Consider the following 115343-nt stretch of genomic DNA (forward strand, 5'->3'; position numbering starts at 1 on the left):
GGTTACATTCCGAACCCGGAAGCTAAGCCTTACAGCGCCGATGGTACTGCAGGGGGGACCCTGTGGGAGAGTAGGACGCCGCCGAACAAATATTGAAAGGGTTGGATCCTGAACTTCGGTTCGGGGTCCAACCCTTTTTTGTTGGGCGTCACTTGAAGTTCACATTGCACAATCACCATCCGAGTATGGGTACTGCTGCAATGCTCAGGGCCGCAGGCGTCCGACTCGGTGACGAGGTCGTCGTGCCGGCGTTCGGGAACGTCGAAGTCGCCGAGGCCGTCACCCTCGCGGGTGGGCTGCCGGTCTTCGCCGACATAGATCCGGTGACGTACTGCCTCGACGCGTCCGCTGTCGAAGCGGCCGTAACTCCGCGTACGGCGGCGATAGTTGTCGTACATCGATTCGGGCGGTCGGCCGACATGGGGCGGTTGCTCGGGGTCGGGCAGCGGCATGGGCTGCTGGTGTTGCAGCAGGGGGAGTCCGAGGCGCCGTACGACGAGGTGGCTCAGCGGCGGGAGCGGGCCTCCTACCTTGACGCGAAGTTGCGGGGGGTGCGGACGCCCGATGGTGGGGACGGGCACACCTACCAGCAGTACGTCGTGCGGGTGCCCGGGAACGGGCGGCCGGATCGTGACGCCTTCGCTCGGGCCGTTCGCGGTAGGGGAGTTGAGTGCCGGGTGCCGGTGAAGACGCCCGTGCACCGGTTGCCGGAGTTCCGGCGGTGTGTGGCGCTGCCGGAGACCGAGCGGGCCGCGGACGAGACGCTCGCGCTGCCGGTGGACGCCTCGTTGACCAAGCGGGAGATGCAGCGGATCGTGTCCGCGTGCAACGCGCTCGGCGGACTGGTGCAGCCTGCTTTCTGACCGAGTCGGGGTCGGGCGGCGGTGGTTGGGCGCACGGGCCTGTTCGGGGTATGATTCTTTTCGTCGCCGCGAGGGAAACCTCGGGAAAGCGACAGGCCCTCTTAGCTCAGTCGGTAGAGCGTCTCCATGGTAAGGAGAAGGTCAACGGTTCGATTCCGTTAGAGGGCTCAAGTAATCGAAAGGCCCCGCCCAATTGGGCGGGGCCTTTCGCGTGTTCGGGGTCAGTCCTTCTGGAGGCCGGGGACCCGCATGGCGAGGATGGCCATGTCGTCGGACGGGGCGTCCGACGCGAAGCGTTCGACCGCGCGCATGATGCGGGCCGCGACCGCGCCGGCGGTGAGGCCCGTACAGGTGGTGAGGACGTCCGTGAGCCCGTCGTCGCCCAGCATGCGGGTGCCCTCACGGCGTTCGGTGACGCCGTCCGTGACGCACAGGAGGACGTCGCCCGGGTCGAGGGTGACCGTCTGCTCGTAGAGCTCCAGGTCGTCCATGACACCGAGGAGGGGCTGCGGTTCGGCGGCCGGTTCGACCGTGCCGTCCTGGCGCAGGCGGAGCGGGAGGGGGTGGCCGGCGCAGACCACCTTCAGCTCGGCGCTGCCGTCCTCCTGGGGCCACAGCTCGCCGTAGAGGAGGGTCAGGAAGCGGCTGCGGGCGCCCTCGTCGAGGATCGCGGAGTTGAGGCGCTCCAGGACCGCGGGGCCGCCGAAACCCTCCCTGGCGAGCAGGCGGAGGGCGTGCCGGGCCAAGCCGGTGACCGCTGCCGCCTCGGGGCCGGTGCCGCAGACGTCGCCGATGGCGAAGCCGTAGACGCCGTCGCGGATGGGGAACAAGTCGTAGAAGTCGCCGCCCACTTCGTTGCCCTCGCCGGCCGCGCGGTAGATGACCTCGACCTCGACGCCCTCGATGTGCGGGAGGTCGGGGGGCAGGAGGCTGCGCTGGAGGGACTGGCTGATGGCCGTGCGCTCCGAGTACAGGCGGGCGTTGTCGAGGGCGAGGGCGGCCCGGCGGCTCAAGTCCTCGGCCAGTTCCAGGATTTCCTGGCGGAAGTGTTCGTCGGTGGGCTTGCCCAGAGTCAGCATGCCGATGACGCGGTTGCGGGCGACCAGAGGCAGGACGACCGTCTCGCCGCCGACCGCGGAGGCCGTGGCCAGAGTCGGGCCGATGCCGGAGCTGACGCGGCGGGTCGGTTCGCCGAGGCCGAGGCTGCGCATGGAGGTGCGCAGGGCTGCCTGGTGGGCGGCTTCGGCGGGGGCGGCCCAGACGCGGGCGCCGGGGGTGGGGACCGGGTCCGGGGGTGCGATCTTCGAGAGCAACGACTTGATGCCGTCGATGAGTTCCTCGTCCTCGTGGAGGACGTAACTGAGGTACGGGTCGGAGGCCTGGTCGGCGATGGTGTAGACCGCGCACCAGGTGGCGAGGGTCGGGACCGTCATCTGGGCCATGAGGGCGAGGGTCTGGTCGCGGTCCAGGGTGCCGGCGAGGAGGTCGGAGGCCTCGACCAGGAAGCTGAGGGAGCCGCGGCGCAGGCGTTCCAGTTCGCCCAGGCGGGCTGATTCGACCGCCAACGCGATGCGGTCCGCGGCGAATTGGAGGCGGAGGGCTTCTTCGTTCGAGTACTTGTTGGGGCCTTCGGCGGCCACTCCCAGGGAGCCGGTGAGGCGGCCTTCCACCTTGAGGGGGACGGTGACCACGGAGCGCATTCCGGTGCCGCTGAGGAGGGGTACGGCGCCGGGGACGGCTTGGAGGTCCTCGTGGACGGCCGGCATGCGGGCGGAGCCGTAGCGCCCGGGGCCCGCCTCGACGGGCACGCGCGCGAAGCGCTGGCGGGCGGAGGGCAGGCCGGTGGAGGCGCGGACCTCCAACTCCGTTTCGTCGTCCGTTGCGAGGAGGAGGAAGGCGGAGTCCCCGTCGAGCATGTCGCGGGCGCGCTCGACCGTGCGCTGGAGGAGGCCGTCGAGGTCGTCCGGTGCGGGGGAGCCGATGAACACCTCGAAGGGGTCGGTGTTCTGGCCGTCCGGGGTGGACGCGGCGTCCGGGGCGGGGCCGCGCAGCGGGGTCTGGAGAACCGCGCGTTCGTGATCCCTTACCAGGAGGCACACGGTTGACGGCTCGCCGTCGGTGTCGCGGACGCGGAGGTGGGAGGCGTACACCGGGATCACCCGGCCGTCGGCGCCGCGGATGCCGTAACTGCCCTCCCAGCGGGAGAGGCGCAGGGCTTCGGCGATGCCGGTGCTGGTGCCCGGGGTGTGCGGCCAGGCCGCGAGGTCGGTCAGGGGCTTGCCGGTGACCTGCTCGGGGGCGTAGCCGAAGAGTTCCTCGGCGTCCTCGTTCCAGGACGCGATGCAGCCCGTACGGTCGATCTGGACGACCGCGACGCGGACCCTGCCGTCGGCGAGCGGGAGGAGGGCCGCGGGCAGGGAGGGGCCCGCCGCGCGGGTGCCCACCGGGCGGGCGGGGAGGTCGAGTTGGAACCAGACCAGCTTCTGTGTGGGCGTGTAGTCGACGCCCCAGCGGCTGGCCAGGGCCGCGCACAGCTGGAGGCCGCGGCCTCCCTCGCGGTCGGGGCTGCTCATGGTGATCGCGGCCCCCTGGAGGGGGATCTCGCGCTCCGGATAGTGGTCGGCGACCTCGATCCGCACGCCGTCGTCGCTCCGTAGGCACAGCACATCCGCGGCCGTGCCCGCGTGGACGACGGCGTTGGTCACCAGTTCGCTGGTGAGGACCACGGCGTCGTCGACGATGTCGGCGAAGCCCCAGCCCTGAAGGGTGTCGCGGACGAAGGACCGCGCGGTGGCGACCGATCGTCCGACGGGCTCGAAGCTGGCTGCCGCGCGCGCGGTGATCACAGAACTCCTCGGCCTGTTGTCGGCGGGCAGCGGCCCATGGCCGATCGGCGCCTGCCGGGGCAACGGCTGGTTCCCGGTCGGCGGGGGATCCTGGGGTGTGCCTCCAGGATGCAGTCCGGTGGTCATGGTGCGGTGCCCCTCCGATGCCTGCCCGCTCGTGCTCGTGCCACCGCCCAGGCCGGACGGAACCGGCGCGGCTGGACAGCCGCATGCAAGGTTACTTACCTTCACCGTCCATGCGGATGCCGGTCCGCGGTGTTTCCGTCCGGAGGGTGTGCGGACGATGTGCGAAGCTGCCGAACTGTTATGGCCTGGTTCAGGCAGGGTGAAACACTGGGCAGGATTCCGGTGAAGGTCCGGGCAGGCCGGGTGTCTTCTGCGTACGGCGGGCAGCGGGCCTTGTTGAAGGCCGGTGAACCGGGCAGAGATACGCGGCAGTGACTGATACGCCGAGCAGCAGCAAGCACCCAGCACAGCACTAGCAGTAACGGTCGAGCCCTGCGGGAGGGACACAGTGGAGTCTGGCGCAGCGACGCGGGCCACCAAGACGCGCGCGAAAGGCGGACAGTCCCTGAAGAACCAGCGCAAACCGCGCAATGGGACCACGGAAGTGGACGCGGCCTCCTTGGACCGGCTGCTGACCGCTCTGGTCGCCATGCGGGACGGGAACTTCCGCAGGCGGCTCACGGTGTCCGGCGACGGCGTGATGTCGGAGATCGCTGCCGTGTTCAACGAGGTGGCCGACCGCAATCTGCACCTCACGGGGGAGCTGTCCCGGGTGCGGCGGATGGTGGGCCGTGAGGGAAAGCTCACCGAGCGGCTGGAGACGGGCGCCTGCGAGGGTTCCTGGGCCTCGGCCATCGATGCGTCCAACGCCCTCGTGGACGACCTTGTACGGCCCGTCTCAGAGGTCGGACGGGTGCTCTCCGCGGTGGCGGAGGGTGACCTGTCGCCGCGCATGGAGCTGCGGACGCAGGCGTCGGACGACGGGAACGGCCATCCGCTGCGCGGGGAGTTCCTGAAGGTCGGGCGGACCGTCAACAATCTGGTCGACCAGCTGTCGACGTTCACCGACGAGGTCACGCGCGTGGCCAGCGAGGTCGGCACCGAGGGCAAGCTCGGCGGGCAGGCGCGCGTGCGGGGCATGTCGGGCTCCTGGAAGGACCTCACGGAGTCCGTCAACACGATGGCGTACCGGCTGACGGCCCAGGTGCGGGACATCGCGCTGGTGACCACGGCGGTCGCCAAGGGCGATCTGTCACGCAAGGTCACCGTTCATGTCGCCGGCGAGATGCTGGAGCTGAAGAACACCGTCAACACGATGGTGGACCAGCTGTCCTCGTTCTCCTCCGAGGTGACCCGGGTGGCCCGCGAGGTGGGCACCGAGGGCGAGTTGGGCGGCCAGGCGCAGGTGCCGGGTGTGGCCGGGGTGTGGAAGGACCTCACCGACTCGGTGAACATCATGGCCGGCAACCTGACGGCCCAGGTGCGCGGGATCGCCCAGGTGACGACGGCGGTCGCCAACGGTGACCTGTCGCAGAAGGTGACCGTGTCGGCGCGGGGCGAGGTCGCCCAGCTCGCCGAGACGATCAACCAGATGACCGAGACGCTGCGCACGTTCGCCGACGAGGTCACCCGCGTGGCCAACGAGGTGGGTGCCGAGGGGCAGCTCGGCGGGCAGGCGAACGTGCCGGGTGCGGCGGGGACGTGGAAGGACCTCACCGATTCGGTGAACACGGTCTTCCGGAACCTCACGATCCAGGTGCGCGACATCGCCGCCGTGACGACCGCCGTGGCCAGCGGTGACCTGTCCCAGAAGGTCACGGTGAACGTGGCCGGCGAGATGCTGGAGCTGAAGAACACCGTCAACGGGATGGTTGATCAACTGTCGTCGTTCGGTGCCGAGGTCACGCGCGTGGCGCGCGAGATCGGTGTCGAGGGTGAACTGGGCGGCCAGGCGCAGGTGCCGGGAGCGGCCGGTACCTGGAAGGACTTGACCGACTCGGTCAACACCGCATTCCGCAACCTCACCGGCCAGGTGCGCAACATCGCCCAGGTGACGACGGCCGTGGCCAACGGGGACCTCTCCCAGAAGGTCACCGTCGACGTGTCCGGCGAGATGCTTCAGTTGAAGAACACCGTCAACACGATGGTGGACCAGCTGTCGTCGTTCGCCGACCAGGTGACGCGGATGGCCCGTGACGTGGGCACCGAGGGCCGGCTCGGCGGCCAGGCGCGGGTGGACGGCGTCTCCGGCACCTGGAAGGAACTCACCGACTCCGTCAACTCGATGGCCGGGAATCTGACCTCCCAGGTACGCAACATCGCCCAGGTGACGACGGCGGTGGCCCAGGGGGACCTGTCCCAGAAGATCGACGTCGACGCGCGCGGCGAGATCCTGGAGCTGAAGAACACCATCAACACGATGGTCGATCAACTCTCCGCGTTCGCCGACCAGGTGACCCGGGTGGCCCGCGACGTGGGCACCGAGGGCCGGCTCGGCGGGCAGGCGCAGGTTCCGGGTGTCGCCGGTGTGTGGCGTGACCTGACCGACTCCGTGAACGGCATGGCGGGCAACCTCACCGCCCAGGTGCGCAACATCGCGCAGGTCGCCACCGCGGTGGCCCGGGGTGACCTGTCCCAGAAGATCACCGTGGACGCGCGCGGGGAGATCCTGGAGCTGAAGAACACCCTGAACACGATGGTCGACCAGCTGTCCTCGTTCGCCGAGGAGGTCACGCGTGTGGCCCGCGAGGTGGGCACCGAGGGGCAGTTGGGCGGTCAGGCCGAGGTGCAGGGTGTCTCCGGCACCTGGAAGGACCTCACCCAGTCGGTGAACTTCATGGCGAACAACCTGACCATCCAGGTGCGTCAGATCGCCGAGGTCACCACCGCCGTCGCCAAGGGCGACCTGTCCAAGAAGATCACTGTTGACGCGAAGGGCGAGATCCTTGAGCTCGTCACGACGGTCAACACCATGGTTGATCAACTCTCGTCGTTCGCCGAGCAGGTGACCCGGGTGGCCCGCGAGGTGGGCACCGAGGGCATCCTGGGCGGCCAGGCGCACGTGCCGGGCATCACCGGCATCTGGAAGGACCTCAGCGGCAACGTCAACCTGATGGCCAACAACCTGACCATGCAGGTGCGCAACATCTCCCAGGTCGCGGCGGCCGTCGCCAACGGCGACCTGACCCGGACGGTGACGATCGAGGCGCGCGGTGAGGTCCAGCAGCTCGCCGACACCTTCAACACCATGGTGAAGACGCTGAGTTCGTTCGCCGACCAGGTCACCAAGGTGGCCCGCGAGGTGGGCACGGACGGCATCCTCGGCGGCCAGGCGCACGTACCGGGTGTGGCGGGTACGTGGAAGGACCTGACCGACTCCGTGAACGGCATGGCGTCCAACCTGACCGGCCAGGTGCGCAACATCGCGATGGTCACCACGGCCATCGCCAAGGGCGACTTGACCAAGAAGATCGACATTGACGCCCGCGGCGAGATCCTGGAACTCAAGACGACGATCAACACCATGGTTGATCAGCTGTCCAGTTTCGCCGAGGAGGTCACCCGCGTGGCCCGCGAGGTGGGCACCGAGGGCCAGCTCGGCGGTCAGGCACGCGTGCGTGACGTCGACGGCACCTGGCGCGACCTCACGGAGTCGGTGAACGAGATGGCCGGGAACCTCACCCGCCAGGTGCGTGCCATCGCGCGCGTGGCGACCGCGGTGACCCGAGGCGACCTGAACCTGAAGATCGACGTGGACGCGTCCGGGGAGATCCAGGAACTCCAGGACTACATCAACAAGATGATCGCCAACCTGCGCGACACCACGATTGCCAACAAGGAGCAGGACTGGCTCAAGGGCAACCTCGCCCGTATCTCCGCCCTGATGCAGGGCCGCCGCGACCTGGACGACGTCGCCTCCCTGATCATGAGCGAGCTGACACCGGTGGTCTCCGCGCAACACGGCGCGTTCTTCCTCGCGCTGCCCCTGGCGGACGCGGAGGGCGAGGAGGCGTACGAACTGCGCATGCTCGGGTCCTACGGCTACTCCATGGGCTCCATGCCGACGTCGTTCAGGCCCGGTGAGGCGCTGATCGGGACGGCCGCCCAGGAGCGGCGCACGATCCTCGTGGAGAACGCGCCCAGCGGCTACCTGAAGATCTCCTCGGGGCTCGGAGAGGCGCCGCCCGCGCAGGTGATCGTGCTTCCGGTGCTGTTCGAGGGGAAGGTGCTCGGCGTCATCGAGCTGGCCTCCTTCACGCCCTTCACGCACATCCAGAAGGACTTCCTTAACCAGATCGCCGAGATGATCGCGACCAGCGTCAACACCATCTCCGTCAACACCAAGACGGAGCTGCTGCTGAAGCAGTCCCAGGAGCTGACCGAGCAACTCCAGGAGCGGTCGGCCGAGTTGGAGAACCGGCAGAAGGCACTCCAGTCGTCCAACGCCGAACTGGAGGAGAAGGCCGAGCTGCTGGCCCAGCAGAACCGGGACATCGAGGTCAAGAACACCGAGATCGAAGAGGCACGGCAGGTCCTGGAGGAGCGCGCCGAGCAACTCGCCGTGTCGATGCGCTACAAGAGCGAGTTCCTCGCCAACATGTCGCACGAGCTGCGCACCCCGCTCAACTCGCTGCTGATCCTGGCCAAGCTGCTCGCCGACAACGCGGAGGGGAACCTCTCCCCGAAGCAGGTCGAGTTCGCCGAGACGATCCACGGCGCGGGCTCCGACCTGCTCCAGCTGATCAACGACATCCTGGACCTGTCGAAGGTCGAGGCGGGCAAGATGGACGTCTCCCCGACACGCATCGCGCTCGTCCAACTCGTCGACTACGTAGAGGCCACTTTCCGTCCGCTGACCGCGGAGAAGGGCCTCGACCTGTCGGTGCGGGTGTCGCCGGAACTGCCCGCGACCCTCCACACCGACGAGCAGCGGCTGCTCCAGGTGCTGCGCAACCTGCTGTCCAACGCGGTGAAGTTCACCGACTCCGGAGCGGTCGAACTGGTCATCCGGCCGGCCGGCGCGGATGTGCCGGTGGCGATCCGGGAACAGCTCCTGGAGGCCGGTTCGCTGCGGGACGCGGACGCCGACCTGATCGCCTTCTCGGTCACCGACACCGGGATCGGGATCGCGGGCAGCAAGATGCGGGTCATCTTCGAGGCGTTCAAGCAGGCGGACGGCACGACCAGCCGCAAGTACGGCGGTACGGGACTCGGGCTGTCGATCTCCCGGGAGATCGCCCAGCTGCTCGGCGGTGAGATCTTCGCGCAGAGCGAGCCGGGGCGCGGTTCGACGTTCACGCTGTATTTGCCGCTGCACCCCAGCGAACTGCCCCCGCAGGGCTATCAGCAGCTGCCCGCGCTGGAGGCCGGCGACCTCGTGGCGTCGTCCGCCGCGGAGTTCACCGAGCTGTCGGAGCGCGGCGAGGTGGGCATCGAGACGCCGGCCGAGGTGAAGTCGTACCACGAGACGCAGAACGGTGCCGCCGCGCTCTTCAGGAGGCGCCGTAGGGCCGTGTCCGCCATCGAGGGGTCTGTGCCGCAGCTGGGGCGGACCGTGCGGGACCAATGGGCGGCCGAGGAGACCGCGCCGGCCTCGCGCCGGGGCATCCGGTTTGGCGGGGAGAAGGTGCTGATCGTCGACGACGACATCCGCAACGTCTTCGCGCTGACGAGCGTCCTGGAGCAGCACGGGCTGTCCGTGCTGTACGCGGAGAACGGCCGCGAGGGCATCGAAGTCCTGGAGCAGCACGACGATGTGACGGTCGTCCTGATGGACATCATGATGCCCGAGATGGACGGATACGCGACGACGACGGCGATCCGCAGGATGCCCCAGTTCGCCGGGCTGCCGATCATCGCGCTGACCGCGAAGGCGATGAAGGGCGACCGGGAGAAGGCGATCGAGTCCGGCGCCTCCGACTACGTCACCAAGCCGGTCGATCCCGATCACCTGCTGTCGGTGATGGAGCAGTGGATGCGTCCTGAGTGAGGGAAACGACCGGACCTGACGGGAAAGCGGTGGGAACGGTGCGGGGAACGTTCGGTGTGCACGGGGAGTTGCTGACTCACTGTGTCCGAAGCCGTGTAGAAGCACGGGATTCGGGGAACCTTCTGGTCTCCCGCTACGTTTCTGCTTCGTGCACAGTGACATCGCGGTGACAGGGTGTGGCGACAGGCGGGGTGCGGCTACCATGACCGGCACAAGGACGGGCGGCGCAAGAGAGCCGTCCTCTGGGGCGGCGCCCGGTGCACATCCGGGGCGAGGAGGGCGGGCCATGGTGCAGAAGGCCAAGATCCTCCTGGTCGATGACCGGCCGGAGAATCTGCTGGCGCTGGAGGCCATCCTCTCTGCGCTCGATCAGACACTGGTTCGGGCATCGTCCGGGGAGGAAGCGCTCAAAGCACTGCTCACGGACGACTTCGCGGTCATTCTGCTGGACGTCCAGATGCCAGGCATGGACGGTTTCGAAACCGCCGCGCACATCAAGCGACGGGAGCGGACCCGGGACATCCCGATCATCTTCCTCACCGCGATCAACCACGGCCCGCACCACACCTTCCGGGGGTACGCGGCGGGCGCGGTCGACTACATCAGCAAGCCGTTCGACCCATGGGTGCTGCGCGCGAAGGTCTCGGTCTTCGTCGAGCTGTACATGAAGAACTGCCAACTGCGCGAGCAGGCGGCGCTGTTGCGGCTCCAGCTGGAGGGCGGCGGCAAGCCCGCGGTCGGCGCGGCCAAGGAACCGGCCGGACTGCTCGCCGAGCTGTCCGCGCGGCTCGCGGCCGTCGAGGAGCAGGCGGAGGCGCTCTCCAAGCAGCTCGACGACGAGTCGGCGGACGCGGCGGCCGTGGCCACCGCGGCCCATCTCGAACGCAAACTCACCGGGCTGCGCCGGGCACTCGACGCCCTGGAGCCGGGCACCGGCAGCGGAGCGCCTTCGGTCCCGTCGCAGAACTGACGTCCGCCGCGGGCGCAGTTGTGCGTGAGCGAGCGTCAGTTCCCGGTCTCGTACGGGCGACACGAACGGGTGAAGCAGTGGGCACACGTGTCCCGTGCGCTCTCCACAGGTAACCTCACACCTATGGCCTCACGTCCCTCCGCAGCCAAGAAGCAGCCCGCCAAGAGGGCTGCTCCGGCGAAGGCTCCGGCGAAGAAGGCCGCCGCGAAAAGGGCGCCGGCGAAGAAGGCGGTCGCCAAGAAGACCGCCCGCCCGGTGCCCAAGCCCGCGCCCAGCCCCACCGGTGGCATCGTCAAGCTCGTGCGCGCCGTCTGGCTCGGCACCGCGCACGCCGTCGGCGCCGTGTTCCGCGGCATAGGGCAGGGCGCGAAGAACCTCGACCCCGCCCATCGCAAGGACGGCGTGGCACTGCTCCTGTTCGGCCTCGCCCTGATCGTCGCCGCCGGCACCTGGGCCGATCTGCGCGGCCCGGTCGGCGACCTCGTCGAGATCCTGGTGACGGGCGCCTTCGGCCGTCTCGACCTGCTCGTGCCGATACTGCTCGCGGTGATCGCCGTGCGCTTCATCCGGCACCCGGAGAAGCCCGAGGCCAACGGCCGCATCGTGATCGGCCTGTCCGCGCTCGTCATCGGCGTCCTCGGGCAGGTCCACATCGCCTGCGGCGCGCCCGCCCGCAGCGACGGCATGCAGGCGATAAGGGACGCCGGCGGCCTCATCGGCTGGGGTGTGGCGACCCCGCTGACCTACACCATGGGCGAGGTCCTCGCCGTACCCCTGCTCGTGCTGCTCACGATCTTCGGGCTGCTGGTCGTCACGGCCACGCCCGTCAACGCCATCCCGCAGCGGCTGCGGCTGCTCGGGGTGAAGCTGGGCATCGTCCACGACCCCGAGGCCGAGGACGAGTTCGGCGAGGACGACGAGCGCTACGACGAGCAGTGGCGCGAGGCCCTGCCCGCGAGCTCCCGCAGGCGCGCGAGCGACCCCGAGGCGTACGACCCCGACAGCGCGGAGCAGGAGGCCCTCACCAGGCGCCGGAGCCGCCCCAGGCGCTCCGCGGTGCCCCAGCCCGACATGCACCGCCCCATGGACGCCGTGGACGTCGCGGCGGCCGCCGCGGCCGCGCTCGACGGGGCCGTCCTGCACGGCATGCCGCCCTCGCCGATCGTCGCCGACCTCACCCAGGGCGTACGGGTGGGCGGCGACCGCGAGGACACCACCCCGACACCCGTGCCGGCGCCCGCGGCGCGCCCCAAGCAGGAGAAGCTCAAGGCCGAGGTCATGGACCTCACGAAGGCGCCCCCGGAGGAGGTCCGCGACCTCCCGCCGCGCGCCGAGCAGCTCCAGCTCTCCGGCGACATCACGTACTCGCTGCCCTCGCTCGACCTCCTCACGCGCGGGGGCCCCGGCAAGGCGCGCAGCGCCGCGAACGATGCCGTGGTCGCCTCCCTGACGAACGTCTTCTCCGAGTTCAAGGTCGACGCCGCCGTCACCGGCTTCACGCGCGGGCCCACGGTCACCCGCTACGAGGTCGAACTCGGCCCCGCCGTGAAGGTCGAGCGGATCACCGCCCTCACCAAGAACATCGCCTACGCCGTCGCCAGCCCCGATGTGCGGATCATCAGCCCGATCCCCGGCAAGTCGGCGGTCGGCATCGAGATCCCGAACACGGACCGGGAGATGGTCAACGTAGGAGACGTCCTGCGCCTCGCGGACGCGGCCGAGGACGACCACCCGATGCTCGTGGCGCTCGGCAAGGACGTCGAGGGCGGCTACGTCATGGCCAACATGGCGAAGATGCCGCACATCCTGGTGGCCGGTGCCACCGGCTCCGGCAAGTCGTCCTGCATCAACTGCCTGATCACGTCGATCATGTGCCGCGCGACCCCCGAGGACGTGCGCATGGTCCTCGTCGACCCCAAGCGCGTCGAACTGACCGCCTACGAAGGCATCCCGCACCTGATCACCCCCATCATCACCAACCCGAAGCGGGCCGCCGAGGCGCTCCAGTGGGTGGTGCGGGAGATGGACCTCAGGTATGACGACCTCGCCGCCTTCGGGTACCGGCACATCGACGACTTCAACCAGGCCATCCGCGACGGGAAACTGAAGACCCCGGAGGGCAGCGAGCGGGAGCTCAAGACCTATCCGTACCTCCTGGTGATCGTCGACGAGCTCGCCGACCTGATGATGGTCGCGCCGCGGGACGTCGAGGACTCGATCGTGCGCATCACGCAGCTCGCGCGCGCGGCCGGCATCCACCTGGTGCTCGCGACACAGCGCCCCTCCGTGGACGTCGTCACCGGTCTGATCAAGGCGAACGTGCCCTCCAGGCTCGCGTTCGCCACCTCCTCGCTCGCCGACTCCCGGGTCATCCTCGACCAGCCCGGCGCCGAGAAACTCATCGGCAAGGGCGACGGCCTGTACCTGCCGATGGGGCAGAACAAGCCCACCCGTATGCAGGGCGCCTTCGTCACCGAGGACGAGATCCACGCCGTCGTGCAGCACTGCAAGGACCAGATGACCCCGGTCTTCCGGGAGGACGTCACGGTCGGCACCAAGCAGAAGAAGGAGATCGACGAGGACATCGGCGACGACCTCGACCTGCTGTGCCAGGCGGCCGAGCTGGTCGTGTCCACGCAGTTCGGGTCGACCTCGATGCTCCAGCGCAAGCTGCGCGTCGGCTTCGCCAAGGCCGGGCGGCTCATGGACCTCATGGAGTCGAGGGGCATCGTCGGTCCCAGCGAGGGGTCCAAGGCACGTGACGTGCTCCTGAAGGGCGACGAGCTGGACAGCGTACTCGCGGTCATCCGCGGGGAGTCCGAGGGCTAGGAGCGGGTAGGCGTTCCCCGAAGGGGGTGCGAGCGGCCGTGACTCACCCGTTAGAGATCGTCGGGCAACCGTTTCCCTTTGCCGTACGTCAAGTTGAGCGAGAGGACAGACAGGGCTCCCACCATGGGGTCCGTGTCTGGCCCGCCATCGGTCTGTCCGGCCATACCGATGGCGTACAAAGTCCCACCGCCCGGTTGCCCCACCCTTTCACACCCCCCCTAGACTGAACCTCCAGCACAGGCGGCTACACGCTCGAAAGGCGCCCCCGTGTCCATCGGCAACTCCCCTCAAGACGAGCGTCCGTTCGAAGACGGACACTCCGAAGACGGTCATGAGGAAGCAGCCCGCCCTTCCGTCGGCCGTACCCTTCAGCAGGCACGTATCGCCGCCGGGCTGACCGTCGACGACGTCAGCAGTGCCACCCGCGTCCGCATCGCCATCGTGCACGCCATCGAAGCCGACGACTTCACGCCCTGCGGCGGTGACGTCTACGCCCGCGGGCACATCCGGACGCTCGCCAAGGCCGTCCACATCGATCCCGCCCCGCTCCTCGCGCGCTACGACGGCGATCACGGCGGACGTCCGGCCCCGACACCGGCCGCACCCCTCTTCGAGGCGGAACGTATCCGTCCGGAGCGGCGGGGGCCGAACTGGACCGCCGCCATGGTCGCCGCGATCGTCGCCGTGGTCGGCTTCGTCGGATTCACCGCGTTCAAAGGCGGCGACAGCGACACCGACGCCAACGCGCAGGTCACCCAGGGGGCCTCGCCCAGTACCAGCAAACCCGCCAAGCCGACGCCCTCGAACCCCGACCCGGCCACCCCCAAGTCCGACCCCTCCGACAGCGCCATCGCCGCCGCTCCGCAGGACAAGGTGACGGTCCAGGTGACCGCCGTCGACGGCCGCAGCTGGATCTCCGCCAAGGACCACAACGGGCGGATGCTCTTCGACGGACTCCTCAAGAAGGGTGAGTCGAAGACCTTCCAGGACAGTTCGAAGGTCAACCTGATCCTCGGCGACGCCGGCGCGATCCAGCTCTACGTGAACGGCAAGAAGATCGAGGACGACTTCCAGCCCGGAGCCGTGGAGCGCCTCACGTACACCAAGGGCGACCCCGAGGTCGGATAAGCGGACCGGCAAGCGACCCTACGGGGTGACTGTTCAAGGGGTTGGCCAAGATCGGCCAACCCCTTCGACGTGGGGTGTCAGTGGGACGAAGTAGTCTTGAGCCCATGCCTGAACGCCGTACCGTCGCACTCGTCACTCTTGGCTGCGCCCGTAACGAGGTGGACTCGGAGGAGCTCGCAGGCCGCTTGGAGGCGGACGGCTGGCAACTCGTGGAGGACGCCGAGGACGCGGACGTCGCCGTCGTCAACACCTGTGGCTTTGTCGAGGCCGCCAAGAAGGACTCCGTAGACGCCCTCCTGGAAGCCAACGACCTCAAGGGGCACGGCAGAACGCAGGCCGTCGTGGCGGTGGGCTGCATGGCGGAGCGGTACGGCAAGGAACTCGCCGACGCGCTCCCCGAAGCCGACGGAGTGCTCGGCTTCGACGACTACGCCGACATCTCCGACCGCCTCCAGACCATCCTGAACGGCGGCATCCACGCCTCTCACACCCCGCGCGACCGCCGCAAGCTGCTGCCGATCAGCCCCGCCGAGCGGCAGGAGTCCGCCGCCGACGTCGCGCTGCCCGGTCACGGCCCGGCCGACCTCCCGGACGGCCTCGCGCCCGCCTCGGGCCCCCGCGCGCCCCTGCGCCGCCGCCTGGACGGCTCCCCGGTCGCCTCGGTGAAGCTCGCCTCCGGCTGCGACCGGCGCTGCTCCTTCTGCGCCATCCCGTCCTTCCGCGGCTCCTTCATCTCCCGCCGCCCGAGCGACGTCCTGAACGAGACGCGCTGGCTGGCCGAACAGGGCGTCAAGGAGATCATGCTGGTCTCCGAGAACAACACGTCCTACGGCAAGGACCTGGGCGACATCCGCCTCCTGGAGTCGCTGCTGCCCGAACTCGCGGACATCGACGGCCTGGAGCGCGTCCGCGTGAGCTACCTCCAGCCGGCTGAGATGCGCCCCGGGCTCATCGACGTGCTCACCTCGACCCCGAAGATCGCGCCCTACTTCGACCTGTCCTTCCAGCACTCCGCGCCCGACGTGCTGCGCTCCATGCGCCGCTTCGGCGACACCGACCGCTTCCTCGAACTGCTCGACACCATCCGCTCCAAGGCCCCCCAGGCCGGCGTGCGCTCGAACTTCATCGTCGGCTTCCCCGGCGAGAGCGAGTCCGACCTCGCCGAACTGGAGCGCTTCCTCAACGGCGCCCGCCTGGACGCCATCGGTGTCTTCGGCTACTCCGACGAGGAGGGCACGGAGGCGGCGACGTACGACAAGAAGCTCGACCAGGACGTCGTGGACGCGCGGCTCGCGCACATCTCCCGGCTGGCCGAGGAACTGGTCTCGCAGCGCGCCGAAGAGCGCGTCGGCGAGACCGTTCACGTACTGGTGGAGTCGGTGGACTCCGAGGACGGCGTCTACGGCCGCGGCGAGCACCAGGCGCCGGAAACGGACGGCCAGGTGCTGCTCACGAGCGGCGAGGGCCTGAGCGTCGGCCGTATGGTCGAGGCGAAGGTGGTCGGTACGGAAGGTGTCGACCTGGTGGCCGAGCCGCTCCAGGGCTCGCTCGCGTGTAGTGAGGAGGCGGGCAGATGACCGGAGTCCCGGCATCGGCGGCGGGCGGCACCTCCAGCGCGAACGGCGCGCCCGCGAGCGCGGGTTCCGGTGCGGCCTCCGGTGGCGCCCCTTCCGGCGCGATGTCGGGCAGTGTCTCCGGCGGTGTCCCCTCCGGGGGAGTCTCGGCCGGGAGCACGCCTTCCGGTAGTGGTGCGGTTTCGGGTGCGGCGGCTTCCGGTGGTCCGGTTCCCGGTGGGGCTTCGGCCGGGGGTGCCTCTTCTGGCGGCGCCTCGACCGGTGGTGTCCCGGCCGGTGTCCCCGACTCGGGTGGGCCCGGCGGCCCGAAGCCGGCGCGCGGTGCGAAGGTCGTCGCCGCCGCCGTCAACCAGGCGAGCGTCTGGAACATCGCCAACTTCCTGACCATGCTCCGGCTGCTCCTCGTGCCCGGCTTCGTCGCCCTGATGCTGGCCGACGGCGGGTACGACCCGGCGATGCGCTCGCTCGCCTGGGCGGCCTTCGCCATCGCGATGATCACCGACCTCTTCGACGGCCATCTCGCGCGCACCTACGACCTCGTCACCGACTTCGGGAAGATCGCCGACCCCATCGCCGACAAGGCGATCATGGGCGCGGCGCTGATCTGCCTGTCCTCGCTCGGCGATCTCCCGTGGTGGGTGACCGTCGTCATCCTCGGCCGGGAACTCGGGATCACGCTGCTGCGTTTTCTCGTCATCCGGTACGGCGTCATTCCCGCGTCGCGCGGCGGCAAGCTGAAGACGCTCACCCAGGGCGTGGCGGTCGGAATGTATGTGCTGGCGCTCACGGGGTGGCTGGCCACCCTGAGGTTCTGGGTGATGGCCGCGGCGGTGATTCTGACCGTGCTGACCGGGCTCGACTATGTGAGACAGGCCATTGTGCTGCGCAGGCAGGGAATCGCCGAGCGACTGGCGGCGGCGGAGGAGACGGAAGCGTGAGTTCCACGGCCACTGAAGTGGTGCGACTACTGACGGTGAGCGGTGCGACGCTCGCTGTCGCCGAGTCGCTCACCGGTGGTCTGGTTGCGGCGGAGATCACATCGGTGCCCGGAGCCTCCAAGGCCTTCCGCGGTTCGGTCACCGCCTACGCCACCGAACTGAAGCACCAGCTGCTCGGTGTCGACGCCGTCCTGCTGGCCGAGCGCGGAGCCGTAGACGCGCAGGTCGCGGCCCAGATGGCGGCCGGAGTGCGGAAGGCGCTGGGCGCCGACTGGGGCGTCGCCACAACCGGTGTGGCGGGCCCGGAGCCACAGGACGGGCAGCCCGTGGGCACCGTTTTCGTGGCCGTGGACGGACCCTTTGGTCCGGATTCGAATGCCGCCGGTGGCGGGAAAGTGGTCGCGCTGCGGTTGAACGGCGGCCGGGCGGAAATTCGTATGGAGAGTGTACGGAGCGTACTCGCGCTGCTTCTGGAGCGGCTCGTGAGCGAACAGACCGGGAATGAGCGGGCACAGGATACGGAACAGAACGGGGGGTTTTGATGTTTGCAGCCCTGAGTGAACACGACATCGCTCCCCGCACGGCCGCGGCGCAAGGCGGTACGGTGGGGCGAGAAGGATGCGGCTACGCGGTCCGAGGAGGGAGCCACCGATGATTCTGCTCCGTCGCCTGCTGGGTGACGTGCTGCGTCGGCAGCGCCAGCGCCAGGGCCGTACTCTGCGCGAAGTCTCCTCGTCCGCCCGAGTCTCACTCGGCTATCTCTCTGAGGTGGAGCGGGGGCAGAAGGAGGCTTCCTCCGAACTGCTCTCCGCCATCTGCGACGCGCTGGACGTACGGATGTCCGAGCTCATGCGGGAAGTGAGCGACGAACTCGCTCTCGCCGAGCTGGCCCAGTCTGCTGCGGCCACCGATTCCGTACCCACGTCGGTACGCCCGATGCTGGGTTCCGTGTCGGTGACCGGTGTGCCACCGGAACGGGTGACCATCAAGGCCCCAGCCGAAGCGGTGGACGTGGTCGCCGCGTGATGCCGACGCCGGTCTGAGCCGTCCGAACCGATGGCGTACCGACCGGCACCGAAGATGTGCTGAAGGCCCCCGGCCGGGGCTTCTCCAGTGAGAACCGGAGAGGCGCGGTCGGGGTCTTTCGCATTCCGGGCGCCTTCCGTGGTCGGGCGCGTCGCCGGTCCGTGGCGGTCCGTTTGCCGGTGTGGCCCAGTGCGGTCATGGTGGAGGCGAGTGGTGCGTCCGTGTGCCGTCGACGCGCCCTCCTCGCGGGTCACCGCGGCGGTCTGGCGTCCGGCTGGAGGTGGTGGCGGCCATGGCGGGGCGGATAGCGCGCTGGGGGGCTGCGCTGGGACTCGGGGCGCTGTGGTGGTGGGCCGTGCTGCGGCTCGCCCTGACACCGCACGCGGGCGCCCTGGAGGGGGCGGTCGCGGCCGGGGGATGGGGGCTCAGCCTGCTCCCCGTGCACTGCATGCCCAAGGCGCGGGCGGCCGGTGCCGTGGCGGCCGGGCGGTGGAGGGCGGCCTGGCGGACGTCGGCCGCCGACGAGGCGCCCGTCACCACGGCATCGCCACCCCTCCGTTCGGACGGAGGATCTGACCCGTCGTGAACGACGACGCGTCGGACGCCAGATACAGCACGGCCTGGGCGATGTCCTCCGGCTCGCCCACCCGGCCCAGCGGCGACAACCGGGACATCATCGCTTCGATACGGGCCTGCTCCTCGCCCTCGTGGCGATCGGTCATGGGCGTGCGGATCCAGCCCGGCGCGACGGCGTTGACCCGGATGCCCTGTCGCCCGACCTCCGTCGCGAGCGTCTTCGTCAGCTGGACGACGGCCGCCTTCGCGGCGCTGTAGCACAGCAGCCCCGATCCTCCGGTGTCGATCGCGCCCGAGGTCATCGTGACGATGCTGCCCCTGGTGCCCCGGTCGAGCATCAGCCGGGCCGCCTCCTGGCAGGCGTACAGGACGCCCTTGAAGTTGACGTTCAGCACCCGGTCGAGATCCTCGTCCCGGGTCTCCAGCACCGTGCTGCGGTGCATGATGCCGGCGACCGCCGCCATCACATGCAGTTCCTCGCAGGACTCGACGGCCTGCCGGACCTGAGCGCGGTCGGTGACGTCGAGGTGGTGGGTGCGGGCGGTGCCGCCCTTGTCCTTGATGAGGGTCGCCGTCTCGTGCAGGCCCTGGGCGTCACGGTCGGCGCAGTGCACGACGGCACCCGCCTCGGCGAGCAGCACGGCCGACGCGCGGCCGATACCGCTGGCGGCGCCGGTGACGAAAGCGGTGCGTCCGGTGAGGTCGTACACCTTGACGGGCATGCAGCGACGGTACGAGGGTTTCTGACGGGTCGTCAATTAGTCGTACGGTGCTGGGTTCCGCGAGGTGGTGAGGTGCCCGGGGCCGGTCCTACCTGGCAGGTCGGGCACCAGTAGGTGGGGCGTTCGCGGGAGCCGTCGCCCTGGTCGGCCGTGCGGATCGGGGTGCCGCAGCGCAGACAGGGGCGGGGTGCGCGGCCGTACACGAACAGGTCGGGGGTGTGGAGGCCGCCTGTGGTGCGATGCGTGGAACGGTTCGTGATGGTGCCGGTGGTGTTGCGGGCCGGGCGGTCGCGGTTGGCTTCCAGGAGGCGCTTGGCGATGGCGGGGAGCTTCGCGGCGCGCTCGGCGGGGAGGGCGCCGATGGGGAGCCAGGGGGTGGCGCCGAGGAGGAAGCAGAGTTCGCTCTTGTAGATGTTGCCGATACCGGCCAGGTTGCGCTGGTCGAGCAGGGCCTCGCCGAGGGGGCGGGAAGGGTCGGCGAGGAGGTTGGCCAAGGCCTGCTCGGGGTTCCAGTCGGGGCCCAGGAGGTCGGGGCCGAGATGGCCCACCGCGCGGTGTTCGTCGGTGGTGCGGAGGAGTTCCAGGACGGGGAGGCGGTAGCCGACGGCCGTACGGTCGGCGGTGCCCAGGATCACCCGGATCTGGTGGGCCGGGCCGCCACCGCTCCAGCGCTGACCGTTGGCGTACACGCGCCAGGTGCCGTCCATGCGCAGGTGCGAGTGGAGGGTGAGGCCGCCCTCGACACGGGTCAGCAGGTGCTTGCCCCTAGGGGTGACGTCCAGGACGGTACGGCCGGTGAGGTCCGCCGTCGCGTACTGGGGGACCCTGAAGTCGCTGCGGGTCAGCACCTTGCCCGCGAGGGCCGTGTGCAGGCGCTTCGCGGTCTGCCAGACGGTGTCCCCTTCAGGCATGGGACAAGGGTGGCATGCGGCGATGAGGGACGCTTCGGCTCATGCGCGCAGGCGCAGGCCGCGCGGTGTCGCGATGAAGCCCGCTCCTTCCAGGAGAGTGCCGATGGGGGAGGTCAGGGCCGAAGCGCCGTTGACGCGCTCCACTGTCACCGTGCCGAGCGAACCGGCGCGGGCCGCCGCCGCGAGGGCTTCGGCGGCCCCCTGGAGGCGTGGGTCCTCGGTGGCCGCGGTGTCCGGCGCGGAGGGCCAGGCGAGCAGGGTCTTGCCGCCGCGCTCCATGTACAGCGTCAGCTCACCGTCCACGAGCACGACGAGCGAGCCGGCCTTGCGCCCCGGCTTGTGCCCGGCGCCGGTCGGCGGCTCGGGCCACGGCAGGGCGGCGCCGTACGCGTTCGCCGGGTCGGCGGCGGCCAGGACCACGGCTCGGGCGGCCAGGGAGATGCGTCGGGCGGGTAGGGGTGCGTAGGGGGAGGCGTTGTTGCTCCGGGGCGCCGGGGCGGGGAAGTCGCGGGGCGAGACGTAGTCGCCCGGGGACGGGGGGTGGGAGGAGGCGGAGCCGTGTGGTCGTGCGCTGGGCCCGGTCGGTGCGCCCGTGTCGTCGAGGTCGTCGAAGTCGGTGAACGGGCCGAAGGCGTCGGCGAAGTCGTGGACTCCGGAGGGGGTGGGTGTGTGCTGACCGTGAGGGTCGGGGGAGTCGTAGGGGGGCGGTGTCGCAGTGGTGCGGGCGGCCGGACCGGAGCGTGGCGCGGGTGAGGTGCCGAGGGCGGCCCCGAAGCCGTAGGGGTCGTTGTCCATGGTGTCCGGGGTGGGCAGGTCGTCGCCCCGGTCGCGGGCGTTGGCGACCGCGCGGAGGCGGTCCACCGCGCCGTCCATCGCGAACTGGGCGGCGCCGAGCCCCTCCACGACATAGCCGCGCCGCGCCTGACCGCTGTCCTCGAAGGCGGACAGGACGCGGTACGTCGCCGAGAAGCCGCCTTCGACCCCCTCCGCGGCGACCGCTCCCCGGGTCACCACGCCATGTCGGTCGAGCAGGGTGCGGGCCAGCGCGTGGGCACGCACGGTGGGGTCCGGTTCATGGGCGGGGAGCAGGGACCAGCGGCCGGCGACGGTCGGAGGGCCGGTGCGGGAGGCCGGGCGGGCCGCGGCGGTGAGGGAGCCGTAGCGCCCGCGCGGGACGGTGCGCTTCGCGCGGTGGGCCGTGGCACCCGCCGTGCGGCCGGAGCCCAGCAGGGAGCGCATGGGGGCGAGTGTGTCGTTCGTGAGCCGTCCCGACCAGGCCAGGTCCCAGATGGCGTCGGCCAGTTGGGGATCGGTGGCGTCGGGGTGGGTGGTCGCGCGGATCTGGTCGGCGATCTGGCGGAAGAAGAGGCCGTAGCCGCCGGAGAGGGTGTCCAGGACGGACTGGTGCAGTGCCGTGAGTTCGAGCGGGTGCGGGGGCGGGAGGAGCAAGGGGGCCGCGTCCGCCAGGTAGAGGGAGATCCAGCCGTCCTTGCCGGGGAGCGAGCCCGCGCCCGCCCACACCAGCTCACCGGCGGAGGTGAGTTCGTCGAGCATGGCGGGTGCGTAGCCCGCCACACGCGACGGCAGCACCAGCTTCTCCAGGGCGGACGCGGGCACCGAGGCACCCTGCAACTGCTCTACGGCGCGCACCAGTCCGTCGATGCCACGCAGTCCGTGGCCCTTCCCGATGTGCTGCCACTGGGGGAGGAACTGCGCGAGCGCGGCCGGCGGCACCGGCTCCAACTCGTGCCGCAGCGCGGCCAGGGAACGGCGGCGCAGACGCCGCAGCACCGTCGCGTCGCACCACTCCTGCCCGATGCCGGCCGGGTGGAACTCCCCTTGCACGACCCGGCCGTTGGCCGCGAGCCGCTGCAACGCGCCCTCGGTGACCGCCACGCCCAGCCCGAAGCGGGCGGCGGCCGTCGCCGACGTGAACGGGCCGTGGGTGCGGGCGTGCCGTGCCAGGAGGTCGCCGAGCGGGTCCTTGACCGGTTCGGTGAAGGCCTCCGGGACACCGACTGGTAGCGCCGTGCCCAGCGCGTCGCGCAGACGGCCCGCGTCCTCGATCGCCGCCCAGTGGTCGGCGCCGCCGATACGGACCCGGATCGCGCGCCGCGCGGAGGCGAGGTCGTGGGCCCACCGCGGTGCCGCGCCCCGCTCGGCCAACTCGGCGTCGGTGAGCGGCCCGAGCATCCGCAGCAGATCGGCGACGCCCTCGGCGTCCTTGACGCGGCGGTCCTCGGTGAGCCACTGGAGCTCCCGCTCCAGCTCGGTGAGCACTTCGGCGTCGAGGAGCTCGCGCAGCTCCGCCTGGCCGAGCAGCTCGGCCAGCAGCCGGGAGTCCAGGGACAGGGCGGCGGCCCGGCGCTCGGCGAGCGGCGAGTCTCCCTCGTACAGGAACTGGGCGACGTACCCGAAGAGGAGAGAGCGGGCGAAGGGGGACGGCTCCGGGGTGGTGACCTCGACGAGACGGACCTTGCGGGACTCCAGGTCGCCCATCAGCTCGGTGAGCCCTGGGACGTCGAAGACGTCCTGGAGGCACTCGCGGACCGCCTCCAGGACGATCGGGAACGAGCCGAACTCACTTGCCACCTGGAGCAGTTGGGCCGCCCGCTGGCGCTGCTGCCACAACGGGGTGCGCTTGCCGGGGTTGCGGCGCGGCAGCAGCAGCGCGCGGGCGGCGCACTCGCGGAAGCGGGCCGCGAACAGGGCCGAGCCGCCGACCTGGTCGGTGACGATCTGATCGACCTCGCCCTTGTCGAAGGCGACGTCCGCCGCGCCCACGGGGGCCTGGTCGGCGTCGTACTCCGTGCCCGCCTTCATGGGTTCCTGGTCGAGCAGGTCCAGGCCCATCAGGTCGGCGTCGGGCAGGCGCAGCACGATGCCGTCGTCCGCGTGCATCACCTGGGCGTCCATGCCGTAGCGCTCGGAGAGTCGGGCGCCGAGGGCGAGGGCCCAGGGGGCGTGGACCTGGGCGCCGAAGGGCGAGTGGATGACCACGCGCCAGTCGCCGAGCTCGTCGCGGAAGCGCTCCACGACGATCGTGCGGTCGTCCGGGATGTGACCGCAGGCCTCACGCTGCTCCGCCAGGTACGACAGCACATTCTCCGCGGCCCAAGCGTCGAGGCCCGCGGCGAGGAGGCGCAGGCGGGCGTCCTCCTTGGGCTGGGAGCCGACCTCGCGGAGGAACGCGCCCACCGCGCGGCCCAGTTCGAGCGGGCGGCCCAGCTGGTCGCCCTTCCAGAAGGGGAGCCGGCCGGGTACGCCGGGCGCGGGGGAGACCAGGACGCGGTCGCGGGTGATGTCCTCGATCCGCCAGGAGCTGGTGCCGAGGGTGAAGACATCGCCCACGCGGGACTCGTAGACCATCTCCTCGTCCAGCTCGCCGACCCGGCCGCCGCCCTTCTTGGGGTCGGCGCCGGCGAGGAAGACCCCGAAGAGACCGCGGTCGGGGATCGTGCCCCCGGAGGTGACGGCGAGGCGCTGCGCCCCGGGGCGGCCGGTGATCGTGCCGGCGATGCGGTCCCACACCACGCGCGGACGCAACTCGGCGAAGGCGTCCGACGGATAGCGGCCCGCGAGCATGTCCAGCACGGCGGTGAACGCCGACTCCGGGAGCGAGGCGAAGGGCGCGGCGCGACGGACCGTGGCGAGCAGGTCGTCGACCTGCCAGGTGTCCAGCGCCGTCATCGCGACGAGCTGCTGGGCGAGAACGTCCAGGGGGTTCGCGGGCACCTTGAGGGACTCGATCGAGCCCGTGCGCATCCGCTCGGTGACCACGGCGGCCTGGACGAGGTCGCCCCGGTACTTCGGAAACACCACGCCCGTGGAGACCGCGCCGACCTGGTGTCCCGCGCGGCCCACACGCTGGAGGCCGGAGGCCACGGAGGGCGGGGACTCCACCTGGACGACGAGATCGACGGCGCCCATGTCGATGCCCAGCTCCAGACTGGACGTGGCCACCACGGCGGGGAGCCGGCCCGCCTTGAGGTCCTCCTCGACCTGGGCGCGCTGCTCCTTGGAGACCGAGCCGTGATGGGCGCGGGCGATGACCGGGGGCGCGCCCTGGGCGGCCCCGGAGCCGCCCATCAGCTCGGCCGGCGCGTGGTGCTCGTCCAGGGGCTCGCCGGTCGCCCGCTCGTAGGCGATCTCGTTGAGCCGGTTGCACAGCCGCTCCGCCAGGCGGCGCGAGTTGGCGAACACGATCGTCGAACGATGGGACTGGACGAGGTCGGCGATGCGCTCCTCGACATGCGGCCAGATCGACGGCCTCTCCGCGCCCTCGCCGCCGTCGGCGACCGGGGAGCCGCCCAACTCGCCCAGATCCTCGACCGGGACGACCACGGAGAGGTCGAACTCCTTGCCCGACTTCGGCTGGACGATCTCCACCTTGCGGCGCGGGGAGAGATAGCGGGCGACCTCGTCGACCGGACGCACCGTCGCCGACAGGCCGATACGGCGGGCCGGCCTCGGCAGCAGCTCGTCCAGCCGCTCCAGGGTCAGTGCGAGATGCGCGCCCCGCTTGGTGCCCGCGACCGCGTGCACCTCGTCCAGGATCACCGTCTCGATGCCGGTCAGCGCGTCGCGCGTGGCCGACGTCAGCATCAGGAACAGGGACTCCGGAGTGGTGATCAGGATGTCCGGCGGGCGTGTGGACAGGGCACGGCGCTCGGCGGGCGGGGTGTCGCCGGAGCGGATGCCGACCTTGATCTCGGGCTCCGGCAGGCCCAGGCGGACGGATTCCTGGCGGATGCCGGTGAGCGGAGAGCGGAGATTGCGCTCCACGTCGACCGCGAGGGCTTTGAGCGGAGACACGTACAGGACGCGGCAGCGCTTCTTCGGGTCGGCGGGCGGGGGCGTCGCGGCGAGCTGGTCCAGCGCGGCGAGGAACGCGGCCAGGGTCTTGCCGGAGCCGGTCGGGGCGACCACCAGCACGTCCGAGCCCTCGCCGATGGCCCGCCACGCGCCCGCCTGGGCCGCGGTGGGCGCGGAGAACGCCCCCGTGAACCAGCCGCGGGTCGCGGGGGAGAAGCCGTCGAGGGCTCGGTGTGCGGAGCTGACCATGCGTCCATCCTGCACCCGACCACTGACAATGCGTCTGACCTGCGGGAATTTGACCGTGATGGCTCGCAGGACCGTTTCGGTCCCGGTCGGCCGCCGTGGCGGAGAATGGGCGTATGGCGGGTTCGGGCGAGCGGGCGAGGCACTGGCGGTACACGGAGCTGCCCGGGGTCGACCTGCTCCGGGCCCGGTACATCCGCAAGACCTTCGTACGGCACACGCACGAGAACTTCGTCATCGCCGCCATCGCGGACGGCGCCGAGGTGTTCCACCACGGCGGGACCGATGTCTACGCCGGCGCGGGAGCGCTCGCGCTGGTGAACCCGGACACCCCGCACACGGGCCGGGCCGGTGTTCCCGAGGGCTGGCGGTACGGAGCCGTCTACCCGCCGCCCGAAGTGGTGGCCGCGATAGCCGCCGAGACCACCTCGATCCGCGGCACTCCCGGCTTCGTCAGCCCCGTGCTCGACGACCCCTACACCGTCGGGCTCGTCCACCAGATCCTGCGCGCGGCCGACGAGGGCAACGCGCTCGCCGCCGACACCCTGCTGCGGGTCGCCGTCACGAGGTTGCTCCGCCTGAACGGCGGTGTGCTGCCCCAGCGCGCCGTGCCCACGGCGGGCGGCCGGGTCGCCGCACGCGCGCGTGCCGTGCTGGAGGAACGGATGGTGGATCCACCCACCCTGGAGCAGCTCGCCGGGGACCTGGAGACCAGCCCGTTCGCGCTGCTGCGCGCGTTCCGGGGCGCCTACGGGATGCCGCCGCACACCTGGCTGACCGACGCCCGGGTACGCCGGGCACGCCGCCTCCTGGACGCGGGCACGGCGCCCGCGGAGGCCGCCGTCGCCGTCGGGTTCACGGACCAGCCGCACCTCAACCGGCACTTCGCGCGGATCGTCGGCGTACCCCCGGGCGCGTACCAGAAGGAGCGCAAGAACGTACAAGACGCGGAGCCGCGACTGCTCCTACCGTCCGACATGTGTCAGAACAGATCGCTTCAGCAGACGTCCGAGCCGGAACGGGAGGAGCACCGCACTCCGACGCCGGGGGGAAACCGGACTCCGCCGTCGTACGGGACGCCCTCGGAGTCGGAGTCGCCGTAGGGCTGTCCGGGTTCGCCTTCGGGGTGACCTCGGCCGGTGGCGGGCTCACCCTGCCGCAGACCTGCGCCCTCAGCCTCCTGGTGTTCACCGGTGCCTCGCAGTTCGCGCTCGTGGGGGCGCTCGCGGCCGGTGGCAATCCGCTCACCGCGGCGGCGGGCGCCTTCTTCCTCGGTGTGCGCAACACCTTCTACGGGCTGCGGCTGTCGCAGTTGCTGGCCCTCCCGCGCGCGGTGCGGCCGTTCGCCGCCCAGTGGGTCATCGACGAGACGACCGCCGTCACCCTCGCGCAGCCCACACGACGTGCCGCGCGGATCGGGTTCACCGTCACCGGGCTCACCCTGTACGTGCTGTGGAACCTCACCACGCTGCTCGGCGCGCTCGGCGCCAAGGCCATCGGGGACACCGACGCCTGGGGCCTCGACGCGGCCGGTCCCGCCGTCTTCCTGGCGCTGCTCGCACCCATGCTCAGAACCACCATCGAGCGGGCCGTCGCCGCACTCGCGGTCCTCCTGGGACTGGGACTGCTGCCCGTGCTGCCGGCCGGGGTACCGGTCCTGGCAGCGGCTCTCGCGGCGCCGATCGCCCTCTACGTAGCGGGCCGTCGACAGGGTGGCACACGCCGACAGGCCGGCACACGCGACAACGCACAGGAGGAAGACCGTTGACCGTCTGGATCGCGATAGCGGCGACCGCCCTCGGCTGCTACGTCGTCAAGCTGGCCGGACTCCTGGTACCCGCCGGCGCCCTGGAACGCCCGCTGGTGAGGCGGCTCGCCGCCCTGCTGCCCGTCGCGCTCCTCGCCGCGCTCACGGCCCAGCAGACCTTCGCGGACGGGCACACGCTCGTGCTCGACGCCCGGGCCGCGGGGCTCGCCGCTGCCGCCGTGGCGCTGGTGCTGCGGGCTCCCTTCCTGCTCGTCGTCGCGGCGGCCGTGCTGGTGACCGCGGGGGTGCGGGCCCTGGGCGGCTGAGGTGCCCCCGGTTCAGCCCACGGAGCGGCCGTACGCCCTCAGGGTGCGCAGGGCCTCGATCGTCACCATGGGGCGTGCCTCCAGGGCGATGCCCGGAGCCCACTGGCGCCAGCGGATCGGCCAGCCGCCGTCCTCCTGCTGGCCGGCCGACAGATGGTCCAGGGAGCGGGCCATCTCGTCGTCCGTGAACCACGCGCGCGCGAGGGAACCCGGCGTCTTCGCGTAGTCGTGCGGGAAGTGGTGCTCGCCCGGCGCGTAACCGGGGGCTACCGGGTAGTCCTCCAGGTGCTCCGGGTCGAGGGCGGCGAGCCGGTGTTCGCGCACCAGGCGGCCGAGCCGGTCGGCGGTGGCCTCCGCGCGCGGGCGGTCGGGCGCCGAGTCCAGGAAGGCGACGGCCGCCTCGATCTCGTAGGGGTGCGACTTCTCCAGGGAGTCGACGGCCTGCCAGCAGAAGTCGGTCGCCCGGAACAGCCAGGCGTGCCACACCTCGTTGCGGTGCAGCAGGCCCACCACCGGCCCGGTGGCGAGGAGTTCACTGGGCGGGTCGTCCACCACCGGCACGAACGGCGCCGTCGGATAGCCGCGCTGGCCGGGATCGATCGCCGGCAGGGCGCCGTCGGCCCCGGACACCGAGGTCAGATAGCGGCACACCCGTTCCACCCGCTGCCCGCCGCAGCGCCCGATGGCGTCCAGGACGCGCAGCGCGTGCCCGGTGTGCAGCGGCTGGCTCACCGGGCCGCGCAGATCGGGCTCCAGCGCGTGCCCGTACCCGCCGTCCTCGTTGCGGTAGGCGTCGAGCGCGGTCTCCACCGGATCGGGCTCACCGTTGAGGAAGTGGTACGCGAAGAGGCGCTGCTCCAGCACGCGCGCGGTGAGCCACACGAAGTGCTCGGCGCGGAACAGCGGGGAGTGCGCCGGGGGCGTCGGGGGGAGTGGGGAAGCTCCTGTTTCGGCCATGGGTCAGACCGTAGGACGGAAAGCGGTCTCGGCAGGCGGTCCCGGGCCGGGCCCACTCTCAGGGGCGGGATACTGGTGTCATGCGGTTGACGGTCTTCTGGCAGCGGATGACGGAGCACTTCGGCGCGGGATACGCCGAGAGCTTCGCCCGCGATCACGTGATGACGGAACTCGGCGGGCGGACGGTGCACCAGGCGCTGGACGCGGGCTGGGAGGCCAAGGACGTGTGGCGCGTGGTCTGCGCGGTCATGAACGTTCCGCAGGAAAGTCGCTGATCGGTCACGAAGATCGCCCACGACGACCGGTTGTCAGTGGCGTAGGCGAGACTTGCCCCGTGGCATCCACTGACGAGACGGGGCACGACGCCCCGCAGGCACCCCCGTCCGGTACGACGCCGCCGACCCGGCCCCCGGCCGACGGCGCCGCGCCGGGCACCGGCATGCCGCGCTGGCTGCCGCGCGCCATGGTCCTGGCGCTCGCCCTCGTCGCCGTGTTCCAACTGGGCAGTTGGGCCTTCCACCAGCTCATCGGGCTGCTGATCAATATTCTCATCGCGTTCTTCCTGGCCCTCGCCATCGAACCCGCGGTGAGCCGGATGTCCGCCTACGGAATGCGCCGGGGCCTGGCCACCTTCCTGGTCTTCCTCGGCCTGCTGATCGTCTGCGCCGGGTTCGTCACCCTGCTCGGCTCGATGCTCGCCGGGCAGATCATCAAGATGATCGAGGACTTCCCGGACTACCTCGACTCCGTCATCAACTGGATCAACGGGCACTTCCACACCGACCTGAGACGGGTCGACATCCAGGAGGGGCTGCTCCACTCCGACTGGCTGCGCAAGTACGTGCAGAACAGCGCCAGCGGTGTGCTGGACGTGTCCACCCAGGTCCTCGGCGGCCTCTTCCAGCTGCTGACGATCGGCCTGTTCTCGTTCTACTTCGCCGCGGACGGGCCGCGACTGCGCCGCGCGCTGTGCTCCGTGCTGCCGCCCGCCCGGCAGGTCGAGGTGCTGCGCGCGTGGGAGATCGCCGTCGACAAGACCGGCGGCTACATATACTCCCGCGGTCTGATGGCGCTGGTCTCCGGAGTGGCGCACTACATCCTGCTCCAGGCGCTGGGCATCCCGTACGCGCCCGTGCTCGCCGTCTGGGTCGGTCTGGTCTCCCAGTTCATCCCGACCATCGGCACCTATCTCGCGGGCGCCCTGCCCATGCTGATCGCCTTCACCGTGGACCCCTGGTACGCCCTGTGGGTGCTGATCTTCGTCGTGGTCTACCAGCAGTTCGAGAACTACATGCTCCAGCCCAAGCTGACCGCGAAGACCGTCGACATCCACCCCGCGGTCGCCTTCGGCTCGGTCATCGCGGGCACCGCGCTCCTGGGCGCCGTGGGCGCGCTGATCTCCATCCCCGCCGTGGCCACGTTGCAGGCGTTCCTCGGGGCGTACGTGAAGCGGTACGCCGTCACGGACGACCCCCGGGTGCAGGGGCACCGGACGCCCCGAGGATCCGGCGGATCCGGTCTGCTGACCCGCGCGCGGGGAGTGTGGGAACAACGGTTGGGGACCAGGGGGCACACGGCATCGGCCGACTCTGTCGGAACGACGGACTCCGGGACGACGGACTCCGAGCCGACCGGCTCCGGACCGAGGGACTCCAAGCCGGAGGGCTCAGAGGAAGCCTCCTCCTGAGAGGTGACCCGGCGAGAAACACCGGGGCGTCGGGTCAGTACGTGAGCACCGCCCATACGCCCGCCCCGACCACCGCGACCGCGTAGCAGCCGACCGCGACGGCCACGGTCCGCAGGCGGGCCGTCTCGCTCCAGGACGTGCGGGACAGCAGCCAGGCCAGTGCCGGCAGGACCAGGACCGCGTGCAGGCTCACCCCGTGCAGCGGCTTGAGCGGCGCCGTCGAGTGGTAGGCCGCCTCCTGGTGACCCGTCCGGACGAGGACGACCCCGCGCGCGATCATCGCGGCGCCCGAGGCCAGCGCGACGAGCAGGATCGCGAACCCGGAACGCACCGCGAGCGCCATCCCCGTAGGACCCGTCGGCCGGTGCCGGAAGGACGCCACCGCGAACGCGGTGAGCAGCACCACGAGGACACCGCCGCCCACCGCGAGCGTCATGGACACCGCCGTGTCGAAGGGCGTCTCCATGTCGAGGTGCGACGGCACCCGGCGCCACGCCTGGACGGTGATGCCGCCCACCTCCACCACACAGTCGGCGGCGAACACGGCGAGCAGGACGGTGCGCGGCCGTTCCCCGACGCGCAGATACGACGTCACCCAGGTGACCGCGATCAGCGTCGCCCCGAAGGAGAGCCCGAACGTGACGGGCTTGCGCCATGAGACCGGCCCGTACCAGGGGCCGCCGGCGACCGCGAACACCACCAGGTGCACCAACCCGGTGAGGATCAACAGGGCACCGGTCGTAAGGCAGAGGCGCTCGACGGGGCGTGCGTGCTTCATCAGGACCCGAGTCATGGCCCGAGCCTCGCGGGAACCCGCCGCGCAGTCGTCGTACGACCGAAGACACCAGCTGTACGCCGAAGGAAGTAGGGCTCCCCGGCACCGGCACCGGGGTCGGTGTGACCGGGTGGGACAGATGACGTGAGTGCCGCGTGGTGCGCTTGACACGAAAATCGAACATCCATTCTTATGGAGGCTCCGGCGAGGCCATGACGGGCATTTCGGCAGGCTTTTGATGCCGAAGTGCCCGAGTTATCCACAGGCCGGACGGGCGTCGGGGCGCATTGTCAGTGGCAGGCGTTAGCGTCTTTGACGTGAAGCGATCGACTCAAGCAAACCGGGTGGAACCCATGGCAGGAACCGACCGCGAGAAGGCGTTGGACGCCGCACTCGCACAGATTGAACGGCAATTCGGCAAGGGCGCGGTGATGCGCCTGGGCGAGCGGCCGAACGAGCCCATCGAGGTCATCCCCACCGGGTCGACCGCACTCGACGTCGCCCTCGGTGTCGGCGGTCTGCCGCGCGGCCGAGTGGTGGAGGTCTACGGCCCGGAGTCCTCCGGCAAGACGACCCTGACCCTGCACGCGGTGGCCAATGCCCAGCGGGCCGGCGGCCAGGTCGCGTTCGTGGACGCGGAGCACGCCCTCGACCCCGAGTACGCGAAGAAGCTCGGCGTCGACATCGACAACCTGATCCTGTCCCAGCCGGACAACGGCGAGCAGGCCCTGGAGATCGTGGACATGCTGGTCCGCTCCGGCGCCCTCGACCTCATCGTCATCGACTCCGTCGCGGCGCTCGTCCCGCGCGCGGAGATCGAGGGCGAGATGGGTGACAGCCACGTCGGTCTTCAGGCCCGTCTGATGAGCCAGGCCCTGCGGAAGATCACCAGCGCGCTCAACCAGTCCAAGACCACCGCCATCTTCATCAACCAGCTCCGCGAGAAGATCGGCGTGATGTTCGGCTCCCCGGAGACCACGACCGGTGGCCGCGCGCTGAAGTTCTACGCTTCGGTGCGACTCGACATCCGCCGTATCGAGACCCTGAAGGACGGCACGGACGCGGTCGGCAACCGCACCCGCGTCAAGGTCGTCAAGAACAAGGTCGCCCCGCCCTTCAAGCAGGCCGAGTTCGACATCCTCTACGGACAGGGCATCAGCCGTGAGGGCGGCCTGATCGACATGGGCGTGGAGAACGGCTTCGTCCGCAAGGCCGGCGCCTGGTACACGTACGAGGGCGACCAGCTCGGCCAGGGCAAGGAGAACGCGCGCAACTTCCTGAAGGACAACCCGGACCTGGCCAACGAGATCGAGAAGAAGATCCTGGAGAAGCTGGGCGTGGGCGTCCGTCCGGAGAAGCCCGGCGCCGAGCCGGTCGCGGACGCGGCGGTCACCACCGCCACGGACGACGCCGCCAAGGCGGTGCCCGCTCCGGCGACTGCGGCCAAGACCACCAAGGCCAAGGCCGCGGCAGCCAAGAGCTGACCCGTGACACGACGAACGGACTGGGCCGAGTACGCGTATCCCGGCGCCCCGCAGGGGCGCGGGGGAGACGGTGACGGCCCGGCCTACGGCGCGGACGGCGCATTCGAGGAGCCGTACGGCATGGACGGGCCGTACGGCGACGAGCCGGGCGGTGAGTGGTCGGCCGGTGGCTTCGACGGCGAGAGCGGTCCGCCGTTCGGGGGCCCGGTGCTCGGCGTCGGTCCGGCGGGCACCGGTCGGCTGTTCAGAAGCTCGGCGCCCGGCGGCACTTCGCCCGGCGGCGAGTCCACCGACGACGAGGCACCCGGCCGCGGTGCGCGCCGCGACCGCGGAGCGCGCGGCGGGCGTGGCGCGGACGGCCCGTGGGAAGGCGGCCCGCGCGGGGGCGACTCACGGGAGGGTGGCTCGCGCGGGGGCGCGGCGCGAGGTGACGGCTCGCGCGGTAGGCGCGGGCGCCGTGGTCGTGGCTTCGGAGAGTCGTCCGGCGGGGACGGGGGTGACTTCTCCTCGTCGAGGGCCGAGAAGGAGGAGCCGCCGGCGGACCCGGCTGAGCGGGCGCGGGGCATCTGCCTGCGCCTGCTCACCGGGAACCCGCGCACCCGTAAGCAACTCGCGGACGCCCTGCGCAAGCGGGAGATCCCGGACGAGGTGGCGGACGAGGTGCTGTCGCGGTTCGAAGAGGTCGGACTGATCAACGACGGTGCGTTCGCGGACGCCTGGGTCGAGTCCCGGCACCACGGCCGGGGGCTGGCCCGGCGTGCGCTTGCCCAGGAGCTGCGCACCAAGGGCGTCGACTCCACGCTCATCGACGAAGCCGTCTCCCAGCTCGACTCCGAGCAGGAAGAGGCGACGGCCCGCGAGCTGGTCGACCGCAAGCTGCGGTCCACCCAGGGCCTCGACCGCGACAAGAGGCTACGACGCCTCGCGGGCATGCTGGCCCGCAAGGGCTACTCCCAGGGCATGGCCCTCCGAGTGGTCCGGCAGGCGCTGGAAGAAGAGGGCGAGGACACGGAGTTCCTCGGGGACGAGGGGTACTGATCCGGATTCGGTCCGGCTCTGGTTCCTCGGTGGTGCATACGCCCTGGACGCGGTGGACGCGCGGGGGCGCCGACCGCGTTCGGGCGAGCACCCGCTCCACGCCGAGGACCGGCCGCACCTGACGCCCGGCACCACGCTCGCCTCCTCGGTATGCGCCGGGCGGGCGGGTTCCGCACGCTTAGCGTGCGTTCCGTGGAGGGTGCGCACGTCTGGTGCGGGAGTAGCTTCTGCTGCCGTCACTTCCGGCCCTCCCGCCTGCTGAGCCGCAGTCAGGTCCGACCGCGCGTCTTCAGGCCGTTCCTTCGGCCGACCCTTCGCATGTCATGAAAGGCGGCCCCTTGCTCCCGCCCGCGCACCACCGAAGACCGCTGACGGCTTCCCTGGTCGGTCTCGGCCTCCTGCTGAGTGGCTGCGGCCTCGAATCGAGCGCCGCGCCAGCCGACGACGGGCCGATCACACTCGGATTCGTCAACGGCGGCAGTACCGAGTTCCACACCTGTCTGCGGGAGTCGATCGCGAACACGGCCAAGAGCAACTTCGCGAGGCTCGTCACGGCCGACTCGCATCAGGACGCGGCACAGGAACTCGCCAACGTCCGGACCATGATCGCGCGCCATGTCGACGCGATCATCGTGCAGACCGTCGACACCACCGCGCTCAAGAGCGATATCGCCCAGGCCAAGAAGGCGCACATCCCGATCTTCCTGACCTCGGTCAGTGCCGATCCGTCCGACATCCTCGGCGCCGTGGTCGTCGACCTGAAGGCGGTCGGCAGGCTCGACGCCGACTGGATCGAGGACGACGCCGCAGGCCGGAAGGTGCAGGTGGCCGTCATCGCGGGTGCGCCCGGCGCCGCCTCCGACCTGCTGGTCGGCGGATTCACCAAGGGACTGTCGGCGAACGTGCGGGTGGTCGCGGACCGGCCCGCCATGTTCGACGCCGCGAAGGCGAAGACCGTCGCGGCGAGCATGATCAAGGCGCATCCCGGTCTGGACTACGCCTTCGTCGCCAACGAGGAGATGGCGTTCGCGGCCCGGAAGGCGTTCGACGCGTCCGGCGGCAAGGGCGTCAAGATCGTGACGGTCAACGGCACCGACGAGGCACTCGCCGCCCTCAAGGACGGTCGTTTCGCCGCCACCGTCTCCAACTCGGCCAAGGACACCGGCGAACTGGCCGTCACCGACGTCATCGGCCTGCTCCGCGGGGAGAAGGTGGACAAGATCGCCACGACCCCTGCCCGCCTGGTCACGAAGGCCAACGCGGACACCGCCCCGCTCTACTGCCCCTCCGACGGACTGTGAGCGGAGACCGGGGCCCACTGGCACGTCGTAGGGGCAGCGTGTGTCGTCGTAGGGCAGCGTGTGTCTACGACGTGACAGGCAGTCCCGCCGCTTTCCAGGCCTGGAAGCCGCCGATCAGGTCGGTCGCGCGGTGCAGGCCCAGGCGGTGCAGGGACGCGGCGGCCAGGCTGGAGGCGTAGCCCTCGTTGCAGATCACCACGACGCGCAGGTCGTGGCCGGTGGCCTCGGGGGCGCGGTGGCTGCCCTGGGGGTCGAGGCGCCACTCCAGTTCGTTGCGCTCGACCACCAGGGCGCCGGGGATGAGGCCGTCCCGGTCGCGCAGGGCCGCGTAGCGGATGTCGACCAGGAGGGCCGTACCGCCGCGGGCGGCGTCGTAGGCCTCCTCGGCCTCGATCCGGCGGTAGTCCGCGCGGACCCGCTCCAGCAACTCGTCTATGCCGGGCGGCTGTTCGGGCACCGCGCTCACTGCCAGTCCTCCGGGCGCTCGACCTGCTCCAGACGCAGTACCGGGCCGCTGCGGCTGTAGCGGCGGATCTGCGGCAGCGGCGGGTAGTAGGCGTGGACGGAGATCGCGTGCTCTTCGGCGGACTCGTTGAGCACCTCGTGGACGTGGTGGTGGCCGAAGGCGCGGCCCTTGCCGGTCGGCAGCCGGCGCTCGCGGTCCACGCCCTCCTCCAGTTCGAGGGTCTTCCAGCCGTGGCTCGGGAGCCGGGCGGCGAGCGAGTGCTCCTTGAGTTCACCGGCGGCGGTGAGGAAGGCGCCCACCGAGTCGGCGTGGTCGTGCCAGCCCGTGCCGCTGCCGGGCGGCCAGCCGATCAGCCAGGCCTCGCTGCCGCCGGGCCCTTCGAGCCGCACCCAGGTGCGGCCCTCGGGGTCGAGGGGGAGCGAGGCGATGAGGTCGGCGTCGGCGGCCGTACGCCGTACGAAGTCGAGCAGGTCCGCCTGCGTCGGGGCCTGGGCGGGCGCGGCGGGGGACACGGGGGCAGAGGGGGATACAGACACGTGCACCGTCCTGATGAGTGTTCGCGAGAGCGCGCACGGGCCCACAGAAAGGGCGCGCGCGAAGGAGAGAGATGCGAATTCAGCAGGAGACGTGACAGACGCAGCCCACGTAGCGGACGAGGTCCAGATGGACCTTCCGCCAGAGGTGGACAGAAGTGTCGGTCATGATCCGGAGTACAGCACGGAGGTACGGACGGGTCAACTCAGCGTCACTATGTGGACAGTTCGGGTACGGAGGCCTCAGCGCGAGCCGGCCGTGGCCTCCGTCTTCGCCGGGCCGCCCAGGGTCGCTTCGGCCGCCGCGTACAGATCGGCCGGGCGCACCCCATTCAGCGCGGTCACCAGGTGCCCGTCGGGCCGTACCAGCAGGACCGTGTGGGCGGCGGCGCCCGGGTAGCTCTCGGCGACCAGCAGTTCGGCCGGGTGCGGCAGCGCCGTCACGGCGGCGGCCAGACGTGGCATGACGCCTGCGGTCACCCAGTGCTTGCGCTCCCACACGCCCGTGCCCGGTGCGACCAGGACAACCAGCAGGGCGCCGTGCCCGAGGCGGTCCCGCAGCCGTACGAAGGAGCCGTCCTCCGCGGTCACCCGGACATCGGTGACCGGCGCGCCGGGCGGGGTGTCGACGGGGACCTCGCCCTCGATGTGCCGGGGCGCGAGCGGCGAGTCGGCGTACGCCCCCGGCGCACCGAGCGCGCCGCGCCCCAAGTGACCGTCCGTGAGCAACGAGTCGTGGCCGCGGGCCGAGCCGGGCACGACCGCGCGCAGCCCGGCACCGCCGCGCACCAACGGCAGCGCCTGGTCGGCGGCGCGCAACCGGGCCGCGACGACCGCCCGCCGCTCCGCCTGATAGCTGTCGAGCAGCGCCTCGTGCGGCCCGTGGTGCCAGGCCGACGCCAGTTTCCAGGCGAGGTTGTCGGCGTCCCGCAGCCCCTCGTCCAGCCCCTGCGTACCGAGCGCCCCCAGCAGATGCGCCGCGTCCCCGGCGAGGAACACCCGCCCCACCCGCCACCGGCGCGCCAGCCGGTGGTGCACGGTGTGCACCCCGGTGTCGAGCAGTTCGTACGGCGGTGTCGGGCCCTCGGTCCAGCCCGCGAGGGTCTCCCGGATACGGGTGAGCAGCAGCTCGGGCGTGACCAGGTCCTTGCCCGGGGGCAGCAGCCAGTCCAGGCGCCACACGCCGTCCGGGAGGGGGCGTCCGGTGACCTCCCCGGCCGAGGGTCCGGACGTCCGCCACGGCGGCACCCGATGCAACAACGCCTCGTCGGGCCACGGAAGTTCCGTGCGCAGCGCGGCCACGGCGTGTCGCTCCACCGCCGTACGGCCGGGGAAGCGGATGTCCAGGAGCTTGCGCACGGTGGAGCGCGGGCCGTCGCAGCCGACCAGATAACTGCCGCGCCACCACGTGCCCTTGGGACCGCGCGTGTGGGCGGTGACGCCCGAGGGCTCCTGTTCGACGCCGTCGAGGCGGTTGTCCACGGCGAGCTTCACCAGGCGCTCGCCCCTCAGTGCCTGGCGCAGGGCGCCGGTCAGCACGTGCTGGGCGATGTGCAGGGGAGAGGGCTCGGTGTCGTCGAACGTGATCTCGCGCATCACCTGCTTGCGCCGCATCGACCGCCATCCGGCCCAGTGCGCACCGGCCTTGGCGAGCGGCGCACCGGTCAGCCGCTCCAGCAGCGCCGTGGTGTCCTCGCGCAGGACGACGGTCCGCGCGGGGCGCGGTTCGTCCTTGCCCGGCCCCTCGTCGAGGACGACGGAGGGCACCTCCTGCCGCGCCAGCGCCAGGGCGAGCGTGAGCCCCACGGGCCCCGCTCCGACGATGATCACCGGGTCCACGGTGTGGCGCCCCCTGCCCGTGACGGTGTCCTCAGGGACGCATGTGAACAGGAAGTTGGAGCAGGGTGCACGATCACAGAACGTATGCAACCCATTGCCGGTGCTTGCGTCAAGTGACGTAGGGGCCGCGTCCCCGCTGATCGCCGACCTCAAGAGGCGATCGGCCCGGCCGTGTTCACGGCCCGGCCGCGGATCGCGTCGAACGCGTACGGCAGCGGATCACGGCCGGGGCGGAGATGCCGGCCGATTCCGGGTCGTGGCGGCAGCTCCGATTCCGCGGCCCTACGTCCCCTGGAGGGCCGTAACACCGCGTTGAGCGGCGTGTTGGCCTGGCACGCTGTTCGCGTGGACGACCTCATCGGCACCCAGGCACCACAGCGCCGTCTGTACGGGGCGGTTGACGCCGTCGCGGAGCTGGAGCGTGAGGCGGCGTGGGTGCGGGGCACGCGCGAGGAGTTGGGGATCGTCGCGGAGTGGTGTGCCGATGCCGACCTGGCCGTCCCGCTCCGGCCGTATCCGGGCGCAGGTGGTCTGCTGCCGTGGGCGGCTTCCGACGAAGGCGACATCTTCCTCTGGCAGACGGGCCCGACCGCTCCCCGGGAATGGACGGTGACCGTCGCCTCCCGCAGCGGCGGGTGGTGGCACTACACGGGCGGAGCGGTCCAGTTCGTGGCCGATCTGGCCGGCGGCGCGGTGGAGCCGTGGGGGTTGCCGAACGTGCGTCCCGAACTGAGCTGGGTCGAGGGCTGAACCGGCGGCAGCCGATCAGGGCTGCGGCTGTGCCGACGGAGGCGCGGAAGTGTTGGGCCTTGCGTTCGCGGCGTCGGCAGTCCGCTCCCGTCCGTGATCGGGTGGGTTCTCGTTCCGTTCTTGCCGTGGACGGTCGGATGCGGTCCGGTCGGTGGTCCCTCGCTTTCGCGTCCCGTCGTGCACCCCTCCCCGAAGGGGTGCACGACAGGCGGTCGTCAGAGGGTGCCGCCGGCCCCCGTCCCGCCGGCGCCCGCTATGGCCGCGTCGTTCGGGGTGAGTACCGTCCCCGTGGACTTCTTGCCGCGGCGGAGGCGGGACTCCAGCCAGCCGGCGAAGGTGGTGAGGGTGAAGTTGAGCGCTACGTAGATCAGGGCCACGATCGTGAAACTGGCGATGGTGTTCGCGCCGTAGTACGAGCTCATGGAGGAGACGGAAGCCAGCAGTTCGGAGAAGGTGAGGATCGCGCCGCCCAGGGCCGTGTCCTTCACGATCACGACCAGTTGGCTGACGATCGCCGGGAGCATCACGGTGACGGCCTGCGGGAGCAGGATCGACGTCATCGTCTGGGTCTTCCGCAGGCCGATGGCGTGCGCCGCCTCCGTCTGGCCCTTGGGGAGGGCGAGGATGCCCGCCCGGACGATCTCCGCGAGGACCGAGGCGTTGTACAGCACCAGACCGGTGATCACCGCGTACAGCGGACGGTCGTCGGAGTTGACGCCGGTGTACTTCGCGAACAGGGCGAGCCCGAAGATCATCAGGATCAGCACCGGGATCGCGCGGAAGAACTCCACGACCATGCTCGCCGGGACACGGATCCAGGCGTGGTCGGACAGGCGCGCGATGCCGAAGACGGCGCCGAGCGGCAGCGCGATGAGCATGGAGAGACCGGCCGCGATCAGTGTGTTCTTCAGGCCGGGCAGGATGTACGTGGTCCACGCCTCGGTGCCGGAGAAGAAGGGCTTCCACTTCTCCCAGTCCAGCTGGCCCTTCTCGTCGAGGCTCTTGTAGACCCACCAGACCAGCGCCGCGAGGGCGACCAGGAACACACCGGTGTAGAGGATGTTGCGCCGCTTCGCCCGCGGGCCCTGGGCGTCGTACAGGGTGGAACTCATCGCTTCACCGCCACCTTCTTGCCCACCCAGCCGAGTATCAGGCCGGTCGGCAGCGTCAGACACACGAAGCCGAACGCGAAGACCGCGGAGATCAGCAGGAGTTGTGCCTCGTTCTCGATCATCTTCTTCATCAGCAGGGCCGCCTCGGCCACGCCGATGGCCGCGGCCACCGTGGTGTTCTTGGTGAGCGCGATCAGTACGTTGGTGAGCGGACCGACCACCGAGCGGAACGCCTGGGGCAGCACCACCAGGCTCAGCACCTGGGTGAAACTCAGCCCGATGGCGCGGGCCGCCTCCGCCTGGCCGACCGGCACCGTGTTGATGCCGGACCGGATCGCCTCGCAGACGAACGCCGAGGTGTAGGCGATCAGACCGAGCACGGCGAGCCGGAAGTTGATGGAGTCGAAGTTGTCGGCGCCCAGGCTGATGCCGAGGGTCTGGTTGAGGCCCAGCGAGGTGAACAGGATGATCACCGTCAGCGGGACGTTCCGCACCACGTTGACGTACGCGGTGCCGAAGCCGCGCATCAGCGGCACCGGGCCGACGCGCATGGCGGCCAGCAGAGTGCCCCACACCAGCGCACCGGCGGCCGAGAGCAGGGTGAGCTGCACCGTCACCCAGAAGGCTCCCAGCAGGTCGTAACCTTCAAGAAAGTCGAACACGATGTCCCGCGCTTCCGCATGTGGTCGGCCGGGATGCGCCGCCGTGGCACGGCGGCGCACCCGTCAGCTGCTTCTTCAGCTCTTGATGTCGCCGATCTTCGGCGCGGGCTCGTTCTTGTAGCCGGCCGGTCCGAAGTTCTTGTCCACGGCCTTCTGCCAGGAACCGTCCGAGACCATCGACTCCAGGGCGGTGTTGATCTTCGCCTTGAGGTCGCTGCCCTTCTTGACGCCGATGCCGTAGTTCTCGTTGGTCATCTTGAAGCCGCCGAGTTTGAACTTGCCCTTGAACTGCGACTGGGAGGCGTAACCGGCGAGGATCGAGTCGTCGGTGGTCAGCGCGTCGATGGCCTTGTTCTGGAGACCGGTGAGGCACGCCGAGTACGTCGGGTACTGCTGGAGGTCCGCCTTGGGGGCCAGCTTGTCCTTGACGTTCTGCGCCGAGGTCGAACCGGTGACCGAACACAGCTTCTTGGTGTTGAGGTCCGACGGCGCCTTGATGGCCGTGTCGTCGGAGCGGATCAGCACATCCTGGTGGGCCAGCAGGTACGGGCCGGCGAAGTCGACCTTCTCCTGGCGCTCGGGGGTGATCGAGTACGAGGCGGCGATGAAGTCCACGTCGCCGCGCTGGAGCATGGTCTCCCGGTCGGCGCTCTTGGACTCCTTCCACTCGATCTGGTTCGCGTCGTAGCCGAGCTTCTTGGCGACATAGGTGGCGACGTCGACGTCGAAGCCCGAGTAGCCCTGCGGGGTCTTCTGGCCGATGCCGGGCTGGTCGAACTTGATGCCGATGGTGATCTTCTTGCTCCCGGACGAACCGCTGTCGTCCTTGTCGCCGCTGCCGCACGCCGTGGCGGACAGGGCGAGGGCGAGCACGGCGGCCGAGGCGGCGGTGACCTTGCGAAGCTGCATGATGAACATCCTTGGAGTGATGAAAGGTTGCTGGATCGCCGTGCTGATCAGTGGTGCAGGATCTTCGACAGGAAGTCCTTGGCCCGGTCGCTGCGCGGGTTGCTGAAGAACTGCTCGGGCACGGCTTCCTCGACGATGCGGCCGTCGGCCATGAACACCACGCGGTTGGCCGCCGAGCGGGCGAAGCCCATCTCATGGGTGACGACGATCATCGTCATCCCGTCCCGGGCCAGCTGCTGCATGACCTCAAGGACCTCGTTGATCATCTCGGGGTCGAGGGCCGAGGTGGGCTCGTCGAAGAGCATCACCTTGGGGTCCATGGCCAGCGCCCGCGCGATGGCGACCCGCTGTTGCTGACCGCCGGACAGCTGTGCCGGGTACTTGTCCGCCTGCGTGGCCACGCCGACCCTGTCGAGCAGGGCCCGGGCCTTGTCCTCGGCCTGCTTCTTGTCGGCCTTGCGGACCTTGACCTGGCCCAGCATCACGTTCTCCAGCACGGTCTTGTGCGCGAAGAGGTTGAAGGACTGGAAGACCATTCCGACGTCGGCACGCAGCCGGGCCAGTTCCTTGCCCTCCTGAGGCAGTGGTTTGCCGTCGATCGTGATGGCGCCCGAATCGATCGTCTCCAGACGGTTGATCGTGCGGCACAGAGTGGACTTGCCGGACCCGGAGGGGCCGATCACCACGACGACCTCACCGCGGGCGATCGTGAGATCGATGTCCTGGAGTACGTGCAACGCGCCGAAATGCTTGTTGACGCTCTTCAGGACGACCAGTTCGCCCGTCGGGACCGCGTCATCCTTGGCGGCCGATACCTTGGTCATCGCTTGCTGGCTCCGTCCTCCTCGGTTGCGGAGGACAGTAGTGAGGCCTTACGACCAGCGTCATTACATCTGAGGGAGATCTGAGCATCACGATCCGATAGCAATCGGACACGTGTCGTAGCCCTTGTCGGATGACGTGTACCGGCTGCGTAACGGAAGCCGCGCGCAACCGGAACCCCCTTGACGGCGTCTTCGTCCATCAGCGTGACTGCCTGGGTGCACGCGCGCGTGAGACGTGCTTTCGTACAGGCCGAGACCATACGAACGATGAACCGGAGGGGGCCGGGATGAGACTGCTCCTCGTCGAGGACGACAACCATGTCGCCGCCGCTCTGTCCGCGGTCCTGGCGCGGCACGGCTTCGACGTCACCCATGCTCGCAGCGGCGAGGAGGCCCTCCAGGCGCTCGTCCCCGAAGGGGATGTCTTCGGAGTCGTCCTCCTCGACCTCGGCCTGCCCGACCAGGACGGCTACGAGGTCTGCGGCAAGATCCGCAAGCGCACCAGCACCCCGGTGATCATGGTGACCGCGCGGTCCGACGTACGCTCCCGCATCCACGGCCTCAACCTCGGAGCCGACGACTACGTGGTGAAGCCGTACGACACCGGGGAACTGCTGGCCCGCATCCACGCCGTGAGCCGGCGCAGCGTCCACGAGGAGGCGGGCGGGGCCGGCGACACCGGGCTGCGGCTCGGCCCGGTGCGCATAGAACTCCCCACCCGCCAGGTCAGCGTGGACGGTTCGGTCGTCCAACTGACCCGCAAGGAGTTCGACCTGCTGGCCCTGCTGGCCCAGCGCCCCGGAGTGGTCTTCCGGCGCGAGCAGATCATCAGCGAGGTGTGGCGCACCAGTTGGGAGGGCACGGGACGCACCCTGGAGGTGCATGTCGCGTCCCTGCGCGCCAAACTGCGGATGCCCGCGCTGATCGAGACCGTACGAGGCGTCGGCTACCGGCTCGTCGCCCCGGACGCGTAGCGGGCCCGGGTGCGCACACGTCTCCTCCCGCTGCTCATCGTCCTCATGGCGGCCGTGCTGCTCGCCCTGGGCGTCCCGCTCGCCATCAGCGTCGCCGCGGCCCAGCAGCAGAAGGTGATCGTCGACCGCATCGACGACACCGCGCGGTTCGCGGCGCTCGCCCAGTACGTCACCGACGCGCCCACGGGCAGCCGCCCCGCCGACATGGTCCCGGACGAACGCCAGCAGACCCTGGACCGCGAACTCGCCAGCTACTACGAGGTGTACGGCATCCGCGCGGGCGTCTTCTACCGCACCGACACCTCCATGGCGAACGCGCCGGACGACTTCCTGCTCCCCAAGACCGGCGAGGTCCGCGACGCCTTCGACGAGGCCCTGCTCAGCCGCCGCAGCCACGACCCGGAACAGGTCTGGCCCTGGCAGCGCCACCGCCTGGTCGTCGCCTCACCGGTCATCCGGGACGGCGACGTCATCGCGGTCGTGGTCACCGACTCGCCCACCGGGCCGATGCGTTCACGCACCCTGCGCGGCTGGCTGACGATCGGCGCGGGGGAGATCGGCGCCATGCTGCTGGCCGTCGGCGCGGCCCTGCGGCTGACCGGCTGGGTCCTGCGGCCCGTACGGGTGCTCGACGCCACCACCCACGACATCGCCACCGGACGCCTCAAGTCCCGGGTCGCCGCGGCCGGCGGTCCGCCGGAACTCCAGCGCCTGGCCCGGTCGTTCAACGAGATGGCGGACAACGTCGAGGACGTGCTGGAGCAGCAGCGCGCCTTCGTCGCCGATGCCTCGCACCAGTTGCGCAACCCGCTCTCGGCGCTGCTGCTGCGCATCGAACTGCTCGCGCTCGAACTGCCGGAGGACAATGACGAGATCGCCTCGGTCCGCACCGAGGGCAAACGCCTGACCCAGGTCCTGGACGACCTGCTCGACCTGGCCCTGGCCGAACACGCCGAAGCGGACCTCAGGATCACCGACATCGGCGCGCTGACCGCCGAGCGCGTCGCCGCCTGGTCCCCGACCGCCGAGGCCAAGGGCGTGCGCCTGGTGGGCAGTTGTCCGCCCATCACCGCCTGGGCCGACCCGGTCACGCTGTCCAGCGCCCTGGACGCGGTGATCGACAATGCGGTGAAGTTCACGCCCGAGGACCAGTGCGTCGAGGTGACGGTCGCGTCGAACGGCGAGACCTCCACGGTCGTCGTCACGGACCACGGCCCGGGCCTCACCGAGGAGGAACTCGCCCGCGTCGGCGACCGCTTCTGGCGCAGCGGCCGGCACCAGAACATCAAGGGCTCCGGCCTAGGCCTGTCGATCTCCCAGGTCCTGCTGGCCGCGGGCGGCGGCTCCCTGACCTACGGCCACCACGAGCCGCACGGCCTCACGGTGACCGTGTCGGTGCCCAGGAGCGCGCCGACGACCTGAGCGGGCTCAACGGGTCCTGTGTGCCGACGAGGGCCCTGTGCGCCAACAGGCCCTGTTCTCCTACGGCTTGACGGAGCGGTAGTAGCGCCGGGCGCCCTCGTGCAGGACCAGGGGGTCGGTGTAGATCGCCGTGCGCAGGTCCACGAGCTGCGCGGAGTGCACATGCGCGCCGATGCCGTCCCGGCTCTTGATCACGGTCCTGGTGATCCACTCCGTGAGCCTGGGATTCAGGTCCTTGCGGGTCATCAACAGGTTGGACACCGCGATGGTGGGCACCGTGGAACCCCGCTGGATGTCGGGGTAGGCCGACTCCGGCATGTTGGTGGCGCGGTAGTAGCGGGTGGCCTCGCCCTCCTCGTGCATCTTCGCCACGAGCGTGGCCTCTATCGGCACGAACCGGAACGCGTAGTGGGCGGCCAGGTCCTTCAGGCCGTCGGTCGGCAGCCCGCCGGACCAGAAGAAGGCGTCGAGCTTGCCCGCCCTGAGCAGATCCGGTCCGGTGTCGATACCGGCCGCCACCGGCTTGACGCCCTTCTTCGGGTCGATGCCGGCCGCCGTGAGCACCCGGTTCGCGATCAGCCGCACACCCGAGCGGTCCGGCCCTATGGCGACCCGCTTGTTCCGCAGGTCGGCGACCGAGTTGATGGACGAGTCGCGCGGGACGATGAGCTGGACGTAGTCGTCGTACAGCCGCGCGATCCCGCGCAGCCCGGCGGCACCGGGTCTGCCGTCCGCCTCGTAGGTCTCCACCGCGTCGGCCGCGGCGATGGTGAAGTCGGCGTGGCCGGTCGCCACGCGCGCGACGTTCTCCTGCGACCCGGCGCTGTTCACCAGCTTCACATGGAGGCCCGGCATGTCCTTGTCGAGCTCGGAGCGCAGCAGCTTGCCGTACTCCTGGTAGACCCCGAGCGGAGTGCCGGTGCTGAAGGTGATCGTCCCGGTCGGCGGCTCGTCGCCGAGGGGCAGCAGCCACCACAGCAGCAGCCCGAACACGACGAAGCCGGCCGCCGCGCCCGTCAGGGCCCGGCGCCTGCTGATGCGGGAGAACACCTTGAGCATGCGCGCGATCCTGCCAGCCGGTGAGCGGTACTGACCAGGGCCGGGCTCGCGGGCCGGTGGTGTCAGTGGCGGCCGTTAGGGTCGTGGCATGAGTTCTTCGCCCGCCGACCTGGTCCGCGAATTCCACCTCGCCTTCGGGCTCGACGCCCGCAGCACACCGACCGAGGTCGCCCCCGGCCTCGCCGCGCACCGCGGCGAACTGCTCGCCGAGGAGGCCGCGGAGGTCGCCGAGGTCTCGGTGACCGGCCCCCTCGACCGACTGGCCCACGAACTGGCCGACGTCGTCTACGTCGCCTACGGCACGGCCCTCGTCCACGGCGTGGACCTCGACGCGGTGATCGCGGAGGTGCACCGCTCCAACATGACCAAGATCGGCCCGGACGGCGAGATCGCCCGCCGGGCCGACGGCAAGGTCCTCAAGGGCGAGCACTACGAGAGACCGGATGTGCGCGGGGTGCTGCGCGAACAGGGGTGGAGTGCCGGAGCCCCGGATTCCGGCCGGAGCCCGGACTGACGCGAGCCCCGGCGGTTCTCGGCCGCAGGAAGAGTCACTCCCGGCACCGCCTACCCTTGTGGCATGAGCAGCGGTGACCGGAGCGGGGCAGTGGACGTCAAAACGTACGAAGTGCGCACCTACGGGTGCCAGATGAACGTCCACGATTCCGAGCGGCTCTCCGGTCTCCTGGAGGGCGCCGGTTACGTGCGCGCCCCCGAGGGCTCGGACGGCGACGCCGACGTCGTCGTCTTCAACACCTGCGCCGTGCGCGAGAACGCCGACAACCGGCTCTACGGCAACCTCGGGCGGCTCGCGCCGATGAAGACCAAGCGCCCCGGGATGCAGATCGCGGTCGGCGGCTGCCTCGCGCAGAAGGACCGCGACACCATCGTGAAGAAGGCGCCCTGGGTGGACGTCGTCTTCGGCACGCACAACATCGGCAAGCTGCCCGTGCTGCTGGAGCGCGCCCGGGTGCAGGAAGAGGCCCAGGTCGAGATCGCGGAGTCCCTGGAGGCCTTCCCCTCGACGCTGCCGACCCGGCGGGAGAGTGCCTACGCGGCCTGGGTGTCGATCTCCGTCGGCTGCAACAACACCTGCACCTTCTGCATCGTCCCGGCCCTGCGCGGGAAGGAGAAGGACCGCCGCACCGGTGACATCCTCGCCGAGATCGAGGCCCTGGTCGCCGAGGGCGTCTCCGAGATCACGCTGCTCGGCCAGAACGTCAACGCCTACGGCTCCGACATCGGCGACCGCGAGGCCTTCAGCAAGCTGCTGCGGGCCTGCGGGACCATCGACGGCCTGGAGCGCGTGCGCTTCACGTCGCCGCACCCGCGCGACTTCACCGACGACGTCATCGCCGCGATGGCCGAGACCCCGAACGTGATGCCGCAGCTGCACATGCCGATGCAGTCCGGTTCCGACCCGATCCTCAAGGCCATGCGCCGGTCCTACCGCCAGGAGCGCTACCTGGGGATCATCGAGAAGGTCCGCGCGGCCATCCCGCACGCCGCCATCACCACCGACATCATCGTGGGCTTCCCCGGGGAGACCGAGGAGGACTTCGAGCAGACGATGCACGCGGTCCGCGAGGCCCGCTTCGCGCAGGCGTTCACGTTCCAGTACTCCAAGCGGCCCGGCACCCCGGCCGCGACCATGGACAACCAGATCCCCAAGGAGGTCGTCCAGGAGCGCTACATGCGTCTGGTCGCCCTCCAGGAGGAGATCTCCTGGGACGAGAACAAGAAGCAGGTCGGCCGCACCCTGGAACTGATGGTCGCCGAGGGCGAGGGCCGCAAGGACGGCGCCACCCACCGCCTCTCCGGGCGCGCCCCCGACAACCGCCTCGTCCACTTCACCAAGCCGGACCAGGAGGTCCGCCCCGGTGACGTGGTGACCGTAGAGATCACCTACGCCGCCCCGCACCACCTGCTCGCCGAGGGCCCCACCCTGAACGTGCGTCCCACGCGCGCGGGCGACGCCTGGGAGAAGCGCAACGCGGCCGAGACCGCGAAGCCGGCCGGTGTGATGCTGGGCCTGCCGAAGATCGGCGCCCCCGCGCCGCTGCCGGTCGCCACCGGAAGCGGCTGCGGCTGCGACTGATGCCGCGACTGAGGCCGCGGGCCGCCGTGACCCGCTGAGCCGCGCCGACGCGTCCGTCGGCGTGGCCAAGTGGACGGTCGGTGCTCCTTGTTAGTGTTCCGGCCATGCTCGTAGCCGCCGCCGTCTGCCCCTGCCCACCGCTGCTCGTCCCCGACGTCGCCGCCGGTGCCGCGTCCGAGCTGGACGCCGCGCGTGCCGCGTGCAGCGACGCGCTCGGCGTGCTCGCCGCCGCCCGGCCCGACCGTCTCGTGGTCGTCGGGCCCGCCGAACAGAGCGGGCGCGGGCCGCATCCCGAGGGCACCCGGGGTTCGTTCCGAGGCTTCGGAGTGGACCTCGACGTACAGCTCGGGAGGGACGGGGCCGCCGCGTCGGAGCGCGTGCTGCCCCCGTCGCTCGCCGTCGCCGCGTGGCTTCTGGAACGGGTCGGCTGGTCCGACGCCCCGATCGAGGGGCTGGGCGTGGGGGAACCGCTTGAGGCCGAGCGGTGCGTCCGAACCGGCAGGGACATCGTGGCGCGGGCCGAGCGGGTCGCCCTGCTGGTGATGGGCGACGGCAGCGCCTGCCGGACGCTGAAGGCGCCGGGCTACCTCGACGAGCGCGCGGCACCCTTCGACGCCGAGGTCGCCCGGGCGCTCGGAGCGGCCGACGTGGCGGCCCTCAAGGCGCTGGACGCCGAGCTGGCGTACGAGCTCAAGGCCTCCGGACGCGCCCCCTGGCAGGTCCTCGCGGGCGCGGCGGAGGGCACGGACCTCGGCGGCGCGCTGCTGTACGAGGACGCGCCCTACGGTGTCGGCTACGTGGTCGCGACCTGGTCGTAGGCACGGTGTGGCCGCGCTTGCTGCCGTGCGCGGCGATGGGCGTGGCGCGGCTGCGCGGGTCGGCGTGAACGCGGTGAGGACGTGAACGCGGTGTGGGGGTGAAACGGCGGACGGCCGGGGAGCCGAGTGCTCCGCGGCCGTCCGCCGATCGATGTGCGGGTGCCGGTCAGGTGGCCGGCGGCGGCGAGTCCGGCGGCGTGGTCGTGCCGCCGCGCTCCGTCCCCGTGCTTCCCGCGCTCCCCGTGTCGTCCTTGTGCGCGAGGCGGTCCACGGCGTCCTTGGCCTTGCCCGTGCCGGTCTGGATCTTGTCGCTGTACTTGCCCTTGGTCTTCTCGTCGACCATCTTCGCGGCCTTGTCCAGGCCGCTCTCGATCTTGCCTCCGTGCTGCTGCGCGAGGCCCGAGACCTTGTCCTTCGCCGGGGCGAGCTTGGCCTTGAGACTGTCCATCAGACCCATGGTTCACCTTTCACGCGGGGCGGGTTACGTGCGGGCGCCTTCGCCGGCCTCGTTGTCGGCGGCCACTTCGGCGGACTGCTGCTTGGGGATCTCGACGCCGTCCGCGGCGCCGGCGGCCTCCTTCGCCGCCGTGGCTTCCTGAACGCCTGCCCCCGCCTCGGTCTCCGACACCTGCTCCGCCGCCCCGGCCGCCTCGGACGCGAGGTCCCCGGCCGTCTCCGTGTCGGCGGTCGATGCGTCCTCCGTAGCCTTCGGCTTCCGAAGAATCCAATCAAAAACGCCCATATCCACTCCATACGTTACTCGTGCGGGCGACATCCCGCGCAGCCCGGTGCGTCCGTCCGCGTCACCCGGGGCGCCGCCTCCGGAAACCGGCGGCGGGACATCTCGCAACGGGCAACGACCCCGCGCGGGTGCCGTCACGTAACTCGTTCGAGGCGTGGTCCGGCGTTTGGGAGACTGGGAAGGTGAGCAGCGCACCCCTCGCCCCCCGAGTCATCGCCGTCGTCGGACCGACCGCGGCCGGAAAGTCCGATCTGGGCGTCTTCCTGGCCCAGCGCCTGGGCGGCGAGGTCGTCAACGCCGACTCCATGCAGCTCTACCGGGGGATGGACATCGGCACCGCCAAGCTGACGCCCGAGGAGCGCGGCGGAGTCCCGCACCACCTCCTGGACATCTGGGACGTGACCGTCACGGCGTCCGTCGCCGAGTACCAGCGCCTGGCCCGCGAGCACATCGACGCCCTGCTCGCCGCGGGCCGCTGGCCGGTCCTGGTCGGCGGCTCCGGCCTGTACGTGCGCGGGGCCGTCGACAACCTGGAGTTCCCCGGCACCGACCCCGAGGTCCGCGCCCGCCTGGAGGAGGAGCTCGCGCTGCGCGGCTCCGGCGCCCTGCACGCCCGTCTGGCCGCCGCCGACCCCGAGGCCGCGCACGCGATCCTGCCCAGCAACGGTCGCCGTATCGTCCGCGCCCTGGAGGTCATCGAGATCACCGGCAGACCCTTCACCGCCAACCTCCCGGGCCACGACTCGGTCTACGACACCGTCCAGATCGGCGTCGACGTGGCCCGCCCCGAACTCGACGAGCGCATCGCGCGCCGGGTCGACCGGATGTGGAGCGCGGGGCTCGTCGACGAGGTGCGGGAGCTGGAGTCGGCGGGCCTGCGCGAGGGGGTCACCGCGTCCCGCGCGCTCGGCTATCAGCAGGTGCTCGCGGCGCTCGCGGGGGCGTGCACGGAGGAGGAGGCGCGCGCGGAGACCGTGCGGGCCACCAAGCGCTTCGCGCGCCGCCAGGATTCGTGGTTCAGACGCGATCCCCGGGTGCACTGGTTGAGTGGGGCCGCGGCCGATCTCACAGAACTTCCGCACCTGGCACTGGCGTTGGTCGAACGACCGGTCACAGCCTGATCACGTCATGGCATCGGGACGCTCCGGCCGCCGTTGCGGCCTCCGGGGGCGTGCCATCATCGAGCTTCGATCGACCAAGTGGAGTCCGAGTTGGGAGGGCGCGTGGCGATGGAGGCCGGCCCTCGCGACACCGCAGAAGGCCCTGAGCAGGTCACCGCGGACCGCGGTGAACCGGAAGAGGTCGACGGCCGGCTGAGCCCGGACGGCCCGGACGAGATCCAGGGCGGCGTGACCGCCGACGGTCCCGATCCGGACGAGATGTACGCGGGCCCCGAGGTCGAGGTCGAGCTCCGTCCGCAGCGTCGTCTGCGCATCTGGCAGCTCGCCCCCATCGTGGCCCTGGCCGCGGTCGGCTCCCTGATGTTCGCCTTCCCGCTCGCCTTCGACTTCGGCGACAGCGGGGCCGTGATCGCCATGCTGGGCCTGCTCATCTGCTCCTGCGCGGCCGGCTGGGGCATGACCGCCGCCCGTCGCGTCGGCCACACCGTGCCCGGCTTCCCGCAGCGCGGTTCCGGTCGCCGTCCGGACTGGCGGGTCGTCATCGCCTACGCCCTGGTGGTGGGCGTGGTCGTGGTGCTCGCCGTGTGGCGCGTGGCCAGGCTCCGCTAGCGGCTCAGGGCGGCTGTCCGGCCGGTCGCGACGGGGCGTCGGCATGTCGTACCCACCCCGTACGATCGAGGAATGAGCACGCGGATCGCTTTCCTCAAGGGGCACGGCACCGAGAACGACTTCGTCATCGTCCCGGACCCCGAGAACGTCATCGACCTCCCTCCGGCCGCCGTGGCCGCCCTGTGCGACCGCCGCGCGGGCATCGGCGGGGACGGACTCCTGCATGTCGTGCGGTCCGCCGCGCACCCCGAGGCGCGGGACATGGCGGCGGAGGCCGAGTGGTTCATGGACTACCGCAACGGCGACGGCTCGGTCTCCGAGATGTGCGGCAACGGAGTGCGCGTCTTCGCCCGCTACCTCCAGCGCGCCGGACACGTGACGGCGGGTGACCTGGCGGTCGCCACGCGCGGGGGAGTCAAGACCGTCCACCTCGCCAAGGACGGCGATGTCACCGTCGGCATGGGCAAGGCGCTGCTCCCCGAAGGGGACGTCACGGTGAGCGTCGGCGAGCGCAGCTGGCCCGCGCGGAACGTGAACATGGGCAACCCGCACGCGGTCGCCTTCGTGGACGACCTCGCGCACGCCGGTGACCTGTACTCCCCGCCGCCCTTCAGCCCGGCCGCCGCCTACCCGCAGGGTGTGAACGTCGAGTTCGTGGTCGACCGGGGCCCCGGGCATGTGGCCATGCGCGTGCACGAGCGCGGGGCGGGCGAGACCCGCTCGTGCGGCACGGGCGCGTGCGCGGTCGCCGTGGCCGCCGCCCGGCGCGACGGCGCCGACCCGGCCGTCACCGGAACACGGGCGACCTACACCGTCGACGTACCCGGGGGAACGCTCGTGATCACCGAGTGGCCGGACGGCCGGATCGAGATGACCGGTCCCGCGGTGATCGTCGCCGAGGGCGAGATCGACGCCGAGTGGCTGGAAAACGCCATCCGCTGAACGGGTGATTCGCAGTCCCGGCCGTCCCGCACGCCCTGATCCGAAGCCCCTGGCGTCCGGCTCGGCCGGAAAGCACGGCCGACCCGCGCGGGCGTGGCGCAAAACCGTAAACCTCCCGACCTTCGCTCGAATGGGTGATCCGTTTCACGCTCGGCGAGAGGCGGTCAGTCGCACGTGGTGGGCTCGGTAGCATCAAGCACCGGCCCGGACGGGGGATCGTCACCATCCCCTGAGCCGAGTCCGCCATGGGGCACCCGTCCGCCGGTCAAGCAGCCGGAGGTGCCCATGAGTGCGGAGGCCACGAATCCTGCGAGCGCAGGCCCTGTGACCAACACAGCGCCCCGCAGGAAGGCCCGCCCCCGGATCGACCTGCGCCGGCTCGGCCGGGCCGCGCTGCTCGGTCCCACCGCCCGCGACCGGCTGCCCGACGCCATCGGCCATGTCGCCGAGGCGCATCGCGCCCACCACCCCGACGCCGACCTCGAACCGCTGCGCCGCGCCTGGGTGCTGGCCGAGTCCTCGCACCGCGGCCAGATGCGCAAGAGCGGCGAGCCGTACATCACGCACCCGCTCGCCGTGACCCTGATCCTCGCCGAACTCGGCGCCGAGACCACGACGTTGACGGCCTCCCTGCTCCACGACACCGTCGAGGACACGGAAGTGACGCTCGATCAGGTCGGCGAGGAGTTCGGCGCCGAGGTGCGCTATCTCGTGGACGGCGTGACGAAGTTGGAGAAGGTCGACTACGGCGCCGCCGCCGAGCCCGAGACCTTCCGCAAGATGCTCGTCGCCACCGGCAGCGACGTCCGCGTGATGTCGATCAAACTCGCCGACCGGCTGCACAACATGCGCACCCTGGGTGTGATGCGCCCCGAGAAGCAGGCCCGGATCGCCAAGGTCACCCGGGACGTCCTCATCCCGCTCGCCGAACGGCTCGGCGTCCAGGCGCTCAAGACCGAACTGGAGGACCTCGTCTTCGCGATCCTCCACCCCGAGGAGTACGACCACACACGCGAGTTGATCGTCGACAACGCCTCCCGCGCGGACGACCCGCTCGCCGAGGTCACCGACGAGGTGCGCACCGTCCTGCGGGACGCCGACATTCCGGCCGAAGTCCTCATCCGGCCACGGCACTTCGTCTCCGTGCACCGCGTCGCCCGCAAACGCGGCAGGCTGCGCGGCGCCGACTTCGGCCGCCTCCTGGTGCTCGTCAACGAGGACGCCGACTGCTACGGCGTCCTCGGCGAGCTGCACACCTGCCTGAAGCCCGTCGTATCGGAGTTCAAGGACTTCATCGCCGTACCGAAGTTCAACCTCTACCAGTCGCTGCACACCGCCGTCGCCCACACGGACGGCCAGGTCGTCGAAGTCCTCATCCGCACCCACCAGATGCACAAGGTCGCCGAGGCCGGTGTCATCGCGCTCGGCAATCCCTACGCTCCTCCTTCGGAGGAGCAACAGGCCACGAGCGAAGGGGAACGCGCCGACCCCACCCGCCCCGGCTGGCTCTCCCGGCTCCTCGACTGGCAGCAGGGCGCGCCCGACCCGGACACCTTCTGGTCGACGCTCCGTGAGGACCTCGCACAGGACCGCGAGATCACCGTGTTCCGGCCCGACGGCGGCACCCTGGGCCTGCCCGAGGGCGCGACCTGTGTCGACGCCGCGTACGCGCAGTACGGCGAGGACGCCCACGCCTGCATCGGCGCCCGCGTCAACGGCCGGCTGGCGACCCTCAGCACGGTTCTGCGGGACGGCGACACCGTCCAGCCCCTCATGGGCCAGGACCCGGCCTCCGAGCCCTCCAGGGAGTGGCTGGAGCACGCGCACACCCCCGCCGCCCGGATCGCCATCCAACGCTGGCTCACGGCCCACCCGGGCAGCGGGGACGCGCAGGGCACCGAACCGGACGCGCCGGCCCAGGACACGCAGACGACCGTGCGCTCGGTACCCCTCGCCTCCGAGGACGCCCCCGCGGCCAACCCCGCCACCCCGATCGTCGACCGGCCCGGCGCGACCGTACGGCTCGCCGGCTGCTGTACGCCCGTACCGCCCGACGAGGTCACCGGGTTCTCGGTGCGCGGCGGGGTCGTGACCGTCCACCGCGTCGAGTGCAGCGCGGTGGCGCACATGAAGAGCGTGGGGCGCCCGGAGGTCGGTGTGCGCTGGGGCGACACCACCGAGTGCCGGGTCACGCTGGTGGCCGAATCGTTCGGCCGCCCCCATCTGCTGGCCGACCTCACGGAGGCCATGGCCCTGGAGGGCGCCGAGATCGTCTCGGCGACCGTCGAACCTCCGAGCCAGCAGCGCGTCCGCCACACGTACACCCTTCAACTCCCGGACGCCGCGCACCTCCCGGCCCTCATGCGCGCGATGCGCGATGTGCCGGGCGTCTACGACGTGAGCCGGGCGCAGCACCACACGACGGCCCTCTGAGACCGGCTCCGGACCGCGTGCGCGTACGCGCGCTCCGGCGTGCCCGGCGCTCCGCGGGCCCCCGGAAGACCTCGTTCGAGTGGGACGGGCGCGAGTCGCCGACGCGAGGTACGCGCGCGCTGGTAGCGGTGGTGCATGCTGCTCACCCCCCGCACCGCCACCCCTGGGGCCGGTACCAGGGCTCCCCGACGGCTGAAGGCGGCCCTGCTCGCCTCCGCCGTGTCCGTCTGCCTCGTCGCCGCGAGCGCTCCGCCCACGCCCCTGGGCGTCGGCGACCGTCTCTTCCCCGACCTGGGCAACCCGGGCTACGACGTGGCGTCGTACGACCTCTCCTTCACCTATCCCGGCACCAACACCAAGCCGCTCCGGGCCGTCACCACCATCGACGCGTGGACCACGCAGACGCTGGACCGGATCAACCTCGACTTCGCCCACGGGACCGTGGACTCGGTCGAGGTCGACGGCAGGCCGGCCGCCTTCGCCAGTGCCGGGGAGGACCTGGTGGTGACGCCCGAGGAGCCGCTGTCCCGGGGCAGTTGGACGCGGATCACCGTGCGGCACACCAGTGACCCCGTCGCCGCCAAGGGCCAGGACGGCGGCTGGGTGCGCACCAAGGACGGGCTCGCGATGGCCAACCAGGCCGATGCCGCGCACCTGGTGTTCCCGTGCAACGACCACCCCTCCGACAAGGCGATGTTCACCATCCGGGTCACCGCGCCCAACGCCTACACGGCCGTCGCCAACGGCCTGCCGACCGGCGTCGACAAGGTGGGCGCGAACACCACGTGGACCTACCGCACGCAGCACCCCATGGCCACCGAACTCGCCCAGGTGTCCATCGGCCGCTCCGCCGTACTGCACCGCACCGGACCGCACGACCTCCCGATGCGCGACGTCGTGCCCGCCAAGGACGCCAAGCGGCTCGAACCGTGGCTCAAGAAGACCCCCGACCAGATCGCCTGGATGGAGAGCAAGGTCGGCCGGTACCCCTTCGAGACGTACGGCCTGCTCATGGCCGACGCGGCCACCGGGTTCGAACTCGAAACCCAGACGATCTCTCTCTTCGAGAGAGATCTCTTCACCGAGCCCGCCTACCCGAAGTGGTACGTCGAGTCGATCATGGTGCACGAGCTGTCCCACCAGTGGTTCGGCGACAGCGTCAGCCCCCGGACCTGGTCCGACCTGTGGCTCAACGAAGGGCACGCCACCTGGTACGAGGAGCTGTACGCCGAGGAGAAGGCGAACAAGCCCATGGAGACGCGGATGAAGGCCGCCTACGGCGCCTCCGACGGCTGGCGCGCCGCCGGCGGACCCCCCGCGCTCCCCAAGCCGCCCGCGCCCGGCCAGAAGATCGGCATCTTCCGCCCCAACGTCTACGACGGCGCCGCCCTCGTCCTCTACGCCCTGCGCCAGGAGATCGGCCGCCCCGCCTTCGAGCGCCTGGAACGCACCTGGGTGAGCGTCCACCGGGACGGCACGGCCACCACCGCCGACTTCGAGGACCTCGCCTCCGCGATCTCCGGCCGCGACCTCGGCGACTTCTTCAAGGCCTGGCTCTACGGCGCGAAGACCCCGCCGATGCCCGGTCACCCGGACTGGGTGTCGCAGGCACCCGCGAAATAAGGCCGTGACGGCGCGATCCGTGCCGTGCGACCATCGTCGGGTCGGCGGCGCGGATCGCCCGGAATCCCCGGTCACCGGGAATCTCCGGGGGCACCCGCACGTTATGACGTCTGTAGCACTCCCATCGACCTCCGATCGACGTAAGGACCCAATGACCTCCTCTTCTTCCCCTTCCCAGGACACTGAGCGCTTCGCGCACACCTACCCCGAAGGTCTTCGGGCCGATGCCCTGATGGAAGAGGACGTCGCCTGGAGCCACGAGATCGACGGAGACCGGGACGGCGACCAGTTCGACCGCTCCGAGCGCGCGGCCCTGCGCCGCGTGGCGGGCCTCTCCACCGAGCTTGAGGACGTCACCGAGGTCGAGTACCGACAGCTCCGCCTGGAGCGCGTCGTACTCGTCGGCGTCTGGACCACGGGAACGGCCCAGGACGCGGACAACTCGCTCGCCGAGCTGGCCGCCCTCGCGGAGACCGCGGGCGCCCTCGTCCTCGACGGTGTCGTCCAGCGCCGCGACAAGCCGGACGCGGCCACCTACATCGGCTCGGGCAAGGCCAACGAACTGCGGGACATCGTCCTGGAGACCGGCGCCGACACCGTCATCTGCGACGGTGAGCTGAGCCCGGGCCAGCTGATCCACCTCGAAGACGTCGTCAAGGTCAAGGTCATCGACCGTACGGCCCTGATCCTCGACATCTTCGCCCAGCACGCCAAGTCCCGGGAGGGCAAGGCGCAGGTCGCGCTCGCGCAGATGCAGTACATGCTGCCGAGACTTCGAGGCTGGGGTCAGTCCCTGTCCCGTCAGATGGGCGGCGGCTCGGGCGGCGGCCTCGCCACCCGCGGTCCCGGTGAGACCAAGATCGAGACGGACCGGCGCCGTATCCGCGAGAAGATGGCGAAGATGCGCCGGGAGATCGCGGAGATGAAGACCGGCCGCGACATCAAGCGCCAGGAGCGCCGACGCCACAAGGTGCCCTCGGTCGCGATCGCCGGTTACACCAACGCCGGAAAGTCGTCCCTGCTCAACCGCCTCACGGGCGCGGGCGTCCTGGTCGAGAACGCGCTGTTCGCGACCCTCGACCCGACCGTGCGCCGGGCCGAGACACCGGGCGGACGGCTGTACACGCTGGTCGACACCGTCGGCTTCGTCCGGCACCTGCCGCACCACCTGGTCGAGGCCTTCCGCTCCACCATGGAGGAGGTCGGCGACGCCGATCTGATCCTGCACGTGGTCGACGGTTCGCACCCGGCCCCGGAGGAGCAGCTGGCCGCCGTGCGCGAGGTGATCCGGGACGTCGGCGCCACCAAGGTGCCCGAGATCGTCGTGATCAACAAGGCGGACGCGGCGGACCCGCTGACACTCCAGCGGCTGATGCGGAACGAGAAGCGGTCCATCGCCGTCTCGGCCCGCACCGGCCAGGGCATCGAGGAACTGCTCGCCCTCATCGACAGCGAACTGCCGCGCCCCTCGGTCGAGATCGAGGCGCTCGTGCCGTACACCCACGGCAAGCTGGTCGCCCGCGCCCACTCCGAGGGCGAGGTGATCTCCGAGGAGCACACCCCGGAGGGCACCCACCTCAAGGCGCGCGTGCACGAGGAACTGGCGGCGGACCTCGCGCCGTACGTCCCCGCGCCGCTGGCCTGACGGCCGTAGCACAGCACGCACGGAGGCCCGCCCCGGATCACCCGGGGCGGGCCTCCGTCGTGTCTACTGCCCGGCGAACTTCTTGCTGACCGAGTCGTACACGCCCTTGGCCACATCGCCCAGTCGCGGACCCGCCAGCCAGCCCGAAGTCACCGGGCCGATCGAGGTGTTGGACACCAGCGCGGGCTTGCCGTCCGAGCCCGTCTCCACCCAGCCGCCGCCGGACGAACCACCGGTCATGGTGCAACCGATGCGGTACATCGTCGGGTCCGAGGCATTGATCGACAGCCGTCCCGGCCTGTCCGTGCACTGGTACAGCGTCGAACCGTCGTAGGGCTTCGCCTCGGGATAGCCGGTCGCCGTGATGGTGGCGACCTTCGGCACGGCGGGCGCGTCGAAGTTCACCGGCAGCGCCGAACCGACCGTCTCCTCAAGGGACTTGCCCCCGTTGCCCTTCTCGGGCGTCACATGGATCACGGCGTAGTCGTACGACGAACCCTGCCCGCCCGTCTCACCGCCCTGGTCGATCCACTGCTGCGAGGTCTGCGCCCAGTCGGCCCACCAGACCCCGTACGGCGCGACCTGGTCGCGGGTGGCCGTCTCCAACTGGGCCGCCGACATACCGGAGTTGTTGTACGACGGCACGAACGCGAGGTTGCGGTACCAGCCGCCCTTCTTGCCCGCGTGCACGCAATGGCCCGCCGTCCATACCAGGTTGGACTTGCCCGGGTGCGCCGGGTCCTCCACCACCGTCGCCGAGCAGACCATCGTGCCCTCGGGGGAGTCGAAGAACACCTTGCCCGCCGTCGCCGCGTTGGCGTGGTACGTGGGCGACACGGCCTTCGCGTCCACCACTGCGGGCGTCGGGTCGGTCACGCCCTGGTCACCCGAGATGTCGTTGGTGTCGACGCCCTTGTCCGGGTCGTTGGCGTCCCGCATCCGGCCCGAACTCCACAGCCCCTTGATGATCGGGTTGATGTAGTCGTCGGCCTCGCGCAGCCAGTCGTCCTTGTCCCAGTTCTTCCAGGCACCGTTCTTCCACTTGTCGATGTCGATCCCGTGCTCTTTGAGCTTGTTCTTGATGTCGTCCGGGATCTTGATCTTGCCGTCGCCGGTGTCACCGCTGGTCGCCGACGCGGTGGCCGCACCGTCCGCCTTGGTGTCACCGGAGCCGCACGCCGTCGCGGTCAGCGCGAGCGCCGAGGCGAGAGCAACTGCCGCCAGCACGGGGGTGGTTCCGCGACGCGCACTCCTCCCACGCCGGACGGTGAAGGACGGCCGTATCGATCGCATGGTCTTGACTCCCCCTGGAGTGAACGGGTTGGTGCGCCACGGCTGTGATCCCAGCCGGACTCGTGGTGAGTCCACGCCGGACCCACGACCTACAGGAACGGCATCACACACTATGCGCTCGCTGTGGGGGACTTCCGACGGAACGGCAACAGGTTCGCTACGGCAAGGATCTTGAAGCAACCCGTAACCCGTTGGGCGGTAAGGGGGTTGGCCTCTACAGGGGCGGAGGGGGCTGCTGTCGGCGCGTGGCCCGCTGTGCCGGGGCGACGCGCGAACTCACATCCCGAGGAACAGTCTTGAACCCCACATCCACCACTGAGAACCACTCCCACCCGCACGTCCCGGCCGTGGCGTCGGCCGAAACCGTTCCCCAACAGCAGCCGCGCAGCCCGGAAGTGAACCGTCCCCAGGGCACGGCCGCCGACCTCCTGGAGCACCCGGATCCGGGAACCGCCGCCCAGGCAGCGGCCGTTGAGAACCTGCTGCGCTGCTGGACACGCGAAACGAACCTCCGCGCCCCCGACGACGGCACCCTGCGCATCCCGCTCCCCGCCAGCGGCACGGCCCTCCACGTCCAGGTCCGCTACTGGTCCCCGACCGGCTGGCACCGCTTCGGCCTTCCGTACCTGGCCGACGCTCCCCACGGCGCACCACCGGCCGACGCGGTGACGGTCGCGGCACTGCTCGCCCGGGAGACGGCCGTACACCATGTCGACCCCGAACCGGGATCGATGCCCGCGTCCGCGACGACAGCCGACACCGGCACCGACCTGGTGGCCCGCGTGGCCGACTCCGTCCGACGCACCGTCACCTTCGTCACCGACCGCCGCGCGCACCCGGCCGACGGCCCCGATCTCTTCCTCTCCGCCGAACAGGCGCTCCTCCTCGGGCACCCGCTCCACCCGACCCCCAAGAGCCGCGAAGGCCTCTCCGAGGCCGAAGCCCGGCTGTACTCACCGGAGTCGCGCGGCTCCTTCGCACTGCACTGGCTGTCCGTCGCCCCCTCCGTACTCGCCACCGACTCGGCCTGGACCGAACGCGGCCGGCCCGTCTTCGCCGCCCACCTCACGGCCCGACTCGCCGGACCCGGGCTGCCGTTGCCGGAGGGCCACGCGGCACTGCCCCTGCACCCATGGCAGTGGCGCGAACTCCGGCACCGCACCGATGTCGCGGCCCTGCTGGACGCCGGGCTGCTCCAGGACCTCGGCCCCTACGGCACCCCGTGGCACCCGACGTCCTCCGTACGAACCGTCCACCGGTCCGGCGCCCCCGCCATGCTCAAGCTGTCCCTCGGCCTTCGCATCACCAACTCCCGCCGTGAGAACCTCCGCAAGGAACTCCATCGCGGTGTGGAAGTGCACCGCCTGCTGCGCACCGGCCTCTCCCGGCAGTGGCAGGCCGTCCATCCGGGCTTCGACATCGTCCGCGACCCGGCCTGGCTGGCGGTCGACGCGCGGGCGGACGGAGGCGCCCGCGCACCTTTGGCCCTGGCCGGCATCGATGTCGTGATCCGGCACAACCCGTTCCGCCCGTCCGACGACGTCTCCTGTGTCGCCGGGCTCGTCTCACCCCGTCCGTACACCCCGCGGAGCACCACCGCCGACGGCCCACAGGCACCTTCGCGCACCGCCCACTTCCCGTCCGGCGCGCCCCAGTCACGGTCCCGGCTCGCCGAGGTCGTCACCGGGCTCGCCGAGCGCACCGGCCGGCCCCTCGGAGCGGTCGCCGCCGAGTGGTTCCTGCGCTACTTGGAGCAGGTCGTCCGTCCCGTGCTGTGGCTGGACGGCGAGGCGGGCATCGCCCTGGAGGCACACCAGCAGAACACGCTGCTCCTGCTGGACGGCGCGGGCTGGCCCGTTGGGGGCCGCTACCGCGACAACCAGGGCTACTACTTCCGGGCGTCCCGGCGCGCGGAACTCGACGCCCGGCTGCCCGGCATCGGCGAACACAGCGACACCTTCGTCTCCGACGAGGTCACCGACGAACGCTTCGCGTACTACCTCGCGATCAACAACGTGCTCGGTCTCATCGGAGCGTTCGGCTCGCAGGGACTCGCCGACGAGCGGCTGCTCCTGGCCGCCTTCCGCCGCTTCCTCCACGAGGTCGCCTCCGGACCCGCCCGGCTGCGCAGCTCCCTGCCGGCCCGGCTGCTCGACTCACCCGTCCTGCGCTGCAAGGCCAACCTCCTGACCCGCCTGCACGGCCTCGACGAACTCGTCGGCCCCGTCGACACCCAGTCCGTCTACGTCACCATCGCCAACCCCCTTCAACCCTGATCGCCATCACCTCCTCCTCCGTTCCGGCTCCGCACCGCGATCCCTTCCGATGCTTCTCCGACCGCAGCCAACTCCCTTCGGCCCTGAGGAACATGACCCACCCCGCCTCCTGAGAGGAACGTCCGCGTGCGTCCCACCGATGCGAGCGCCGACACCGCGACGGCCCCCGTTTCCATCCCGGGCGCGGCCGAGCGCGACGCACTCCTCGATCGCGTCGGCGACTGGGGACGGACCCGTACGCCCGCAGGTGCCTTCCACCTCGTCCCGGTCCGGTGCGAGCGCGACCTCCCCCTCATCAGCCGGTGGATGAACGAGCCCGCCGTCGCGGAATTCTGGGAACTGGCGGGTCCCCGGACGCGTACCGAGAACCATCTGCGCGCCCAGCTCACCGCCGACGGACACGGCGTCCCGTGTCTCGGTGTGCTGGACGGCACCCCGATGAGCTACTGGGAGATCTACCGGGCGGATCTCGATCCCCTGGCGCGGCACTATCCCGCCCGACCGCACGACACCGGCATCCACCTGCTCATCGGTGACGCCACCGACCGAGGGCGAGGGCTGGGCAGCATGCTCGTCCGGGCCGTCGCCGACCTCGTCCTCGACAGGCGCCCCGCCTGCGCCCGCGTCGTCGCCGAACCGGACCTTCGCAACACCCCCTCCGTAGCCGCTTTCCTGAGCGCCGGTTTCCGGTTCTCCGCCGAGCTCGACCTGCCCGCCAAGCGGGCCGCGCTCATGGTCCGGGACCGTGCCGCACGCGATCTGCTGTAGCGCCCGCACGGCAGGCACGATCACTTTTGGAACGCCGCTCGGCCCGTTCCGGTTCCACCACGGGCCAACCGGTCTCGGACCGATCCGACCAGGTCGCCATACGGTCCGACGCGGTCTACATGCGATCCGGAGCGCTCTCCATGCGATCCGGTCCGGACGAAAACCGGCCCCGCCCGCAAGCCCACCGGTCTGGATCCGCCGCCTCCTCAGCCGTGATCGCCCGGTTGTCAGTCCCGCCCCGTAGGGTTGGTCGCGCTATGACGAAGCCCTCACTCCCCGAACTCCTGCATGCTGCCGTCACTGCCGTCGGCGGTTCGGAGCGCCCCGGCCAGGTGACCATGGCCGAAGCCGTCGCGGAGGCGATCGACGACGGCTCCCATCTGCTGGTCCAGGCCGGCACCGGTACCGGAAAGTCGCTCGGCTACCTGGTGCCCGCGCTCGCGCACGGGGAGCGAGTGGTCGTGGCGACCGCCACCCTCGCGCTCCAACGCCAGCTGGTGGAGCGCGACCTGCCCCGCACGGTCGACGCACTGCACCCCCTGCTGCGCCGCCGCCCCCAGTTCGCGATGCTCAAGGGCAGGTCGAACTACCTGTGCCTGCACCGCCTCCACGAGGGTGTGCCGCAGGACGAGGAGGAGGGCCTCTTCGACCAGTTCGAGGCGGCGGCACCCAGCAGCAAGCTGGGCCAGGACCTGCTGCGGCTGCGCGACTGGACGGACGGGACCGAGACCGGCGACCGCGACGACCTCACCCCCGGAGTCTCCGACCGCGCCTGGGCGCAGGTGTCGGTCTCCTCCCGGGAGTGCCTGGGCGCCCAGAAGTGTGCCTACGGAGCGGAGTGTTTCGCCGAGGCGGCCCGCGAGCGCGCCAAGCTCGCCGACGTCGTCGTCACCAACCACGCCCTGCTCGCCATCGACGCGATCGAGGGCGCCCCCGTCCTCCCGCAGCACGAGGTGCTGATCGTCGACGAGGCCCATGAACTGGTCTCCCGGGTCACCGGAGTGGCCACCGGCGAGCTCACCCCGGGCCAGGTCAACCGCGCGGTGCGTCGCGCCGCGAAGCTGGTCAACGAGAAGGCCGCCGATCAGCTCCAGACCGCCGCCGAGGGCTTCGAGCGGCTCATGGAACTCGCCCTGCCGGGCCGCCTGGAGGAAATCCCGGAGGACCTCGGATACGCGCTCATGGCACTGCGCGACGCCTGCCGCACGGTGATCTCCGGCATCGGCGCCACCCGCGACAAGTCCGTGCAGGACGAGGACGCGGTCCGCAAACAGGCGCTGGCCTCCGTGGAGTCCGTGCACGACGTGGCGGAGCGGATCAGCAACGGCTCCGAGTGGGACGTCGTCTGGTACGAACGCCACGACCGCTTCGGCGCCTCCCTGCGGGTCGCGCCCATGTCGGTGTCGGGCCTGCTGCGCGAGAAGCTCTTCGCGGACCGCTCGGTCACCCTGACCTCCGCGACGCTGAAGCTCGGCGGCGACTTCAACGGCGTAGGAGCGTCCTTGGGCCTCGCCCCCGAGGGGACGGCGGGCGACGACCTGCCGCAGTGGAAGGGCGTCGACGTGGGCTCGCCCTTCGACTACCCGAAGCAGGGCATCCTGTACGTCGCCAAGCATCTGTCGCGCCCCGCGCGGGACGGTGATCGCGCCGACATGCTGGACGAGTTGACCGAGTTGATCCAGGCCGCGGGCGGTCGCACCCTGGGCCTCTTCTCCTCGATGCGGGGTGCCCAACTCGCCGCCGAGGAACTGCGTTCGCGCATCCCCGAGTACCCGATCCTGCTCCAGGGCGAGGAGACGCTCGGCGAGCTGATCAAGAACTTCGCGGCCGATCCGAAGACCTGTCTCTTCGGCACGCTGTCGCTCTGGCAGGGCGTCGATGTCCCCGGCCCCAGTTGCCAGTTGGTCGTCATGGACAAGATCCCGTTCCCGCGTCCGGACGACCCGTTGATGAGCGCCCGCCAGAAGGCGGTCGAGGACGCGGGAGGCAACGGCTTCATGGCGGTGGCCGCGACCCACGCGGCCCTGCTCATGGCCCAGGGCGCCGGCCGTCTGGTCCGGGCGTCGGGAGACCGGGGCGTGGTCGCCGTACTCGACCAGCGGCTGGCCACAGCCCGCTACGGCAGCTATCTGAAGGCGTCACTGCCCGACTTCTGGTACACGACCGACCGCAACCAGGCCCGGAGATCGCTGGCCGCGATCGACGCGAAGGCCAAGCAGGAGGAGACCGAAACGGAGTGATCCGGGGCGGTGTCGGTCCGCAGCGCCGGGCCGGCACCGGATCGGCCGCCGCTCGCTCGACGATCGGCCGCCACAGGGATTCGCGCTGTCGTGACCGGCATCCGCGCGGTGGCCACCGTCATCCGCGTGGCCGTCAGCGTCATCCGCGCGGTCGTCACCGTGGCCGGGCAGCACAGGACCCCGGAACCGGCGCAGGGGTCCCGGGGTCCGGTCAAGGGGGCCGGGCCGCTGTGGCCCGCCCACCGCGGCCGTCATACGCGCCGCAGCACCGCCACCACCTTGCCGAGGATCGTCGCGTCGTCGCCGGGGATCGGCTCGTAAGCGGAGTTGTGCGGGAGGAGCCAGACATGGCCGTCCTCGCGCTTGAAGCGCTTGACGGTGGCCTCGCCCTCCAGCATGGCGGCCACGATGTCGCCGTTCTCCGCGACCGGCTGGCGGCGCACGGTGACCCAGTCGCCGTCGCAGATCGCGGCCTCGATCATCGAGTCGCCGACCACCTTGAGGACGAACAGCTCACCGTCGCCGACCAGTTGGCGGGGGAGGGGGAAGACGTCCTCGACGGACTCCTCGGCGAGGATCGGGCCACCGGCGGCGATCCGGCCCACCAGGGGGACGTACGAGGCGGCGGGCTTGCCGGCGGTGTCCGTGGGCTGCACCGACGAGGACTGGTCGGAGCCGCGGACCTCGTACGCGCGCGGGCGGTGCGGGTCGCGGCGCAGGAAGCCCTTGCGCTCCAGTGCCATCAACTGGTGCGCGACCGAGGAGGTGCTGGACAGGCCGACGGCCTGCCCGATCTCGCGCATCGACGGCGGGTAGCCCCGTCGCTGCACCGAGTCCCTGATGACCTCGATCACCCGACGCTGCCGGTCCGTGAGCCCCGAGCTGTCCGCCCGGATGCCGGGAGGTCGGCCCGGCAGGGAGCGCTTGTGTCCCTCGGGATTCGCGGCTTCGTTCATGGCATGCACCGGTTCGAGTCGGCCCTGGGAGCGATCCTGGGCAGTGATGGTGGCGCTGTCTGCGGTGGTGGTCACGTCGGCCCCTCTCGATGTTCTCCCTGCTGGACAACGGTAGTTGCTTTCGAAAGGTTGCGCCAAACACACGTTCGAGTGAAAAAACGCGGATAGCCCGCCGCGATCATGTGTCTGGGTGTATGGCCGATCCGTCACCTGGCGGACAAAGGGGCCCATTGTCGGGTCCTTCGGCATCCAGGCGGCGACCTCGTGGGTTGTCGCCCCAGTCTGCCACCCGGTGTCCCGGCGACCGGGGGCCGGTCGCGTTCTGCGCGGGAGCCCCACGTCTTCTCCGTGCCGCGCTCACGGTATCCCCGTAAGTGCCCTGGCGATACGGGTGTGCGCCGCGTGTTCGGGGTGACGGTATGGCCGTATGGCACATGCCAATACGGGTGCGACACGCGCGTGCGGCGTGTTTGTGTGAGCCAATCACCACATCTAGTGGTTGGATTGCGGCAGCAGCCCAGAAGTTGTGGTCCCCCGGGTCTTCATCGTCTCGGCCATCGCCTATGCTGGGGGCTGCTTCGAGAGGCCCAAGGGGTCTCACGAGGCTATTGAGTCTGCTGTGAGGGAGGGTTGGAGATCATGCACTGCCCCTTCTGCAGGCACCCCGACAGCCGTGTCGTCGACAGTCGTACGACGGACGACGGCACGTCGATCCGCCGACGCCGCCAGTGCCCTGACTGCTCCCGTCGTTTCACGACCGTGGAGACGTGCTCGCTCATGGTGGTCAAGCGGTCCGGAGTCACCGAGCCTTTCAGCCGTACCAAGGTCATCAACGGTGTGCGCAAGGCATGCCAGGGACGGCCTGTCACCGAGGACGCACTCGCCCAGCTCGGCCAGCGGGTCGAGGAGGCGGTGCGGGCCACCGGAAGCGCCGAACTGACCACCCATGACGTCGGGCTGGCCATACTCGGCCCGTTGCAGGAACTCGACCTCGTCGCCTATCTGCGATTCGCCTCCGTCTACCGGGCGTTCGACTCGCTGGACGACTTCGAGGCCGCGATCGTGGAACTGAGGGAAGCGACGCCAGGCACCGCCGCGGACGACGAAGACGCGGGATCGGGGAGCCAGGAAGACGACGGCGGGCCCGGAGGGACTGTTCAGGTCCCGGTGCCCGCCCACTCCGCCGACTGACCGGCGGGCCGGAACCGGGCGGAGACCCCGGATCCGGTCGGACGGCGGCGGACCAGGACTTGTCGCGGAGCCATGAGCATGTGGGCTGCCGTGACATCGGACAAACACTCTGCCACGGGAACATCGTGGCATTTCAGGGCGTTTTTGCCTGTACAGGGAGGCGGCATGACAGAGACGGCGAGCGGTCCGGCACGAGGTTCCCGCGCGAAGGGCACCAAGGTCACCAAGGGACTGCGCATCGAGCGTGTTCACACCACCCCCGGCGTGCATCCGTACGACGAGGTGGAGTGGGAGCGTCGTGACGTCGTCATGACCAACTGGCGCGACGGCTCGGTCAATTTCGAGCAGCGTGGCGTCGAGTTCCCCGCCGAATGGGCGGTGAACGCGGTCAACATCGTCACCAGCAAGTACTTCCGCGGCGCTGTGGGCACCCCGCAGCGAGAGGTGAGCCTCAAGCAGCTCATCGACCGCATCGTGAAGACGTATCGGAAGGCCGGTGAGGACTACAAGTACTTCGCCTCGCCCGCCGACGCCGAGATCTTCGAGCACGAGCTGGCGTACGCCCTCCTGCACCAGATCTTCAGCTTCAACAGCCCTGTGTGGTTCAACGTCGGGACCCCGCAGCCCCAGCAGGTCTCCGCCTGCTTCATCCTGGCCGTCGACGACTCCATGGAGTCGATCCTCGACTGGTACAAGGAAGAGGGCATGATCTTCAAGGGCGGCTCCGGCGCCGGCCTGAACCTCTCCCGGATCCGCTCCTCCAAGGAACTGCTCTCCTCCGGTGGCAACGCCTCCGGACCGGTCTCCTTCATGCGCGGTGCCGACGCCTCCGCGGGCACCATCAAGTCCGGCGGCGCCACCCGCCGCGCGGCCAAGATGGTCATCCTGGACGTCGACCACCCCGACATCGAGGACTTCATCCAGACCAAGGTCAAGGAAGAGGAGAAGATCCGCGCCCTGCGTGACGCGGGCTTCGACATGGACCTGGGCGGCGACGACATCACGTCGGTGCAGTACCAGAACGCCAACAACTCGGTCCGCGTGAACGACACGTTCATGAAGGCCGTGGAGAACGGCGGCAAGTTCGGCCTCACGTCCCGCATGACCGGAGAGGTCATCGAGGAGGTCGACGCCAAGCAGCTGTTCCGCAAGATGGCCGAGGCAGCCTGGGCCTGCGCCGACCCGGGCATCCAGTACGACGACACCATCAACCAGTGGCACACGTGCCCGGAGTCCGGCCGTATCAACGGCTCGAACCCGTGCAGCGAGTACATGCACCTGGACAACACGTCCTGCAACCTCGCCTCGCTGAACCTGATGAAGTTCCTCAAGGACGACGGCAAGGGCCACCAGTCCTTCGACGTCGAGCGCTTCGCCAAGGTCGTCGAGCTCGTCATCACCGCGATGGACATCTCCATCTGCTTCGCGGACTTCCCGACGCAGAAGATCGGCGAGAACACGCGCGCGTTCCGCCAACTCGGCATCGGCTACGCCAACCTCGGCGCCCTGCTGATGGCGACCGGCCACGCGTACGACTCCGACGGCGGCCGTGCCCTCGCGGGTGCCATCACCTCCCTGATGACCGGCACGTCGTACAAGCGTTCCGCCGAACTCGCCGCGGTCGTCGGCCCGTACGACGGCTACGCGCGCAACGAGCAGCCGCACCTGCGCGTCATGAAGCAGCACTCCGACGCCAACGGCAAGGCCGTCCGCGTGGACGACCTGGACACGCCGATCTGGGCCGCCGCCACGGAGGCCTGGCAGGACACCCTGCGCCTCGGCGAGAAGAACGGCTTCCGCAACTCGCAGGCGTCCGTCATCGCCCCGACCGGCACCATCGGTCTCGCGATGTCCTGCGACACCACCGGACTTGAGCCCGACCTCGCCCTGGTCAAGTTCAAGAAGCTGGTCGGCGGCGGCTCGATGCAGATCGTCAACGGCACGGTCCCGCAGGCCCTGCGCCGCCTGGGCTACCAGGAGGAGCAGATCGAGGCGATCGTCGCCCACATCGCCGACAACGGCAATGTGATCGACGCCCCGAGCCTGAAGACCGAGCACTACGAGGTGTTCGACTGCGCCATGGGCGAGCGTTCCATCTCCGCGATGGGCCACGTCCGCATGATGGCCGCGATCCAGCCCTGGATCTCCGGCGCGCTCTCCAAGACGGTCAACCTGCCGGAGACGGCGACCGTCGAGGACGTCGAAGAGGTCTACTTCGAGGCGTGGAAGATGGGCGTCAAGGCGCTCGCGATCTACCGCGACAACTGCAAGGTCGGCCAGCCCCTCTCCGCCAAGACCAAGGAGAAGGAGAAGTCCGCGACCGACGCCGTCACCGCCAAGGCCGAGGACACCATCCGGACCGCGGTCGAGAAGGTCGTCGAGTACCGCCCGGTGCGCAAGCGCCTCCCCAAGGGCCGTCCCGGCATCACGACCTCCTTCACGGTCGGCGGCGCCGAGGGCTACATGACCGCCAACTCCTACCCGGACGACGGTCTCGGCGAGGTCTTCCTGAAGATGTCGAAGCAGGGCTCGACGCTCGCGGGCATGATGGACGCCTTCTCGATCGCCGTCTCCGTAGGCCTGCAGTACGGCGTCCCCCTGGAGACGTACGTCTCGAAGTTCACCAACATGCGCTTCGAGCCGGCCGGTATGACGGACGACCCGGACGTACGGATGGCGCAGTCGATCGTCGACTACATCTTCCGCCGCCTGGCGCTCGACTTCCTCCCCTTCGAGACGCGCTCCGCGCTCGGCATCCACTCCGCCGACGAGCGCCAGCGTCACCTGGAGACCGGTTCGTACGAGCCGACCGAGGACGAGGTCGACGTGGAGGGCCTGGCCCAGTCGGCGCCGCGTGCCCAGGAGTTGAAGGCGGTGGCCGCCCCCAAGGCGGTGGTCGAGGCCGCCAAGCCCACCCCGCAGCAGGCGCACACCAGCGCCGAACTGGTGGAAATGCAGCTCGGCATCCAGGCCGACGCCCCGCTGTGCTTCTCCTGCGGTACGAAGATGCAGCGGGCCGGTTCCTGCTACATCTGCGAGGGGTGCGGGTCCACCAGCGGGTGCAGCTGATCCAGCGCAGCCGCTTGAAGTGAACTAGCTGGTCAGGGCGGTGCGGTCGGTGTTCCGGTCGCGCCGCCCTCGGCGTTTCCCGCCCCGGGGAGAATCCGGTTTCCCAGCGGAACGATCAGCGGTTAATCTCCCTCAGCGCGCATAGGCCGCGCACAGGGGAGGGTGGGGGACATGGTCGACGAATCCGTCGAGCCCGAAAGACGCAGGAGTGCGGGAGCCCAGGCAGTCGCGGCGGTGGTCGTCGTCGGCGGTGTCGTGGGCGGTATGTGGGGACTTGGGGGAGTCCTGCCGAAGACGGCGACCCGGGACGGCACACCGGCGGCCTGCTCGGCGAGTACGGACAGCACCTTGCCGGCGAAGTACGTCTCGCCGACAGCGCTCTGCACCGCGCTGAACCGCGCGGACCTGCCGGTGCTCCTGGGGACTCCGGACGAACACGCGGAGACCGCGTCGGGCAGCGCGGGATGGATGACACTGGCCGGCGGCACCAAGATCGCCAGCCCGGAGGCGGACGTCGACCTGAAGACCTACTCCGTGCGGCTGTCGGCGTCCTACGACGACGTTCCCGTCGCCCAGGCGGCCCGTTACGTGGACTCGACCTCGCAGCTGAAGAAGGTCCTGGGACACCCGGCCGTCCTCTACTCGGACCGGACGATCGCCATCAACTTCAGCCTGGGCGGCGGCAAGGCCAGCACGGGCCCCGGAGGCATCGCCCGCACCCTGCTGGTCTCCACGAGCGCCAAGGACGGCGGCGACTCCTTCGAGATATCCATCTGGCGCCAGGACGACGTACCGCCCGACGACGAGGCGCTGTTCCGCATCGCCGAGGAGGTGCTGCCGACGGTCCCGGGCTGGACCGCCGGCTGACGAGCCGCCCCGGAGGGCAGGGCTCAGGACTGCTGTGCCCTGCCCATCGTCCTGGTGAAGGTCGCCGGGTCGTCCTCGAAGCCCCGGACGCCGGGATGGAAGTCCCAGCTCCCGGACTCGTCCCGGGTGAACTCCCCGACCGTCGCCGCCGTCGCCCCGAGGACGTCACCGAAGTCCTCCTCGGTGAGGACGCCGTACCCCTCGCGGATACGCAGCTTGGGGTTGAGGACGTCCACGAACGTGCGGTGCGCCACCCTCTGTTGGATGACGACACCGACCACCACGCGCGCGTACCGGTCGGCGAGCCGGTCGAGCTCCAGCGTCATGACCTCGTCCCAGCCGAAGCCCTTGCCGTCCTTGCTGTCCCGGTTGAGATAGATGGTGCCGTCAGGGGACCGGCTGTCGAAGTGCACCGCGTACGCGGGAGTGCCGTAGAGATCACTCGCCACATACGTGGTGGCAACGATGTCCAGATCGACAGGCGGTTGCCCGGTGGGACTCGGATCCCACTGGAGCCCCACTTCCGCCTTGCGGATCCCCTTGTTGAGGCCGTTCACCACAGTTCCCCTTCCCCGTGCGCCTCGATCGCGCGCCCCAACTGCCGGGCGACCAGCGTTCGTTGTCCATCGTGCCACGCGCGCGGGGGCGTATGCGCGGACGATCTCCGCCGGAGCGTGACCGGCGCCACGCTCCCTGGCCTTACGATGGCGCGGTGCTGGTCAAGTGGATTCGCTGCACCGTGGTGGACCGCCGCGGCTTCGAGCGCGGGCAGCGAAAGTGGGCGGGGCTTCTGGGGGAGCCGGGATTTCGGGGACAGGGGGGAGGCTGGAGCAGAGCGCGGCCAGGAGTGGCACACATTTTCGCGTTCTGGGAAAGCCGTGCCTTCTACGACTCCTTCATGGCCCGATCCCACGACCGGCTGGCGTCGGCTCAGGTGGGCACCTTCAAGGACGCGCAGGTCAAGCTGTTCGATCACCGTTTCGACGTGAAGACCGGCTTCGAGCCGCGCTTCACCGACGCCGACCTGGTGCGGGTGGCCCTGTGCCGGGTCCACGAGGAGCGCGCCGAGCACTTCACGCTGATGCAGGAGAAGGTGTGGAACCCCGCGATGGCCGGCTCCCCGGGCATGCTCCGCGGGCTGTTCGGCGAGGCCCCGGGACACGAGTTCATGGTGCTCTCGATGTGGCACTCGGCCGCCGAACACGGCAAGTACCGCACCGAGCGAGTGGAAAGGCTCGCCCTGAGGGCCCAGATCGAGGCGGACGTCGCGTCCCTCACGGGGGACATCGTGCAACTGGAACCCAGCTGGACGGTGTGAATCCCGGACCGGCGACGCTGTCGTCACCGACCTCCCGGAGTGTGAATCGTGCGCCCCTATGTGGCCCATCGGGCAGAATTCGTGTGACCTACGCCGTATGGAGCCCGTACGAGTGCTCGATATGCCATGACTGGATCTAGGGTTTTGGCATGGCACGACCACGGCGCATCGTCCTTGTCCGGCACGGCGAGTCAACGGGCAATGTTGATGACACCGTGTACGAGCGTGAACCCGACCATGCCCTGGCACTGACCGACCAGGGATGGCGGCAGGCCGAGGAGACCGGCAAGCGGCTGCGGGAGGTGTTCGGCCGCGAGCGCGTCAGCGTGTACGTCTCCCCGTACCGCCGCACCCACGAGACCTTCCGCGCCTTCCACCTCGACCCCGACCTCGTACGGGTACGCGAGGAGCCCCGGCTCCGCGAGCAGGACTGGGGGAACTGGCAGGACCGGGACGACGTACGCCTCCAGAAGGCCTACCGGGACGCCTACGGGCACTTCTTCTACCGCTTCGCCCAGGGCGAGTCCGGCGCCGACGTCTACGACCGGGTCGGCGGCTTCCTGGAGAGCCTGTACCGCAGCTTCGAGGCCCCCGACCATCCGCCCAACGTGCTCCTGGTGACGCACGGCCTGGCGATGCGGCTCTTCTGCATGCGCTGGTTCCACTGGACGGTCGCGGAGTTCGAGTCGCTGTCCAACCCGGGGAACGCCGAGATGCGCATGCTCGTTCTGGGGGACGACGGCCGGTACGAGCTGGACCGGCCGTTCGACAGCTGGCGGGACCCGGAGCCGTACGGGATCAGTGGGTAGGGTGATGGACCGATGACTCCCGATTCACCTTCCGACCCATCCGACTCTCTCAACCCTTCCGGTTCCTCTGACTCTCCCGACGGGCGCCTGGGCCGCGCCCTGGCCAGCCTGCGCGGACTCGCCGTGGGGGACGCGCTGGGCTCCCAGTTCTTCGTGCCCGTGAACTATCCGCTCCTCAAGCGCCGTGAGCTGCCCCCGGCGCCGTGGCAGTGGACGGACGACACGGAAATGGCCTGCTCCGTGGTCGCGGTCCTCGCCGCCCACCACCGCGTCGACCAGGACGCCCTGGCCCACTCCTTCGCGGAGCACCACGATTTCGACCGCGGCTACGGCCCCGCCGTCAACCGCTTGCTCCGCCTCGTCCGTGAGGGAGGCGACTGGCGAGAACTGTCCGCCGCGCTCTTCAGCGGACAGGGCTCATGGGGCAACGGCGCGGCGATGCGGATCGCGCCCCTGGGTGCCTGGTACGCCGACGACCCCGAGCAGGCGACCCACCAGGCCGAGATCTCGGCCTACCCGACGCACCAGCACCGTGAGGGCGTCGTCGGTGCCATGGCCGTCGCGGCGGCAGCCGCGCTGGCCGCCGCCCCCGGCGGCCCGCCCGGCGCCGAGGCACTCCTCGACGGCGTCATCGCCCTCGTCCCCAAGAGCGCGGTCGCCACGGGGCTGCGCCGCGCCCGAGACATGCTCGACTACGCCGACGCAGGCACCGTCGCCGCGGTACTGGGCTGCGGACGTCGTACGACGGCGCACGACACGGTCCCCTTCGCGCTCTGGTCCGCCGCTCGGGGCCTCGGCGACTACGCGGACGCGTTCTGGACCACCGCGCAGGTCGGTGGGGACGTCGACACGACCTGCGCCATCGTGGGCGGCGTGATCGCGGGCGGAAAGGCCGGGACGCCTCCCGCCGAGTGGGTGCAGCGGACGGAGGCGCTGCCGGGCTGGGCGTTTTCGGCCGCCTGACGCCTCCGGCTGCCTTCCGGTGACGCCATCCCCCGCGTCAGAAACTCTCTGTGTCCGCCGGGAACTCTGCGTGACCGCCCGGCCGTTGTCCTGGCAGCTGCTGTGCGAGACATGAGTTCACACGGGACTCGGTCCACACGGGACTCACAGTCCACACAGGGCGGGCGGGACACGGAGAAGACGGGACGGGATGGTCGTGGGGGTGGTGATGAGGATTTCGCTGGGCCTGCGCCTGCGCCTGGGGCCAGGCACAGGCCCGGGGCCGGTGCCGGTCGGTCGGGCCCTGGTCGGGCCCGACCGGTCAGCCGATCCCCGGACCCGCCGTACCCGCGAGGGCGGCGAGGTCGCTCTTGCGGACCCGGATCACCAACCAGGCGGTGACCAGGGCGAGTACGGCCATCGCGGCGGCCGGGACGAAGGCCGTCGAGATGCCGTGCGCGAGCACGTCGTGCCCCCATGGCGCGGGCAACTGGTGTGTCTTGCCGAACTCGGCCTTCTGCTCTGCCGATCCATCGGTCAGGAACTTCGGCAGCTGCTTCTTCGCCTCGTCCCTGCTGGCCGAGCCGAACACCGTGGTCAGGATGGACAGGCCGAGCGAACCGCCCACCTGCTGCGTGGCGTTGAGCAGCGCCGACGCGGCGCCCGCCTCGTTCGGGGCGACACCGGACACGGCGGTGATCGTCAGCGTCACGAAGTTCAGGCCCATGCCGAAGCCGAACACCAGCATCGGGCCGAGCACTCCGCCGGCGTACGAACTGTCCGAGCTGATCAGGGTCTGCCAGGCCAGGCCGATCGCGGCGAGGCCCGAACCGACGAGCATGAACGGCCGTGGTCCGAACCGCGGCAGGAACTGCTGGGACAGTCCCGCGCCGGCCGCGATCACGACCGTCACCGGCAGGAAGGCGAGACCCGCCTGGATCGGGCTGTACCCCAGCACGTTCTGCACGAAGAGCACGATGTAGAAGAACATGCCGAACATCGCGGCGGCCAGGCTCAGCATGATCACGTACGTGCCCGAGCGGTTGCGGTCGGCGAACATCCTGAGCGGGGTGATCGGTTCCTTGGCCTTGGACTCGATGATCACGAAGGCCAGCAGCAGGACGGCCGCCGCGCCGAAGGACCCGATGGTCAGGCTGTCGCGCCAGCCCTTGTCCGCGGCCCGGATGAAGCCGTAGACGAGGGAGGCCATGCCCGCCGTGGAGGTCAGGGCGCCCGCGATGTCGAACCGGGCGGTGTGCCGTTCGGACTCGCTGATGTACAGCGGTGTGAGCACGGCGATCAGCAGCCCGATCGGCACGTTGACGAAGAGCACCCAGCGCCAGTTGAGCCACTCCGTGAGCATGCCGCCCGCGAGCAGCCCGATCGCGCCACCGCCCGCCGAGACCGCGGCGAAGACTCCGAACGCCCTGTTGCGTTCCGGGCCTTCGGGGAACGTGGTGGTGATGAGGGCCAGCGAGGTGGGGGACGCGATCGCGCCACCCACGCCTTGCAGGACGCGCGCGGCGAGCAACTGCCATGGTTCCTGGGCGAGTCCACCGAGCAGCGAGGCGAAGGTGAAGAGCAGGATGCCGGTGATGAACACCCGGCGTCGGCCGAGGATGTCACCGGCCCGGCCGCCGAGAAGCAGCAGGCCGCCGAAGGTGAGCGTGTAGGCGCTGACGACCCAGGTGAGGTCGGTGGTGCTGAAGCTGAGTGCGGCTTGAATGTGCGGGAGGGCGATGTTCACAATCGTCGCGTCGAGTACCACCATGAGTTGGCAGGCAGCGATGACCGCGAGCGCGATGCCGGGATGTCCCTCCCGGCGGGCCGCTCCTGGTTGTGGCTTCTGGGTCAACTGAGAGGTTGTCACTATGGGTCCCCCACAAGTGTGTTAGTGAACGCTCGCGTTCACTGTCGCGTCAACGGTAGTGAGTCCCCAACAGTGAACGCAAGCGTTCACTTAACTCGCCCTCGCGTGGCGCGTCCCCCGTCGCCGCCGCGCGATGTGTCCCCGATCCCCGGAACTCCCCATTCCACCGCTCGCTGGAGAGACTCAGATGGTTACTTCGGGCTGGACGGCCGCCCCCGCTCAGGCGACCTCCCTCCGCCGTCGCGGCGCCGTGCTCGAACGCGCGATCCTGGACGCCGCACTGGAGCAACTCGGTACGGTCGGATGGAACGCCCTGACGATGGAAGGCGTCGCCGCCGGCGCCCAGACGGGCAAGGCCGCCGTCTACCGCCGCTGGTCCTCGAAGGAGGACCTCGTCGCGGACGCGTTGCAGGCCGGACTGCCGAGCCTGGACGAGGCGCCGGACCTCGGTGATGTGCGCGCGGACCTGCTGGAGCTGTGCACGCGGGCGCGCGACGCGATGTTCTCGCGCCCAGGGTTCGCCCTGCGCGCGGTGATTCACGAATGCGACATGGCGCAGGCGGAGCGCTTCCACGGAGTGATCATCGAAGGGGTCGTGGAACCGACGCTCCGACTGCTCCGTCAGGCCGTCGACCGTGGAATCGAGCGGGGCCAGGTGCGCCCCGAGGCGTCCAACGCCTATGTCTTCGACGCCATACCGGCGATGATGATGTACAGATCGAAGGTGTGCGGCAGCGAATGGAGCGACCAGGAGATCGAGGAAATGCTCGACCAGTTGATGCTCCCGCTGCTCCGGCCGAACGGTGACTGAAGCCGGGCCCGGACGGACTTGAGGGGGACAGGGCAAGGCGGGGTGTCGCGGGGGGTCCCGGGCGGCGTACCCTGAGGTCGCCATGCCGTACGAACCACCTACTCACACCGTCGAGCGCTCACTTCGCGCCACGACCGGAGCCAAGGTCATTGCCGGCGTCGACGAGGTGGGGCGCGGCGCGTGGGCCGGCCCCGTCACCGTCTGCGCGGCGGTCACCGGACTGCGCCGACCCCCCGAAGGACTCACCGACTCCAAGCTCATCGCGGTCAAACGGCGTGCCCAACTCGCCGAAGAACTCCGCAAGTGGGTCACGGCGTACGCCCTGGGCCACGCCTCCCCGGAGGAGATCGACGCCCTGGGCATGACGGCCGCCCTGCGGCTCGCCGCGGTGCGTGCCCTTGAGGCCTTGCCGGTTCGCCCGGACGCGGTCATCCTCGACGGGAAGCACGATTACCTCGGGACCCCTTGGCGGGTTCGCACGGTGATCAAGGGCGACCAGTCGTGCGTGGCGGTGGCCGCCGCTTCGGTGATCGCCAAGGTTCAGCGCGACAAAATGATGGCCGAACTGGGCATCGACCATGCAGACTTCGCTTTTGCGGCCAACGCCGGGTATCCGTCACCGGTGCACAAGGCCGCGCTGGAGGAGCGGGGCCCCACCCCGTACCACCGGTTGTCCTGGGCGTATCTTGATGCGCTGCCCCAGTGGCGGCACCTCAAGAAGGCCCGCAGCTGGGCGGAGGGAAACGTTCCGGAGATCGAGGGGCAGCTCGGCTTCGACTTCTGAACGTTCCGCTCGCACTCATGTGCCACCCGCCGACGCCAGTCGCGCCAACGTTTGATAAAAATCAGCTCATGCCTCTCATTCCCGAGGAGCCTCAGATTCACGAGAGTGCCCAGGGTCCCCGCGCCACTCCGGCCAGTGGCCGCGTCGCGCCGACCCCCCGTCCCGTACCCGGCCCCCGCCCCGCGGCGCCGTCGCGTCCCGGTCGCCCCGGCCCCCTGCGGCCCACGGCACCGGCGCAACGCACGCCGCGTGACATGGCCGCTGTGAAGCCCGGACCCACGGGTCCGGCTGCCCCCGCCGCCCCCGGCACCGCTGTGGCGACCCCGCAGATCCAGCTCGTCCCGGCCTCGGCCGAGGGGGCGCTGGACGCCGCCGAGGAAGCCGTCGACCTGCTGCTGGAGTCGGGCCGTACCCCTGGTGACGTGCTGGTGATCACCACCGGCGAACCGCACCCGTGGGCCGCCCACGAACTGTCCTTCGGTGAAGCGTCCTACTGGGCGCAGCACGACGCGCGCGACGACGTCTTCTACGCGGACGCCGCCGTGGCGGGCCGGGCGACGTCCCGACCCGTCGTCGTGGTCGCCGTCAACGGAGGCCCGGACGCCGTTGCCGCCACCGCGCTGCCCCTGGCCCTCGGCCGGGCCGGCACCCTGCTGATCGTCTGCGGCGACCCGCAGCAGATCAACTCGGTGTTGGGCGCGGGCGTCTGAGAGCCGTCTCCGGAACGCTCGGAGGGCTCTCAGCGGCCGACGGCGGCCACCCCCGGCGCCGTCACGTCGTCTGTGCACGGTGAGCGCTTCGCCGTGCCCGGAAGTCCGGGCGCGGTCGACGAAGGGCGCTCTCCGAAGGGTGCCTTCCGCAGGAGTTCCGTCGCGTTCCGTTTCGTTCCGTGTACGACGACCCGCTCGGGCCGGAGTCCCCGCTCGGGGGCGGCTCGGCGTCGTACGCACTCTCCCGTCGCGCTCTCGTACCGCCGTACGGTCCGGGCGTGGTGCCCGGACCGGGTCTCAGCGGGCCGCGGCGCGGCGCAGTACCTCCGAGGCGGCGCCACCGGTGCGGGGCAGCAGGGGCGGCACCTCGGACATGGAGAAAGGTTCCGGCGTCGAGTCGGCGCTCGGGCGTCGGCCGCCGCGCCCCTCACCGAGCACCTGCCAGCCGTCCCGCGTCAGCGTGATGTACGCCCCGCAGCGCAGCCCGTGCAGAGTGCAGGCGTCACGCAGCCCCCACATCCACGCCCCGTCCTCCTCCGTCCAACGCGCGTCGCCCTCACGGCAGTAGAGCAGCACGGCGGTGCGCACCGGAGTGCGGCGCCGCAGGTCGTGCGGGATCACCCGGCGCAGCTGCGCGAGCAGCGCGTTGCGGAACATCCAGCCGTCGGCCGGGGCCGACCGGCGGACGAACGAGGCGCTCGCGAGCAGCCGTTCGTCCGGGTCGAGGACGGCCACGATCGCGGTCGCCGGTCTCGGGCGGTGCCGGGAGTGCAGCCCGCTGACGACCTCGCGGGGATTGCGCAGCAAGGGGATTCCGGCGGCGGCCCACTCGGAGGGTTCGAGCATACGGGCCAGAGGGTTGGCGGAAGCGGCGGACAGGTCGGCTGACGTCGACGTGGATGCCGCGGAGGACGGAGCGAATCCGAAGGTCACGGTCCTCCCTTCGGCTACGCGCCCACACTGCGGGCGAGGTCGGATTCGGGGGAGCGCACACCGCAGCAGAGCCCTACCGGATCACGGACGAACCGTGCGGGGAGCGGACTCCAATTCTTGCTGTCGAACTTGGATGCGGCAACGAGCAAATGGGGCCACAGCCCCTTATCTGATGGTGTGTGGCTTATATCCCTACCCAATGCGTCGTCCGGCGACGCCTGGGACGGCCGAGCACGACACTTTCGTACGCCATTGAGGTGCGAAAGGTCTAGAGGGAGCAGGTCGGCCCCGGTACGCGGAGCGCCCGGGGCGCGCGGGCGGGAAGGCCGGAAGCGCCTCTTCCCCGCGCGGAGGATTGGGCCGTTGTCAGTGGCGTGAGGTTGCATGGAGGCATGAACAACCAGGAGCTGCGTGCCGAAGCCGACGCCATCCTCGCCGAGCTGGTCGGCGATCCGAGCGGTACGGCGCGGCTGCGCGAGGACCAGTGGCAGGCGGTGGCGGCCCTCGTGGAGGAGCGCCGGCGTGCGCTGGTCGTGCAGCGGACCGGCTGGGGCAAGTCGGCGGTGTACTTCGTCGCCACCGCCCTGCTGCGCAGGCGCGGCTCCGGGCCCACGGTGATCATCTCGCCGCTGCTGGCCCTGATGCGCAACCAGGTCGAGTCGGCCGCACGGGCCGGAATCCGGGCGCGCACCATCAACTCGGCCAACCCGGAAGAGTGGGAGAGCATCTACGGAGAGGTCGAAAAAGGCGAGATCGACGTCCTCCTCGTCAGCCCGGAGCGGCTCAACTCCGTGGATTTCCGCGACCAGGTACTGCCCGAACTCGCGGCCACGACCGGCCTCCTGGTGGTCGACGAGGCCCACTGCATCTCCGACTGGGGACACGACTTCCGCCCGGACTACCGCCGGCTGCGGGCGATGCTGGCCGAACTCCCCACCGGCGTACCGGTGCTGGCCACCACGGCGACCGCCAACGCGCGCGTGACCGCGGACGTGGCCGACCAGTTGGGCACCGGCGCCGGCGAGGCCCTGGTGCTGCGCGGCCCGCTGGAACGGGAGAGCCTGCGGCTCGGGGTGGTCCGGCTCCCGGACGCCGCACACCGCCTGGCCTGGCTGGCGGAGCACCTCGACGAACTGCCGGGCTCGGGCATCATCTACACCCTCACCGTGGCCGCCGCCGAGGAGGCCACCGCCTTCCTGAGGCAGCGCGGCTTCAAGGTCGCCTCGTACACCGGGAAGACGGAGAACGCCGACCGGTTGCAGGCCGAGATCGACCTCCAGGAGAACCGGGTCAAGGCACTGGTCGCCACATCGGCCCTGGGCATGGGCTATGACAAGCCCGACCTGGGCTTCGTGGTCCACCTCGGCTCGCCGTCCTCGCCGATCGCCTACTACCAGCAGGTGGGCCGGGCCGGGCGAGGCGTGGCGCACGCGGATGTACTGCTCCTGCCGGGCAGGGAGGACGAGGCCATCTGGCGCTACTTCGCCGATACGGCCTTCCCGCCCGAGACACAGGTCCGCCAGACCCTCTCGGCCCTCGCCGACGCCGGACGGCCGCTGTCCGTACCGGCCCTGGAGACGGCCGTGGACCTCCGGCGCAGCCGCCTGGAGACGATGCTCAAGGTCCTCGACGTCGACGGAGCCGTCAAGCGGGTGAAGGGCGGCTGGGCGGCCACGGGCACCGAGTGGGTGTACGACGCCGAGCGGTACGCCTGGGTGGCCAAGCAGCGGGCGGCCGAGCAGCAGGCCATGCGCGACTACGTCAGTACGTCCCAGTGCCGGATGGAGTTCCTGCGCCGGCAGCTCGACGACGAGGGAGCGGTGCCCTGCGGCCGTTGCGACAACTGCGCGGGTGCCTGGATCGCCTCCTCCGTGTCGGCGGAGGCGCTGACCGGAGCGACGAAGGAACTGGACCGCCCCGGCACGGAGATCGAGCCGCGCCGGATGTGGCCGACCGGGATGGCCGCACTGGGTGTCGACCTCAAGGGCCGTATCCCGGCCAAGGACCAGTGCTCCACAGGTCGTGCCCTGGGGCGGCTCTCGGACATCGGCTGGGGCAACCGGCTGCGCCCGCTGCTCGCCGAGCACGCACCGGACGGCCCGGTCCCCGACGACGTCCTGAAGGCAGCGGTGGCGGTCCTCGCCGACTGGGCGCGTTCTCCTGGGGGTTGGGCGCCGAACGTCCCCGACGCCTCCGCCCGTCCCGTGGGAGTCGTGGCCCTACCGTCGCTGGCCCGTCCGCAACTGGTCGGATCCCTCGCCCAGGGCATCGCGACCATCGGCAGGCTCCCGCTCCTGGGCACGCTGACGTACACCGGCCCGGGCGGCACGCACGCGGCCCGCCGCAGCAACTCCGCCCAGCGCCTCAGCGCTCTGTCCGACGCCTTCGCCGTCTCCGAGGAACTGGCCGGCGCACTGGCCGCCAACCCCGGCCCCGTCCTGCTCGTGGACGACTACACCGACTCCGGCTGGACCCTGGCGGTCGCCGCCCGCCTGCTCCGCCGGGCAGGCAGCGACCAGGTTCTGCCGCTGGTCCTCGCTGCCGCCGGGTGAGGAGCGGCGCCGGGATCCGTGACACCGGGCGGCCGGGCGCGAGACTCCGGCGCCGATGACCGGAGGGCCGCAGGGCCCGATGGCACGGTCGCCCAGGCCGACTTGACCGCACCGAACCCCATGTGACGTGCCCCTGACCGGACTTATCCACAGGCTCAAGCGGAATCGGGCAATTCGCGAGATCGTCAACGCATGACGAACCACAGCGAAACGACTGGATCCTCCGAAAACGGCGACATCGAGCCCACCGCGTACGACCGACACGGCGCCGATCACCAGGTCACCCTGCGCACCCCGGCCGAACTCGCCGACGCCCTGCCCTACCTCCTCGGGTACCGCCCCGAGGACAGCATCGTCCTCGTCGCCCTGCACGACCGCGACGGCCGGGGCCGGTTCGGCGGCCGGGCCAGGCTCGGCATTCCCGCCGGCCCGGACGACTGGGCCTCCGTGGCACGGCAGTTGGCCCACGGCCTGGTGACCGGCAGCGAGCGCAGGGGCAACCGGCCCGAGCAGATGATCGCCTATGTCTGCCAGGAACCGGCGCCCGGCGAGACGGGCCGCCAGGTCATGGAGCGTCTGCGCCCACTGGTGCAGAAACTGCGCACCGAGTGCGGTCGTCTAGACGTGACGGTCATCGAGGCTCTCTGCATCTCGGACGGCCGCTTCTGGTCCTACTGCTGCCCGATCGAGGGATGTTGCCCGGTCGACGGATCCTCGATGAGCCTGCCCGGCACCTCCGTGCTGGCCGCCGCCGCGACCTACGCGGGACTCCAAGTGCGCGGCACACTGCGCGAGTTGCGCAGCAGGCTGCTGCCGTGGGAAACGGCCGCCGCGCTGGAGCAGGAAACCGCCCTGGACGCGGCGGGCATGGCCCTGGTCCCTCGAATCCTCGACGAGGCCCACCGAGTCGACGTGGCGCGGGAGACGCTGGACCTCGCCCAGTTGATCCTGCGGAGGTTCGCCGAGGCACTACCCGTGTCCGGCGCGCTCCACTCGGACCTGCGCGACGACGCCCTGCTCGCCCATGACGAAGCGGCCACCCTGATCCTCGGCCTCCAGGACCGTACGACCCGCGACCGCGCCGCCGAGTGGATGGAAGGCGACGAGGCGCTCGCCGCTCTACGGCTCTGGCGCGCGCTGGCCCGCCGCTGCGTCGGACCCTACGGCGAGCACGCGGCGGCGCCCCTCACCCTCGCGGGCTGGGTCGCCTGGTCGACCGGCGACGACCTGGAGGCCCGAGAGGCCTTGGCCATGGCCCTGGGCGCCGACTCCGACTACCTGTTCGCCCGCCTCCTCCACCAGGCCTGCAACGAGGGCCTGGACCCGGAGTCGATCCGCCGCTGCCTGCGCGCGGAACGTCAGGACCGTACGGGGGAGGAGGCCAGTGGGGCGGGCGACTCGGGGGTTGCCGAGGGTTCCGTGCCGCAGGTTCCGGGCGGTCCAGGTGATGTCCCGGCGCTGTCGGTATCACCTGCCTCGCCGACATCGCCTACGGCCTCTCGTCGTCGACGCCGCGCACGTACCGCCGACGGAGCCGAGGGCCGTCCGCGTGCCGCGGAATCGGTCGGCTCCCGTCCTCGTACACCGGCCCAGCGCACCGCACGTCCGGGCGGCACGCGTGCGCACACCTCGGGGAAGAGCGGTTCGCGGCGCCGTGACACCTGCTCGGAGCTGCCTCTGCCGGGGAGCGACGGGATTGAGGGGGACGGGTGATCAAGAAGTGGGGGAGGTCGGAGTGGTTGGCGGGGTGGGGGATCGGTGCCACGTGTCTGCCCTCCTCGCCGCGCCGCCATTCGGTCGGCTTCCAGGGCTGCGGGCGTGACCAGGAGGAGTCCGGCTCCGTTCACCTGAGTGGCGGAACGCCTGATCGGGCCGTGTCGCCGTACTGCCCTTGTCCTCCTGGGACTCTCCACCCGGCGCCGAACCCGTGCGAGGCGCACAGAGCGCAGAAGAAGCCGCCCATGCATCCGCCGACTCCGCCCTTCGACGCCGATGACCGCCCCGACTCCGGTGCTCCGGAGTCGCCCGCTGACCAGGACCGGCGCCTCGCCTCCCTCACCGGCCAAGCCGGACGCTTGTCGCAGCCGTCGCAGCCGTCGCAGCCGTCGCAACGTCCGGAGGAAGGCGTGGTGCCCGGGCACATCCGCCGTCCGCCGCCGGCTCCGTCCCGGTCGCCGTCCCCGCTCCGGTCCTCCTCCCTCTCCCCGCCGCACAACCCCTTGCCGCACACGCCCCGTCCGACGCCCCGCCGTTCCGTCGAACTGCCGCCCACCCACGACACGTTGATCTGCGTCGCCCTCCCGGGGCTCGCCGTCTCCACCGAGCAGGGGCAGTTGAACGGCCGGGGACTTGAGGGGATCTACCGCGCGGGTCGGCGGGTGCTCTCCCGCTGTCAGGTACGGGTGGCCGGACGGGAGCCGCTGGCGGTGCAGGCCAGGATGACGGGGGCCGACCGCGCGCGGTTCGTAGGCACCGTACGGGTCGCCCCCGACTGCGGCCCGGACCCCGACCTGGTGGTCGAGCGGATCCGGCACGCCGACGGTACGGAGCGCATCACACTGCGCAACGTGTCTCGGCGCCCGCTGCGTCTGCCGGTCGAGGTGGCGCTCGGTACCGACCTGGCGGACCTGGGCGCTGTCGCGGCGGGCGGCGCGGGACCCGAACTGCCCGCCACCGTGCACGACTCCGGACTGCGCTGGTCCGGTCCCACCGGGAGCTCGACGGTCACCGCCGACCCGCCACCGGCCGACGCGCTGGCCTCCGCAGGGCTGCTGCGCTGGGAGTTCGAACTGCCACCCGGCGGCACGGCGAGCGTGGAACTGCGAGTACGGCCGGACGGCGCCGGACCGGTCCGAGCAGTCGGCCACGGGGGAACCAGCCCACTGGCCTCCGCGCGGGCGACCGGTGACGACCTCCGAGTCCAGACGCTGCTGCGAACCAGCGTCGAGGATCTCCAGGCACTGCTGCTGCGCGACCCCGCGCACCCCTCCGACACACACCTCGCGGCCGGGGCGCCCTGGCGGTGCGGTCTGGCCCCGGCGGAGTCGCTCACGGCGGCCCGCATGGCGCTGCCCCTCGGTACGCGGCTCGCGGCGGGCACCCTGCGGACGCTGGCTCGGACTCAACTCACAGGCCCCGGAGCCCAGTTGGGCATGATCCTGGGGCCGCGCCGGGACGCCGGCGCCCAGTTGCCGCCGGGCTGCACGGGGATCGAGGCGACTCTGCTCTTCCCGGTGCTGCTCGCGGAGGCCCGCCGTTGGGGGCTCCCGGAGCGGGAGACACAGGAGTTGCTGCCTGCCGCGGAGCGCTGTCTGACGTGGCTGCGGACCACCGTGGGCGACGGTACCTATCTGCGCGACCCGCACCCTGGCGGACCGGTGCGCTGCGAGACACAGGCCCGCGCCCACCGGGCGGCACTGCTCGGGGCGGATCTGTTGGACGCGTTCGGCAGACCCGGCGGTGCCGGACTCCGGCAATGGGCCGAGGAGTTGCGCACCGCCTTCCGCGCGGACTTCTGGATCGGCGACCTGGGCGGTGGTCGCCCGGCGGCGGCCAGGCTCCCGGACGGACGTCTCGTGCCGCACTTGGGCGCGACCGCGGCCCATCTCCTCGACACCGGACTGCTCGGCGGTGGCGAGTACGCGCCCGGCCTGCTGGACAAGCCACGGGCCGAACAACTCGCCCGGCTGCTCGGCGGCCCGGCCATGGACTCGGGCTGGGGACTGCGCGGCCTGGGCGCGAAGGAACCGGGATTCAGCCCGTTCGGCCACCGGAGCGGGGCCGTGCGGGTGCAGGAGACCGCGATCGCCGTCGCGGGCCTGGCCGCCGGCGGCTACGAGAAGGAGGCCACCTCGCTGCTGCGAGGCGTGCTGGCGGCGGCCGAGGCGTTCGGCCACCGGCTCCCCGAGATGTACGCGGGGGAGCAGCGCACGGACGGGAGCGCTCCCCTGCCGCACCCGGCCGCCTGCCGTCCGGCGGCCACGGCAGCCGCCGCCGGAGTACTGCTGCTGACCACCCTCGCGGGCATCCGCCCCGACACCCCCGCCGGGACCGTCACCCTCCGACCGGTCCGCAGCGCGCCCCTGGGCGAGCTCGGCCTGACGGGACTGCGGATCGCGGGCGCCCCCTTCTCCGTACGGGTCGGTCGGCTCGGTGTCGCCATGGTCGAGGAGGCGGCCGACGGGCTTCAGTTGGGGGTGTGACCTCGTACGAGTCCAGGTCGGCCGAGGGCCGGAAAGGGAGGACGACCGCGTATCGCACCGAAGTGGATCAGTCAGGGCGGTACCGACGAAGGGAGTGTTTATCGTCAGGCAGACGACTATGATCGCCGCATGTCCTACGACCCGTCAGCGTATCCGCCCTTCGCCGTCACCGTGGACCTGGTCGTGCTGACCGTGCGCCGCCATGCTCTGTGCGGGCTGGCGGTCCGCAGGGGCGAGCCGCCCTTTCAAGGGCGCTGGGCGCTACCCGGCGGCTTCGTCCGGGCCGACGAGGATCTGGCGCAGGCCGCCGCCCGCGAACTGGCCGAGGAGACGGGACTGCGCGCCCACGACCCGGCGGTCCCCGTCCAGGACAACGGGGCGCATCTGGAACAGCTCGCGACCTACGGCGACCCCAAGCGCGACCCGCGGATGCGAGTCGTCAGCGTCGCTCACCTCGCACTCGCTCCCGACCTGCCCGCACCACGCGCCGGCGGTGACGCCAGCAACGCGCGCTGGGCACCCGTCGAGGAGTTGCTGCAACAGGGCGGGTTCGGGCGTGACGGCGACCCGGTGGCACCGCTCGCCTTCGATCACGCGCAGATCCTGTCCGACGGGGTGGAACGCGCCCGTTCGAAGATCGAGTACTCGTCCCTGGCCACGGCGTTCTGCCCGACCGAATTCACCGTCGGCGAACTGCGCCGCGTCTACGAGGCGGTGTGGGGAGTGGCGCTCGACCCGCGCAACTTCCACCGCAAAGTGACCGGCACGCCCGGCTTCCTCGTCCCGACCGGCGGCACGACGACCCGTCAGGGCGGACGCCCCGCACAACTGTTCAGGGCGGGCGGGGCCACTCTGCTCAACCCGCCGATGCTGCGCCCCGAGGTGTGACGCCGTAGCACCTGCCCAGGGTGATCAACCCTTGCGGAGTGGGTCGTTCGGTACCCAGAAAAACGGACATAGCGCGCTATCTTGCTGTGGGTGATCCAGGCCTTCGGACTGACCAGCAACGCCCGCAAGGAGCATCCCCCCGCCGTCGACGACGTCTCCTTCGAGGCCCGTGCGGGCAGCGTCACCGCACTCCTCGGAGCACCGGGCGCGGGCAAGACGACCGCGCTCAGGCTCATGCTAGAACTCCAACAGGGGCGTGGAATCACCTACTTCAGGGGCCGCCCCCTGCACCGTATCGCCCACCCCTCGCGCGAGGTCGGCGTGCTCCTGGGCGACGTACCGGGACACCCGGCCCGCTCGGTCCGCGGTCATCTGCGGATGCTGTGCGCCGCGGCGGGAGTTCCGGCCCGGCGGGCCGACGAGGTCCTCGAAGTGGTCGGCCTCGTCAGCCTGCGCGACGAACGCCTCGGCAGCCTCGCCCGTGGCATGGACCGCCGCCTCGGCCTCGCCTGCGCTCTGCTGTCCGACCCGCACACGCTGGTGCTGGACGAACCCGCGGACACGCTCTCCACGCGCGAAAGCCGTTGGCTGTACGGCATGCTGCGCGCCCACGCCGCCCAGGGCGGCACCGTCCTGTTCAGCACGGCCGAACCCAAGGTGGCGGCCCGCAGCGCCGACCGGGTCGTCACCCTCGAACAGGGCAGACTCGTCGCCGACCAGGAGGCCGGCGACTTCGCCCGTACCCGGCTGCGCCCCCGCGTCGCGGTCCGCAGCCCGCATGCCGCCCGCCTCGCCGCCCTCCTCACCAAGGAGGCCCGCACCGCGCACCGCTCCGTCGAAGTCGTACGGGAGGCGGGCAACCGCCTTTCCGTGTACGGCAGTACGTGTGCGGACGTCGGCGAGACGGCGTTCCGGCACGACATCCTCGTACACCAACTCGCCGACGAGATCGGCGACATGGGACCCGGCGCCGGAACATCCCTTCGGGGAGAGCCGGACACCGGCGACGAGCCGCGAGTGCCGGCCCCCTCTGCCCCGTCGGCTCCGGCCGTGACGGCATCGCCTCTCCCGGACATGCCGTCCTCCGAGGTTCCGTCGCCGCCGATCACCCCTGCGCCGCCCGGCCCCGACCCCTCCGCCGTCGAAAAACCGGAGCCCGCCGCGCAGAGCCGCTCGCCCTACGAGGCGCAGACGGCGGCCGGCAATCCCCTGCGGGACACCGCCGTTGCCCCGGAGGTCCAGCCGGGCAGCGCAAGCCTCCCTGTGACGCCAGGTCCCCGCGCGCCGAGTCCCGCCCGCTCCCGACTGGTGCCTCTGATCGACCCCGAAGAGGCAACCGGCACCCTTCCTCTCGCGCGTGCCCCGCGCCCCTCGCGAGCCGCCACCCTCGACACCCTGTCCCCGCTCCCGCCCCCCATCTCCGTCCGCTCCGCCCCCAGTCCGCTGCGTCCGCTCCGCTACGAGCTGCGCCGTGCCACCGGTATCGGCACCGGGTTCCTGACCGGTGCCGCCGTACTCGTCGTGTCCGCCCTCACCGCACTGCTGTCGGCCCGTGTCGGGCACACCCCGCAGCCGCGCCTGCTGGCCGCGTGGCCACGCGAACTGCCCCTGCCGCCCGCGGCGCTGGGCGCGGGACTGCTCGGGGCGTTCGCCTTCGGCGACGAGTTCCGCCACCCCGCCCTGGCGGCGGACCGCGGCACCGTCCCCCGGCGGATGGGGCTGCTCCTCGCGAAGCTCCTCGTCGCCGCGGCCACCGCGCTGCTGCTGGGTTTCCTCACGGTGGGCTGCGACGCCGAATTGCTCTATCTCGTATACGGACGGGAGATCGCGCAGGTTCCCGCCGACTGGCTTTCGACCGGCGCGAGTTGGACCGGCCTCCTCGTCGGGTGCGCCTGGGCCGGAGTGCTGGCCGCGGGCATCTTCCGGTCCACCACCGCAGGGCTCGCCGCCGTGGTCGCCGTACCGGTTCTCGTCGTACCCCTGGTGCACAAGGCGCTGGAAGGGTCCGCCGTGCGCGCGGCGGCGGGCTTTCCGCTGCGGTTGCGGAAGGTCTTCCTGTTGCAGTGGCCCTTCGGGGGCGAGCGGTATCTGTCCGCGGCGGCGCGCGTCGTCGTCCAACCCGTGGGCGGGGCACTGGCGTTGTCGCTGACCGCACTGCTCTGCGCGTATCTGCTCACGACCCTGCGTAGCAGGGTCCGATGACGACCGCGCGCGCCCTTCGGGTACCGCTCTGCGCACAACTCCCCGGAGAAAGCCCATTTCTTTCCGATAAGGCGTCAATTGCGACGGGGTGAGCGATCACCCTTTCGTGTGCTTTTCACCAAAGACCTCAAGGGAGTTGGGGCCAGCGCCGACAAAGGATCCGTGAGTACCCTTGCGCACACCATGATGACCGCCGCCCGCTCCGCAGACTCCGGTCTCGCCGGCCCGGGCGAACTCGACCGCTACCCCTATGCCGAGGCGCCCGTCACCGAGCGCCTCGGAGCCCCTTCCTGGGACGGTTCCGACCCCGAGCTGGGCCGCGTGGGCCGTCGTGCCGCGGGCAGCCGCGGACGCGGACTGCACGGCCAACTCGTCCAGCAACTGGGACAGATGATCGTCTCCGGCGACCTGGGCGCCGACCGCCCGCTGGTGCCCGAGGAGATCGGCCAGCGTTTCGAGGTGTCCCGCACCGTCGTCCGCGAGTCGCTGCGCGTCCTGGAGGCCAAGGGCCTGGTCAGCGCCCGCCCGAACGTCGGCACGCGCGTGCGTCCCGTCAGCGACTGGAACCTCCTCGACCCGGACATCATCGAGTGGCGCGCCTTCGGCCCGCAGCGCGACAACCAGCGCCGCGAGCTGAGCGAGCTGCGCTGGACCATCGAACCGCTCGCCGCGCGCCTCGCCGCCGGACACGGGCGCGAGGATGTCCAGCAGCGCCTCTCCGACATGGTCGAGATCATGGGGCACGCGATGGGGCAGGGCGACGCGCTGACCTTCTCCCGCGCGGACGCCGAGTTCCACTCGCTGCTCATCCAGGTCGCGGGCAACCGCATGCTGGAGCACCTTTCCGGGATCGTCTCCTCGGCCCTCCAGGTCTCCGGCGGCCCGGTCACGGGCTGTGACCGCCCGAACGACGCCTCTCTGGCGCACCACGCCCGGATCGTCGACGCCCTCGCCGCCGGTGACGGCGCGGCGGCCGAGGCGGCCATGCGGCAGCTGCTCATCGTGCACCCCGAGGTGGAGCGCGTGGTGCCCGCCCCGCGCGAACACTGACGCGCGTGGCGGTCGGCGCGGTCGAGGCGCGTCGCGCTCCCGTGGCGCCGCCCGACCCGGTCGCCGTCTCCCGCCGGACCCCGCAGGATCCTCCAGGGAACCGGCGGGTCCGGCGGCGCGACCGGGGCCGTATCTCCTTGAGTTCTCCTTGAGAAGTGCCTCTCCCGGCCCCGGGTGACCTCGTCTGCCCGTGTCTGACCGTTTTTGAACGCTTACGGGGTGTGACTCGGGCCACGCAGATTGGGCGTAACGCTCGCGGGAACTGCGCGATGACCTAAGAGGTGACAGCCGCGGAAGGGAATACGGACGCCGTTCAAGGCGCTGTGATTCTTCCCGGCCCCAGCCCGCGCCGTCGGCCCATCCCCAGTCGGCGGTCGTCGGTTCCTGTCCGTACCGGACGGGGCCGGAAGCCGTTTTCCATCGTTCCGAGAGGTTGTTCGTGTCGGCCAGCACATCCCGTACGCTCCCGCCGGAGATCGCCGAGTCCGTCTCTGTCATGGCGCTCATCGAGCGGGGAAAGGCTGAGGGGCAGATCGCCGGCGATGACGTGCGTCGGGCCTTCGAAGCTGACCAGATTCCGGCCACTCAGTGGAAGAACGTACTGCGCAGCCTCAATCAGATCCTTGAGGAAGAGGGTGTGACGCTGATGGTCAGTGCCGCGGAGCCCAAGCGCACCCGAAAGAGCGTCGCAGCGAAGAGTCCGGCCAAGCGCACCGCCACCAAGACGGTCGCCGCGAAGACGGTGACCGCCAAGAAGGCCACCGCCACCGCGACTCCGGCGGCGCCCCTCGCCGACGCTCCCGCCGAGGACGACGCCCAGAAGGCCGCTGCCAAGAAGGCGGCGCCTGCCAAGAAGACAGTCGCGAAGAAGGTCGCCGCCAAGAAGACGACGGCCGCGGCGGCCAAGAAGACCAGCGCCAAGAAGGACGACGCCGAACTCGTCGACGACGAGGCCGTCGAGGAGACCCCCGGCAAGACCGGGGACGAGCCCGAGGGCGCCGAGAGCGCCGGCTTCGTGCTCTCCGACGAGGACGAGGACGACGCGCCCGCGCAGCAGGTCGCCGCCGCCGGTGCCACCGCCGACCCCGTCAAGGACTACCTCAAGCAGATCGGCAAGGTTCCCCTCCTCAACGCCGAGCAGGAGGTCGAGCTCGCCAAGCGCATCGAGGCGGGTCTGTTCGCCGAGGACAAGCTGGCGAACGCGGACAAGCTCGCCCCCAAGCTCAAGCGCGAGCTGGAGATCATCGCCGAGGACGGCCGCCGCGCCAAGAACCACCTCCTGGAGGCCAACCTCCGTCTGGTGGTCTCCCTGGCCAAGCGCTACACCGGCCGCGGCATGCTCTTCCTGGACCTCATCCAGGAGGGCAACCTCGGTCTCATCCGCGCGGTGGAGAAGTTCGACTACACCAAGGGCTACAAGTTCTCCACGTACGCCACCTGGTGGATCCGTCAGGCGATCACCCGCGCGATGGCCGACCAGGCCCGCACCATCCGTATCCCGGTGCACATGGTCGAGGTCATCAACAAGCTCGCGCGCGTGCAGCGCCAGATGCTCCAGGACCTGGGCCGCGAGCCCACCCCGGAGGAGCTGGCCAAGGAACTCGACATGACCCCGGAGAAGGTCATCGAGGTCCAGAAGTACGGCCGCGAGCCCATCTCCCTGCACACCCCCCTGGGCGAGGACGGCGACAGCGAGTTCGGTGACCTCATCGAGGACTCCGAGGCCGTCGTCCCGGCCGACGCGGTCAGCTTCACGCTCCTCCAGGAGCAGCTGCACTCCGTCCTGGACACCCTGTCCGAGCGCGAGGCCGGTGTGGTCTCGATGCGCTTCGGTCTCACCGACGGTCAGCCGAAGACCCTCGACGAGATCGGCAAGGTCTACGGGGTCACCCGTGAGCGCATCCGCCAGATCGAGTCCAAGACCATGTCGAAGCTGCGCCACCCGTCGCGTTCTCAGGTCCTGCGCGACTACCTCGACTAGACCGCGGTCGTACGACACGGAAGGCCCGGATTCCCCTCGGGGAGCCGGGCCTTCGTGCTGCCCGCGGGTGCGCGGCACGGCGTGCTGGATCACTCTGGGTCTCTCATCACCATCCCAGAGTGAGGAACGTGCATGCGTCGTCCCTTTGCCCGGGCGCTGACCCGGCCGCTGGTCCTGGCGGCTGCCGCGTCCGCCATACCGCTGGTCTCCGCGGCTCCCGTGGCCGCCGACAGCATCGTCGTCGGCGGGTTCCCGGTCGATGTCTCCGAGAGCCCGTGGACGGTGGCGCTGTCCAGCCGTGACCGGTTCGGGGGTACCCGGGCGGGACAGTTCTGCGGCGGTGTGGCGGTGGGCCCGACCACCGTGCTGACCGCGGCCCACTGCATGGGCGACGACGTCCTGGGCGCGCCCCCCAACCGCGCGCGCGACCTCAAGGTCATCGCGGGCCGGACGGACCTGCTCTCGGCCGGCGGCCAGGCGATCGCCGTACGGGACGTCTGGGTCAATCCGGCCTACGACACCGCCAGCAACGCCGGAGACTTCGCCGTGCTCACCCTCGCCGCACCGCTGCCGCAGAACTCGGTCGTCGCGATGGCGGCTGCGGGCGACAGCGCCTACCAGTCCGGCACGGCCGCCACGGTCTACGGCTGGGGCGATCTCAGCGGGGGCGGCGACTACGCGGTCAGCCTGCACGCCGCGCGCGTCCACGTGCTGCCCGACGCCAGCTGCGAGGAGGCGTATCCGGGCGGTGCGGACGGCACCTACCTCCCCGAGGCCATGGTGTGCGCGGGAGAGCCTCAGGGAGGCCGTGACGCCTGTCAGGGGGACAGCGGGGGACCGCTGGTGGCGCAGGGGCGGCTGATCGGGCTCGTGTCGTGGGGCAGCGGGTGCGGGCGGGCCGGGAGCCCCGGCGTCTACACCCGGGTGTCCGACGTGCTGCGGACGCTCGGCCGCACCCGCGGCACGCCGGGGCCGTTCAAGGGCGCCTGAGGGGCGTTCGCGGATACGAGGACGGGCGGCCCCGCTCCTGTGGTTCAGGAGCGGGGCCGCCCGTCGCCGGCCTGTGCCGGTGCTGGCTCGTCGTCGACGCGAAGTGTCAGCGCTCTTCGTCAGGAGCGCTTGCTGCGGGAGCGGCGGTCAGTCGCTCCGATTCGTCCTGTATTTCAGCGGCGATCTTCTTGAGTTCCGGCTCGAACTTGCGGCCGTGGTGGGCGCAGAAGAGCAGTTCTCCGCCGCTGAGCAGAACGACGCGCAGGTATGCCTGGGCGCCGCAGCGGTCGCAGCGGTCGGCGGCCGTCAGTGGGCTCGCGGGGGTCAGAACAGTAGTCACGTCGCCTCTTCTCTAGCTCGACGAGCTGTCGTACCAGGGTCAACATCCAACCAGCCCGAAAACGTTCCCGCTCTGGGCTTTTCCTCGAAAAATTCTTCCGTGGCGGCTGTCTGCTGCCGGTTGGCGGCGAATGTGCCGTATTGCGTGTCTATGTGTCTGTACGGGTTCGCGCTGTGGGTCGGGGTCGGTCCTCCCGGCTGGGTTGCCGGTTGTTCATGAGGACGTGCCCGGAGCCTAAATGGTTCATGCCTCGAAGGGAACGTGATATGTACTTCACTCCATCGAGGGATCGAACAGGTATACGACCCTCGACTAGTGTGAGGAGGAGACGAGGGTGGCGTTACAACGGCTCTACCAGGCCTCGGTACCCTCTGAGCGGCAACCGAAGCCGGGCCCTTACCCAAAAGGGCCTCATCTGAAATTCAGCGAGGAGCGAACCGCGTGACCGCCGAAACGTCCGTGCCGTCGACAGCGCTGCTGGCAGGAGCAGACCGGGACGGTTCCAACTACACCGCGCGGCACCTGCTCGTCCTTGAGGGGCTAGAGGCCGTACGCAAGCGCCCGGGCATGTACATCGGGTCGACCGACAGCCGTGGCCTGATGCACTGTCTGTGGGAGATCATCGACAACTCCGTGGACGAGGCCCTGGGGGGCTACTGCGACCACATCGAGGTGATCCTGCACGACGACGCCTCGGTGGAGGTCCGGGACAACGGCCGGGGCATCCCGGTCGACGTCGAGCCCAAGACCGGCCTCTCCGGTGTCGAGGTCGTCATGACCAAGCTGCACGCCGGCGGCAAGTTCGGTGGCGGCTCGTACGCCGCCTCCGGCGGTCTGCACGGCGTGGGCGCCTCCGTGGTGAACGCCCTGTCCGCGCGGCTCGACGTCGAGGTGGACCGCAACGGCAGCGTCCACGCCATCAGTTTCCGGCGCGGGGTACCCGGCTCCTTCGCCGCCGCCGGCCCCGACGCCGCGTTCGAACCCGGTGGCATGCGCAAGACCAAGCGGATCCCCAAGACCCGCACCGGCACACGCGTGCGCTACTGGGCCGACCGCCAGATCTTCCTGAAGGACGCCAGGCTCTCCCTGGAGAACCTGCACCAGCGGGCCCGCCAGACCGCGTTCCTGGTGCCCGGGCTCACCATCGTCGTCCGCGACGAGTTCGGCCTCGGCGAGGGCGGCAGCAAGGGTGAGGAGTCCTTCCGCTTCGACGGCGGCATCAGCGAGTTCTGCGAGTACCTGGCGAGCGACAAGCCCGTCTGCGACGTGCTCCGCCTGTCGGGCCAGGGCACCTTCAAGGAGACCGTGCCCGTCCTGGACGACCACGGCCAGATGACGCCCACCGAGGTCACCCGCGAACTCGGCGTCGACATCGCGCTGCGCTGGGGGACCGGTTACGACACGACCCTCAAGTCGTTCGTCAACATCATCGCCACCCCCAAGGGCGGCACCCATGTCGCCGGCTTCGAGCAGGCCATCGTCAAGACGATGAACGAGGTGGCGCGCGCCAAGAAGCTGCTGCGCGTCGCCGAGGACGACGTCGTCAAGGACGACGCCCTGGAGGGCCTCACCGCGGTCGTCACCGTCCGGCTCGCCGAACCCCAGTTCGAGGGCCAGACCAAGGAGGTGCTCGGTACGTCGGCGGCCCGCCGTATCGTCACCAATGTGGTCACCAAGGAGTTCAAGGACTTCCTGACCTCGACGAAGCGCGACGCGGCGGCCCAGGCCCGGGTGGTCATGGAGAAGGCCGTCGCCGCGGCCCGTACGCGCATCGCGGCCCGCCAGCACAAGGACGCGCAGCGCCGCAAGACGGCCCTGGAGTCGTCCTCGCTGCCCGCCAAGCTCGCCGACTGCCGCAGCGACGACGTCGAGCGCAGCGAGCTCTTCATCGTCGAGGGCGACTCCGCGCTCGGTACCGCCAAGCTCGCCCGGAACTCCGAGTTCCAGGCGCTGCTGCCGATCCGCGGCAAGATCCTCAACGTCCAGAAGTCGTCCGTCACCGACATGCTGAAGAACGTCGAGTGCGGCGCCATCATCCAGGTCATAGGAGCGGGATCGGGCCGCACCTTCGACATCGACGCGGCCCGCTACGGCAAGATCATCATGATGACCGACGCCGACGTGGACGGCTCCCACATCCGGTGTCTGCTCCTGACCCTGTTCCAGCGCTACATGCGGCCCATGGTCGAGGCCGGCCGGGTGTTCGCCGCGGTGCCGCCGCTGCACCGCATCGAGCTGGTCCAGCCCAAGAAGGGCCAGGACAAGTACGTCTACACGTACTCGGACCGTGAGCTGCGCGAGAAGCTCCTTGAGTTCCAGAGCAAGGGCGTCCGGTACAAGGACTCCATCCAGCGCTACAAGGGTCTCGGCGAGATGGACGCCGACCAGCTGGCCGAGACGACGATGGACCCCCGCCACCGCACCCTGCGCCGGATCAACCTCTCCGACCTGGACGCGGCCGAGCAGGTCTTCGATCTGCTGATGGGCAACGACGTGGCACCGCGCAAGGAGTTCATCTCCAGCTCGGCCGCGACGCTCGACCGGTCGCGCATCGACGCGTGATCGCCGACATGTGATCGTCGACGCTTGATCACCGACAGCCGACCGCCTGCGTGTGACGGCCGGCGTTCGGCCGACACCGTGTGACCGACGACGTGTGAACGACGGCGCCGGGCCTCGGCCCCGGTCCCGCTCCGAGCCCCGCCCGGGCCCGGAACCGAGGACCGGCCGATGCCCGGCGCCGTCCGTCCGCTCCACCCGTGGGTGGAGACCGGCCCGGTCGGTGGATCCACCCGCGATCCACCCTGGCGCCGATCTGCCGACCTGCGAATTTCCGTAGCGTCGAAGGCGTCGGCAGCGCTCGCCGCCGACATCTCCTTCCGCTCACGGAGGCTTTGATGTCCGGGCTCGTCAACACGTTGGTGATCGTGGCCGTCGCCGCGTTGGTGATCACGCGGCAGTTCCGTGCCCGCCGGATCGACACCGACCGGCGCTGGTGGCTCCTCCCCGTGATTCTCGCCGTCGTCGCGCTCCGCGAGCCCGGTGTGCTCGACCCGCACCACCACACCGCGTCGGCCCTCCTGCTCGCCGTCGAACTGCTCATCGGACTGGCCACCGGAGCCGGCTGGGCCTGGACCACACGTGTGTGGACCGAGACGGACGGTTCCGTGTGGAGCAGGAGCACCAAGGCGAGCGGGGGTGTCTGGATCGTCGGCATAGCCCTGCGCGTCGGTCTCTTCGCCCTCGGCGCGTTGATCGGCGTGCACCAGGACAGCTCGGCCCTGATGCTCGGCCTCGCGGCAACCCTGCTGGTCCGCTCCGGTGTCCTGATCTGGCGGGCCCAGTCCGTCGACGGGGCGGCCGGACCGGCTCCGGCGTACGGTTTCGCCATGGCGCGGCCCGCCCGGAAGGAGCGCGTGTGACGGAGAACGCCTGGACACGCTGGCCCTCGCGGGAGGCGCTGAGCCGGGAAGGAGTCTCCCGGCCCCGGAGGCTGCTCGCCTGGGCCGTCCGGCTGCTGGTGATCGGCGTGCTGCTGGGAGGCGCCGTCACCCGCGACCACATCCACGGCTGGGCCCTGGCCGGCGGCGTGGCGGGGATCCTGGTGACCGCGGCCCTCGGCTGGGCGTTCTGGCGCGCCACCCTCGCCCACAGACTCTGGCCGTCGCTGGTCCTCATCGCCGCACTCCTCGGAATGGCGATAGCGGGACAGGCGACCGACTTCATTGTCCCGTCCCTCGTCGTCTGGTGCGGGTGCGCCGTCATCGCGCTGGAGCGACTGCCCCTGGCGGTCGCCGTGCCCGTGACATGCGTGTCCCTCGCGACCTTTGCCGCCGTCAACAACGACGTGTGGCTGACCACCGCGGTCACGACGGCCGGGCTGGCCCTCGCCGGATACACGCTCCGCCTCGACGCCGAGGCCCGGGGCAACGCCCAGCGGCTGCTCACCCAGGAGCGCGTGGCGCGCGCGGCCGAGGCGGAGTCCGCCGCCCTGGCGGAGCGGGCCCGCATCGCCCGGGAGATCCACGACGTGCTGGCGCACAGCCTCTCGGCCCAGCTCGTGCACCTGGAGGCGGCCCGGCTGCTGATCGAGCGGGGCGCCGACCGGGAGACGATCCTCGAACGGGTCGTGGCGGCCCGGGGAATGGCCCGGGACGGCCTCGCCGAGACCCGGCAGGCGCTGTCCGCGCTGCGCGGCGAGATGACCCCGCTGGAGGACTTCCTCAACGAGATCGTCGCTACGACGGCCGGTGCGGAGGTCACCGTTACGGGTGATCGGCGGCAGCTCCCGGCAGAAGCCTCGCAGGCCGTGCGCAGAGTCGCCCAGGAGGCCCTGACGAACGTCCGCAAGCACGCCCCGGGCGCCAAGGTGCTGCTTCAGCTGGAGTACGGCGAGCACGAAGTGCGGCTGGACGTACGGGACTCGGGCGGTTCGCCGGGTGAACTGACCGGCGCGGGAGGTGGGTACGGTCTGCTGGGCATGCGGGAACGCGCCGAGTTGCTGGGCGGTTCACTGCGGGCCGAACCGGAGGAGGAGGGATTCGTGGTGACGCTGAAGGTGCCCGCATGACGCAGGAGGCCGTGACGAAGCCCGCGCGGGTCGTGGTCGCGGACGACCAGACCGTCGTACGGGAAGGCATCGTGATGCTGCTGGGGCTGCTGCCCGGGATCGAGGTGGTCGGCGCGGCGGGCGACGGGGACGAGGCGGTCCGGCTCGTCGCCGAACTCGCCCCGGACGTGGTCCTGATGGACCTGCGCATGCCCCGCTGCGACGGTGTCGAGGCGACCCGGCGGATCCGTGCGGACCACCCCGGAACACAGGTCGTGGTGCTCACGACCTTCGCGGACGACGCGTCCCTCTTCCCGGCGCTGCACGCGGGCGCACGGGGCTATCTCACCAAGGACGCGGGCGGCGACGAGATCGTGCGGGCCGTGCACAGCGTCCTCTCCGGAGACGCCGGCCTGTCACCGAGCATCCAACGGCGGCTGCTGGAACGCCTGTCGGACCCCGAGCCGCAGTCCTTGTCGGATCCCGCCGAGCCGCCGGACGGACTCACCGCGCGGGAGATCGAGGTGCTGGTGCTGATCGCCGAGGGCCTGAGCAACCAGGAGATCGCCCGCAAACTGCATGTCTCCACGGCGACCGTGAAGACCCACATCAACAACCTGTTCGCCAAGACGGGACTCAAGGACCGGGCACAGGCGGTGCGTTACGCCTACGGCAAGGGACTGGTGCGGCCACCAGCGGGTTGAGTCACCTGATGGGGTGAAGACCCCGGAGAAGAAGAGTCGGGGATCTTCCCGTTCTGTCCATCCTTGGGCATGCAGTCAAGCAACGGTCGTCCTCGCGGTGGCGCGAGTGGTCACGAGAGTTCGGCCGAGAACCACGAAGGCCATGACCCGACCCCCGCCGAGGCGACGGGAAAGGTGAGGTACCACGACCCGTGGTACGACGCACTGGCGTCCGGCTGGGGCGAGTTGGACGGTACGGGGGTGCCCGCTCCCGAGGTGCCGGCCGCACGCACGGAGGCCGAGAAGCCGGTGCTGCGGGCCGGGGACGTGTATCTGGACGTGCAGCGCAGCGCGGCCTTCCAGGAGGTGCGCAGCCGGTATCTGAGGTTCGTGGTGCCGGGCATGACCGTGTTCTTCATCTGGTACGTGGCGTACGTGGTGGCCGCGACGACCGCGCCCGGGCTGATGGCCCGGCCGGTGGCGGGCGCGGTGAACGTGGGGATGGTGGCGGGGCTCGGGCAGTTCCTCACCACGTTCCTGCTGACCTGGGCGTACGCCCGCCACGCGCGGCTGCGCAGGGACCGGGCCGCGCTCGAACTGCGGTGGGACACCCAGGAATTGACGCGTGGTGTGCGAGGCGGTGTTTTGTGACCGGCAATCATCAGACGCTGGCGTTGCTGCTGTTCAGCGGGTTCGTCGCCGTCACCCTGGGGATCACGACCTGGGTGAGCCGCAACCGGCACGGTTCGGCGGAGGAGTTCTACGCGGGCGGCCGGCTCTTCTCCCCGATGGAGAATGGTTTTGCCATTGCGGGCGACTACATGTCGGCTGCATCTTTCCTCGGTGTCACCGGGCTCATCGCGCTGTACGGCTACGACGGCATGCTGTACGTGGTGGGCTTCTTCGTCGCCTGGCTCGTGGTGCTGTTCCTGGTCGCCGAACTGGTGCGCAACTGCGGGCGGTTCACGCTGGCCGACGTGATCGCCGCGCGGATGAACGAGCGGCCGGTGCGGATCGCGGCGGGAACTTCCTCGGTCACGGTGTCCGTTCTGTATCTGGTGGCACAGATGGTGGGCGCGGGCAGCCTGGTGTCACTGCTGCTGGGCGGGACGAGCCCGGCCGCGCGGGCGTGGACCGTCATCGGCGTCGGCGCGCTCATGGTGATCTATGTGTCGTTGGGAGGGATGCGGGCCACCACCTGGATCCAGATCGTCAAGGCGGTCCTGCTGCTGAGCAGCACCGTCGTGCTGACGGTGCTGGTCCTGCTGCGCTTCCACGGGAACGTCGACCATCTGCTGCTCACCGCCGCCGACCGCAGCGGTCACGGCCTGGCCTTCCTGGCACCGGGGCTGAAGTACGGCGGGGACTGGACCGCGCGGTTCGACTTCATCAGCCTGGGCCTGGCGCTCGTGCTGGGGACGGCCGGACTGCCGCACATCCTGTCGCGCTTCTACACCGTGCCGACCGCCCGGGCCGCGCGCCGTTCGGTGATCTGGTCGATCGGGCTCGTCGGAGGCTTCTACCTGATGATGATCGTGCTCGGCTTCGCCGCCGCGGCCGTCGTCGGACCGGATGCCCTCAAGAAGTCGAACGCGGCGGGGAACACCGCGGTGCCGCTGCTGGCACTGGACCTGGGCGGCGGCGCCGATTCCACCGGTGGCACCGTCCTGTTCGCGATCGTCGCAGCCGTGGCCTTCGCCACGATCCTCGCGGTGGTCGCCGGGATCACGCTGGCCTCCTCGGCGTCCGTGGCCCACGACCTGTACGCGTCGCTGCGACGCCGGCGTGCCAAGCCGTACAGCGAGGTGGCCGTGGCCCGGACGGCGGCGGTCGGCATCGGGGTGGTCGCGATCGCGCTGGGCCTGCTCGCCAGGGATCTCAACGTCGCCTTCCTGGTGGGCCTCGCCTTCGCCGTCGCCGCCTCCGCGAACCTCCCGGTGCTGCTCTACTCCCTGTTCTGGCGCGGCTTCACCACCCGCGGCGCCGTCTGGGCCGTGTACGGAGGCCTGATCCCCGCGCTGGCTCTCGTGCTGCTCTCACCGGTCGTGTCGGGCAGCCCCGATTCGCTGTTCCCGGGCGTCGACTTCCAGTTCTTCCCGCTCCAGAACCCGGGCCTCGTCTCGATCCCGCTGGGCTTCCTGTCCGGCTGGCTCGGCACGGTCACCTCGCCGGAGGTCCCGGACGAGGCCAAGCACGCGGAGACCGAGGTGCGGGCACTGACGGGGGCGGGGGCCGTGTAGCCGGGGCGCCCGTCGCCGTCGTACGGACGTCTCGGCCGTCCGTGCGCGGCTACGGCGCCACCCAGGCGTAGCGGTGTTCCGGGCGGCCCGTGTCGCCGTACTTGAGGGAGAGGCGGAGACGGCCGGCCTGTTCCAGGTGGCGCAGGTAGCGCTGGGCCGTGGAGCGGCTCAGGCCGGTCTCGGCGGCGACCTCGTGGGCCGAGAGCGGGTGGCCGGCGCGGTGCAGGACACCGCAGATCAGGTCGGTGGTCGGCTCCGAGTGGCCGCTCGGCAGCCCGGGGGAGGCGGGCACGGTCGTCGTGCGCAGGGCGCCGAAGATGCGGTCGACCTGTTCCTGACCGGCTATGCCACGGCCGCCGACGCGGTCGACGGTGCGCCGCAGGGCGGCGTACGAGTCCAGGCGGGTGCGCAGCGCGGCGAAGGTGAACGGCTTGACCAGATAGTGCAGCGCGCCCAGGCGCATCGCCCGCTGCACGGTCGTCACATCGCCGGCCGCCGTGATCATGATGACGTCGGTGCCGTGGCCCTGTTGCCGCATGCGGTGGACGAGTTCGAGCCCCGTCTGGTCGGGCAGATAGTGGTCGAGCAGCACCAGGTCGATGGTCCCGCGCTCCACGGTGGCCAACGCCTGGGCAGCGCTGTGCGCGCGGGCGGCGACCCGGAATCCGGGAACCTTTCCCACGTACTTGGCGTTGATCTCGGCGACACGGAAGTCGTCGTCCACGACCATGACGTCAATCATTGGGCCTCTTTCCTCAAGGCCAGGCGAGCGTTAAGCCCGTGTTTCGGCTCCGCAGTTGTAGCGCGAGCAAAACGAGCACAACAGGCTCTTGCGAGCAAAAGAACGGCTTGCGCCCAGAAGACTGCTGCTGTGGTCCGGGCCACATCTACGGTCCCGGCCATGAACGCAGACACCAGCCCCGCCATCGAGCTGCGGGGCGCGAGCAAGACCTTCAGGACCCCGTCGGGGGGTCTGCACACGGCCGTACGGGGGCTTGATCTCACCGTCGGGCGTGGCGAGTTCGTCGCGGTCGTCGGCCCCACGGGGTGCGGCAAGTCGACCACGCTGACCCTCGTCAGCGGACTGGAAGAGCCCTCCGAGGGCGATGTACTGGTGGCCGGGGAACCGGTCTCGGGCGTCGGCGACAAGGTCGGTTTCGTCTTCCAGCAGGACGCCACCTTCCCCTGGCGCACGGTCCTTTCGAACGTCATGGCGGGCCCGCGCTTCCGCGGCGTACCGAAGGCCGAGGCCAGGGCGAAGGCGCGGGAGTGGCTGGCCCGGGTCGGGCTCGCCGCCTTCGAGGACCGCTATCCGCACCAGCTCTCCGGCGGTATGCGCAAGCGGGTCGCGCTCGCCGCGACCTTCGTCAACGACCCCGAGATCCTGCTGATGGACGAGCCGTTCTCCGCGCTCGACGTGCAGACCAGGGCGCTGATGTCGGACGAGCTCCTGGAGCTGTGGGAGGGCACCGGCGCCTCGGTCGTGTTCGTCACCCACGACCTGGAGGAATCCATCGCGCTGGCCGACAAGGTCGTCGTGATGACCGCAGGGCCGGCCACCGTGAAGCAGGTCTTCGACATCGATCTGCCGCGGCCCCGCAAGGTCGAATCCGTGCGCCTGGAGCCGCGGTTCATCGAGATCTACCGCGAGATCTGGGAGTCCCTCGGCGAAGAGGTCCGCATCACACGCGAGAGGGGTGCGGCCCATGTCGCCTGACGTCCTGCCCGAGGACCGGGTCGCGTCGACCGCGGTCGAACCCGGCGACAAGAGCGACCGCGCCCATTCACGCGCGCGTGCCGCCCGTAAACGCAGGATCGGTGTCGGGGTGGCGCGAGCGCTGCTCCTGGTCGCCGTTCTCGGTCTGTGGGAGGTGCTCTCCCGGACCAAGGTCATCGATCCGTTCAACTTCTCGATGCCGTCGAAGATCTGGGACCAGATCTGGACCTGGGTGGCCCACGGAACGGCTCAGGGCTCCCTCGCCGAGCAGATCTGGTACACGCTCTACGAGGCGCTGCTCGGCTGGGTCATCGGTGTGGTCGCCGGTGTCCTCCTCGGTATCGCGCTCGGGCGTATCACCTTGCTCGCCGAGGTTCTTGGTCCATACATCAAGGTGCTCAACTCGATCCCCAGGATCGTCCTGGCCCCCATCTTCCTGATCTGGTTCGGCCTCGGCCCCTCCTCCAAGGTCGCCTCCGCCGTCGTGCTCGTCTTCTTCCCGGTGTTCTTCAACGCCTTCCAGGGCGCACGCGAGGTGGATCGCAACCTGGTGGCCAACGCCCGGATCCTCGGTGCCAGCGACCGCAGGGTGACCCTTCAGGTCGTCATCCCGTCGGCCACGTCCTGGATCTTCACCAGCCTGCACGTCAGCTTCGGCTTCGCGCTGATCGGCGCCATCGTCGGCGAGTACATCGGCGCCATCAAAGGCATCGGCCTCCTCGTGCAGCAGTCGCAGAACACCTTCAACGCGGCCGGCGTGTACGCCGCGATGGTCATCCTCGCCGTCGTCGCTCTCGCCGCGGAGGGGCTGCTGACCTTCGCCGAGCGGCGCATCTTCCGCTGGAAGCCGAGCGACTCCGACAGCTGAACCGGCCCGCCGGGCCTCGACGCACCGGCCCTCGGCCCCCCACGCCCTCTTCCCCCGCACCGCCCTCCCGCAAGGACGTGAACCGCATGCGCAACACCGCCAGATACACCGCGCTGGCCGCCGCCGGCCTGCTCGCCCTCTCCTCGCTCACCGCCTGTGCCAACGACGCGGCCAGCAGTACCGCCGCGGGCAGCAAGGGCGACGGCAAGGGCGAACAGGTCAAGATCATGGTGGGCGGCCTGGACAAGGTCATCTACCTGCCCGCGATGCTCGCCCAGCGGCTCGGCTACTTCGACGCCGAGGGCCTCGACGTCGAGATGCTGAGCGAACCCGCGGGCGTCCAGGCCGAGACCGCGCTCGTCGCCGGGCAGGTCCAGGGGACCGTCGGCTTCTACGACCACACCCTCGACCTCCAGACGAAGGGCAAGTACGTCGAGTCCGTCGTGCAGTTCTCGCACGCACCCGGTGAGGTGGAGATCGTTTCCACCAAGGCGGCGGGCGACATCGCCTCACCGAAGGACTTCAAGGGGAAGAAGCTCGGCGTCACCAGTCTCGGTTCCTCGACCGACTTCCTCACCAAGTACCTCGCGGTCAAGAACGGTGTGAACGTCAGCCAGTTCACCCCGGTCGCGGTGGGCGCCGGACCGACGTTCATCGCTGCGCTCCAGAAGGGCGCGATCGACGGCGGCATGACCACCGACCCGACCGTCGCCACCGTCCTCAACAAGAAGGCGGGCAAGATCCTCGTCGACATGCGCACCCCCGAGGGCTCGCAGCAGGCCCTGGGCGGCCCCTACCCGTCGTCAAGTCTGTACATGAAGACGGACTGGGTGAATGCACACAAGGCCACCGTCCAGAAGTTGGTCAATGCATTCGTCAAGACACTCAAGTGGATGTCCACACACAGCGCCTCCGAGATCGCCGCCAAGATGCCCGCGGACTACTCCCAGGGCGACAAGGCGCTCTACACGGAGTCCATCAAGAGCACACTGCCGATGTTCACCGACGACGGCGTGATGCCCGAGAACGGCCCCGAGACCGTCGAGAAGGTGCTCAAGGCGTTCAACCCGAACATCAAGAACGCCGACGTCGACCTCGGCAAGACCTACACCACGGAGTTCGTCGAGGCGGCCAAGTGACAGCACGGGACCGCCGTACGACCGCCCCGTGAGCGCGGTCAGGCGCGGGTCGCCCACACATACCGGTGTTCGGGGCGGCCCGCGTCGCCGTATTTGAGCGTCAGCCTGGCCCTTCCGGTGCGCTCCAGGAGCTTCAGATAGCGCTGGGCGGTCTGCCGGCTCACCCCGGTGCGGTCGGCGATCTCCTGGGCGGACAGGGGGCCTTGGGCGTGCATCAGGGACTGGCGCACGAGTTCCGCGGTGGTGGGGGAGTGCCCTTTGGGCAGCCCGGGCTCCGACGGCGCGGACAGGGCGCCGAAGATGCGGTCCACCTCGGCCTGTTCGGCCTCGCCGCCGCCGTCGAGGGTGCGGCGCAGTTCGGCGTACGCCTCCAGCTTGGCCCGCAGGCCCGCGAAGGCGAACGGCTTCACCAGGTACTGCAACGCCCCCTGCCGCATCGCGGCCTGCACGGTCGTCACGTCACGGGCCGCCGTCACCATGATCACGTCCGTCTGGTGGCCCCGCCTGCGCATCTCCTGGACGACCGCGAGCCCCGTGTCGTCGGGCAGATAGTGGTCCATGAGGACCAGGTCGAGGCGGGGCAGCGTCTCCAACTGGCGCAGCGCGTCGGCCGCGTTGTGGGCCTCGCCGGCCACGTGGAAGCCCGGCACCTTCCCGACGTAGGCGGCGTTGACGCGGGCCACCCGGGTGTCGTCGTCGACGACCAGGACCTCGATCATCGTGACTCCTCGTCGGCCGGGGCGAGCACCAGTTCCGGCTCCGGCTCGGTGAGCGCCTCGGGGAGTACGACCGTGAACTGCGCGCCCCCGCCGTCCGCCTCGTCCACGGTGGCGCTGCCGCCCTGTCGTTCGGCGAACCGGCGCACCAGGGATAGCCCCAGTCCCCGCTTGCCGTGGGCGGGCGGCTTCTTGGTGGACCACCCCTCGGTGAAGACCAACTCCCGCCGGTCCGCCGAGATCCCGGGTCCGGTGTCGCGCACCCCGAGCACGATCGCGCGTCCCTCGGCGCGCAACTCGACCTCCACGCGCGCGTGCGCGGTGCCCGCGACCGCGTCCAGCGCGTTGTCCACCAGGTTCCCCACGACCGTCACCAGGCCCCTGGGATCGATCACCCGGTCCGGCAGCCGGGTGCGGTCCGCCACCCACAGCGCGACCCCGCGTTCGGCCGCGACGGTCGCCTTGCCGACCAACAGGGCGGCCAGCAGCGGGTCCTGGATCTTCTCCGTCACCTGCTCGGCGGTGACCCGATGATCGCCGACCACCTCGCCGACGAACTCCGCGGCGTCGTCGTACATCTCCAGTTCCAGCAGGCCGAGCAGGGTGTGCATCCGGTTGGCGTGCTCGTGGTCCTGGGCGCGCAGGGCGTCGATCAGACCGTGCGTCGAGTCCAACTCCCGGCCGAGCTGCTCCAGTTCGGTGCGGTCGCGCAGGGTGGCCACCGCGCCGCCGTCGTCGGTGGGCATGCGGTTGGCGACCAGGACCCGCTGGCCGCGCACGGTGAGCAGATCGGTGCCGGTCACCCGGCCGGCCAGCACGTCGGTCGTACGGCCCTCACCGAGCGCCTCGTCGGGAGACCGGCCGACGGCCTCGTCACCGATGCCCAGCAGTCTGCGGGCCTCGTCGTTCAGCAGGCGGATACGGCCGCCGCGGTCGAGCGCCACGACTCCCTCGCGGATGCCGTGCAGCATCGCCTCGCGCTCCGAGAGAAGCGCCGAGATGTCCGAGAAGGCCAGGTCGCGGGTCTGCCGTTGCACCCTTCGGGAGATCAGCCAGGCGGCCAGCGCGCCGACCGCGAGGGCACCGCCCGCGTAGGCGAACAACCCAGGGATCGCGCTCAGGAGCCGGGCGCGCACGCTGTCGTAGGCGATTCCGACCGAGACGGCCCCGATGATCCGGTGGTCGGCGTCGTACAGGGGTACCTTGCCGCGGGCCGAGCGGCCCAGGGTGCCCTTGTCGATCTCCATGACCTCCTTGCCGGCCAGGGCGTCGCTCGGGTCGGTGGAGACCCGGCGGCCGATCTCCCCGGGCGTGGGATGCGACCAGCGCACCCACTGCCTGTTCATGACCACGATGTACTCGGCCCCGGTGGCGTGCCGGATCAGCTCGGCCTCCCGCTGCACCGGTCCGTTCCTGGTCGGCCGGGTGTTCTGGACGCCTTCGGCGATCTGCGGGTTCTGCGCGGTGGTCTCAGCGATCGCCAGCGCGCGGCGCATCGCCTCATGGTCCAGCTGCTTGCTCAGCGGTGCCAGGAAGAGTCCGGTCGCGAGCACCGCGACTCCCGCGGCGATCGCGACCTGCATGAGCAGCACCTGCGAGAACGCCCGCCTGGGCAGCCCGAGGCGCCGACGGCGCGCGGGAGGAGTGGAACTCATGCCCACGACGGTACGTGGGCGGACGGCGGTCGCCCCCAGAGGTGTGGCACGGATCTCGTGACGAACCCGAGTACGCGGCTGTGGAGGGCGGGCGGGATTCGGTCGGGATTGCCACAGGAAATGAGTGCGATTTCCCCATCCATTTCGTCCTCCGGGCTCATCGAGGTGGGCACGAGGAAATTCGATCCCGCCCGCCGTCCGGAATCCCTATCCCTTGGCGAGGACCTTGCCCTTGGGGTTCACCATGATGTAGGTGCCTTTGATCGTTTTGCCGCTGTTGTTCGCGACCCACATCTCGGTGTAGTAGACCGACTTGTACGACTTGGCCGCCACCGCCGCCTCGAACGAGCCGTTGCTCTGCTTCTTGCCCCAGGTGTGGGAGGCGGCCCCGGCGTTGTTCTTGTACGTGATCTCGACATGCGGGTGGCAGCGCGGATCGCTGCCCCCACCGGCGCTGTAGTAGGCGATGCCGGAAAGGAACACGTGCTTTCCGCGGTGTCCCTGGACCCAGGCCGACACGATGAACTTTCCGGCGCGCACACCCTGGTATTGCCCGGCCGTCGCGCGTTCTGTCGCCGAAAGCCGGGTTTCCTTGTGCGAACGACATCGAAGCTAGTCACCGGTGATCAGGCGTTCAATCGACTTGAGCTAGATCTGAGCCCGATGACCAATTGCCCCAGGAACTGCGCCGGAGTGGATCGCCTCAGTTCGACAGCGCCGTCGACAACTCACGCACGGCCACCACGTCCATCCGGGCCGGCGCGCCCAGAACCGAGGCTCCGCAGCTCTCCGGCCGGGGCGGCAGCGACGCGCCCTGGGCGACGATCACGCGCCAGTGGCGGCCGTCGGCGTGCGCGACGGTCACTTCCCAGCGGGGCGCGCCGCCGTCCGTCCGTACGACGCTCAGCGCCTCCGCCGCGTACTCGCGCGTCGCCGTCCGCACAGCCAGTTCCGCCGCCTGTCCGGGCCGCTGCCAGGCCGAGGCTCCCCGGCAGCCCTCGACGACCACACGGCCCTCCTGGGCGCCGTGCAGGATCTCCTTGACGCTGTGGGCCCCGACCCGCCCGTACGCGTAGCCGTACGGCAGGACGAGCACCGTGGGCGAGAAGCGGTGGCCGCCCAGATGGGTGACCTCCCAGGCGCCCTCGACCCCGGAGGCCGCCAGTTCGGCCGCGAGGGGACGGCCCAGGAGCGCGCAGCAGCGGTCGCGCTTGCCGTTGGTGCAGACGAGCGCGAGCGGATCGCCGCTGTGGGCCCGCCCGCCGAGCGCCGCGCCGAACGAGCGCGGGTCGCCCGCGCCCAGGGCCCCGAAGTCGAGGCCGAGCAGGTGCCGCGGGTCGGTCGTCGTGGCGCTGTGCAGCCACGCGTTTCCGGGGACGGTGTGGGCCGCGTACACCTGGCGCACCGGTGAGGCCGCCGGGTCGGCGTGCCGCCCGGGACGCCGGATGAGCGCGATCCGTACGCCAGTGTCGGAGGCCGCCGCCTCCAGGGCACGCCCCAGTACGGGGTCCAGGTGGCTCGAAGTGAGCGCTTTGGCACCCCAAGGACCGGGCTGTTCCAGCAGCAGCCAGGTCGTCGCCGTGGCCGCGGTTCCGGAAATGGGCTCGTCGAGGTCCCGAGAGACGGTCGCGCACGTACTCACAGAGGTGAGCCTAACCTGACTTGCCCCGGGGCGACTTCCGGCCGCGCCCGTGTCCTACTCCGGTAGTGGTCGAGGCGGCTTCGGGCCTACGTAGTGACCGCTGGGGCGCATCCGCAGCGGGCGCTCCCCGTACTCCTCCAGGGCGTGCGCGATCCAGCCCGCCGTACGGGCGACCGCGAAGATCGTCTCGCCCGCGGTGGAGGGCATCCCGGAGGAGACCGTCAGCACGGCGAGCGCCAGGTCGACATTGGCGTGCAGCGGGGCGTGCCGGGCCGTGGTGGCGACGATGTCCCGGGCGGCGGCGAGCGCGGGCCCGGCGCCGGGGACGTCCTCCAGGAGTGCGAACAGGGCACGCGCGCGTGGGTCCTCGCCCGGGTAGAGCCGGTGGCCGAGTCCGGGAACGCGGCGGCCTGCCCGGAGTTCGTCGGCGACCACCGGGGCGGCGCTGCCCTGATCGAGCACGTCGAGCAGCATCCGGTGCGCCAGACCGCTGGCCGCGCCGTGCAGGGGGCCTTCGAGGACGCCCAGACCGGAGGAGACGGCCGCGTAGGCGTGCGCGCGGGCCGAGGCGGCGACCCGTACCGCGAGGGTCGACGCGGCCAGGTCGTGGTCGACGAGCAGGCCAAGTGCCGTGTCCAGGGCGCGCAGTGACGCCTCGTCGGCCGCCCGTCCGCTCAGTCGTGCCCACAGGCGGTGGGCGAGCGGGCCCTCCTCGCGATGGGTGCGCCGCACCGGCGGCAGGGCGGCGACGAGGGTGGGGATGAGCGTGCGTGCCGTGCCGAGCACGGCCTCCTCGGACAGGTCGAAGCGCAGTGGGTCCGCGGTGGCCGCCGCGACGGCCGCGACCCGCAACCGGTCGGTGGGGCCGGTGTGTTCGGGCAGTGCGTCCACGGCGCGGCGGGCGACGGTGACGCTCGCCTTGGGGGCGGTGAACGTGATCCCGGGGCGCAACTCCCCGGTCCACAGCCACTCGGCGATCTCCTCGTAGGAGTGGCGCGCCGCCAGCTCGACCGCGTCGACGCCCCTGAAGAAGTACCGGTCCTTCTCGATGAGCGTGATCCGGGTCCGGACGGACAGCTCGCCCCCCGAGCCCGAACTCCCGCTGCTCTCCCGCTTGTTGCGCCGGGCGAGCGCCTCCACCTCCTTGGCGTCGAAGGTGCTGCCCCGGCCGCCGGGCTCGCGCCGGCTCCCCAGCTGCCCGCGACTCACGTACGCGTACACGGTCTCGGGTTTCACGCCGAGCAGCTCGGCGGTCTCCTTGGTGCTCAGCCGTCGCTCGGGGTGACCGGGGGCGGGTTCTTGATCGCGCATGGAGGTCACCGTATCCATCCTTGCAATGTATTGATTCAATCAATATTGACAGCGATTGAGTCAACCATGGACATTTGAATCAAGTCCAGGGAGGAAACATGTCCATCAACAGGGCCGCAGCCACTCGCATCGAGGTCCCGCGGGGACTCGCGGGCGTCGTCGTCACAGACACCCGAATCGGTGACGTCCGGGGGACCGAGGGCTTTTACCACTACCGTCAGTACTCCGCCGTCGAGCTCGCCCGGACCCGCGGCTTCGAGGACGTCTGGCACCTCCTGGCCCACGGCGAACTGCCCGACGTCGAACAGGGCGCCGCCTTCTCCGCCGAGACCGCGGCGCTGCGCCGGCTGCCCGAGGAGGTACGGACCGCACTGCCCGCCGTGGCGGCGGCGAGCGGGACGTCCGGCCCACTCGCCGGCATGCGTACGGCACTGTCGCTGCTCGGCGCGGCGAAGGGATTCCGGCCGGTCTACGACATCGACGCGGACGCCCGTCGCAGGGACACCCTGGTGGCCTCGGCCGCCGTGCCGACCCTGCTCACCGCGCTGTACCGGCTGGGGCGCGGGCTCGACCCGGTGGAGCCGCGCGAGGACCTCCCCTACGCGGCCAACTACCTGTACATGTTGACCGGTTCGGAGCCGGACAAGCAGCAGGCCAGGGCGATCGAGCAATACTTGATCTCAACCATTGACCACGGATTCAACGCGTCAACCTTCACCGCGCGCGTCATCGCGTCGACGGGCGCCGACGTGGCGGCCTGCCTGGTGGGCGCCGTAGGAGCGCTCTCGGGTCCGCTGCACGGCGGTGCGCCCAGTCGCGCCCTGGACACCCTGGACGCGATCGGCACCCCGGACCGTATCGACCCCTGGATCCGTGAACGCGTCCTCGCCGGCGACCGCATCATGGGCTTCGGCCACGCGATCTACCGCACGGAGGACCCGCGCTCCCGGATGCTGCGCGAGGTGGCCCAGCAGTTCGGCGGCGCACGGGTCGAGTTCGCGGTCGAGGTGGAGCGGCAGGTGGAGGCGATCCTCGCCGAACTCAAGCCGGGCCGTGAGCTGCACACCAACGTCGAGTTCTACGCGGGGCTGGTCATGGAACTCTGCGGGCTGCCAAGGGAGATGTTCACGCCCACGTTCGCCGCCGCGCGGGTGGTGGGCTGGGGCGCGAACGTGGTGGAGCAGGCGGAGGACTCGAAGATCATCCGGCCGGTGGCTCGGTATGTGGGGGCGGAGGCGCCGGTGGCGGTGCCGCCGGCCGGATGACACACGGAGGCGGGCCCGGCGCCACGATCGGTGCCGAACCCGCCTCCGTGCCGGTACGCGCCGGGCGGCCGTCCGTGAGGTCAGTCGCGCGGAATGTCCTTACGGGCGCGGACGAGCGTCTCCCGGCTGATGATCACGATGCGTTCGTAGTCGGCTCTGGAGGCATCGGCGGGGAGTTCGGCGTCCAGTTCTGCCGTGGCTTCGGTTCCGATGACCGCGTAGTTGCCGTCACTGAGTTCGAAAATGTCGGGACAGGTCTGACCCGTCGTGCTGCCACGGGCTCCGGGTGAATCACCGATCCGCCGTACGATTGCCACCATTGCGGGGCCTTTCAGACTGTGACCTTGAGGTCAATGAACACAGGCTGACTGAATGTTGGGGTGTGCGGGGTGAATGGTCCCCGCCGACTATGCGTCAGGAATGTCGCCCTTGGCATGGATAAGGGTCTCGCGAGTGACCACGACAATGCGTTCGTAGTCCGCTCTCGAGGCATCGGCGGGGAGTTGGGCGTCGAACTCGTCGGTGACGTCCGTGCCGATGACCGCGAACCTTCCGTCGGACAGCTCGAAGATATCGGGGCAATTGGCACCTGTGGCGCTTCCCCTCGCGCTCGGCGGGGTACCAATCCGACGGATGATCTGGCTCACTGTTCTGGTTTTCCTTTTGGTCTAGAGGCTGGTGCGCGCCGGTGCCGCTCGGTGCGATACGGCCCGGTAGGGCCGCGGCCTCGGCACCCGGGCGGCATGGAGGGCGGTTCGGCGGGGATCGACCCGTTCCGCAGGATGCGCAGTAGTCAACCTTGTTGGCACCTGGGCAAACGCACCGGTTTACGGGTTTGTTATCGCCCAACCGCGTGATGCGCTCTCAAGGGTGGCGCGCGGGTGGCGGTTCGCGCCGGGCGCCCGCTCGCGCTACTCCGGTGGAGGTTCTCCGACCACCCACCACTCGTCGATGTCCGTTTCCTCCAACTGGACCAGGAGATCGTCGACCATACGTCCGAGTTTGGCCTCCTCGGACGCGTCGATCAGCGTCGCCCGATGCGGGTGGGTCGCATGCCAGTACTCACGGAAGACCGGATTCTGCAACATGCTCCGGGCGATGCCGAAGAACTCCTCCCGGGTCATGTTGCCCATGCGGTAGTAGCAGAGAGCATTGGTGTACAGGGCGTTGGCGAAGAGGAATTGGCGCTGCTTCCTCGGCGGGACGGTCCCGTTGTAGGCGTCCAGCACCTCGGCCAGATCCGGATCGTCCATGGCCTTGCTGAGCAACTCCCAGTGCAGGCGCTGCTGGTGCGCGAAGTTCGTCTGACGCTGTGTCTGGGCGGACTCCTCCAGATGTTCGATCCGCGTGCGTAAGGAACGCAGTGCGGGCCGCTGGGAAGCCAGGGCGACGGCTGCGCCCGCCGCCAGTCCGGCGCCCACCGAGGCGACGGCCCTGAGCCTCCGAAGCCGAGCTTTCCGTTTGGCCATGTCAACAACCCCCGAATCAGGCGGCCGTCCGCCGGTCGTCGGGGTGCGGGTCGACTGATGGGGACCGGCGAGCGATGGGCGGCGCTTGCCGTCTCCCAGAGTGCCGAGCGGCTCTGATCGGCAGGGAGGCGGAGAGGAGGCGCACGGAGGGAAGCGAGGGTCGCACGAACCGGCGCCTTCCCCAACGTCTGCCCCGCGACAAGTGCTAACAATCGTTCACTTCGCGGCGATTCTCCCGGCTCGTATCCTGGGGCGGCATTCAACCTCCGTACGTGCACCCGACCGCGATCCGGTGCACGCGTCGGCGTGAAAGAGGTCGCACGTTGAGCCAGCAGAACCCGAGCGCACACCCGAGCCCGAGCGGCGACGGGGCGCCGGTCGCGAGTCCCCCGCAGATCCCCGTCGTCGTACTCGCCGGATTCCTCGGCTCCGGAAAGACGACCCTGCTCAACCACCTCCTCCACCGCAGCGGAGGCAGCCGGATCGGCGCGATCGTCAACGACTTCGGGGCGATCGAGATCGACGCGCTGGCCGTCGCGGGCGCCCTCGGCGACTCGACCGTCTCGCTCGGCAACGGATGCCTGTGCTGCGCCGTCGACGCCAGCGAACTCGACGTCTACCTGGAGCGGCTCGCCCACCCCTCCACCGGCATCGACGTCATCGTCATCGAGGCCAGCGGACTGGCCGAACCCCAGGAACTCGTCCGCATGCTGCTCGCCAGCGAACACCCGGGGATCGTCTACGGCGGACTCGTCGAGGTCGTCGACGCCGCCGAGTTCGACGACACCCGGGCCAAGCACCCCGAGATCGACCGGCACCTCGCCCTCGCCGACCTGGTCGTCGTCAACAAGCTCGACCGCGCGGTCGACGCCCCGCGCGTCCTCGGACTCGTCCGCTCCCTCACCGACCGGGCCGCCGTCGTACCCGCCACCTACGGCCGGATCGACCCGGAGTTCTTCTTCGACTGCCGGCCCGGCGAGGAGCGCGTCGGGCAGCTCACCTTCGACGACCTGCACGTGCACGACGGCGACGAGCACGACCACGAGCACGCGGACCATCTGCACACCGCCTACGACAGCCTCTCCTTCGTCTCCGAGGTGCCCATGGACCCGCGCGCGCTGATGGGATTCCTGGACAGCAGGCCCGAGGGCCTCTACCGGATCAAGGGGTACGTCGATTTCGGCACCCACGATCCCCGCAACCGCTACGCCGTGCACGCCGTAGGACGCTTCCTGCGCTTCTATCCCGAGCCCTGGGCGCACGGGGACGCCCGGCTGACGCAGCTCGTGCTGATCGGCAGCGGGATCGAACCGGCCGCGCTCGGCAAGGAGTTGGAGTCGTGCCGCGACGACGACGCCCCACACGCCGACGAGCACGGCATGTGGGGCGTCCTGCGGTACGTACAGGAACCGGACCAGGAACCGGAGTTCGAGCCGGAGCCGGAGTCTGGGCCGTAGGCCCGGGTGGGCGGCGGGCTACACCGGGCCCGCCACCACCGACACCGTCTTCGGCAGGGACACGCCCGAACCGTCGCGGCGCGGGTCCATCTCCGGGAGTTCGGCCGGGGTGCCGTCCCGTTGCGCGGCCTTCGCCGGTACGGCACCGGCCCAGGCCAGGGACAGGCAGTCCTCGCCCTTCAGGAAGCGCTGGCAGCGGACGCCGCCGGTGGCGCGGCCCTTGCGGGGGTACTGGTCGAACGGGGTCAGCTTGGCCGTCGTCTGGACGGAGTCGTCCAGTGTGCCGCGCGAGCCCGCGACCGTGAACACGACCGCGTCCACGGCCGGGTCGACGGCCGTGAACGAGATGACCTTCGCGCCGTCGGTCAGCTTGATGCCCGCCATACCGCCCGCCGGGCGGCCCTGGGGACGCACCTGGGAGGCCTGGTAGCGCAGGAGTTGGGCGTCGTCCGTGATGAAGACGAGGTCCTCCTCGCCGGTGCGCAGTTCGATCGCGCCGACGATCCGGTCACCGTCCTTGAGCGTGATGACCTCCAACTCCTCCTTGTTCGTGGGGTAGTCGGGGACCACGCGCTTGACGACGCCCTGTTCCGTGCCGATGGCCAGACCCGGGGAGGACTCGTCCAGAGTCGTCAGGCAGACGACCGTCTCGCCCTCCTCCAGGGAGACGAACTCCGTGACCGCCGCGCCGCCGGAGAGGTTCGGCGCGGACGCCGTCTCCGGGAGCTGCGGGAGGTCGACGACGTTGATGCGCAGCAGCCGGCCGGTCGAGGTGACCGCGCCCAGCTCGCCGCGCGCCGTGGCCGGGACCGCGGAGACGATCACGTCGTGCTTGACGCGCCGCGCCTCGGCGTCCTCCGGGAAGGGCTCGCCGTTCGCCGTACGGGCCAGCAGGCCCGTCGAGGAGAGCAGCACCCGGCACGGGTCGTCGGCCACCTGGAGCGGCACCGCGTCGGCCGGGACGCCCGCCGACTCCAGCAGGACCGTACGCCGGTCGGTGCCGAACTTCTTGGCCACCGCGGCGAGTTCGGTCGAGACCAGCTTGCGCAGCTCGGTGTCCGACTCCAGGATGCGGGACAGCTCGGCGATCTCCGCGGTGAGCCGCTCCATCTCCGACTCCAGCTCGATCCGGTCGAAGCGGGTGAGCCGGCGCAGCGGCGTGTCCAGGATGTACTGCGTCTGGATGTCCGACAGCGAGAAGCGCTCCATCAGGTTCTGCTTCGCCTGCGCGGAGTTGTCGCTGGAGCGGATGATCCGGATGACCTCGTCGATGTCGACGAGCGCGGTGAGCAGGCCCTCCACGAGGTGGAGGCGGTCGCGCCGCTTGGTGCGGCGGAACTCGCTGCGGCGCCGCACGACGTCGAAGCGGTGGTCGAGATAGACCTCCAGGAGCTCCTTGAGGCCCAGCGTGAGGGGCTGGCCGTCCACCAGGGCGACGTTGTTGATGCCGAAGGACTCCTCCATCGGCGTCAGTTTGTAGAGCTGTTCCAGGACCGCTTCCGGCACGAAGCCGTTCTTGATCTCGATGACCAGGCGCAGGCCGTGCGCGCGGTCGGTGAGGTCCTTGACGTCGGCGATGCCCTGGAGCTTCTTCGCGCCGACCAGGTCCTTGATCTTGGAGATCACCTTCTCCGGGCCCACGGAGAAGGGCAGTTCGGTGACGACGAGGCCCTTGCGGCGCGCCGTCACGTTGTCCACGGTGACCGTGGCCCGGATCTTGAAGGTGCCGCGGCCCGTCTCGTACGCGTCCCGGATGCCGCTCAGGCCGACGATCCGGCCGCCCGTCGGCAGGTCGGGGCCGGGGACGTGCCGCATCAGGGTGTCCAGGTCCGCGTTCGGATAGCGGATCAAGTGGCGGGCCGCCGCGATGACTTCGCCCAGGTTGTGCGGCGGCATGTTGGTGGCCATGCCGACGGCGATGCCCGACGAGCCGTTCACCAGGAGGTTCGGGAAGGCGGCGGGCAGGGCCACCGGCTCCTGCTCCTGGCCGTCGTAGTTCGGGGCGAAGTCGACCGTGTCCTCGTCGATCGACTCGGTCATCAGGTTCGCGGCCTCGGACGGCCGGCACTCGGTGTACCGCATCGCGGCGGGCGGGTCGTCGTTGCCCAGCGAGCCGAAGTTGCCGTGGCCGTCGGCCAGCGGGACGCGCATGGAGAAGGGCTGCGCCATGCGCACCAGGGCGTCGTAGATCGACGCGTCGCCGTGCGGGTGCAGCTTGCCCATGACCTCGCCGACGACACGTGCGCACTTCACGAAGC

Annotated in this window: 93 protein-coding genes, 1 tRNA gene and 1 rRNA gene (1 of these 95 running past the window's edge); 63 read left to right on the top strand and 32 right to left on the bottom strand. The window is 70.5% G+C overall.

Translation table 11 applies throughout. The features are described from left to right. The 3 genes from rrf to ACIQPR_RS40590 all read left to right on the top strand — a co-directional run. Window positions 1–87: ribosomal RNA gene (gene rrf / locus ACIQPR_RS40580) — 5S ribosomal RNA — on the top strand; the annotation flags it as partial. A gap of 113 nt (window positions 88–200) precedes the next feature. Then, on the top strand, window positions 201–863 hold the full coding sequence (locus ACIQPR_RS40585; protein WP_403660276.1) for a DegT/DnrJ/EryC1/StrS family aminotransferase: 663 nt from the start codon (window positions 201–203) through the stop codon (window positions 861–863). A gap of 95 nt (window positions 864–958) precedes the next feature. Continuing rightward, a tRNA-Thr gene (locus ACIQPR_RS40590) sits at window positions 959–1031 on the top strand. A 53-nt stretch (window positions 1032–1084) separates the two neighbouring features. On the opposite strand, the gene ACIQPR_RS40595 is transcribed toward ACIQPR_RS40590, so the two are convergent. Beyond that, window positions 1085–3835, bottom strand: coding sequence for a SpoIIE family protein phosphatase (locus ACIQPR_RS40595; RefSeq protein WP_403659686.1), 2751 nt, complete (start codon window positions 3833–3835; stop codon window positions 1085–1087). Between the two features lie 388 nt (window positions 3836–4223). On the opposite strand from ACIQPR_RS40595, the gene ACIQPR_RS40600 reads away from it, so the two are divergent. The 9 genes from ACIQPR_RS40600 to ACIQPR_RS40640 all read left to right on the top strand — a co-directional run bounded on the left by ACIQPR_RS40600 (window position 4224) and on the right by ACIQPR_RS40640 (window position 18755). Continuing rightward, a complete protein-coding gene (locus ACIQPR_RS40600) occupies window positions 4224–9704 on the top strand; it encodes a HAMP domain-containing protein (RefSeq protein ID WP_403659689.1) in 5481 nt (1826 codons plus the stop codon). A 286-nt stretch (window positions 9705–9990) separates the two neighbouring features. Then, the gene (locus tag ACIQPR_RS40605) at window positions 9991–10674 is read left to right on the top strand and encodes a two-component system response regulator (protein WP_019060937.1); all 684 of its coding nucleotides are present in this window, start codon (window positions 9991–9993) and stop codon (window positions 10672–10674) included. A gap of 123 nt (window positions 10675–10797) precedes the next feature. Next, a complete protein-coding gene (locus tag ACIQPR_RS40610; protein ID WP_403659692.1) occupies window positions 10798–13503 on the top strand; it encodes a DNA translocase FtsK in 2706 nt (901 codons plus the stop codon). Window positions 13504–13770: 267 nt separating this feature from the next. Beyond that, on the top strand, window positions 13771–14631 hold the full coding sequence (locus ACIQPR_RS40615; RefSeq protein WP_403659695.1) for a helix-turn-helix domain-containing protein: 861 nt from the start codon (window positions 13771–13773) through the stop codon (window positions 14629–14631). Between the two features lie 104 nt (window positions 14632–14735). Next, the gene (gene rimO, locus ACIQPR_RS40620) at window positions 14736–16208 is read left to right on the top strand and encodes a 30S ribosomal protein S12 methylthiotransferase RimO (RefSeq protein WP_403659697.1); all 1473 of its coding nucleotides are present in this window, start codon (window positions 14736–14738) and stop codon (window positions 16206–16208) included. Next, window positions 16205–17143, top strand: coding sequence for a CDP-diacylglycerol--glycerol-3-phosphate 3-phosphatidyltransferase (gene pgsA, locus ACIQPR_RS40625; protein ID WP_403659700.1), 939 nt, complete (start codon window positions 16205–16207; stop codon window positions 17141–17143). Before rimO ends, pgsA begins: the two co-directional genes overlap by 4 nt. Further along, window positions 17140–17685: a CinA family protein gene (locus ACIQPR_RS40630; protein ID WP_403659703.1), complete on the top strand. Its 546-nt coding sequence runs from the start codon at window positions 17140–17142 to the stop codon at window positions 17683–17685. Before pgsA ends, ACIQPR_RS40630 begins: the two co-directional genes overlap by 4 nt. A 109-nt stretch (window positions 17686–17794) precedes the next feature. Beyond that, complete coding sequence (locus ACIQPR_RS40635) at window positions 17795–18169, top strand: helix-turn-helix domain-containing protein (RefSeq protein ID WP_019075583.1); 375 nt, start codon at window positions 17795–17797, stop codon at window positions 18167–18169. Window positions 18170–18461: 292 nt separating this feature from the next. Continuing rightward, window positions 18462–18755 (top strand): hypothetical protein, encoded by a 294-nt coding sequence (locus ACIQPR_RS40640; RefSeq protein ID WP_403659706.1) that lies wholly within the window; start codon window positions 18462–18464, stop codon window positions 18753–18755. Here the strand turns inward: ACIQPR_RS40640 and ACIQPR_RS40645 are convergent. From ACIQPR_RS40645 to ACIQPR_RS40655, 3 genes are read right to left on the bottom strand one after another with little or no spacing between them, the layout of a single operon-like run. Beyond that, a complete protein-coding gene (locus ACIQPR_RS40645) occupies window positions 18703–19467 on the bottom strand; it encodes an SDR family NAD(P)-dependent oxidoreductase (RefSeq protein ID WP_403659709.1) in 765 nt (254 codons plus the stop codon). The two genes, ACIQPR_RS40640 and ACIQPR_RS40645, sit on opposite strands and share 53 nt — an antisense overlap. A 32-nt stretch (window positions 19468–19499) precedes the next feature. Further along, a complete protein-coding gene (locus tag ACIQPR_RS40650; RefSeq protein ID WP_403659712.1) occupies window positions 19500–20378 on the bottom strand; it encodes an Fpg/Nei family DNA glycosylase in 879 nt (292 codons plus the stop codon). A gap of 39 nt (window positions 20379–20417) precedes the next feature. Then, window positions 20418–25442 (bottom strand): ATP-dependent helicase, encoded by a 5025-nt coding sequence (locus ACIQPR_RS40655; protein WP_403659715.1) that lies wholly within the window; start codon window positions 25440–25442, stop codon window positions 20418–20420. A 113-nt stretch (window positions 25443–25555) separates the two neighbouring features. On the opposite strand from ACIQPR_RS40655, the gene ACIQPR_RS40660 reads away from it, so the two are divergent. Genes ACIQPR_RS40660 through ACIQPR_RS40670 form a run of 3 tightly spaced genes read left to right on the top strand, consistent with a single transcriptional unit; the run spans window position 25556 to window position 27512 of the window. Next, window positions 25556–26542: an AraC family transcriptional regulator gene (locus ACIQPR_RS40660; protein WP_403659718.1), complete on the top strand. Its 987-nt coding sequence runs from the start codon at window positions 25556–25558 to the stop codon at window positions 26540–26542. Next, complete coding sequence (locus tag ACIQPR_RS40665) at window positions 26431–27207, top strand: AzlC family ABC transporter permease (protein WP_403660279.1); 777 nt, start codon at window positions 26431–26433, stop codon at window positions 27205–27207. Before ACIQPR_RS40660 ends, ACIQPR_RS40665 begins: the two co-directional genes overlap by 112 nt. Next, window positions 27204–27512: an AzlD domain-containing protein gene (locus ACIQPR_RS40670; RefSeq protein ID WP_403659721.1), complete on the top strand. Its 309-nt coding sequence runs from the start codon at window positions 27204–27206 to the stop codon at window positions 27510–27512. Before ACIQPR_RS40665 ends, ACIQPR_RS40670 begins: the two co-directional genes overlap by 4 nt. A gap of 12 nt (window positions 27513–27524) precedes the next feature. Here the strand turns inward: ACIQPR_RS40670 and ACIQPR_RS40675 are convergent, their stop codons facing one another. Next, a complete protein-coding gene (locus ACIQPR_RS40675) occupies window positions 27525–28469 on the bottom strand; it encodes a hypothetical protein (protein ID WP_403659723.1) in 945 nt (314 codons plus the stop codon). Between the two features lie 80 nt (window positions 28470–28549). Here ACIQPR_RS40675 and ACIQPR_RS40680 point away from each other — a divergent pair, with 80 nt between their 5' ends. Both ACIQPR_RS40680 and ACIQPR_RS40685 read left to right on the top strand, forming a co-directional pair. Continuing rightward, a complete protein-coding gene (locus ACIQPR_RS40680) occupies window positions 28550–28744 on the top strand; it encodes a DUF3046 domain-containing protein (RefSeq protein ID WP_403659726.1) in 195 nt (64 codons plus the stop codon). 59 nt (window positions 28745–28803) lie between these two features. Beyond that, entirely contained in the window at window positions 28804–30156 is a 1353-nt protein-coding gene (locus ACIQPR_RS40685) for an AI-2E family transporter (protein ID WP_403659729.1), read from the top strand. Between the two features lie 34 nt (window positions 30157–30190). Here the strand turns inward: ACIQPR_RS40685 and ACIQPR_RS40690 are convergent, their stop codons facing one another. Continuing rightward, window positions 30191–30949 (bottom strand): hypothetical protein, encoded by a 759-nt coding sequence (locus ACIQPR_RS40690; protein WP_403659732.1) that lies wholly within the window; start codon window positions 30947–30949, stop codon window positions 30191–30193. Window positions 30950–31284: 335 nt separating this feature from the next. Between ACIQPR_RS40690 and recA the strand changes: the two genes are divergently transcribed. From recA to ACIQPR_RS40705, 3 genes are all read left to right on the top strand, one after another. Beyond that, window positions 31285–32415, top strand: a complete 1131-nt coding sequence (gene recA, locus ACIQPR_RS40695; RefSeq protein ID WP_403659735.1) for a recombinase RecA — start codon at window positions 31285–31287, stop codon at window positions 32413–32415. 3 nt (window positions 32416–32418) lie between these two features. Then, window positions 32419–33453 carry a recombination regulator RecX gene (gene recX, locus ACIQPR_RS40700; protein WP_403659738.1) on the top strand — a complete coding sequence of 345 codons (1035 nt, stop codon included), beginning with the start codon at window positions 32419–32421 and terminating at the stop codon, window positions 33451–33453. A gap of 323 nt (window positions 33454–33776) precedes the next feature. Continuing rightward, entirely contained in the window at window positions 33777–34754 is a 978-nt protein-coding gene (locus ACIQPR_RS40705; protein WP_403659741.1) for a sugar ABC transporter substrate-binding protein, read from the top strand. A 64-nt stretch (window positions 34755–34818) separates the two neighbouring features. Here ACIQPR_RS40705 and ACIQPR_RS40710 read toward each other — a convergent pair whose 3' ends face one another. The 3 genes from ACIQPR_RS40710 to ACIQPR_RS40720 form a co-directional block, all read right to left on the bottom strand. Beyond that, window positions 34819–35220 carry a rhodanese-like domain-containing protein gene (locus tag ACIQPR_RS40710; protein ID WP_403659744.1) on the bottom strand — a complete coding sequence of 134 codons (402 nt, stop codon included), beginning with the start codon at window positions 35218–35220 and terminating at the stop codon, window positions 34819–34821. Continuing rightward, complete coding sequence (locus ACIQPR_RS40715) at window positions 35217–35756, bottom strand: cysteine dioxygenase (protein ID WP_403659747.1); 540 nt, start codon at window positions 35754–35756, stop codon at window positions 35217–35219. The genes ACIQPR_RS40710 and ACIQPR_RS40715 overlap by 4 nt, the downstream gene beginning before the upstream one ends. A gap of 240 nt (window positions 35757–35996) precedes the next feature. After that, window positions 35997–37592 carry an FAD-dependent monooxygenase gene (locus ACIQPR_RS40720; protein ID WP_403659750.1) on the bottom strand — a complete coding sequence of 532 codons (1596 nt, stop codon included), beginning with the start codon at window positions 37590–37592 and terminating at the stop codon, window positions 35997–35999. A gap of 345 nt (window positions 37593–37937) precedes the next feature. Between ACIQPR_RS40720 and ACIQPR_RS40725 the strand changes: the two genes are divergently transcribed. Next, entirely contained in the window at window positions 37938–38342 is a 405-nt protein-coding gene (locus ACIQPR_RS40725; protein ID WP_403659753.1) for a hypothetical protein, read from the top strand. A gap of 215 nt (window positions 38343–38557) precedes the next feature. Here the strand turns inward: ACIQPR_RS40725 and ACIQPR_RS40730 are convergent, their stop codons facing one another. The 4 genes from ACIQPR_RS40730 to ACIQPR_RS40745 form a co-directional block, all read right to left on the bottom strand. Next, window positions 38558–39454 carry an amino acid ABC transporter permease gene (locus ACIQPR_RS40730; protein ID WP_403659756.1) on the bottom strand — a complete coding sequence of 299 codons (897 nt, stop codon included), beginning with the start codon at window positions 39452–39454 and terminating at the stop codon, window positions 38558–38560. Next, the gene (locus ACIQPR_RS40735) at window positions 39451–40116 is read right to left on the bottom strand and encodes an amino acid ABC transporter permease (RefSeq protein ID WP_403659759.1); all 666 of its coding nucleotides are present in this window, start codon (window positions 40114–40116) and stop codon (window positions 39451–39453) included. The genes ACIQPR_RS40730 and ACIQPR_RS40735 overlap by 4 nt, the downstream gene beginning before the upstream one ends. A gap of 75 nt (window positions 40117–40191) precedes the next feature. Next, window positions 40192–41025, bottom strand: a complete 834-nt coding sequence (locus ACIQPR_RS40740) for a glutamate ABC transporter substrate-binding protein (RefSeq protein ID WP_403659762.1) — start codon at window positions 41023–41025, stop codon at window positions 40192–40194. Between the two features lie 47 nt (window positions 41026–41072). Next, window positions 41073–41849 carry an amino acid ABC transporter ATP-binding protein gene (locus ACIQPR_RS40745; RefSeq protein ID WP_403659765.1) on the bottom strand — a complete coding sequence of 259 codons (777 nt, stop codon included), beginning with the start codon at window positions 41847–41849 and terminating at the stop codon, window positions 41073–41075. Between the two features lie 287 nt (window positions 41850–42136). Here ACIQPR_RS40745 and ACIQPR_RS40750 point away from each other — a divergent pair, with 287 nt between their 5' ends. Together ACIQPR_RS40750 and ACIQPR_RS40755 are read left to right on the top strand one after the other, a co-directional pair. After that, window positions 42137–42823 carry a response regulator transcription factor gene (locus ACIQPR_RS40750; protein ID WP_403659768.1) on the top strand — a complete coding sequence of 229 codons (687 nt, stop codon included), beginning with the start codon at window positions 42137–42139 and terminating at the stop codon, window positions 42821–42823. A 9-nt stretch (window positions 42824–42832) separates the two neighbouring features. Continuing rightward, window positions 42833–44245, top strand: a complete 1413-nt coding sequence (locus ACIQPR_RS40755) for an ATP-binding protein (protein ID WP_403659771.1) — start codon at window positions 42833–42835, stop codon at window positions 44243–44245. A 60-nt stretch (window positions 44246–44305) separates the two neighbouring features. Here ACIQPR_RS40755 and ACIQPR_RS40760 read toward each other — a convergent pair whose 3' ends face one another. Beyond that, complete coding sequence (locus ACIQPR_RS40760) at window positions 44306–45304, bottom strand: TAXI family TRAP transporter solute-binding subunit (RefSeq protein WP_403659774.1); 999 nt, start codon at window positions 45302–45304, stop codon at window positions 44306–44308. Between the two features lie 88 nt (window positions 45305–45392). On the opposite strand from ACIQPR_RS40760, the gene ACIQPR_RS40765 reads away from it, so the two are divergent. From ACIQPR_RS40765 to ACIQPR_RS40775, 3 genes are all read left to right on the top strand, one after another. Continuing rightward, window positions 45393–45818 carry a MazG nucleotide pyrophosphohydrolase domain-containing protein gene (locus ACIQPR_RS40765; protein ID WP_403659777.1) on the top strand — a complete coding sequence of 142 codons (426 nt, stop codon included), beginning with the start codon at window positions 45393–45395 and terminating at the stop codon, window positions 45816–45818. Window positions 45819–45881: 63 nt separating this feature from the next. Next, window positions 45882–47399 carry a tRNA (N6-isopentenyl adenosine(37)-C2)-methylthiotransferase MiaB gene (gene miaB / locus ACIQPR_RS40770; protein WP_403659780.1) on the top strand — a complete coding sequence of 506 codons (1518 nt, stop codon included), beginning with the start codon at window positions 45882–45884 and terminating at the stop codon, window positions 47397–47399. A gap of 104 nt (window positions 47400–47503) precedes the next feature. Next, window positions 47504–48217 (top strand): class III extradiol dioxygenase subunit B-like domain-containing protein, encoded by a 714-nt coding sequence (locus tag ACIQPR_RS40775; RefSeq protein ID WP_403659783.1) that lies wholly within the window; start codon window positions 47504–47506, stop codon window positions 48215–48217. 166 nt (window positions 48218–48383) lie between these two features. On the opposite strand, the gene ACIQPR_RS40780 is transcribed toward ACIQPR_RS40775, so the two are convergent. Together ACIQPR_RS40780 and ACIQPR_RS40785 are read right to left on the bottom strand one after the other, a co-directional pair. After that, a complete protein-coding gene (locus tag ACIQPR_RS40780) occupies window positions 48384–48674 on the bottom strand; it encodes an antitoxin (protein WP_403659785.1) in 291 nt (96 codons plus the stop codon). A gap of 24 nt (window positions 48675–48698) precedes the next feature. Then, window positions 48699–48959 (bottom strand): hypothetical protein, encoded by a 261-nt coding sequence (locus ACIQPR_RS40785; protein ID WP_403659788.1) that lies wholly within the window; start codon window positions 48957–48959, stop codon window positions 48699–48701. 182 nt (window positions 48960–49141) lie between these two features. Here ACIQPR_RS40785 and miaA point away from each other — a divergent pair, with 182 nt between their 5' ends. From miaA to hflX, 6 genes are all read left to right on the top strand, one after another. After that, complete coding sequence (gene miaA / locus ACIQPR_RS40790) at window positions 49142–50080, top strand: tRNA (adenosine(37)-N6)-dimethylallyltransferase MiaA (protein WP_403659791.1); 939 nt, start codon at window positions 49142–49144, stop codon at window positions 50078–50080. Window positions 50081–50188: 108 nt separating this feature from the next. Continuing rightward, window positions 50189–50689: a hypothetical protein gene (locus tag ACIQPR_RS40795; RefSeq protein ID WP_403660282.1), complete on the top strand. Its 501-nt coding sequence runs from the start codon at window positions 50189–50191 to the stop codon at window positions 50687–50689. A gap of 72 nt (window positions 50690–50761) precedes the next feature. Next, window positions 50762–51631, top strand: coding sequence for a diaminopimelate epimerase (dapF, locus tag ACIQPR_RS40800; RefSeq protein WP_403659794.1), 870 nt, complete (start codon window positions 50762–50764; stop codon window positions 51629–51631). 285 nt (window positions 51632–51916) lie between these two features. Then, window positions 51917–54064 (top strand): RelA/SpoT family protein, encoded by a 2148-nt coding sequence (locus ACIQPR_RS40805; RefSeq protein WP_403659797.1) that lies wholly within the window; start codon window positions 51917–51919, stop codon window positions 54062–54064. A 135-nt stretch (window positions 54065–54199) separates the two neighbouring features. Then, window positions 54200–55687, top strand: a complete 1488-nt coding sequence (locus tag ACIQPR_RS40810; protein ID WP_403659800.1) for a M1 family metallopeptidase — start codon at window positions 54200–54202, stop codon at window positions 55685–55687. A gap of 151 nt (window positions 55688–55838) precedes the next feature. Beyond that, window positions 55839–57332 carry a GTPase HflX gene (hflX, locus tag ACIQPR_RS40815; RefSeq protein ID WP_403659803.1) on the top strand — a complete coding sequence of 498 codons (1494 nt, stop codon included), beginning with the start codon at window positions 55839–55841 and terminating at the stop codon, window positions 57330–57332. A gap of 63 nt (window positions 57333–57395) precedes the next feature. Here hflX and ACIQPR_RS40820 read toward each other — a convergent pair whose 3' ends face one another. Continuing rightward, window positions 57396–58625, bottom strand: a complete 1230-nt coding sequence (locus ACIQPR_RS40820; RefSeq protein ID WP_403659809.1) for a trypsin-like serine peptidase — start codon at window positions 58623–58625, stop codon at window positions 57396–57398. 296 nt (window positions 58626–58921) lie between these two features. Between ACIQPR_RS40820 and ACIQPR_RS40825 the strand changes: the two genes are divergently transcribed. The 3 genes from ACIQPR_RS40825 (at window position 58922) to ACIQPR_RS40835 (ending at window position 63909) form a co-directional block, all read left to right on the top strand. Beyond that, on the top strand, window positions 58922–60901 hold the full coding sequence (locus tag ACIQPR_RS40825) for an IucA/IucC family protein (protein ID WP_403659812.1): 1980 nt from the start codon (window positions 58922–58924) through the stop codon (window positions 60899–60901). A gap of 126 nt (window positions 60902–61027) precedes the next feature. After that, entirely contained in the window at window positions 61028–61669 is a 642-nt protein-coding gene (locus ACIQPR_RS40830) for a GNAT family N-acetyltransferase (RefSeq protein ID WP_403659815.1), read from the top strand. A 257-nt stretch (window positions 61670–61926) separates the two neighbouring features. After that, the gene (locus ACIQPR_RS40835) at window positions 61927–63909 is read left to right on the top strand and encodes an ATP-dependent DNA helicase (protein WP_403659818.1); all 1983 of its coding nucleotides are present in this window, start codon (window positions 61927–61929) and stop codon (window positions 63907–63909) included. A gap of 251 nt (window positions 63910–64160) precedes the next feature. Here the strand turns inward: ACIQPR_RS40835 and lexA are convergent, their stop codons facing one another. Beyond that, complete coding sequence (gene lexA / locus ACIQPR_RS40840) at window positions 64161–64940, bottom strand: transcriptional repressor LexA (protein ID WP_026151025.1); 780 nt, start codon at window positions 64938–64940, stop codon at window positions 64161–64163. A gap of 564 nt (window positions 64941–65504) precedes the next feature. On the opposite strand from lexA, the gene nrdR reads away from it, so the two are divergent. From nrdR to ACIQPR_RS40855, 3 genes are all read left to right on the top strand, one after another. Next, window positions 65505–66056 carry a transcriptional regulator NrdR gene (gene nrdR, locus ACIQPR_RS40845; RefSeq protein ID WP_403659821.1) on the top strand — a complete coding sequence of 184 codons (552 nt, stop codon included), beginning with the start codon at window positions 65505–65507 and terminating at the stop codon, window positions 66054–66056. A 165-nt stretch (window positions 66057–66221) separates the two neighbouring features. Continuing rightward, the gene (locus tag ACIQPR_RS40850; RefSeq protein WP_403659824.1) at window positions 66222–69125 is read left to right on the top strand and encodes a vitamin B12-dependent ribonucleotide reductase; all 2904 of its coding nucleotides are present in this window, start codon (window positions 66222–66224) and stop codon (window positions 69123–69125) included. A gap of 171 nt (window positions 69126–69296) precedes the next feature. Further along, window positions 69297–69992 carry a DUF6215 domain-containing protein gene (locus tag ACIQPR_RS40855; protein WP_403659827.1) on the top strand — a complete coding sequence of 232 codons (696 nt, stop codon included), beginning with the start codon at window positions 69297–69299 and terminating at the stop codon, window positions 69990–69992. A 23-nt stretch (window positions 69993–70015) separates the two neighbouring features. On the opposite strand, the gene ACIQPR_RS40860 is transcribed toward ACIQPR_RS40855, so the two are convergent. Beyond that, complete coding sequence (locus tag ACIQPR_RS40860; protein ID WP_403659830.1) at window positions 70016–70549, bottom strand: TerD family protein; 534 nt, start codon at window positions 70547–70549, stop codon at window positions 70016–70018. Between the two features lie 155 nt (window positions 70550–70704). On the opposite strand from ACIQPR_RS40860, the gene ACIQPR_RS40865 reads away from it, so the two are divergent. The 3 genes from ACIQPR_RS40865 to ACIQPR_RS40875 all read left to right on the top strand — a co-directional run bounded on the left by ACIQPR_RS40865 (window position 70705) and on the right by ACIQPR_RS40875 (window position 73082). Further along, window positions 70705–71310 (top strand): YdbC family protein, encoded by a 606-nt coding sequence (locus ACIQPR_RS40865; RefSeq protein ID WP_398997313.1) that lies wholly within the window; start codon window positions 70705–70707, stop codon window positions 71308–71310. 149 nt (window positions 71311–71459) lie between these two features. Further along, window positions 71460–72119, top strand: a complete 660-nt coding sequence (locus ACIQPR_RS40870; RefSeq protein WP_403659833.1) for a histidine phosphatase family protein — start codon at window positions 71460–71462, stop codon at window positions 72117–72119. Between the two features lie 12 nt (window positions 72120–72131). Continuing rightward, window positions 72132–73082 carry an ADP-ribosylglycohydrolase family protein gene (locus tag ACIQPR_RS40875; RefSeq protein ID WP_403659836.1) on the top strand — a complete coding sequence of 317 codons (951 nt, stop codon included), beginning with the start codon at window positions 72132–72134 and terminating at the stop codon, window positions 73080–73082. A 301-nt stretch (window positions 73083–73383) separates the two neighbouring features. On the opposite strand, the gene ACIQPR_RS40880 is transcribed toward ACIQPR_RS40875, so the two are convergent. Continuing rightward, the gene (locus tag ACIQPR_RS40880; RefSeq protein ID WP_403659839.1) at window positions 73384–74931 is read right to left on the bottom strand and encodes an MFS transporter; all 1548 of its coding nucleotides are present in this window, start codon (window positions 74929–74931) and stop codon (window positions 73384–73386) included. 187 nt (window positions 74932–75118) lie between these two features. On the opposite strand from ACIQPR_RS40880, the gene ACIQPR_RS40885 reads away from it, so the two are divergent. The 3 genes from ACIQPR_RS40885 (at window position 75119) to ACIQPR_RS40895 (ending at window position 77236) form a co-directional block, all read left to right on the top strand. Next, the gene (locus ACIQPR_RS40885) at window positions 75119–75742 is read left to right on the top strand and encodes a TetR/AcrR family transcriptional regulator (RefSeq protein ID WP_403659842.1); all 624 of its coding nucleotides are present in this window, start codon (window positions 75119–75121) and stop codon (window positions 75740–75742) included. Window positions 75743–75824: 82 nt separating this feature from the next. Next, window positions 75825–76526: a ribonuclease HII gene (locus ACIQPR_RS40890; RefSeq protein ID WP_403659845.1), complete on the top strand. Its 702-nt coding sequence runs from the start codon at window positions 75825–75827 to the stop codon at window positions 76524–76526. A 68-nt stretch (window positions 76527–76594) separates the two neighbouring features. Continuing rightward, window positions 76595–77236, top strand: a complete 642-nt coding sequence (locus ACIQPR_RS40895) for a hypothetical protein (protein WP_403659848.1) — start codon at window positions 76595–76597, stop codon at window positions 77234–77236. Window positions 77237–77533: 297 nt separating this feature from the next. Here the strand turns inward: ACIQPR_RS40895 and ACIQPR_RS40900 are convergent, their stop codons facing one another. Then, window positions 77534–78169, bottom strand: a complete 636-nt coding sequence (locus ACIQPR_RS40900; RefSeq protein ID WP_403659851.1) for a hypothetical protein — start codon at window positions 78167–78169, stop codon at window positions 77534–77536. Between the two features lie 392 nt (window positions 78170–78561). Between ACIQPR_RS40900 and ACIQPR_RS40905 the strand changes: the two genes are divergently transcribed. The 8 genes from ACIQPR_RS40905 (at window position 78562) to ACIQPR_RS40940 (ending at window position 92034) form a co-directional block, all read left to right on the top strand. After that, window positions 78562–80721 carry a RecQ family ATP-dependent DNA helicase gene (locus ACIQPR_RS40905; protein ID WP_403659854.1) on the top strand — a complete coding sequence of 720 codons (2160 nt, stop codon included), beginning with the start codon at window positions 78562–78564 and terminating at the stop codon, window positions 80719–80721. A 192-nt stretch (window positions 80722–80913) separates the two neighbouring features. After that, window positions 80914–82434, top strand: coding sequence for a DUF4192 domain-containing protein (locus tag ACIQPR_RS40910; protein ID WP_403659857.1), 1521 nt, complete (start codon window positions 80914–80916; stop codon window positions 82432–82434). Between the two features lie 548 nt (window positions 82435–82982). Continuing rightward, the gene (locus ACIQPR_RS40915) at window positions 82983–84923 is read left to right on the top strand and encodes a glycogen debranching N-terminal domain-containing protein (protein ID WP_403660285.1); all 1941 of its coding nucleotides are present in this window, start codon (window positions 82983–82985) and stop codon (window positions 84921–84923) included. 129 nt (window positions 84924–85052) lie between these two features. Continuing rightward, entirely contained in the window at window positions 85053–85811 is a 759-nt protein-coding gene (locus ACIQPR_RS40920; RefSeq protein ID WP_200716443.1) for an NUDIX domain-containing protein, read from the top strand. Between the two features lie 90 nt (window positions 85812–85901). Continuing rightward, the gene (locus tag ACIQPR_RS40925) at window positions 85902–88013 is read left to right on the top strand and encodes an ATP-binding cassette domain-containing protein (protein ID WP_403659860.1); all 2112 of its coding nucleotides are present in this window, start codon (window positions 85902–85904) and stop codon (window positions 88011–88013) included. A 162-nt stretch (window positions 88014–88175) separates the two neighbouring features. Continuing rightward, complete coding sequence (locus ACIQPR_RS40930) at window positions 88176–89063, top strand: FadR/GntR family transcriptional regulator (RefSeq protein ID WP_403659863.1); 888 nt, start codon at window positions 88176–88178, stop codon at window positions 89061–89063. A gap of 439 nt (window positions 89064–89502) precedes the next feature. Further along, window positions 89503–91044 carry an RNA polymerase sigma factor gene (locus ACIQPR_RS40935; RefSeq protein ID WP_362981253.1) on the top strand — a complete coding sequence of 514 codons (1542 nt, stop codon included), beginning with the start codon at window positions 89503–89505 and terminating at the stop codon, window positions 91042–91044. Window positions 91045–91176: 132 nt separating this feature from the next. Continuing rightward, on the top strand, window positions 91177–92034 hold the full coding sequence (locus tag ACIQPR_RS40940) for a S1 family peptidase (protein WP_403659866.1): 858 nt from the start codon (window positions 91177–91179) through the stop codon (window positions 92032–92034). Window positions 92035–92140: 106 nt separating this feature from the next. On the opposite strand, the gene ACIQPR_RS40945 is transcribed toward ACIQPR_RS40940, so the two are convergent. Then, window positions 92141–92374: a hypothetical protein gene (locus ACIQPR_RS40945; protein ID WP_403659869.1), complete on the bottom strand. Its 234-nt coding sequence runs from the start codon at window positions 92372–92374 to the stop codon at window positions 92141–92143. Between the two features lie 441 nt (window positions 92375–92815). Here ACIQPR_RS40945 and ACIQPR_RS40950 point away from each other — a divergent pair, with 441 nt between their 5' ends. From ACIQPR_RS40950 to ACIQPR_RS40975, 6 genes are all read left to right on the top strand, one after another. Next, window positions 92816–94936 carry a type IIA DNA topoisomerase subunit B gene (locus ACIQPR_RS40950; protein ID WP_403659872.1) on the top strand — a complete coding sequence of 707 codons (2121 nt, stop codon included), beginning with the start codon at window positions 92816–92818 and terminating at the stop codon, window positions 94934–94936. Window positions 94937–95271: 335 nt separating this feature from the next. Further along, entirely contained in the window at window positions 95272–95796 is a 525-nt protein-coding gene (locus ACIQPR_RS40955) for a DUF1453 domain-containing protein (protein ID WP_403659875.1), read from the top strand. After that, window positions 95793–96944 carry a sensor histidine kinase gene (locus tag ACIQPR_RS40960; protein ID WP_403659877.1) on the top strand — a complete coding sequence of 384 codons (1152 nt, stop codon included), beginning with the start codon at window positions 95793–95795 and terminating at the stop codon, window positions 96942–96944. Before ACIQPR_RS40955 ends, ACIQPR_RS40960 begins: the two co-directional genes overlap by 4 nt. Beyond that, window positions 96941–97627, top strand: coding sequence for a response regulator (locus ACIQPR_RS40965; protein ID WP_403659879.1), 687 nt, complete (start codon window positions 96941–96943; stop codon window positions 97625–97627). The genes ACIQPR_RS40960 and ACIQPR_RS40965 overlap by 4 nt, the downstream gene beginning before the upstream one ends. A 69-nt stretch (window positions 97628–97696) precedes the next feature. Further along, window positions 97697–98257, top strand: a complete 561-nt coding sequence (locus ACIQPR_RS40970) for a DUF485 domain-containing protein (protein ID WP_403659881.1) — start codon at window positions 97697–97699, stop codon at window positions 98255–98257. Continuing rightward, window positions 98254–99846 carry a cation acetate symporter gene (locus ACIQPR_RS40975; RefSeq protein ID WP_403659883.1) on the top strand — a complete coding sequence of 531 codons (1593 nt, stop codon included), beginning with the start codon at window positions 98254–98256 and terminating at the stop codon, window positions 99844–99846. The genes ACIQPR_RS40970 and ACIQPR_RS40975 overlap by 4 nt, the downstream gene beginning before the upstream one ends. A gap of 49 nt (window positions 99847–99895) precedes the next feature. Here the strand turns inward: ACIQPR_RS40975 and ACIQPR_RS40980 are convergent, their stop codons facing one another. Continuing rightward, window positions 99896–100588, bottom strand: a complete 693-nt coding sequence (locus ACIQPR_RS40980) for a response regulator (RefSeq protein WP_403659886.1) — start codon at window positions 100586–100588, stop codon at window positions 99896–99898. Between the two features lie 159 nt (window positions 100589–100747). On the opposite strand from ACIQPR_RS40980, the gene ACIQPR_RS40985 reads away from it, so the two are divergent. The 3 genes from ACIQPR_RS40985 (at window position 100748) to ACIQPR_RS40995 (ending at window position 103570) form a co-directional block, all read left to right on the top strand. Then, the gene (locus tag ACIQPR_RS40985) at window positions 100748–101563 is read left to right on the top strand and encodes an ABC transporter ATP-binding protein (RefSeq protein WP_403659889.1); all 816 of its coding nucleotides are present in this window, start codon (window positions 100748–100750) and stop codon (window positions 101561–101563) included. Then, the gene (locus tag ACIQPR_RS40990) at window positions 101553–102431 is read left to right on the top strand and encodes an ABC transporter permease (RefSeq protein WP_403659892.1); all 879 of its coding nucleotides are present in this window, start codon (window positions 101553–101555) and stop codon (window positions 102429–102431) included. The genes ACIQPR_RS40985 and ACIQPR_RS40990 overlap by 11 nt, the downstream gene beginning before the upstream one ends. Before the next feature lie 86 nt (window positions 102432–102517). Beyond that, entirely contained in the window at window positions 102518–103570 is a 1053-nt protein-coding gene (locus tag ACIQPR_RS40995; protein ID WP_403659895.1) for an ABC transporter substrate-binding protein, read from the top strand. A gap of 38 nt (window positions 103571–103608) precedes the next feature. Here the strand turns inward: ACIQPR_RS40995 and ACIQPR_RS41000 are convergent, their stop codons facing one another. The 5 genes from ACIQPR_RS41000 to ACIQPR_RS41020 all read right to left on the bottom strand — a co-directional run bounded on the left by ACIQPR_RS41000 (window position 103609) and on the right by ACIQPR_RS41020 (window position 108894). Continuing rightward, on the bottom strand, window positions 103609–104289 hold the full coding sequence (locus ACIQPR_RS41000; protein WP_403659898.1) for a response regulator: 681 nt from the start codon (window positions 104287–104289) through the stop codon (window positions 103609–103611). Continuing rightward, window positions 104286–105941, bottom strand: a complete 1656-nt coding sequence (locus ACIQPR_RS41005; RefSeq protein ID WP_403659901.1) for an ATP-binding protein — start codon at window positions 105939–105941, stop codon at window positions 104286–104288. The genes ACIQPR_RS41000 and ACIQPR_RS41005 overlap by 4 nt, the downstream gene beginning before the upstream one ends. A 207-nt stretch (window positions 105942–106148) precedes the next feature. Beyond that, complete coding sequence (locus ACIQPR_RS41010; RefSeq protein ID WP_403659904.1) at window positions 106149–106424, bottom strand: hypothetical protein; 276 nt, start codon at window positions 106422–106424, stop codon at window positions 106149–106151. 220 nt (window positions 106425–106644) lie between these two features. Beyond that, the gene (locus ACIQPR_RS41015) at window positions 106645–107583 is read right to left on the bottom strand and encodes a sucrase ferredoxin (protein WP_403659907.1); all 939 of its coding nucleotides are present in this window, start codon (window positions 107581–107583) and stop codon (window positions 106645–106647) included. A 54-nt stretch (window positions 107584–107637) separates the two neighbouring features. After that, window positions 107638–108894, bottom strand: coding sequence for a citrate/2-methylcitrate synthase (locus ACIQPR_RS41020; RefSeq protein ID WP_403659910.1), 1257 nt, complete (start codon window positions 108892–108894; stop codon window positions 107638–107640). A 98-nt stretch (window positions 108895–108992) separates the two neighbouring features. Here ACIQPR_RS41020 and ACIQPR_RS41025 point away from each other — a divergent pair, with 98 nt between their 5' ends. Continuing rightward, complete coding sequence (locus ACIQPR_RS41025) at window positions 108993–110159, top strand: citrate synthase (protein ID WP_403659913.1); 1167 nt, start codon at window positions 108993–108995, stop codon at window positions 110157–110159. 80 nt (window positions 110160–110239) lie between these two features. Here ACIQPR_RS41025 and ACIQPR_RS41030 read toward each other — a convergent pair whose 3' ends face one another. The 3 genes from ACIQPR_RS41030 to ACIQPR_RS41040 form a co-directional block, all read right to left on the bottom strand. Continuing rightward, window positions 110240–110479, bottom strand: a complete 240-nt coding sequence (locus ACIQPR_RS41030) for a hypothetical protein (protein ID WP_403659916.1) — start codon at window positions 110477–110479, stop codon at window positions 110240–110242. 87 nt (window positions 110480–110566) lie between these two features. Further along, window positions 110567–110806 (bottom strand): hypothetical protein, encoded by a 240-nt coding sequence (locus ACIQPR_RS41035; protein WP_403659919.1) that lies wholly within the window; start codon window positions 110804–110806, stop codon window positions 110567–110569. Between the two features lie 264 nt (window positions 110807–111070). After that, window positions 111071–111628, bottom strand: a complete 558-nt coding sequence (locus ACIQPR_RS41040) for a DUF6082 family protein (RefSeq protein ID WP_403659922.1) — start codon at window positions 111626–111628, stop codon at window positions 111071–111073. A gap of 323 nt (window positions 111629–111951) precedes the next feature. Here ACIQPR_RS41040 and ACIQPR_RS41045 point away from each other — a divergent pair, with 323 nt between their 5' ends. Beyond that, entirely contained in the window at window positions 111952–113085 is a 1134-nt protein-coding gene (locus tag ACIQPR_RS41045; RefSeq protein ID WP_403659925.1) for a CobW family GTP-binding protein, read from the top strand. An 18-nt stretch (window positions 113086–113103) separates the two neighbouring features. Here the strand turns inward: ACIQPR_RS41045 and ACIQPR_RS41050 are convergent, their stop codons facing one another. Next, a protein-coding gene (locus ACIQPR_RS41050; RefSeq protein WP_403659928.1) for a DNA topoisomerase (ATP-hydrolyzing) subunit A crosses the window boundary here: on the bottom strand, window positions 113104–115343 show its 3' portion. It continues 217 nt past the right edge of the window; the window shows 2240 of its 2457 coding nt (coding positions 218–2457); its start codon lies beyond the right edge, outside the window — the gene reads right to left on this strand; the stop codon is at window positions 113104–113106.

Source organism: Streptomyces sp. NPDC091280 (genome assembly GCF_044768565.1).
Classification (GTDB): Bacteria; Actinomycetota; Actinomycetes; order Streptomycetales; family Streptomycetaceae; genus Streptomyces.

What these genes read in the sequence shown, in the direction of transcription:
- ACIQPR_RS40765 (WP_403659777.1), top strand. Translation starts at nt 45,393, where the DNA reads ATGAGTTCTTCGCCCGCCGACCTGGTCCGCGAATTCCACCTCGCCTTC.
- ACIQPR_RS40785 (WP_403659788.1), bottom strand. Translation starts at nt 48,959, where the DNA reads ATGGGCGTTTTTGATTGGATTCTTCGGAAGCCGAAGGCTACGGAGGAC.
- ACIQPR_RS41025 (WP_403659913.1), top strand. Translation starts at nt 108,993, where the DNA reads ATGTCCATCAACAGGGCCGCAGCCACTCGCATCGAGGTCCCGCGGGGA.
- ACIQPR_RS40650 (WP_403659712.1), bottom strand. Translation starts at nt 20,378, where the DNA reads ATGCCTGAAGGGGACACCGTCTGGCAGACCGCGAAGCGCCTGCACACG.
- ACIQPR_RS40780 (WP_403659785.1), bottom strand. Translation starts at nt 48,674, where the DNA reads ATGGGTCTGATGGACAGTCTCAAGGCCAAGCTCGCCCCGGCGAAGGAC.
- ACIQPR_RS40855 (WP_403659827.1), top strand. Translation starts at nt 69,297, where the DNA reads ATGGTCGACGAATCCGTCGAGCCCGAAAGACGCAGGAGTGCGGGAGCC.
- ACIQPR_RS40810 (WP_403659800.1), top strand. Translation starts at nt 54,200, where the DNA reads ATGCTGCTCACCCCCCGCACCGCCACCCCTGGGGCCGGTACCAGGGCT.
- ACIQPR_RS40585 (WP_403660276.1), top strand. Translation starts at nt 201, where the DNA reads ATGCTCAGGGCCGCAGGCGTCCGACTCGGTGACGAGGTCGTCGTGCCG.
- ACIQPR_RS40970 (WP_403659881.1), top strand. Translation starts at nt 97,697, where the DNA reads ATGCAGTCAAGCAACGGTCGTCCTCGCGGTGGCGCGAGTGGTCACGAG.
- ACIQPR_RS41020 (WP_403659910.1), bottom strand. Translation starts at nt 108,894, where the DNA reads ATGCGCGATCAAGAACCCGCCCCCGGTCACCCCGAGCGACGGCTGAGC.
- ACIQPR_RS40890 (WP_403659845.1), top strand. Translation starts at nt 75,825, where the DNA reads ATGCCGTACGAACCACCTACTCACACCGTCGAGCGCTCACTTCGCGCC.
- ACIQPR_RS40990 (WP_403659892.1), top strand. Translation starts at nt 101,553, where the DNA reads ATGTCGCCTGACGTCCTGCCCGAGGACCGGGTCGCGTCGACCGCGGTC.
- ACIQPR_RS40910 (WP_403659857.1), top strand. Translation starts at nt 80,914, where the DNA reads ATGACGAACCACAGCGAAACGACTGGATCCTCCGAAAACGGCGACATC.
- ACIQPR_RS40745 (WP_403659765.1), bottom strand. Translation starts at nt 41,849, where the DNA reads ATGACCAAGGTATCGGCCGCCAAGGATGACGCGGTCCCGACGGGCGAA.
- ACIQPR_RS40870 (WP_403659833.1), top strand. Translation starts at nt 71,460, where the DNA reads ATGGCACGACCACGGCGCATCGTCCTTGTCCGGCACGGCGAGTCAACG.
- ACIQPR_RS41030 (WP_403659916.1), bottom strand. Translation starts at nt 110,479, where the DNA reads ATGGTGGCAATCGTACGGCGGATCGGTGATTCACCCGGAGCCCGTGGC.
- ACIQPR_RS40680 (WP_403659726.1), top strand. Translation starts at nt 28,550, where the DNA reads ATGCGGTTGACGGTCTTCTGGCAGCGGATGACGGAGCACTTCGGCGCG.
- ACIQPR_RS40820 (WP_403659809.1), bottom strand. Translation starts at nt 58,625, where the DNA reads ATGCGATCGATACGGCCGTCCTTCACCGTCCGGCGTGGGAGGAGTGCG.
- ACIQPR_RS40905 (WP_403659854.1), top strand. Translation starts at nt 78,562, where the DNA reads ATGAACAACCAGGAGCTGCGTGCCGAAGCCGACGCCATCCTCGCCGAG.
- ACIQPR_RS40660 (WP_403659718.1), top strand. Translation starts at nt 25,556, where the DNA reads ATGGCGGGTTCGGGCGAGCGGGCGAGGCACTGGCGGTACACGGAGCTG.
- rimO (WP_403659697.1), top strand. Translation starts at nt 14,736, where the DNA reads ATGCCTGAACGCCGTACCGTCGCACTCGTCACTCTTGGCTGCGCCCGT.
- ACIQPR_RS40640 (WP_403659706.1), top strand. Translation starts at nt 18,462, where the DNA reads ATGGCGGGGCGGATAGCGCGCTGGGGGGCTGCGCTGGGACTCGGGGCG.
- ACIQPR_RS41005 (WP_403659901.1), bottom strand. Translation starts at nt 105,941, where the DNA reads ATGAGTTCCACTCCTCCCGCGCGCCGTCGGCGCCTCGGGCTGCCCAGG.
- miaB (WP_403659780.1), top strand. Translation starts at nt 45,882, where the DNA reads ATGAGCAGCGGTGACCGGAGCGGGGCAGTGGACGTCAAAACGTACGAA.
- ACIQPR_RS40805 (WP_403659797.1), top strand. Translation starts at nt 51,917, where the DNA reads ATGAGTGCGGAGGCCACGAATCCTGCGAGCGCAGGCCCTGTGACCAAC.
- ACIQPR_RS40690 (WP_403659732.1), bottom strand. Translation starts at nt 30,949, where the DNA reads ATGACTCGGGTCCTGATGAAGCACGCACGCCCCGTCGAGCGCCTCTGC.
- ACIQPR_RS40675 (WP_403659723.1), bottom strand. Translation starts at nt 28,469, where the DNA reads ATGGCCGAAACAGGAGCTTCCCCACTCCCCCCGACGCCCCCGGCGCAC.
- ACIQPR_RS40885 (WP_403659842.1), top strand. Translation starts at nt 75,119, where the DNA reads ATGGTTACTTCGGGCTGGACGGCCGCCCCCGCTCAGGCGACCTCCCTC.
- ACIQPR_RS40705 (WP_403659741.1), top strand. Translation starts at nt 33,777, where the DNA reads ATGAAAGGCGGCCCCTTGCTCCCGCCCGCGCACCACCGAAGACCGCTG.
- ACIQPR_RS41000 (WP_403659898.1), bottom strand. Translation starts at nt 104,289, where the DNA reads ATGATCGAGGTCCTGGTCGTCGACGACGACACCCGGGTGGCCCGCGTC.
- recA (WP_403659735.1), top strand. Translation starts at nt 31,285, where the DNA reads ATGGCAGGAACCGACCGCGAGAAGGCGTTGGACGCCGCACTCGCACAG.
- ACIQPR_RS40850 (WP_403659824.1), top strand. Translation starts at nt 66,222, where the DNA reads ATGACAGAGACGGCGAGCGGTCCGGCACGAGGTTCCCGCGCGAAGGGC.
- hflX (WP_403659803.1), top strand. Translation starts at nt 55,839, where the DNA reads ATGACCTCCTCTTCTTCCCCTTCCCAGGACACTGAGCGCTTCGCGCAC.
- ACIQPR_RS40795 (WP_403660282.1), top strand. Translation starts at nt 50,189, where the DNA reads ATGGAGGCCGGCCCTCGCGACACCGCAGAAGGCCCTGAGCAGGTCACC.
- ACIQPR_RS40610 (WP_403659692.1), top strand. Translation starts at nt 10,798, where the DNA reads ATGGCCTCACGTCCCTCCGCAGCCAAGAAGCAGCCCGCCAAGAGGGCT.
- ACIQPR_RS40980 (WP_403659886.1), bottom strand. Translation starts at nt 100,588, where the DNA reads ATGATTGACGTCATGGTCGTGGACGACGACTTCCGTGTCGCCGAGATC.
- ACIQPR_RS40605 (WP_019060937.1), top strand. Translation starts at nt 9,991, where the DNA reads ATGGTGCAGAAGGCCAAGATCCTCCTGGTCGATGACCGGCCGGAGAAT.
- ACIQPR_RS40955 (WP_403659875.1), top strand. Translation starts at nt 95,272, where the DNA reads ATGTCCGGGCTCGTCAACACGTTGGTGATCGTGGCCGTCGCCGCGTTG.
- ACIQPR_RS40875 (WP_403659836.1), top strand. Translation starts at nt 72,132, where the DNA reads ATGACTCCCGATTCACCTTCCGACCCATCCGACTCTCTCAACCCTTCC.
- ACIQPR_RS40730 (WP_403659756.1), bottom strand. Translation starts at nt 39,454, where the DNA reads ATGAGTTCCACCCTGTACGACGCCCAGGGCCCGCGGGCGAAGCGGCGC.
- ACIQPR_RS40985 (WP_403659889.1), top strand. Translation starts at nt 100,748, where the DNA reads ATGAACGCAGACACCAGCCCCGCCATCGAGCTGCGGGGCGCGAGCAAG.
- ACIQPR_RS40760 (WP_403659774.1), bottom strand. Translation starts at nt 45,304, where the DNA reads ATGCTCAAGGTGTTCTCCCGCATCAGCAGGCGCCGGGCCCTGACGGGC.
- ACIQPR_RS40655 (WP_403659715.1), bottom strand. Translation starts at nt 25,442, where the DNA reads ATGGTCAGCTCCGCACACCGAGCCCTCGACGGCTTCTCCCCCGCGACC.
- ACIQPR_RS40995 (WP_403659895.1), top strand. Translation starts at nt 102,518, where the DNA reads ATGCGCAACACCGCCAGATACACCGCGCTGGCCGCCGCCGGCCTGCTC.
- ACIQPR_RS40595 (WP_403659686.1), bottom strand. Translation starts at nt 3,835, where the DNA reads ATGACCACCGGACTGCATCCTGGAGGCACACCCCAGGATCCCCCGCCG.
- ACIQPR_RS40645 (WP_403659709.1), bottom strand. Translation starts at nt 19,467, where the DNA reads ATGCCCGTCAAGGTGTACGACCTCACCGGACGCACCGCTTTCGTCACC.
- pgsA (WP_403659700.1), top strand. Translation starts at nt 16,205, where the DNA reads ATGACCGGAGTCCCGGCATCGGCGGCGGGCGGCACCTCCAGCGCGAAC.
- ACIQPR_RS40895 (WP_403659848.1), top strand. Translation starts at nt 76,595, where the DNA reads ATGCCTCTCATTCCCGAGGAGCCTCAGATTCACGAGAGTGCCCAGGGT.
- ACIQPR_RS40740 (WP_403659762.1), bottom strand. Translation starts at nt 41,025, where the DNA reads ATGCAGCTTCGCAAGGTCACCGCCGCCTCGGCCGCCGTGCTCGCCCTC.
- nrdR (WP_403659821.1), top strand. Translation starts at nt 65,505, where the DNA reads ATGCACTGCCCCTTCTGCAGGCACCCCGACAGCCGTGTCGTCGACAGT.
- ACIQPR_RS40835 (WP_403659818.1), top strand. Translation starts at nt 61,927, where the DNA reads ATGACGAAGCCCTCACTCCCCGAACTCCTGCATGCTGCCGTCACTGCC.
- ACIQPR_RS40920 (WP_200716443.1), top strand. Translation starts at nt 85,053, where the DNA reads ATGTCCTACGACCCGTCAGCGTATCCGCCCTTCGCCGTCACCGTGGAC.
- ACIQPR_RS40775 (WP_403659783.1), top strand. Translation starts at nt 47,504, where the DNA reads ATGCTCGTAGCCGCCGCCGTCTGCCCCTGCCCACCGCTGCTCGTCCCC.
- ACIQPR_RS40750 (WP_403659768.1), top strand. Translation starts at nt 42,137, where the DNA reads ATGAGACTGCTCCTCGTCGAGGACGACAACCATGTCGCCGCCGCTCTG.
- dapF (WP_403659794.1), top strand. Translation starts at nt 50,762, where the DNA reads ATGAGCACGCGGATCGCTTTCCTCAAGGGGCACGGCACCGAGAACGAC.
- ACIQPR_RS40635 (WP_019075583.1), top strand. Translation starts at nt 17,795, where the DNA reads ATGATTCTGCTCCGTCGCCTGCTGGGTGACGTGCTGCGTCGGCAGCGC.
- ACIQPR_RS40965 (WP_403659879.1), top strand. Translation starts at nt 96,941, where the DNA reads ATGACGCAGGAGGCCGTGACGAAGCCCGCGCGGGTCGTGGTCGCGGAC.
- ACIQPR_RS41040 (WP_403659922.1), bottom strand. Translation starts at nt 111,628, where the DNA reads ATGGCCAAACGGAAAGCTCGGCTTCGGAGGCTCAGGGCCGTCGCCTCG.
- ACIQPR_RS40940 (WP_403659866.1), top strand. Translation starts at nt 91,177, where the DNA reads ATGCGTCGTCCCTTTGCCCGGGCGCTGACCCGGCCGCTGGTCCTGGCG.